The sequence below is a fragment of the Staphylococcus pasteuri genome (genome assembly GCF_030547725.1).
GTDB lineage: Bacteria > Bacillota > Bacilli > Staphylococcales > Staphylococcaceae > Staphylococcus > Staphylococcus pasteuri.
In genome coordinates this window covers 1-112,500 of record NZ_JAUOQO010000008.1, presented here as the reverse complement: position 1 = coordinate 112,500, position 112,500 = coordinate 1, and the positions used below count along the sequence as shown (strand labels likewise).

Genomic DNA, 112,500 nt, shown 5'->3' with positions numbered 1-112,500 from the left:
GTTCCCATGCCGAACACAGAAGTTAAGCTCCTTAGCGCCGATGGTAGTCGGACTAACGTTCCGCTAGAGTAGGACGTTGCCAGGCAAATAGAGAGACCGTAAGGTCTCTTTTTTTATGTCTAAAAATGTAGTAATTTAAATCATCAATGAAGAGCGGGGCCCCAACAAAGAGAATTTTGGTAAAAAATTCAACAAGCAATGCAAGTTGGGGTAAAGGAACGCTACGAGCTTAGTCGAGCTAAGTGAGTAAGAGAGAGATGAAAAAGAAGAAGAATGCGAGCGTTTATCTCGAGTTGAGAAAGCTCCTTAGCGCCGATGGTAGCAGACTAACGTTCTAAAGCAAAACAGCGATTTATAATCGCATTGTTTTACTTACTTAATAGCTTTAGCTATTAAGTACAACTATATATGCCAGGCAAATAATAGGATGCGATGAGCCGCATTGAGACCGTAAGGTCTCTTTTTTTATGCCTAAAAAGTGAAGTACTTTAAATCATTAATGAAGAGCGGGACCCCAACAAAGAGAATTTTGGTAGAAAATTCAACAAGCAATGCAGGTTGGGGTAAAGAACGCTACGGGCTTAGTCAAGCTAAGTGAGTAAGAGAGAGACGAAAAAGAAGAAAAATGCGAATGATTGACTCAAATCAAGTTTAGCTCAGCAGTTTAAATAGTTCTAATAAAATTTTATTAACCATTTTTCATAAAGAATAAAGACTAAATTTTAAATAAAATAAAATCGGAGTTACATGGAAATTATTACACTTAACTCCGATTAGTTTTTACACTAGTTAAATTAATAAAGAGTATAGCATTTTGTTTTCATTAATATATATATTTGAAGGATCAAATATACTTACTTTTTCTTTTAAATGTTGTAAATCTGCGTGATCCTTAAGTTGAATACCAATAATAACTGTACCAGTATTTTGAGATGATTTTTTTAAATACTCAAATTTGGTAATGTCATCTTGAGGGCCGAGCACATCATTAACAAATTCTCTTAGAGCTCCTGGTCTTTGAGGGAAATTAAGGATAAAATAATGTTTCATTTCTTCATATAAAAGTGATCGTTCTTCAATTTCTTTCATACGATTGATATCATTGTTACCACCATTAACTATACAAACTACAGTTTTTCCTTTAATTTGTTGACGATAGTTTTCTAAAGCAGCAACACTTAATGCACCCGCGGGTTCTGCTATAATAGCTTGCTTAGAGTACATATCAAGTATTGTTGAACATACAGCACCTTCATCTACTTGAACATAGTCATGTACTTTAGATTTAGCTATTTCAAATGTTAAGTCACCAACTCTAGCTACTGATGCACCATCTACAAATTTATCAATTTCTTTCAATGTAACTACTTTATTATTAACGACAACAGATTCATACATACTACTAGCCCCAGCAGGTTCTACGCCAATAATATTGGTCTTAGGAGAATAATCATGGAAATAAGTACTAATACCTGAGATTAGTCCTCCACCTCCTATAGCTGCGAATAAATAATCAAACTCAATATTTTCATCTTGAGATTGATGTATAATTTCTTTAGCTAGGGTACCTTGACCAGCAATTGTATAAACATTGTTAAATGGATCGATAAATGTCATATCATGTTGTTTAGTATAATCTAATGCTTCAGCTAGACAATCATCAAAGGTATCACCAGTTAATTTTATTTCTACATTTCCGTTTCCAAAAAACTGAACTTGATTAATTTTTTGTAGGGGAGTAGTTACTGGCATAAAAATGACAGCATTTAAATCTAACTTTTTTGCAGTGTAAGCAACACCTTGAGCATGATTGCCTGCACTAGCACATGTAATACCCTTATTTTGAATTTCTTCAGATAATACGGAGATAGCATTATAGGCACCTCTTAGTTTGAATGAACGTACCCATTGTAAGTCTTCTCTTTTCAAATATACTTTACAATCATATTTTTGAGATAAATAATGATCTAATTGTAAAGGAGTCTCTTTTACTGTATCTTTAAGACGTAAAAAAGCTTTATCGATATCTTTTGTTGAAACTGTTGTTTTTAATGTCATAATAGTCCCACCCTAATGTGCTTTTTCATATTTTTCAATTAAATCTTCATACTGTAATGTTATATCTATATCATCTAATCCATGAATGAGTTTATTTTTCCAAGTTTCATCTATATCAAAATGGAAAGTTTTCTCCGGCGATGAAACTGTTTGATTTGGTAAGTCAACTGTAATTTCTTTAAAGCTTGCTAAATGCTCTCGAGAAGTTTTATCTAATTTAATAGGTAACATAGCATTTTTTGTACAATTCATGTAAAAAATATCACTATAGCTTCCTGCAATAATAATACTGAATCCATAATCTTTTAATGCCCAAGCAGCGTGTTCTCTACTGGAACCACAACCAAAATTATCTCCAGTTATAAGAATACTTGCGCCTTTATATTCTGGCTTATTTGGATTAAATTCTGGATTATCAGTTCCATCTGGTAAATAACGCCATTCATCAAATGCAAAAGGACCAAAACCTGTTTTAGATATACGTTTTAAATGAGCTTTTGGAATGATTTGATCAGTATCGATATTGTCATAGAACAATGGCACGATTTTACCTGTATAAGTGGTAATTGGTTTTATATCCATTTATATAACCACCTTTCTAACATCTACAAATTTTCCGTTAATTGCTGCTGCTGCAGCCATTGCAGGAGAAACTAGGTGTGTTCTGGCCCCTTTACCTTGTCGTCCTTCAAAATTTCTATTACTTGTAGATGCGCAATGAACACCTTCTGGAACTTGGTCTGGATTCATTCCTAAACACATTGAACATCCAGGTTCACGCCATTCAAATCCTGCATCTTTAAAAATTTTATCTAGACCCATCGATTCAGCTTCTTTTTTTACAGTACGTGAACCAGGTACGACAATAGCAGTGATATTTGGATGTACTTGTTTTCCTTTTACAATATGACTAGCTTCAATTAAATCTGATATTCTAGCATTTGTACATGACCCTAAAAAGACATATCCTAATTCAATATCTTCGGCTTTTTGACCTGGCTTTAGCCCCATGTATTGATATGCGCGTTCATCATTAGAATCTTTAATAGCAGGGAATGGCGTACTAAAGCTAACACCCATTTCTGGATTAGTCCCCCAAGTGACTTGCGGTTCAAGATTTGTAACATCAATATTAATAATTTTGTCGAAATAGGCATCTTCGTCAGAATAAAGTTGTTTCCATTGTGGTATCATTTCATCTATATTTTTAGCGAATTGACGTCCTCTTACATATTCAAATGTAATATCATCTGGTTGCATCATCCCATATTTTGCACCTGCTTCAATAGCCATATTACAAATAGTCATTCTAGCTTCCATTGATAAACTTTTGATTGTTTCACCGGTGAATTCTAGAGCATATCCAGTACCAAAATCTACACCATATTGATTAATAAGATAGAGGATAATGTCTTTTGCATATACTCCATTAGGTAACTTTCCTGAAATATCAATTTTTAAATTTTTGGGTTTTGTTTGCCATAACGTTTGAGTAGCAAAAACGTGTTCAACTTCACTTGTTCCAATACCAAATGCAATTGCTCCAAAAGCACCATGTGTGGCTGTATGAGAATCACCACAAACAATCGTCTTACCTGGTTGAGTTAGACCAGTTTCAGGGCCGACCATATGTACGATTCCTTGTTCATCTGACCCCATATCAAATATATGAACACCGAAATCTTCTGCGTTTTTTTGGAGGGTAGTTATTTGTTTGTTTGCAATTTCATCTTTGATATTAAAAATATCAATAGTAGGTACATTATGATCTAAAGTAGCAAATGTTAAATCTGGACGACGTAGTTTTCTTTTTTGTAATCTTAATCCTTCAAAAGCTTGAGGCGAAGTAACTTCATGTATAAGATGTAAATCTATATATAATAATTGAGGGTCACCTACATTTCCATGTAAGACATGTTTATCCCATACTTTATCAAATAGTGTTTGTCCCATAAGATGACGCCTCCCTTAAGTGTAATCTTCTTTTAGTAGTTTAATGATTTCGGAAGTACGATATGTTCCTCCTAAATCTGACGTACATTTTCCTTCTCTAATAAATTGATAAATTTTATGTTCTAACTCATTAGCTGCTGCAACTTCATTAAAACTTTCCCTTAAGCACATAGCTAAAGATAGTAACATTCCAAATGGATTAGCAATATCTTTTCCTGCTATATCAGGTGCTGATCCATGAATAGGTTCGTAAAGTCTAGTTCCATCTTTACCAAAACTTGCTGATGGAGATAATCCTAGCGAACCAGGAATAACTGAAGCTTCGTCACTTAAAATATCGCCGAATAAGTTTTCAGTTACGATAACGTCGAATTGTGTTGGTCGCGTAATCAAATGCATACTACATGCATCAACAAGTAAATGTTCTACTTCTACGTCAGGATAATCTTTCTTAACTTCATCAACAGTTTTTCTCCAAAGTTTACTAGAAGAAAGCACATTTTCTTTATCTACAGATGTTAATTTCTTATGACGTTGTTGTGCTAACTCAAATGCAACTCTTACAATTTGTTCGATTTCATCACGGGTATAAGTTAAAGAATCTAAAGCATGATGTTCTGAGAGTTCTCTTGGTTCTCCAAAATACAGTCCGCCAGTGAGTTCTCGTACAATAACTAAGTCTGTGCCCTCAACTCGATCTTGTTTAAGTGGAGAGAGGTGACTTGTTCCATTTGTAACAATAGTGGGGCGAATATTAGCATATAAATTAAGTGATTTTCTAAGTTTTAATAATCCTTGTTCAGGCCGTAAATTTGGATTACTCCATTTCGGACCACCAATAGCTCCCAATAATATTGCATCAGCATTTTGACAAGCTTTTAACGTCTCATCAGTTAGGGGAGTGCCATAGTTATCTATAGCTGCTCCTCCAAAATGATGTGTATCTATATGATAATCAAATTGATATTTCTGACTAATTTTCTCTAAGATACCTAGACTTCCATTTAGTATTTCTGGTCCTATGCCGTCTCCAGGTAAAGCAACAATGTTATAGGTCATGATTGGATACCTTCTTTCTCTTTTGTTTCAGCAACATATTTTGCATGGGCTTCAACATAAGCTTTGCAAGAAGCTTTTAAAATATCATGGTCAATGCCTATACCACTAACTTCTTTATTTTCGATGATAAGGTTAACATGAACTTCAGCTTGTGCATCAGTACCTTCAGTGACAGAGTCTATTCGATAATCAATCAATTCTGTTTCACGTTTAAATATTCTATCAACAGCATTATAAATAGCGACAATGGAGCCAGTACCAATGCTTGAATCTTGATAAATATTATTGTCTTTATCTTTAATAACAACTACTGCACTTTGAAGACCATTTGATACAAACTGAAGTTGTAAAGTTTCAAGTTGGAAAATGGCACTTTGTTCATGTTCTGAACCTTGAATTAAAGCATGAATATCACGGTCAGATACAGCTTTTTTCTTATCAGCAATTGCTTTAAATTGCTTAAACAAATTGACTTGATCTTCAGAAGTAATGTCATAACCTAATGCTTTTAGTTTTTCAGCAAAGGCATGCTTTCCTGATAATTTGCCCAGTGGTAATTCAGTTGTACTGACACCTACTAATTGTGGCGTCATAATTTCATAAGTTTCGCGATGTTTTAGAACACCATCTTGATGAATACCAGATTCATGACTAAAGGCATTTTGGCCAACTATGGCTTTATTTCTTGGAACACGAATACCAGCATATCGTGAAATCAAATCAGAAGTATTTTTAGTTTGTTGTAAATTAATTTGTGATTCTAAACCATAATGATCTTTACGAACATATAAAGCTAAAGCAACTTCCTCAAGTGCCGCATTACCAGCTCGTTCTCCTATACCATTTACTGTACCTTCAATGCGTCTTGCACCACCTTCGATTGCAGCAAGACTATTTGCGACAGCCATACCTAAATCATCATGACAATGAGCGCTATAAATGATTTCTTTATCAGAATGAACGGATTCAGTTAATGTTTTAAAAATTTGTCCATATTCAGAAGGGTAGCTAAAACCAACAGTATCAGGGATATTGATGATAGTTGCACCAGCATCTACAGCAGTTTGTACGCTTTTTATTAAAAATGAAATATCAGTTCTCGTTGCATCTTCAGGTGAAAACTGAACAACTTCAAAATATTTTTTAGCATATGAAACATGTTCTTTTATTGATGCTAAAACTTTTTCTTGTGTCATTTTTAATTTATGTTCTAAGTGAATAGGAGATGTAGCAATAAAAACATGGACACGAGGTTTATTAGCTAACTTTGTTGCTTCATAAACTGCGTCAATATCTGATTTCTTACATCTAGCTAAGCCACATACTGCTGTTTTTGTTAAAGCTTTAGATATCGCTTCTACCGATTTGAAACTTCCTGTACTTGAAGCGGGAAAGCCGGCTTCAATAACGTCGACTCCCCATTTTTCAAGTTGTTTCGCTATCTTTAAACGTTCGTCAAAAGTAAAATTGACTCCCGGTGTTTGTTCACCATCTCTAAGCGTTGTATCAAATATTTGAATATGGCTACTCATTTTAATTCACTCCTTAATCCATTACTTTTCAATTCGTTTCGATTTAATAAATGGCATCATATCACGTAGATCACGGCCAACTTTTTCAATTGGATGACCAGCTTGTTCTTCACGCATTCGATAAAATTCTTTAAATCCATTTTTATTATCTTCAACGAAACTGTTAGCAAATTTACCGTTTTGAATATCTGTTAATACGGCTTTCATATTTTCTTTAACATCTGGCGTAATCACACGTGGACCAGATACATAATCACCGTATTCGGCTGTATTTGAAATTGAATAACGAACATTGTCCATTCCGCCTTCATACATCAAATCAACAATCAATTTCATTTCATGTAATACTTCAAAATATGCAAGTTCAGGTTGATATCCAGCTTCCACTAGTGTTTCAAAACCACTTTGAATTAATTTATGAACACCGCCACAAAGTACAGCTTGCTCACCAAATAAATCAGTTTCAGTTTCTTCTTTAAATGTAGTTTCAATAACGCCAGCACGTGTAGATCCGATACCTTTTGCATAACTTAATGCGATATCTCTAGCATGACCAGTTGCATCTTGTTGTACTCCAAATAAGGAAGGGACAGCGCTACCTTCTTCAAATGTACGTCTTACTAAATGACCAGGGCCTTTTGGTGCTACTAAGAATACATCAACATCTTCGGGTGGTTGAATAACACCAAAATGAATATTGAAACCATGTGCGAAAGCTAGGGCATTTCCAGATTCTAAATTTGGTGAAATTTCATTTTTATAAACATCACCTTGAATTTCATCAGGGATGAGTACCATAACCACATCTGCTTGTTTAGTTGCTTCATCTACAGGTAATACTTCAAAGCCATTCTCCTTAGCTTTATCAAAAGAACGTCCAGGGCGGATACCAATAACAACATCATATCCATTGTCTTTTAAGTTTTGTGCATGTGCATGACCTTGTGAGCCATAACCAATTACTGCAATTTTTTTACCTGCTAATGCGTCTGTTTTTACTGTTTCGTCATAATATACTTTAGTCATAATAAATTCCTCCAAAATAATTTAAAAATTTGAAATATTCCGAAAATTTTAAGTCAATTAACTAGTGATGATAGCAGCTCGTTTAAGATACTGTTTTTAATGAACACTAGCGCATCAAAGGTTAATCATAATTTATGCTGAATGTTGCTCTACACTTAAAACATTAATTTGTTGTTTAAGCTTATTTATTAAAATATTTAATAACTCTTCGTCATCAATATTAACAATGAGTTCCATATCTGAAACGTTAGGGTCATCATTACGTTTTTTAACGTGTAATTCTTCGATATTATACTGTAATCTAACAAATGCACTTGTAATTCTATTTAATGTACTTACTTGATTCATTACTTCTAATTTTAAATGTCTTCTCATTAGTATCCCTCCATTTCGTGATTTGCTTTACCACTTGGAATCATAGGATTTACTGGCTCGATTGGAGAGATACGCACTTCGATAAGTGCCGGACCATTATAGTTGAAAGCTTCATCGAGTGTTTCTTTAAGTTGATTAGGTTTATCAATTAAGAATCCTTTAACTCCATATGCTTCGGATAGTTTCATAAAATCAGGTTGATCATTAAATACAGAATGGGAGAAACGTTGATTAAAGAATTTATCTTGCCACTGTTTAACCATACCTAATGTACCATTATTAATTAAGACTATTTTAATATTTAAGCCGTATTCAGGCAGTAAAGCCATCTCTTGATTAGTCATTTGGAAACCACCATCACCAACGAAACAAACAACAGTTTTATCAGGTCTGGCTAGTTGGGCGCCAATTGCAGATGGAATACCGAATCCCATTGTACCTAGACCACCACTAGTAACCCATTGACTGTGACTTTTGAATGGATAAAATTGAGCTGCCCACATTTGATGTTGACCTACGTCAGTAGTCACAATTGCGTCGCCATTCGTAATATGTCCAATATATTCGATAGCTTCTTGAGGTTTGCAAAATGAGTCATTGTTATCTTTTTCATATTTGAAAGGGTAACTTGATTTGTTAGTTTCACAAGTTTGCAACCAATCATCATGATTTGGTACTTGAACATTAGCGTTTTCTAATTGTTCTAATACATTTTTACAATCTGCAACGATACCTAAATCTGTATCTATCACTTTATTTAATTCAGAAGGATCAATATCTACATGAACGATTTTTGCATTTGGTGCAAATGCATCAGGTTTACTGGCAAGTCTATCGTCGAAACGACTACCTAAATTAATTAATAAATCACACTCTGTTAATGCCATATTACTTGCATATGAACCATGCATACCTCCCATACCTAAAAATAGGGGATGATCGTATGGTACTGCACCTAAACCTAATAATGTTGTGACAGTAGGGATTTTATGTTGAGTTACAAAATTTGTTAATAGTTCATTAGATTTTGAATGATTAATTCCAGCTCCAGCTAAGACTAGAGGCTTTTTAGAGCTATTTAAATAAGATACTAATGTTTCAATATCATTTGAATCAGCTACTGTGTTGACTTGATATCCAGGTAAATCAACAGTTTCAGATAATTCTACATTAGTCGACAAAATACCCATATCTTTTGGAAAATCAATGACTACTGGTCCTTTTCTACCAGTATTTGCGACATGAAAAGCCTCATGAACAATTCTAGGAATGTCTTCTACTTTTTTTACTTGATAGTTTTGTTTAGTAATAGGGGTAGTCATTGATAATAAATCAGCTTCTTGGAATGCGTCTTTACCGATACCAGGTGTAGCGACTTGTCCCGTAAATACAACTAAAGGTAAAGAATCACTATAAGCATCCGTGATTCCTGTTATAGCATTGGTTGCTCCAGGACCACTAGTAACGACTACGACACCTGTTTTACCTGAAACGCGTGCATATCCTTCGGCAGCATGTGTTGCACCTTGTTCGTGCCTTGCTAAAATATGTTTAATTTTACCATCGTAAAATGTGTCATATAAAGGTAGTACTGCACCACCAGGATATCCAAAAATAAATTCTACATCTTCATTTTGTAACGCTTCAACTAACAATTCAGATCCTGGTCTCATTTTATTTAGTGTTTGGTTTTTCAAGTATTCAGGTTTACTAGATTCTGCCACTTTCATAGTGTCGATAGGTTGGTTTGATTCTGAAGTATTGTGTTCTGGCATGTCACTTAATTTAGTCATGAAAATCAACTCCTAATTTTAGATAAGGTTTTCGGGTACTTGCATGATTCCACCCGTATTAGCACTAGTTACTAATGAAGTATAACGTGCAAGATATCCTGTTTTAACCTTTGCTTTAAATGGTTCTAGTTGTTCTCTACGGCGGTATAATTCTTCTTCAGGTTGATCAACGTTTAAAGTTCGGTTAGTTAAATCAATTGTGATTTCGTCTCCGTCTCTGATTAATCCAATTGGCCCACCTGAAGCTGCTTCTGGAGAAATATGTCCTACAGCAATACCTCTTGTTGCACCTGAAAATCTTCCATCGGTAATTAATGCAACGTCTTTACCTAAACCTCTCCCAACAATTGAAGAAGTTGGAGCTAACATTTCTGGCATTCCAGGACCACCTTTAGGCCCTTCGTATCTGATAACTACAACATGACCTTCGCGAACAGTATGGTTATCAATTGCTTCAACAGCTTCATCATGTGAATTGAAACAAATTGCTTTTCCAGTAAATGTTTTAATAGATGGGTCTACCCCTCCAACTTTGATAACTGCACCTTTTGGAGCTAAATTACCGAATAAGATAGATAAACCGCCTTCTTTGTCATAAGGTTTTTCTAGTGAGTGTATAACATCAAAATTTTTAATTTCTTTACCGTCATTATTTTCTCTTAATGTTTTTCCGGTTACTGTAATTCTATCTGGGTGTAAAGTGCCTTCTTTCTTCATTAGTTCATTGATAATTGCTGGAACTCCACCAGCTTCATGAACGTCATGCATAGAGTATGATGAACTTGGAGCAATTTTAGATAAATAAGGTGTTTGCTTTGCTACTTCATTAATTCGTTCTAAATCGTATTCAATTCCAGCTTCATTAGCAATTGCAAGTGTATGAAGTACTGTATTAGTTGAACCACCCATTGCCATATCTAATGCGAAAGCATCATCAATAGCTTCTTTAGTTACGATATCTCTTGGCTTGATGTCGTTTTTAATATTTTCTACTAATCTAAATGCAGCTTCACGAATCATTTCTCTACGCTGATCACTAACTGCTAGGGCAGTGCCATTATATGGTAAAGCTAACCCAAGGACTTCCATTAAACAGTTCATTGAATTGGCTGTAAACATTCCAGCGCATGAACCGCAAGTAGGGCAGGCATTTTGTTCCATATCTAGAAATTCTTCTTTAGAAATAGAACCTTCTTTGAAAGCACCAACAGCTTCAAACATTGATGATAAAGTTAATGCTTTACCTTGGGCAGATAAACCGGCTTTCATTGGACCACCTGAACAGAAGATAGCTGGTACATTTGTTCTAACTGCTGCTAGTAGCATACCAGGTGTGATTTTGTCACAGTTTGGAATATAGAAAACGCCGTCAAACCAATGAGCATTGATGACTGTTTCTGCTGCATCAGCAATGATTTCTCTAGAAGGAAGAGAATACCTCATTCCAATGTGTCCCATAGCAATACCATCATCTACGCCAATAGTATTAAATTCAAAAGGAATAGCGCCTGCTTCTCTAATAGCTTCTTTAGCAATGTCTGCTAGTTCTCTTAAATGTACGTGGCCTGGAACGATATCGATATATGAATTACAAATAGCAACGAATGGTTTGTTCATATCAGTTGGATTTTGAAGTGCGCCCGTTGCGTGTAAAAGACTTCTTGCTGGAGCTTGGTGATCTCCTTTTTTGATCATGTCGCTTCGCATAATTAATTCCCCCGTGTATTATTTTAGAAAAATAAAAAACGCCCCAAAATTTTTTGGGACGTTCATAAGTCCCATTCAATTACAAATAGGACTTAAACATTTAGTAAAAGGATTAATTACTAAAGTTCCAGCCCTTGAGAGTATAATAAAATAATATTGTTTGAAGTTGTCGTTGAATATTGATATGTGTGATTAGTCATTTTATTATACTCCCTTCCCTGAATGGTAATTTATTCTGAATAGTTTGAATTGTTTTAAAATTTATAAACTTAATTTACTACATAGAGAAAAGCGTGTCAATAATATTTTAGAATTTTCTTACAATTCATTTTAAAAAATTGTTAATCATGTTAACGAAGAAATTAGCGTCAAAATTTGTTACACTAAATAAGTTAATAAAATTCTTGGAAAATGAAAAACATTAATAGGAGAATGGCCTATGATTAATATTAAAGACAAAGATGAAATGAAACAATTTGCTAACCAGTTAGTTGAGTTAATTGAACCAAGCGACTTAATTTTATTGAATGGAGATTTAGGTGCTGGAAAAACGACACTTACACAATTTATTGGTCAAGCTATGGGTGTTACACGTACGATTAATTCACCAACTTTTAATATTATTAAATCTTATAAAGGTACAAACTTAAAGTTGCATCATATGGATTGCTATCGATTGGAAGATTCAGAAGAAGATTTAGGATTTGATGAATATTTTGAAGATGAGGCTCTTACAGTGATTGAGTGGAGTCAATTTATCAAAGATTTACTACCAAAAGAAGCTTTAGTTATTAATATAAAAGTTATAGATGAAAGCCAACGTCAAATTACACTTGAAGCTGAAGGCAATCATTATATTGCTATGAAGGAGGCACTTGAACAATGAAATTATTGTTGATAGACACTTCCAATCAACCTTTATCAGTTGCCATTACAAACAATAATGAAACAATTGCTGAAATTAATAATAATTCCAAAGTAAATCATTCAGTGCAGCTCATGCCTGAAATCCAACGTTTGTTTGAACAAAGTGGTATTTCAAAACATGATTTAGATGGAATTGTTGTTGCAGAAGGACCAGGATCATATACTGGTTTAAGAATTGGTGTGACTACTGCAAAAACACTTGCTTACGCATTAAATTGTAAATTGTACGGTGTATCTTCATTAAAATCACTAGCAGCTTGTATAAAAGAAGATTATCGACTTTTAGTACCAATATTTGATGCAAGACGTGAGGCAGTATATACGGGTATTTACCAAAGACAAAGCGATGGAACATTAGAAACTATTTTAGAAGATCAATACATTTCTATTGAAGATTTAAAATCAAAATTACATGAATTTAATCAAAAATATCTATTTATAGGACAAGATACTTCTAAGTTATCTCATTTATTAGAAGGGGACTATATAGATCAATTACCACAAGCATCTGTGATGAGTGAACTTATTAGTCAACCTGCTGATATTCATAGTTTTGTTCCAAAATATCATAAAATAACTGAGGCAGAGAGAAATTGGATAAACCAACAAAAGAACAGTTAAATATAAGAAAAATGAGTATAGATGACGTTCCGTCGGTGTTTGACATAGAAAGAAATAGTTTTAACGATAGTTCATGGACAATTGATGCATTTTATCATGAAATTGAAAAGAATGAGTTTGCAAATTATTTTGTCATAGAATTTGATAATACTATCATAGGATATTTAGGGTTATGGATAGTGATTGATCAAGCACAAATTACTACTATTGCAATTACTGAACAATTTAGAGGTTATGGTTTAGGGCAACTTCTATTAAAATATGTTATGAATTATGCAAGTCACAAATGTGAAGTGATGAGTTTAGAAGTAAGAATAGATAATATAGTAGCGCAACATGTTTATCAAAATCTAGGATTTCAATATGGTGGTAAACGAAAAAATTATTATGGAGAAGGGCAGGATGCATTAGTGATGTGGGTGAATTTAAGTGAATAATAACCAAACTTTGATATTAGCAATAGAGACAAGTTGTGATGAGACAAGTGTAAGTATTATAAAAAATGGAACAGAGATATTATCGAATACGGTTTTAAGTCAAATAGAGAGTCATAAACGTTTCGGTGGAGTTGTGCCTGAAATTGCAAGTAGACATCATGTTGAAGGGATTACAACAACGATTGATGAATCTTTACAAACGGCTAATGTATCTATGAAAGATATCGATGCTATAGCTGTAACTCAAGGACCAGGTCTTATTGGAGCATTACTTATTGGCATTAATGCTGCAAAAGCTTTAGCGTTTGCATATGATATCCCACTAATACCTGTTCACCATATTGCTGGACATATATATGCTAATCATTTAGAAACACCGCTCACATTTCCACTCATAGCCTTAATTGTTTCAGGTGGCCATACAGAATTAGTTTATATGAAAGATCATTTAAATTTTAAAGTAATAGGTGAAACAAGAGATGATGCAGTAGGTGAAGCATATGATAAAGTAGCTCGCACAATTGATTTACCTTATCCTGGTGGACCTCAAGTTGATCAATTAGCAGCTAAAGGCCAAGACACTTATCAATTTCCTAGAGTTTGGTTAGAAAAAGATAGCTATGATTTTAGTTTTAGTGGATTGAAAAGTGCAGTCATTAATCAATTGCATAACCAACGTCAAAAGGGACAAGATATAATTCCAGAAAATGTAGCAACAAGTTTTCAAAATAGTGTTGTAGAAGTAATAACTACTAAAGCTATTCATGCATGTAAAGCTTATAATGTTGATCGACTAATTGTTGCTGGTGGCGTAGCCAGTAATCGTGGCTTGAGAGAAAGTATAGCCAGTCAGTGTGAACAAAATAATATTCAATTAACAATACCAGCACCAAAATTATGTACTGATAATGCAGCAATGATTGGTGCTGCAGGTCACTATTTATATTTAGCTGGTAAACGTGGAGATATGGCTATGAATGGCCAAAATAATATTGATATAGAAGATTTTACAATAGAATCAAATTTATAAAACAAAAGTCAGTAGTGAGAGAAAAATAATTCTCAAACTACTGACTTATTTTATTGATCTTCAACTTGTTGTTTAGCACGCTTATATATATCGTTAGGAAATTGAGTCAGTCTCAATAACTCTATTGCATTTCTAGTATTCGCCTTACCTGGTTTAATTTTAAAATCGAAATCAATAGAATCATTCTTAATAGACTCATTAAAGTGATAATTAATGAAACTTGGACTTAATAATGATGATAGTTCAATATCATGTGTTGCCGCTAGAACATAATAGTTCGGTATATTATTTAAATAGGTTAATACCGATTCAGAAGCGGCAATTCTTTCTGTTGTGTTTGTGCCTTTAAATATTTCATCTATAAAACAATATATTTGTTTATCAGTTGAAATATTAAATAAACGTCTAATGGATTTAAGTTCAGCCATAAAATAACTATCTCCAGATAGAACATCATCTGCATTAGCCATCGAAGTGAATACTAAGCCAGGTAGATATTTAAATTGAGAGGCTGTAGCAGTCTCTATTGATTGGGCTAAAATTAAATTAAGTGCCACTGCTTTCATAAAGGTAGATTTACCAGAAGCATTCGAACCAGTTAATAAAATATTTTGATTAATAGATAAATCATTCGGTACAGCATCTGTAATTAATGGATGCGTTAAATCTTCAAAATCACATAAATAATGTTGTGTATCTTGTGATTGTATTATTTCAGGTTCGCAATATTCATCTAAAGTTTCTTGATATAAAGAAATAGCATAGTGATTATCTAACTGACCAATATAATCATAACAATTTAATACTTCTTCTAAATATTTATAATAACTATTTTGTATAATGTGAAAGATTGTATAATCTAGCATGAAAACAGTTTTAATTAATAAAATAAAGGCAGATGCAAAATCGCCACCTTCTATTTTTACTAATAAGCCACTTAAATAGCGAGCACTTTTAAAATGATTAAAGTTTACATTTAAATCTGGTGTTCCTTCAATTTCAGTTAATTTCTTACTTTGACTTAAAATATTTGCAGTATAAAAAATAGTTTTCAAATCTTGCTCATAAGTCTTTTTTAAACTCACAGATAAAATAATATTAAAAACACAAGCTAATACGAGTACCATAATTCCATTAGATGTATTAATAAACGTATAGACTAAAGCGATAATTGGTAATAATGGTGCAAACATAAATAAGATGTTGCCCTTAATTGATCGGGGAAGTGAGGATACACACTTTTACCAATTTGTGCTAAATGGAAAGCAACTTGATTTCTAAATGAACGATTATGCTTAAAATAACGTTTTAATTCTTTATTATTTGCTTTAAACATACCACGTAAAGTAGCATATAATCTCATTTCACCAATGGCTGTAAAGTTAAAATTCATAGATTGAAATAATGCATCCATATTTAAATCTGACCAAGTTTTATTATCTATAAGCGAATTTTCATCATAATTAGAACGATATGTTTGATATTGATAATCATATCTGGCATTAGGTCGAATAAAATTTTCTAATTTTTGACGATTGGGCCATAATTGATTAATTTTTGTAACGAGTTGTTTTTTATTAAAAATCGCAGAAATAATACTCACTATTGTAGTTAATAAAACAACACCTAACACAAATAATAGAAATAAACGGACATCATCCATAAAAAAGCTCCTTTATGTATTATTAAGGTAATTATTTCATATCATTATTTAAGAAACAATGAAGTATGTAATGATTATATTAATTTAATGTCAATAGGGAACATGCGTACTTATCAACAAATAGTGCACAACTTGTGGATAAGTAGTGTTATTTACTGTGGATATTAGCTAATTTTTTCTGAATAACTTAAAAAATGAGTAACATATTACCTGTGGATAACTAGGATAACTCTGTGGATAGCTATGAATAAGGGGACTTTTAATGTTAATAAATATCAATTCAATAATTAGAAAAAAGACACTAAAATGTAGAAAATCCACATTTTAATGTCTGATAGTAAAAAGGATATTTATAATTTTTCTTGTAATTCTTCCCATTCAATCATAGCCTGTTCTAATTCTTGTTCGGTATTAGATTTTAGTTCAGCTAGTTCATTTGCTTTAACAGGATTACTATATACTTCAGGTTGCATCAATTCATTATCAATAGACTCAATTTTAGTTTCACAACTTTCAATTATCTGCTCTCGTTGCTCAATTTCACGTTCAATTTTGCGTTGTTCTCGACGACGTTGTTTTTGATCATCGTATGAATTTGTCATTGTTTGGTTATTATTTTGTTGATGAACGGACTGGGATTCTTTATCCTCTTGGGCTTTTAAAGCGGCTGCTTCTTCTGTTTTATCAATATAGTATTGATAGTTACCTAGATACATTTTGCCACCATCATGATCTAAATCAAATACTTTATTAGCTAGTTGATTAATGAAATATCTGTCATGAGAAACAAAGATGATAGTCCCTTCAAAATGCTCTAGCGCTTGTTCTAACATTTCTTTTGAATCTATATCTAAGTGGTTGGTAGGCTCATCTAAAATTAAAACATTATCACGTTGTAACATTAATAAAGCAAGTTGAAGTCTTGCTTTTTCGCCACCTGATAAATCATTTATAATTTTTTTGACATCATCTTGAACGAATAAGAATCTACCTAATACGGCACGAATATCTTTTTCATTCATATTTGGATATTGATCCCAAACATAATCTAAAATAGTTTTATTTGATTTAAACTCAGCTTGTTTTTGATCATAGTAACCCATATTTAAATTAGCACCATATGTGATGTCACCTGCCAATTTGGATTGACGATTGGCAATTGTTTTAATTAAAGTCGTTTTACCAACACCATTAGGTCCAATAATGGCAATATGGTCTCCTTTTGAAACCTCCATTGTGATAGGTTGGGTAATAGGCGTTTGATCATAACCAATTTCTAATTGTTTGATATGCATAACATCATTACCAGTATTTCTATCAAAACCAAATTGAATATTAGCACTTCTAGCATCAATCATAGGCTTGTCGATGCGTTGCATTTTTTCTAATGTTTTACGACGACTTTTTGCCATTCCACTTGTAGATGCACGTGTAATATTTTTTTCAACAAACGTTTCAAGTCGTTTAATTTCTTCTTGTTGTTTTTCATATTCTTGCATACGTTTTTCATAATATTTATCTCTTTGTTGTATAAATTGTTCATAGTTACCTATATAGCGTTTTACTTCACCTAGGGCTACATCATAAACTTGAGTAATGATTTTATCTAAGAAATATCTGTCATGACTGATTATGACAATTGCACCTTTAAAGTATCTTAAATAATCTTCTAACCATTTTGTTGTTTCTAAATCAAGGTGGTTAGTAGGTTCATCTAGTAATAGCAAATCAGGTTCATTAAGTAACATTTGTGCAAGTGATAATCTTGTTTTTTGACCACCACTAAAATCATTAATAGGCTTATCAAAATCTTCTTCATTAAAATTCAAACCGTGAAGGACTGTTTTAATTTTACTATCATATTGATAGCCTTCAAGTTGTTCAAATTGATTAGATAGAGATTCATATTTTTCCATATGTAATTGATAGTCTGGTGTATCGTAATCTCCAGCATGCTTAGCTAACCAATCAGTTTCTTCTTTAATAAGGGATTCAATATTTTTAATATGTTCAAATGGTTTCGACATCTCTTCATAAACAGTGGCATTTGAGTCTAATGTCATTTGTTGAGTTAAATAGCCGATTTTAAGATTTTTAATTTTTGAAATATGACCACTATCATAATCTTCAGTACCTGCTATAATTTTCATAAGCGTTGACTTACCAGCACCATTTCGGCCAACTACACCTATGCGTTCACCAGTTTTAACTTCAAAATCAACGTTAGTAAAGATATCTTCACCATCGAACGATTTAGATATGTCATTAAGTTGTAAAAGTATCATCCGACTTCACCTTTCTATATTAGCGATATCATTATAAACTATTAATATAGTTTGATATGTTTAAAAATTTGTTAATCATATTATTCTTTATTTTACAGTATTAAGTCATGTCTTGAAACTAGGATATTTATTTTTAAATTTTATTAATGTATAATTAGCAAGTATTCATTGTAAACAATTATTTGAAATTTTATTATCGCAAACATATTTGCGTTGATTTAATAATAATTGTACCAGTTATAGCGTCGAAGGGAGACTTATAAAATGGCAAGTAACGTTAAAATTCCTCGAGCAACTTTAAAACGTTTACCATTATATTATAGATTTGTAAGTAATTTAAAAAGTAAAGGAATCGATCGTGTTAATTCTAAAACGATTAGTGAAGCATTACAAATAGATTCAGCTACGATTCGTAGGGATTTTTCATATTTTGGAGAATTAGGTAAAAAAGGATACGGTTATAATATTGATAGTTTAATTGAATTCTTCAAAAAGGAAATTAACGGAAGTAATGATATTAAAATTGCTATAGTCGGCGTAGGTAATTTAGGTCGAGCGCTATTAACGTATAACTTTTCTATACATGATGAAATGTCTATTACTGAAGCATTTGATGTAGATAAAAATGTTATAGGCGAACAAGTAGGAAAAGTAGTAATTAAAGATAGCAGAACTATTAAGGAAACACTAAAAAGCTTGGATATTGATGTAGTTATTTTAACTACACCTGAACATGTAGCACAAACTGTAGTAGATGAACTTGTTGAATCTGGTGTTAAAGGAATCATGAATTTCACGCCAGCAAGACTTAACACCCCTAAAGATGTACAAGTGCATCATATTGATTTAGGTATTGAATTACAATCATTGTTATTCTTTATGAGAAATTATGATTAATAAAAATATGATTTAGGAGGCTGTGAAATGACTAATAAATCAATATTAGAAGTGGGATGTACTTATAAAGCACATCTACCTTCATTAATATACATACCTGGTAAGTTAGTTTTGTCAGAGCAAACGATAGTATTTAAATCATATTATACAAATCATAATCCACTCAATTTAGAAATTAATGTAAAGCAAATGATTCGTTATGAAGTCAGAAAAGGCTTATTAGGTTATAAATTACTTATATATTATAGAAATGAATGGTTTAAATTTAGTCATTTGAAAGCTAATGAATTAAAAGAGCTTGTTCAACAAATAGATGATCTGCAATCATAATAGCTAGTTCACATCTTATCAATAGATAGGGTGTGTTTTTTTATGAGCTTTGAACAAAAAGAATTAATTTAATAATGAAATATTAAATTATAATCTTGAAAAAGAATACTTAATTGGATATAATACCTAGTAAACTTATCGGAAAAGAGTGATAAAATGATTTGGATGATAATTAGTGGTTTAATTGTTGGACTTTTGTTAGGTTTCGTTATGCAAAGAACCCGATTTTGTTTAGCCGGTGGATTTAGAGATATGTATGTACAAAAGAGTAATAAAATGTTTTACGCTTTACTCATTGCAATCTCAGTACAAAGTATTGGTTTACTCATATTAACTAGTTTAGGATTACTTACTGTGCCATCCCATACTTTTCCAGTAATTGGTACAGTAATAGGTTCCTTTGTATTTGGAATTGGAATTGTATTAGCCGGAGGATGTGCTACAGGAACATATTATCGTGCAGGAGAAGGTTTAATTGGTAGCTGGATAGCACTTATTTTATATGCATTAACAAGTGCAATTACTAAAACAGGTATTCTTTCACCAGTATTAAATTTCATTAATAAGCCTACAAATGTAAATGCGAGTATGTCCGAAACATTACACATTCCACATTGGATTTTAATTGTAATATTGGCTATCATTACAATTTATTTTGTTACTAAAACGCTTAGAAAACCTAAAGTTGCAGTACCAAAATTAAAACAAAAATATACAGGCTTAAGACATTATCTATTTGAAAAAAGATATCACCCATTTGCAGCTGCAATCGCAGTAGGATTAATCGCTTTATTAGCATGGCCAATGAGTAGTTCAACAGGTAGAAATCATGGCTTAGGTATTACTACACCATCTTCAAATATCGTAAACTTTCTAATAAGTGGTAATACAAAATTCGTAGATTGGGGAGTATTGCTGGTTATTGGTATATTCTTAGGATCTTATATTGCCGCAAAAGGTTCTAAAGAATTTAAATGGCGTTTACCAGATAAAAAAACAATTAGAAATAGTGCCTTAGGTGGTGCGTTTATGGGCTTTGGTGCGTCTGTCGCTGGTGGATGTTCAATTGGTAATGGTCTAGTTGAAACAGCAACAATGAGTTGGCAAGGTTGGATAGCACTTGGCTCTATGATTATAGGTGTTTGGTTTATGAGTTATTTTATTTTTGTTAAACCTATGAAACAATTACAAAAATCTACAACTAAACAGCCTAAAACGACATTACAACAGCATACACAAACAACTTAAGGAGGAAATAACATGGTATATGAATTAGGTACAGTAGGAATGGTGTGTCCTTTCCCATTAATAGAAGCACAAAAGAAAATGACTGAATTAGATTCAGGTGATGAATTGAAAATTGATTTTGATTGTACTCAAGCAACAGAAGCAATTCCAAATTGGGCTGCTGAAAATGGTTACCCTGTAACTAATTACGAACAGCTAGGCGATGCTTCATGGACGATTACAGTTCAAAAAGCTTAATTAAATAGATTTCAAAAGGAACGAGTATCCAATGAAAGATGCTTGTTCCTTTTTTCTATTTTATATTGGAATTTAATTTTATAGGTCATATTTTCTAACATGCTATGAAAGGAAATATGACCGATTTTTGCTATTTCTTTGAAAGTATTAGTAATATATTTTCAAAGGAGTGATCATATGAATTTAAATGATACAATGTTTTTATTTTTATGTACTTTATTAGTTTGGTTAATGACACCGGGATTAAGTTTATTTTACGGTGGTTTAGTACAATCTAAAAATGTATTAAATACAGTAATGCAAAGTATGTCAGCTATTATTATTGTTACTTTCGCATGGGCAATAATAGGGTTTAGTTTAAGTTTTAGTAAAGGAAATAATTGGATTGGTGGTTTAGAATACTTCGGATTAAACCATGTTGGATTCGATATTTCAACTTCAATTGATGCACATATACCGTTATCGTTGTTTATGTTATTCCAAATGATGTTTTGTACCATTTCTGTATCTATATTATCGGGTTCAGTAGCTGAAAAAATGAAATTTATTCCATATCTTATATTTGTATTTATATGGGTGATTTTAGTATATAGTCCTGTAGCTCATTGGGTTTGGGGAAAAGGCTGGATTAGTCAATTAGGTGCTTTAGATTTTGCAGGAGGGACTGTTGTACATATTACCTCAGGAGTATCAGGTTTAGTATTAGGAATAATGATTGGCATTGGAAAGAAACAAGAAAAGCCCACACCTCATAATTTACTCATTACATTAATAGGCGGGATTTTAGTCTGGATTGGTTGGTATGGATTTAATGTGGGTAGTGCTTTTACATATGATAAAATTGCTGCTGTTGCATTTGTTAATACAGTTATAGCAGCAAGCGCGGGTGCATTTGGCTGGTTACTAATTGAATATAAAATGAAAAAAACAACAAGTTTATTAGGATTATTATCTGGAAGTCTATCTGGTTTAGTTACAATAACGCCAGCAGCAGGCTATGTTAGCTATATAAGTAGTATGTTTATTGCGATGATAGGTGGCATTATTTGCTATATTGTAATTAATTATACTAAAGTCAAACTCAAATATAATGATGCATTAGATGCCTTTGGAATTCATGGTATAGGAGGTATTTTGGGTGCTATTTGTACAAGCATATTTCAATCACATCAAGTGAATGATTCAATACAAAATGGATTTATTTATAGTGGAGACTTTAAAATTTTAGGTATACAAATATTATCCGTAATAACAGTGATTGCCTTTAGTGGCATCATGACGTTTTTAGTAGCTAAAATAATCAGAATATTCACACCATTAGCGACGACACCTACTGAAGATCGAACAGGTTTAGATCAATTAGTACATGGAGAAAATGCTTATTTTTACGGAGAATTAAATAAATTTAATAGACATATTAAAAATTAGAATAAGATTAACTTGATATTAAGTAGAAGTATGAAACACATTTCTATTTGGTTAGTAAAATATTGATTGGAACTCACTTATCATATTTAAATTAATAGAATAAATAGGTATTTAAAGCGATTACATATGTGATAAAATAGTACTAAGTTTTCCAAAATATGATAGGTGAGTAATTTATATGAAAAATATATCTGATATAGCGAAGTTAGCAGGCGTATCTAAAAGTACCGTTTCAAGATATTTAAATGATGGTTCTGTTAGTAAGAAAACACGACTAAAACTAAGTAAAATCATTAATGAGCACGATTATCAACCCAATCAATTTGCACAAAGTTTGAGAGCAACACAGACACATTTAATTGGAGCTATTATTCCAAGAATGAATTCATATGCTGTAGATGAAACCATTAAAGGTATCGTTTCGCAATGTCATCAACACCATTATCAATTATTATTGAACTATACTGGGTTACAGATTGAAGCGGAAATAGATGCTATAGAAACATTATCACGCAGTAAAGTAGATGCCATCATATTAATGGCAACTGATATTACGGAGAGTCATTTAGAAGTTATTGATAAAGCTGACGTACCTATCATTATAGTGGGACAAAATTATCCAGGCTTACATAGTATTACACATGACGATTATCAAGCTGGTTTATCTGTAGGAAATTGGATTGGCCAAAGACAACCTCATCATGTGCACTTCTTTAGTGTCACTGAAAATGATATCGCTGTAGGTATTCACCGTAAAAATGGGTTATTAGATGGATTGGCAAGTCATCAAATCAAACCAAGTATTTTTGAAACGTCATTCAAATATGAAAATGCTTTAGAAGATGTACAACAATATTTGTCTCAAATAGATAAAGTTGACGTACTCGTTGGTGCTACAGATGCGATTGCATTAGCAATTCATAAATATAGCTTTAATTCTGAAAGAAATTGTAAACCTACTATCATTCATGGATTTGGTGGGGATCCGATGACTCAAATTGTTTCACCTTCAATTCGTACGATTCAATTTAATTATTTTGAAGCTGGTAAACGTGCAATGACTGAAGTAAGACAATTAATAAAAAATGAAAAAACTGAAGAATCAGTGGTTATTCCAGTGAAATTATAAATTTTATTTAATTCATATGGAACCGATACCAGTAAAAATGATAAAATATTAATGTCATTTAAAGTAAACGATATCGAATAAAACTAACAATTAATATTAATATATTTAGGGGGATATGAATGAAGGAATGGACTAGAGAAGAGCGTTATCAACGTATGGAAGATATTGATAGCGACAAGTTATTGGAATTAAAACAACAAACACAATTATCTCCATATAGACAAACTTATCATATTCAACCAGAGATGGGATTATTAAATGATCCAAATGGTTTAATATATTTTAATGGAAAATATTATATTTCTCACCAATGGTTTCCGCTAGGTGCAGTTCACGGATTGAAGTATTGGTATAATTATACGAGTAAAGACTTAGTACACTTTCAGCCTGAAGGTGTTATATTAAGCCCAGATACAAAATATGATAGCCATGGTGTATATAGTGGTAGTGCCTTTGAATACCAAGGACATCTTTATTATATGTATACAGGTAATCATCGTGATCATGATTGGCAAAGACAAGCAACGCAAATGATAGCTAGACTTAAAGATGACGGTACTGTAGAAAAGTTTCCTAAACCAGTCATTAGCCATCAACCTGAAGGATATACAAGCCATTTTAGAGATCCTAAAGTATTTAGTCATAATGATAAATATTACGCAATTATAGGCGCACAGACAAATGACGAATTTGGTAAATTATTACTATATCAAACTACAGACATAGTGAATTGGCACTATCTCGGCGAAATCAAAACAAAATTAAATCAATTTGGATATATGTGGGAATGCCCAGATTATTTCGAGTTAGATGGACATGATGTCATAATGTTTTGTCCACAAGGCATTGAAAGTGAAGAAGATAAATATCAAAATATTTATCAATCAGGTTATTTAATTGGAGATTTAAACTTTGAAACACTTAACTTTGATCACGAAGCATTTTTAGAGTTAGATAAAGGCTTTGATTTTTATGCACCACAAACATTTTTAGATGAAAATGGACAACGTATTTTAATTGGTTGGATGGGATTACCAGATACTACATACCCAACAGACGAAGAAGGTTGGGCACACTGTCTAACACTTCCTAGAGTATTAAATATTGAAAATGGTAAATTAAAACAACGTCCTATTAAAAACTTAGAAAAGTTACGTTACAACAAAGAAACAGCTTTAGGATATGCCAATAAATTCACAACCAAATTACATCCATATGAAGGTAAGCAGTATGAATTGATTATAGATATTTTAGAAAATGATGCTTCAGAAATTTATTTCGAATTAAGAACATCTAAAAATCAATCAACTGTGATTTCATATAATAAGCAAATGAATACTTTAACGCTTGATCGTACCGAAAGTGGTTTGCTACCTGGTAATGTTGAGGGTACAACTCGTAGTACGAAGCTAGATTCATCACTATCACAATTACGAATTTATGTTGATACCTCAAGTATTGAGATTTTCTGTAATGATGGTGAACGTGTATTAACTTCAAGAATATTCCCCGATAATAACGCAACAGGCATTAAAACATCTACAGAATCAGGACAAGTTTATCTACAATTTACTAAATATGATTTGAAAGGTGACAATCAATGAGACGTTTATTCGCAATAGGAGAAGCATTAATTGATTTTATGCCAACTGTGACAAATAAAGCTTTAAAGGATGTTGAACAATTCTCACGACAAGTTGGAGGGGCACCATGTAACGTTGCATGTACTGTACAAAAGCTTGGTGGACATGCAGAAATGATAACTCAATTAGGCAATGATGCGTTCGGTGATATTATCCTTGAAACAATTAATGACATTGGTGTAGGTACACAATATATTGAGAGAACTGATGAGGCTAATACAGCCCTTGCATTTGTAAGTTTAAAAGAAGATGGTCAAAGAGATTTCTCATTTTATCGTAAGCCATCCGCAGATATGTTATATGATGCAGATAATATCGATAAAATACAAGTTACTAAAGAAGATGTACTACATTTCTGCTCAGTAGATTTAGTAGAAAGCCCAATGAAAAAAGCACATTTAGCATTAGTTGAAAAATTTGAACAGGAACAAGGAACAATTATTTTTGATCCTAATGTAAGGTTACCATTGTGGGATAATGAAGATGATTGTCGAAAAGCAATTTTAGAGTTTATACCGAAAGCACATATTATTAAAGTTTCAGATGAAGAAATTGAATTTATAACTGGCGAACAAAATGAGTCAGAAGCAATAAACTCGTTATTTAAAGGAAATGTTAAAGCAGTTATTTATACAAAAGGGCCTAATGGTGCATCTATTTATTTAAAAGATGGAACTGAAAAACATCAAAATGGTGTGAAAGTTAAAGCGATTGATACGACTGGTGCAGGTGATGCATTTATTGGGGCTGTCATTAGTAAAATTTTAGAACAACAAGCAATTGATATTCCACAATTGTTTAAAAATTACGGTGACGAAATTTTAAAATTTAGTAATAATGTCGCTGCACAAGTAACGACAAAATATGGTGCTATTGAAAGTATTCCAACATTAGCTGATATAGAAAATCAATTATAGAATATACAAAAAAACCATCCGTATAGTGATTACGGATGGTTTTATCATTTAATAAAATAGAAAAGGTGTACTAGATTTTTTTAACATTACGAACAGATGCATAACAATGTTCTTTGTTTTTGAAATAGACAATACGTTCTTTTGAATCAATCGATTCTATGTTTCTTCGATTAACTACAAAACTATTGTGGCATCTAAAGAAGCGGTCATCTAATTGACTTAATTCTTTAAGATTACCATAAAATTCGATTTGTCTATTATCTAAATGGGCGATTAAACGATGTGATTTACTAGATGATTCGAAAAACATAATATCGTCATATTGTACATACACTGAATTACTTCCACGTTTTAATTCGATTGTTTCAACATTACTTTCTTTTGATAATAACTTAAGTCTTGTGTGAGCGGTTTCTAAACAATCAATAATTCGCGTTTTCAGTTCTGCTGGGTCATCTTTAAATATGAAATCCATCGCTGCCACTTTGTATACAAAGGTGAGGTATGTTAGTTCGCTATGACTTGTAACAAATATAATATTACCAACAGGGTCATGTTTGCGAATTTCACTACCTAATTTAATGCCATTAATATCTGCTTCGAGTTGGATATCTAAGAAATAACAACCGATATCATTCATTTCTTTTGATTGCTCAAGCACTTCATAAGGATCATCAGTTGCGAGAGCAAGCTCCATAGGTTTTTCCTCAATCATAATATAATTTTTAATAATTGAAGTCATATTCTCTCTTTGTTTTGGATCATCTTCGCAAATGAAAATTTTCATAGTTTCACATCCTTATGATTCTTTCTCTATAATTTCAATTTTTTGAACAAAAAAGCTATTTTCTATGACTGTATCTAGCAGTACATTTTCATTATTGTCAGTAATTTCTTTTAAGGTTGATAAACCTAGTCCACGGCTTTTTCCTTTTGTTGAGAAACCTTCTTCAAATAACTCATGTACGCGTGGAATATCATCATCACATTTATTCATAATAATAAGTGTGACAGATTCTTCTTCTTTGAAAAAGGCGATACGTATTAATGAATCATCAAGCGGTTCAGAGGCCTCAATGGCATTGTCTAAAGTGATGCCAATAATTCGACTTAATTCTATTGTATTCATATCAATACGCTCTATATTATCTGGAACCTCGATACTGATCGCTATTTCTTTTTCTTGAGCCTGTAGAATTTTTGTTGTAATAAGACCTTTAATTTCACGAACTTTTAATTTTTCTATACCATTAAGTTTTAAAGAACGTGTTTGTAGGTTATCTTTCATCGGTACAATTTGTTCATTAAAATATTGACGCAAGCCTGGCATATCATCCTCACGAATAAATTCAGACATCGTAGAAAGAATATTAACATAATCATGTCTAAACTTACGCATTTCATTATTAATGGATTCTATCTTTAAAGTATATTCATAATACGTTTCAATTTCTTGAAGGTTACGTTTGTAACGCATTTCTCGTAGAGTGAACATGGATAGAATGAAAATAATAATACTTAAAAAGATGATTAATCCAACGAATACAATTGCATATAATCTTAAACTATTAGGTGCACTCATGTCAGTTTGTGAAATTATGTAAAAGAACACAAAAGAAAATGATAATACAACAGAAATAATAGTAATATATGTTTTATTTAACGAAAGATAAGATTCTTTTAGTTTTTTGAATAAAGTTCTAATAAAATAAGCTAATAGTAAAGCAATAGAATAAAATAAAATGAAATGAAATATAACTAATAATTGACTTTTTGGAAAAATATTAACCATTGTTAGATAAAAACTTACAGCCAAGAAGTTTGTTAAATACATTATTAAATTACTTAGTAGTACAATAATTACTGAGTATAATTTAACTTTAAAATAGTAAAAAACTATCATTGCCAAAACTATAAAAATTAAGCCGGCTCTATCAAAAAAGTAGTAAATAAATACTGAAGGGATTATAACCCCTAAAATGATTAAATAATCCCTTAAATAAAACTTAATATTAATAATAATTTTAGATACTAAAAATAATAAAGCGACTTGCAAAGCTGCAGCTGGTAATAAATTTATTGCATCCATACAGAGCACACTTTCTATTTTAAATTATTCGAATAATTGACTTAATTCTTCCGGTACTTCTGGTTCATCAAAATATGCAGAGCAAGGATTTGCTCCAGCTACTAATCCAACAAATTCCATTATTGATGTGAAAAATTTTAAAAATAAATTAACTAAAGTTTCCATAGTATTAATCCTCCTTAGGGAAAAAGATAGGTAGTAAAGTTGTTGATTCGACAATTAATCCAAATAAAATTAATTGTGAATATGGTTCTTTAACTATAAACGAAATAATAACTAATAACATATATAAAACAATGGAGAGTATTCGTTTCCTTTTCACTAAGCGTTTAGGTATAGGTTGTTTTTTTGTTGCAGCAGGTGCATAAGTAATTACAATGAAATATCCGATTAACGCGAATAATAACATTGTAAAGTGACCTATTGATAACTTCACAATTAACCATGGCATAATAAGAAATATTAATATGTTTTGTATATGACATAATATAGAAGATTTAGCGTGTGCTCCGTGAGCGTAAAATCTTAAAATCATATACGCAATATGTGTTACAAGGGTGTACCAAAACACATGGAATATTAAAGCCAATCCATAGGTTACGATAAACTTAGCAATGTTACTTACGACAACTTGCATACCTAAACGAACTTTTAGAAATTGTATACGATCCAAGTTATTTCTTTGTTGCAAGTAGTTGGCAAATTGATCAATTTTTGTATCTATTATTTTCACTTGTTCACTACTCTCCTTGAGTATCATTATACAATTTTGTGCAACTCTTTTTGGAGTTTATGCCTAACTGTCAAAAATATATACTTAACTGTATAATGAACTTTCTAAAAAGTATTTTATCATAAAAAGGTTTACAGTTTAGTATAAAATATTACGAGTTAGGAAATTTTTGATTCAATTAATTATAACCATGTTTTAATAGACTCATATCACAGAGATGTGATGGAAATAGAGTTGAAAAATTGCTTAATCTACTTATTAGAATTATTTACTAAAGTAATTCTAGTTCCATTACTAAAAGGAAGGAGTGATTTCAGTGGCAGCAGATATCATTTCAACAATCGGTGATTTAGTAAAATTAATCATTAACACTGTTAAAAAATTCCAAAAATAATTTTTTAACTTAGTTAAGATGAGTATTTAGGATTTACAATATTCAATAGGAAGGAGTGATTTCAATGACTGCAGATATCATTTCAACAATTGGTGATTTTGTAAAATGGATTTTAGATACAGTAAAAAAATTCGCTAAATAATAGAAATTCATTATAACTTTGTTTTCTTCGTATAAAAGGTAAGTTATTAAGCCTCCCAACTTAGTAACTTATAACATTAGTAGGTGACGAAACATTTACTAATAAAACTGTAGTTTTCCTTGGACTCAGTGTTACGTATTATTCTTAGCTACCTTTAATTAGGTATTTTCTAGCATGTAAGCTATCGTAAACAACATTCAATTTATCATTATAAAATAGATAAATTCACTAAATTTTTCATAATTAATAACATCCCCAAAAAATAGATTGAAAAATAACTGTAAAAACATTCCCTTAATAATAACTTATCTAAAGCCGTGAGTTCCTCCCAAGCTCACGGCTTATTCTTATACATAAAAAACACGCTCAATAGTGTATTGTTAAGCGTGTTTAGCTATTATTTATATAAATTGAGTTTTAAATTATCAAAAACTGGAATAGCTTGACGTTGTTCTGATACTTCATTAACGTCGATATCTATAGATAAAGTACTTTCATTACTTCCTAATTCTGCAATAACTTCACCATTTGGGTTTATGACAATAGAATGACCAGCATAATCAGTTTGACCATCATTACCACAACTGTTTGTACCTACTACAAACATATCATTTTCAATTGCACGTGCTTTTAATAATGCTAGCCAGTGATTTAATCTTACAGTTGGCCATTGCGCTACATAAAATGCAATTTGGGCGCCACTTCGTGCAGGATATCTTAGTAATTCAGGAAATCTTAAATCATAGCAAATGATTTGAGTAGCTAAAGTTCCATCTGAAAGTTCAAAAGGTTCAGGCACTTGTTTACCTGGAGACATAAAGTCAGGTTCACTAAGCATAGGCACTAAATGAACTTTGTTATATCGATTAATACACTTGCCATTTGATAGGACCGAAAAGGCGGTATTATAAATATTTTGACCAATTTGATTTGATACAGAACCTGCAATAATATCAACTTGATAAGTTTTAGCGAGATTAGAAATAAACGGTAAACTGTCATTTAAATCTTTGTCTGCAAGTTCATTTAATTTTTCTAATGCATAACCGTTGTTCCACATTTCTGGAAGGACGACAACATCTGTATCATCTTCTAATTCATTTTCAAACCACTGTTTGATTTTGGATTTATTTTGCTCTGCTTGACCATACTCGATATATATTTGAAATAACTGAACTTTCATATATATCACTCCTCAATTAAGATTAACTATAAGATACTAAATAAATTGCTATATATCAAAAAAGTGAGATAAATCCATAGCAGAATTTATCTCACTTACATATATTATACAAAATTATCTTTTGATAAGGAAACGAGGTTCAACTGGTTTAATATCTTTTTCGCCAGCTTCTTCACGCACATTACCAAATGGCATTTGAGCAACTAATTTCCAAGTTTTAGGAATATTGAATTCGTTCGCAGTAGCTTCATCAACAATTGGATTATAGTGTTGTAATGAAGCACCGATACCTTTAGTTGCTAATGCTGTCCAAATTGCATATTGGTGCATTGCATTAGTTTGGTTAGACCAAATTTCAAAATTATCATAGAAGTTTGGCATTTTTTCTTGTAAACCAGTAATAACATCTTTATCTTCATAATAAAGAATTGTGCCATATGAATGTTTGAAATTATCAATTTTTTGACGTGTTGGTTCAAAGTCACGATCAGGACCCATTGTTTCTTTTAAAATTTCTTTAGTGTTTTCCCAGAATTTTTCATTTTTATCATTTAATAATAAAACGATACGTGTTGATTGTGAATTAAAAGCTGAAGGTACATGTTTAACAGCATGTGCAATTAATTCTTCTAATTCTGAATCGTCTATTGAAATTGTACTTTCTAAATTATAAATGGTACGACGTTGTTCCATAGCATCATTAAATGATACTTCATCATTTTTTTTACTAAATAAACCCATAATCATTCTCCTTTGTTATAGTTAATAACTATTTATAATTTAAGTATAAATATTATACTCATCAAAGTAAACAAATAATTACTAGAAAATTTCAAAAGTATTAATATTATTTTTCAATAAACATATATCAATGCATTCTTAGGATAATTTATATATACTTGAATAGTAAACAATTAGTAGAAGGAGGTGACTATTAATGCATAATAAACCCAAAAGTAAGATAATGTTGTCAAGTTTTGCATTGATTTTAAGTACTTCATTAATTAGTAATTCAGTCCATGCGGCCGAAAACACTAATACAACACATCAAAATGATACATCCCAACAAAATAACTCTAATAAAGATGATAATACTTCTAGTTCTCAGGATAATAAAACTAATTCAGAGACTAATGAATCATCTTCAAATGAAAATCAAGACACAAATTCTGATAATAACACTAATGAAGGAACAAATGATTCGAATGCATCTAATGAAGGTTCAAATACAAATGATAATTCATCACAACCTTCAGACTCAGACCAACAAAATAATAATTCAGGAAATAATAGCGATTCTGGTAAAGACGATAACCAAAATAGTGACGCTGATAATAATGATGATTCATCAAACTCAAATGGAAAAAATGACTCACAAAATGGTAATGACAACAACGATAGCAGTCAAAGTAATTCCGACAATGGAAATGATAATGGATCAAATCAAAACGACAATTCAGATTCAAACAATAATCAATCAAATGATAAAAATGATAAAAATGATAATGATTCATCAGATAATAATGGTTCAAATACTGGAAAAGATGATCAAGACGATAATAATGGCTCAAACGATTCAAATAGTGGTAAAGACGACAATCAAGACGATAATAATAGCTCAAATGATTCAAACAGTGGTAAGGATGACAACCAAGACAATAATCAAAATAATGGGTCAAATCAACATGACAAACCGTCTAATGATCACAATGGAGGCACAAATAGTCATCAACCTAGTAAAGATCAAGATAATAATAATCCAAATCATAATAGACAAGGTCAAAATGGTAATCAACCTAACAAACCTAATTCAAAACAGAAACCTACAAACGACAATCATCAACAAAACAACCCAAATGGATCTAACCATTCATCCGGTAAGGTAAATCAAAATCAGTCTAATTCTGATAATAGGGTCCAAAACCAGCCTAAGTACCAAAGACCAAGTAATTCACAAAATTCATCAAATAATCAATATAATGGACGTTATCAAAATAATAATTCAATACAATTAATGCCGAAATTTGATGATTCAAACCAATCAAGTGGTCCATTAAAAAAATCTAATTCACAAGGTAATACATCGACATATGATAGTAATAGATTTATGTGGAACAATCCTGAATCAATATTTAATAGTCAAAAAGGATTTGAACATACGTCAAACCAACAGTCATTAATTAGAAGATTTAATTCTTTAGCAAATGGTTCTTATAAATATAATCCTTTTGTTATTAATCAAATTCATCAATTAAATGATTCTGATGGAGCTATATCTGATAGGGATATTTATAATATCTTTAAAAAAGAAACGTTTAGTGGAAATCAATACCTCAATTCTTTACAGCAAAAATCAAATTACTTCAGATTTCAGTATTTTAATCCTTTAGATTCAAAAGCATATTATCAAAACTTAGATGAACAAGTTTTAGCTTTAATTACAGGAGATATTGGTTCAATGCCAGAACTTAAAAAGCCAGAAGATAAAGAAGATAAAAATACAAGCGCTTTTAAAAATCATAGCGACGATAAAGTAAACACATCAAATCAACATAAAGAGAGCTATCAAAAAGATACAAAAATGAATAGAACTATAATTGCACTAAGTAGTAGTATCATAGCTATTTTTATAGGCGTTATCATTGCATTTATATTTAAGCGTAGAAAAGAAGATGAAGAAGTATAATTGAAATAAGTATTTTAAACATAGATAGAGCCAATCACTGAAATAGTGACTGGCTCTATTGTTATATAAATATCTAATTAAAAATCAATTGGATTATAAAACTGGCTTGTTCTTGGACTTTTTTAAGTGATTCTCCACCAAAGACTTGCATAACTACTACCGTTCCATTTTGTAGCATATGAATGATTATTGGAACAGCTATTCTATTAGTATAAGTGTAGGCTAAGGAGAAAATCATGCCCATACCAAAATACATTGGTATAAATTTAAAGTCGTTATGTGCTAATGCAAATAAAAGGGAACTAACAATTGAAGCTATTAAAAAGGCAACAATTCGATTTCCTTTAATCGCGTTATATAATTCACCAAAGAGTACTTTTCTGAATACAAATTCCTCTAAAATTGGACCTACTATTGAAACTAATAAAATAAATATTGGCATTTGTCTTGCGATTGCCATAAGTCTTTCTGTATTTGGACTCGGTTGTTGTTGTCCTGTAATAGCAACATAAATTAAACTAACAACGACCTGATAAAGCATAACGATACAAAAACCAAGTAATGCCCAACTTAAAATATAACGTTTAGGTTCTTTAAAACCAGCTTCAAGTTTAGTAGGATTTTTAATTTTTAAATTGATTAAAATAATTATGATAGCTGCAATAATAAATAATGAAACTTGCGTATATATCATAAATTGAGTTGTTTTCATGCCTTTTTCAAGATGAACTAATCCACTTCCTAAAATGATACCAGGTAAGAATTGAGCTAAGGCATAGATGAATATCGTTAATAAAGATACCCAAAATCTATTCATAATGAACCTCCGATTTTCTGTTTATAGTTTATTTTATCGTAAATAAAGTTAATGTACAAAATTATTTAAGAGTGCTTTGACTTGAAATATTGACCAAATTTGATTATTATTAAAAGTAGTTTAGCACTCTAAAAGTTAAAGTGCTAAAATTTGTGATCACGAGGAGGAACAATCATGCTTAAACCATTAGGAAATCGTGTGATTATTGAAAGAAAAGAACAAGAACAAACAACAAAAAGCGGTATCGTATTAACTGATAGTGCTAAAGAAAAATCAAATGAAGGTATCGTTAAAGCAGTGGGTAAAGGCCGCTTATTAGACGATGGTTCTAGAGTTGCTCCTGAAGTTAAAGAAGGAGATACAATTGTATTTCAACAATATGCAGGAACAGAAGTTAAACGAGGCGATGAAACATACATCGTATTAAATGAAGATGACATATTAGCAATTATTGAAGAATAAATAAAACATATAAATTAAAACATGAAATTACTTATTATACTGGAGGTCAGACATAATGGCTAAAGACTTAAAATTTTCAGAAGATGCACGTCAATCAATGTTACGCGGTGTAGATAAATTAGCGAATGCTGTAAAAGTAACTATTGGTCCAAAAGGGCGTAACGTTGTATTAGACAAAGAATACACAGCACCATTAATTACAAATGATGGTGTAACAATTGCAAAAGAAATAGAATTAGAAGATCCTTATGAAAATATGGGTGCTAAATTAGTACAAGAAGTCGCTAATAAAACTAATGAAATTGCTGGTGATGGTACAACAACAGCAACAGTTTTAGCACAAGCGATGATTCAAGAAGGTCTTAAAAACGTAACAAGTGGCGCTAATCCTGTTGGTTTAAGACAAGGTATCGATAAAGCAGTACAAGTAGCAGTTGAAGCATTACATGATATTTCTCAAAAAGTTGAAAATAAAAATGAAATTGCTCAAGTAGGTGCTATTTCTGCAGCTGACGAAGAAATTGGTAAATACATTTCAGAAGCAATGGAAAAAGTTGGTAATGACGGTGTTATTACAATTGAAGAATCTAATGGATTTAATACTGAATTAGAAGTCGTTGAAGGTATGCAATTTGATAGAGGATATCAATCGCCATACATGGTAACAGATTCAGATAAAATGATTGCTGAATTAGAAAGACCATATATTTTAGTAACTGACAAGAAAATATCATCATTCCAAGATATTTTACCGTTATTAGAACAAGTTGTTCAATCAAATCGTCCAATTTTAATTGTTGCTGATGAAGTAGAAGGTGACGCATTAACTAATATCGTATTAAACCGTATGCGTGGAACATTTACAGCAGTTGCAGTTAAAGCACCTGGTTTTGGTGATCGTCGTAAGGCAATGTTAGAAGATTTAGCTATATTAACAGGTGCTCAAGTGATTACTGATGATTTAGGATTTGATTTAAAAGATGCTTCAATTGATATGTTAGGTACTGCAAACAAAGTTGAAGTCACTAAAGATAATACAACTGTAGTTGACGGTGACGGCGATGAAAATAACATCGACGCTCGTGTTAGCCAAATTAAAGCTCAAATTGAAGAAACAGATTCTGACTTTGATAAAGAAAAATTACAAGAACGCCTTGCTAAATTAGCTGGTGGTGTTGCAGTAATCAAAGTAGGTGCTGCTAGTGAAACTGAACTTAAAGAGCGTAAATTACGTATTGAAGATGCATTGAACTCAACTAGAGCAGCAGTAGAAGAAGGAATTGTTGCTGGTGGTGGAACTGCCTTAGTTAATATTTACAAAAAAGTAAGTGAAATTGAAGCAGAAGGAGACGTTGAAACAGGTGTGAATATTGTCTTAAAAGCATTACAAGCACCTGTAAGACAAATTGCTGAAAACGCTGGTTTAGAAGGTTCAATCATTGTTGAACGATTAAAAAATGCAGATCCAGGTGTTGGTTTTAATGCAGCAACTAATGAATGGGTAAATATGCTTGAAGAAGGAATAGTGGATCCTACTAAAGTAACTCGTTCTGCATTACAACATGCAGCAAGTGTAGCAGCAATGTTCTTAACAACTGAAGCGGTTGTTGCATCTATCCCTGACAAAGATCAAAATGATTCAGCTGGAATGGGTGGCGGAATGCCAGGTATGATGTAAATTAAATAAAAGATAATAATAAATTTTTAAAATGTCATCAAATAGAAATCTATCAAAAAAACTTTCTAGTAGAAAATCTGCTAGAAAGTTTTTCTTTTTACATAAAATGAAGGTTTTATAATATAAAAATTAAAATTTTATTAATAATTTATTATAAATAGTGAAGTTTTTAGTAAAATAAAATAGTTGTCTTACCACTTACTAGATGTTATATTATTTATTGTAATTTTTATTTCAAAATATTTTAATTTGCTATTGAATGGTATAAACGAACGTCACGCTACTTGAATATAATCACATTGACAAAAAGGAGAAAAAATTAAAAGTGAATCAACCTAGAAATTACAACCAAGAAGAAGTTAACAAAAAATTTTTTTCAATTAGAAAGTTAAGAGGATATGGTGCTACAAGTATTGCTGTAGCATCTATATATTTATCATTTGGTCATATGAATAGCGCAAGTGCTGCAGAGGAAACTAATCAAACAAATACACTAACGACCAATAATTTTGAAGCACAAAAAAATAGTAACTCCGCTAGCACAAATTCAAAGGCAAGTGGAGAAACTAATAATCAAATTGATGCAAACCAAGTCCAAAAAGAATATGATGAAAACAATCAAATAGATTCTAATCAAACAAATCAATTTAGAAGCAATAATATAAAGTCAGAAGAGTCATCGGTTGGAAACAATGAAAAATTAAAGAAATTAATAAATCAATATAAGAACATTGATTTATCAAATAAAACGAATGATTCTGTTCAACAATTTAAAACTAAGTTAGTAAATGCTGATCAATTCATTGAAAATCAAGCTACTCAAAAAGAGATAGATGATTATTATCAAGAATTTATTAATTCGGCTTCACTATTAAAAAGAGAAAATAACGTAGATTTAAATGAAACTAAAAAGAATCGTTTAATAAATAATGACGATCAATTAGTGACTAACGGAATACCAGCGAATAATACTGAGCCTAATAAAAATAACAGACATAGTGCAATAAAAAACCAAAATAGAGGTACATCTTTTAGATCGGCTAACCAACCTATTAATAATGATAAAAGTAATGATCCATTAAACAAAAATGAAATAAACACTGAACTGCGAAATGGTAATTTTGAGCAAGTAACTGGAGGAAACTTACCAAGTAATACAGATAAGCTTACAGTAGTTACAGGAGTTGATGGATGGCATAGTTTATCAACTGTTTCAGATCCTGAATATCCAATGACTTTGACAACTGCAGGGAAAAAATATAGTTCCTTCATGAGTGATTCTAACGCACCATATGGCGTAATATTAGCTAGAACTACTGATGGTTATAATAGAAAAGTACTAGATCCAAGAGTAGCTGGTATTTATCAAGATATCGACGTTAATCCAGGTTCAGAATTAGTAGTAGAGTATGTTTCCTCAGCTTTAAATGTCATTAACTCTTGGCCAGGAGTTAAAGCCAAAGTAACTAGTGTAGATGGTTCAAATGTATACTATGATAAGACACTTAATGGTATGGGGAAATATCCTACAGGAAGATTATCGTTCATGATTAATGTACCTGAAGATGTTAATAGATTAAGACTTGCATTTCTACCTGTTGCTGATGTGAAAACATTAACTTCCACTCAAACAGGTGCTCAACAAGGATTTGGAACTAATAAGAGTTATTTATATGGTGGAATAGTTAGTAGAGTAAGGGCTAATAGTGGTGCATATATAACTTCAAATGTTGATGAAATCAAATATGATTTTAGAAGTGATTCTACAAACTCAAATTATGCTAGAGGTACGATTTCAGTATCACTTGAAAATAAAGGACATTTTCGATCTAAAGAAACAAAATACGTAGTGTCATTACCAGCAGGTTCCAAGTTTATTTCTGCAACTGACGTAAGTACAAATTTTGATGAAGCTACTAACACTTTAACTCTCGATGCTGGCAAAATTGATGCAGGTGCTACCAAAAATATAACTTACACAATTGATTTTCCAGCTACACAACCCAATACAATTGATTTAAATGGAAATGTAACGTACAAAACAGACGCCCCTTATAGAGGTAATGATACTCAAAAAATAGGTACTAATATTGTTAATCAACAGCAAGTTGATATTTTGATGTATAAAGAAGAATTGAACGATAAATATAATAATATTAAACAATACTTAAATACTATTAATGAATCTGAATTTACGGCTAATTCTGTAAATAATTTAAAAGCTAAATTAGAAGAAGCTAAATCCATTTTAAATGAAGCATTAAATAATACGCCAATAGCGGAAAGAAAGAGTCAGGCAATTATAAACCAACTAACAACTGAATTAGAACAAGAAAAAATAAATCTTAAACTACTTTCTCCTCAAGAACCGAAAATAACTACTAACAATGAATATGTGTATACAGTTGTTACACCGCCAAATAATGCAGATAAATTAGAAATAAATTATGTTAATCCTGATGGAATGATGTCTAAATTAATTGCCAAAAAAGAAGGAAATAATTGGTTGTTAAATGAGGCGCCTGCTGGATTTACTATTAATCCTATAACAGGTGGAATCGCTATTAATTATATAGGTGTCGCTCCTCATAGTGAGATAACAGCTAGTGCTACGCAAGGAAATAGTGATCCTAGTAATTTAGTTAGGGCTATCATGCCAGTTAAAGAAATTGCACCACCTGAACCAAAAATTATTAAAAATGAAGAAGAAGCTAGTTTGATAATTCAACCACAAGGCGATACTGATAAAATGACTATAAATTATATTGGCCTAGATGGAGAATCAAAAGAAGTAGTTGCCACAAAAATTAGTGATCATTGGGAATTAAACGACAATCCTAAAGGCATAAGCATAAATGATATTAACGGAGAAGTGGTTGTTAATTATGAAGGAGTTCAAGTTGGCAGTGAAGTAACCGCAGAATCAAATTATGGAAATAGTGATTCTAGCTTAATAGCTAGAGATAAAATACCTTTAAAACAAGCAACACCAGTCGCACCAGTTATATCATCAGATGATCAAGAAGCTGGTGTAACAATCACACCACAAGACAATACAGATAAAATAGTAGTGAAATATATAGATCCAAATGGAGATTCGAAAGAAGTAGTAGCTACGAAAGTTGGGGAACAGTGGACAATAGAAAATAATCCACAAGGCTTTGCAATTAATCCAACAACAGGTTTATTGACTATTACTCATGACGGCGTTCAAAACGGAAGCGAAGTTAGAGTTCAAGCCACGCAAGGAAATAGTAATCCAAGCGAAGTAACTACACAAGTACCAAATAAAGAAACAACACCAGCCGCACCAATGATAACAATAAATGATCAAGAAGCTAGTGTAACAATCACACCACAAGACAATACAGACAAAATGGTAGTGAAGTATATAGATCCAAATGGTTATTCGAAAGAAGTAGTAGCTACGAAAGTTGGGGAACAGTGGACAATAGAAAATAATCCACAAGGCTTTGCAATTAACCCAACAACAGGTTTATTGACTATTACTCATGATGGTGTTCAAAATGGTAGCGAAGTTAGAGTTCAAGCCACGCAAGGAAATAGTAATCCAAGCGAAGTAGCGGCCAAAGTACCAAATAAAGAAACAACACCAGCCGCACCAGTGATAATAACAAATGATCAAGAAGCTAGTTTAACAATCACACCACAAGACAATACAGATAAAATGGTAGTGAAATATATAGATCCAAATGGTCAACAGAAAGAAATAATCGCAACAAAAACAGGAGACAAATGGTCACTAAACGATAATGTAGATGGTATGAACATTGATGGAACAAATGGTGTAATCACGATAACGCACGACGGTGTTCAAAATGGTAGCGAAGTTAGAGTTCAAGCCATGCAAGGAAATAGCAATCCAAGCGAAGTAGCGGCCAAAGTACCAAATAAAGAAACAACACCAGCCGCACCAGTAATAATAACAAATGATCAAGAAGCTAGTTTAACAATCACACCACAAGACAATACAGATAAAATGGTAGTGAAATATATAGATCCAAATGGTCAACAGAAAGAACTAATTGCAACAAAAGCAGAAGACAAATGGTCATTAAATGATAAAGTAAAAGGTATTAACATTGATATTATTAATGGTGTAATCACAATAACTCATGACGTTGTTCAAAACGGTAGCCATGTCACAATCCAAGCCACACAAGGAAATAGTGATCCAAGCGAAGTTACAGCTAAAGTTTCTTATAAAGAAACTGCACCAAAACCACCGATAATCCAATTAGATAAACAAAAGAAGCTAGTTTAACAATCACACCACAAGATAATACAGATAAAGTAAGTATAAATATTGTAAAACCGAATGGAAAAATTATAGATATTACTTCAAATAAAATTGGAAAAACGTGGAAGTTTAATAAAAAAATCCATGGTATCAATATTAATGAGAAAACTGGTGTAATTACCATTAAAGATATTAACAAACTCAACGGTAGTAAAATCCTTGCTAATAGTTCATTTAGAAATAGTGAAAAGAGTAATACTGTCCAAATAACTATTTCTAATAAACAAAAGTCAATTATTACATTTGAACCTTCTTCTAATCAGACTAATAAAGTTAGTCTATCTGAATCCAAGTCAGTGAAGGTAGAAGAAAATAGTTTTAAAACGATAAAAGATAAAAAGTCACAATTACCTGATACAGGTAGTATAAATACTGGGACAACACGTACTACCAATCTGTTAATATTAATTTTAGGTTTAACAATTTTGAAATTTAGACGCAAAAAGAAAGACTTCTAATTTGACTTAGTATAGAATTGAATAGTAATAAAAAGTTTTTAAAATTACTAAAAATTAGAGGTATATTATGTATTACTTCATTGCAATTTTCACTAGTATTAGTTCAATTAATTGATGGCATTATAGGAATAACTATAAAAAATAAATTAAAAACATTTGGACCATTTTCATTAGCAATTATAGGTTTTATTTTATTGACTTTTATATAACTACAACTTAATTACCAATATTAAAAAGGTTAGACCATTCATTTGGTCTAACCTTTTTATCTTAACTTTAACGTAAATCATCAATAGCTTTTGCAATGGAATCAAATACATGAGGAATATCAGATTTTTCAACACAACTAAACGCAATACGTATATCAGTTTGATTTAATGCAATAACACCAATTGAATATTGTTCAATCAGATGTTTACGTAATGTTTCAGGGTCAACATCTTTAACTTTAATCGCCATGAAATAACCAGAATTAAAGTCATAAGCTTGCCAATGTGAAGCATATTTTTCGTCGTAAACTACTGATTTTGTAACTTCATATCGTTCACGTAAGGTCGTAATATTTTGCTCGATTTCTTTATTAAATTGATCGTTATTCTTCAATACATGTTTAACTGCACTTTGTGATGGAAGAGGTCCACTTGAAATATTACTGCGAATTAGACCTTTAGTTTTTGCTTCCAATACATCTTTTGCAATTTCATCTTTAACACTAAATGTGATAAATCCAACACGGAATCCCCAAGCAAAGAATTCTTTTGTAGCACCGTCTAATCGTACAGGTAACACATTTTTAGAATTGATATTAGTTAATGCAGTGAATAAGGATTGTGTATATACGTCTTCGTAAAACAAACCATAATAAGCGTCGTCGATAACAGCTACAACTTGAGTTCCTTTACTAGCCAATTGTTCAATAGCTTTAACAATTGTTTGTACTTCATCTTTATTAGGTGTATAGCCAGTTGGATTGTTAGGATAATTAAGAATCATTACTACTTTATCTTGATTATAAGATTCTAATGTTTTAACTAACTCATCAGTAGTATAATGTCCATTTTCATCAAAAATTGGGTAAGTTGAAATATTTGCATTATTACGAGTATCAAAAACAAGTTTATAATTTCCCCAATTATGTTCAGGTAATAAAACAGTATCTCCAGAATTTATAAATAAATCTGCTACAAGTGAAAGACCATGTGTAAGTGCGTTAGTGACAATTGGACGTGTCATTACTTGTTTAGTTAAATCTGGATTGTCTTTTAACATTTTTGCTTGCCATAAGTCACGTAATTCTTCGACACCTTGAGGTGGTGCATAAGGAAAAATTTCATCTGGTGTTAAATCATTAAACATTTGATTTAATGAATCTGCATACATTTTACCTTTATCATTAGTTGCCATCCCAATAGTTGCATTATATTGAGTACTTTTAGCTTCAGCAGATTGAGAAAGTATACCTTTTGGATAAAACATTTTTTGACCCAAATCAGAAAGCATATGTAAAATTTCTGGATTTGAATTATTAAGTTGCTCATTTAAATTTTGGGCTAATGGGTTCATATTGAATAACCTCGCTTTTATAAAATAAAGTTATTATCTTTATATTAGCTTGAATTTAACTAAAGATAAAGTATTCTTAGTTAAGATTTAGTTATTGAAAAGATTTTCTAATATAAATACGAACATACGTTCTGTTTTTGTGTTAAGATAATCTTAGGTCATCGACATATATGACACTTTGCATTTGGGAGGTGTAGTATAATGACGTGGTGGCAAGATGGAATTATCACTTTATTAACTGGTGGACTACTAGTTGTCTTTAGAATTTGGTTAGAAATCAATTGGAAAGACAAATAGATGACCGTACACAAAAATAACCCCAAGCCTGCTGGTACCAGGTTTGGGGTTGTGTAGTATAATTTGTGGATACAAATTTATAGTAACATTACGTTAAACATATCGCAATCAATATAATATATGAATGGAGTACATCTATAAAACAAAATTTGATATAATTTATACTATTGAGGTGAGTACAGTGAAGCATATGACTAAAATATTTGTAGTATTAGCAGTCTTATTATTCATTATTGGTTATTACTTACAAGCTACAGGTAACGAATCTTCAGGAATAAAACTTCTACTTGCAGCCATTATGTTTATGATTTGTGCATTTATTAGTAGAAATAATGATCGTCGTAATAGGAAATGATATTTTAGGTCAATTGAATAATTTATTTTAGACAGTATGAAAATGTTCATACTGTTTTTTTACTGTGTATATATATTGTCTATGCATTTAAATGTTCTAGTTAAATTCTCTATACAGTCATTTTAATAGTTACCCTTTACAAAAGTGTATATAGTGTGTATATTGTATATATACAGAAGAAAAGAGGGACATCAATGAAAATTATTTTGAAAAACACCAGTGAACATCCCATATATGAACAAATTAAACAACAAATTAAAGAGAATATTTTAAAAGGATACGTATCTTCAGGTGAACATTTACCTTCAATGCGTGAGTTAGCAAAAGATTTGCAAGTGAGTTTAATTACAACTAAACGAGCTTATGAAGATTTAGAGAAAGATGGATTTGTAACTACGATAAGAGGTAAAGGCACATTTGTAAAAGAGCAAGATAATTCAATTCTTAAAGAAAAACAGTTCTTCGTTATTGAGAATTTAGCTAAATCAATGACTAAAGAAGCGAAGACAATTGGAATGTCTTTGGAAGAACTTCAAGAAATTCTTTCTTTAATATATGAGGAGGAATAATTATGAACGCTATAGAATTGAATAAAGTTAATTACTCGGATCATAATTTTCAACTTAAAAACGTATCTTTTGAAGTACCTCGTGGATTTGTGACAGGATTCATTGGTGCTAATGGTGCAGGGAAAACAACAGTCATACGATTAATTATGGATTTAATGCAATGTGATAGCGGTAGTATTTCGATTTTAGGGGATAGTATGATAAATAATCCTATTGATTTAAAGAATAAAATAGGTTTTGTTTATTCTGAGACTTATTTCAATGAAAAGTGGTCTATAAAGAAATTAGAAAGTATCATATCTCCATTTTATAAAAAATGGGATAAAGATTTATTTCAACATTATCTACATAAATTTGAATTACCATATAAACAAAAAATCAATCAATTTTCTACAGGTATGAAAATGAAATTGTCTCTTGCAATTGCTTTTAGTCATCATTCAGAGCTATTTGTATTAGATGAACCAACATCAGGATTAGATCCCATAGTTAGAAATGAAGTTTTAGAAATTATTCAACAAGAACTGATTGATGAAGAAAAAACAGTTTTTATTTCAACACATATTATTTCGGATTTAGAAAAAATTGCAGATTATTTAGTATATATACGAGATGGAGAAATCATATTAAATGATTCTTTAGAAGATTTAATTAATCAGTTTAAAATAGTCAAAGGTTTTAATGAGGACCTTGATAATGAGTTAGAAGACCTATTGATTTATAAAGAAAGTAGAAGAACTGGTTATAAAGCATTAACGCAGTATGCTAGTACATTTAAAGAACTGTTTGGTAGTCAAATTGAAATTCAAAATCCTAGCATTGAAGAATTGATGATTTACTTAGAAAAATATAAAAGTAATTCCACTCATGCCTTTACTAAAGAAAGTGAGGCTATCAAATGAAACAACTTTTGATTAGAAATGTAAAATTAAGATATTTAACATTATCTTTATACACAGCACTCATTTTATTTTATCCAATTTATATATTTTTAATGAAACCTAATCCGTTATTAAAGTCAATGTTTGCAATACCAATAGGATTAGTTTTAATGATTGTATCTTTACTTGATGCAGGTCATCTATTTAGATTTCATAGACGATTAGGTGGCGACAAAGCATTTTTATTTTTTGCTAGTTTACCAGTCTCTAGAAAAAATATGTTAAATGCAAATTATATTACATGTATATTATTTACTTTATTTGGTGCAGTAGTCATAACTTTATATGGTTACGAATCAGACTCAATACAGACAAATTCAATTTACTTTTCTACTACATATGCTTATATTGTAGCGAACTTTTTGTCTATTCCAATCGCATTTAGGAAGAGTACTGAATTTAAAACAGAACGTGTATCTTATATAGCATATATTATTTTAATTATGTTTGTATTACCTTTTCTTTTATCCGTTATACTCATTTTAATTAATTATATATTTTTAAACCATAGTCAAATTCCATACTTTTATTCATATTTTTTAAATTATGGATTTTTAGTTTTAAGTCTCATAGGTTTAATTATTAATTACATCATTCAAATAAATAAAATAAAAAAACGTACTCATTAAAGGAGGTCTACGATGAAATTAGAACAAATTACAAAAAAGTATGGACACAATACGGTAATTGATCATATCGATTTTGATTTCGGCAATAGTCAGATAGTAGGGCTAATTGGTAAAAATGGTGTTGGTAAAACAACTTTAATGAAAGTAATGAATGGAAATATTATTAATTTTGAAGGTAAAGTTAATTTGCCAAATGATGAAAATGTAGGTTATTTAATAGAACACCCTAAATTGTATGATAATAAAACTGGTTTATATAATTTAAAATTATTTGCACAAGTATTAGGTAAAGGTTTCGATAAAAAGTATGCTGATCACATTATAGATGCTTTTGGTATAAGACCTTATATCAAGAAAAAAGTTAAAAAATATTCAATGGGAATGAAACAAAAATTAGCAATTGCGGTGTCTCTAATGAATAAACCTAAATACTTAATTTTAGATGAGCCAACAAATGGTATGGATCCTGATGGTTCTATAGACGTACTTAAAACGATTCAATCACTTGTTAAACAATTAGAGATGAAAATTTTAATTTCTAGTCATAAGTTAGAAGATATTGAATTGATTTGTGATAGAGCAGTATTTTTAAGAGATGGCACATTTGTGCAAGATGTGAATATGAAAGATGGTGGACCTAAAGATAGTACAATTATTACGATTGATAAAGAAGACTTTGGAAAATCATTAGAAATATTGACAGAAAATTTCCATGTTCAACAATCTAGTAAAGATAATGGTGAGATTATTATTAAAGCACAAAGTAACTATAAAGATGTAATACAATCACTTGCTAAACTCAATATTTATCCTAAATATATTGAAACACGTAAAAGCTCATTACGTGATACTTACTTTAATATCAATCAAAGAGGTGATAAATAATGAGAGCGTTACAATTAGTAAAACACGATTTAATAAGTATTATTAAAAGTCCACTTACGTATATTGCGTTTATACTTGTGGTAGGTTTAACTGTTTTTCAAGCTACGATGATGGCAAATTATAATCCTGGTCATAAAGTGAATTATACGATGGTATTTATTATGGCCAATTGGTTATTCTTATTCGCTGGTTTATTATTTATCATTAAAACAATCACTAGAGATTATTCACAAGGTACAATTCAATTATACATGAACAAAATGAGCAGTAGAATTGGTTATATTATTGCTAAAACAATTTCTATGATCTTAATTTCATTTTTATTTACATTAATTCAATATTTAGTAATTATTATTATAGAAGCAACTACTAAAGGTAAAAGTATAGATGGAGATAACTTTTTAACAAATATTTGGTTTTACCTTATCTTCTTCCTATTCTTTGGTTTATTTTTATTCTTAATTACATTAGCAGTTGAGAAACCAGCTGTTATATTTACTTTAGGTATATTCCTATTATTAATTGTTCCATTTATCCAACCACTTGTTGGATTAATTCCAAATATTGGTGATGACATTCATAAGTCATTTAAATATATTCCATTCACTTATTTGACTGAGAAAATGACTTCATCAGATATATCATTTTCACATTGGCAATGGTTTATATCTATAGCGTCAATTGTAGTATTATTTATTGCAAATGTATTATATGCCGCAAAACGAGATATATAAATTGTTATCATCCGGGGCTATATGGTCCCGGTTTTTTATGTAGAAGAAACATGTTAAAAATTAAATTGGAGACTAATTTAAAAAAGATGAAGCTACTTAAAATTAAATAGCTTCATCTTAAATATGATTTATTTATATAGCATTTGATCGATGATTGAATTATACACAGCACTCCAAAAAGATGAGTCTGTTTTATATCGATTAGAAATAATTAAATGTGTTTCTTTTACTTTATCATCATAATCTGGATGTTCTTTACTTGGTAATGTGTCTTCGCGTAAGTTTGTCACAAACGCTTGAACTTCTTTAGCGCGTGGACCCCAAACTGTTTCTTGTTCGTATTGATCATTTAAAAATACAAAAATAGGTATAGAACGAGATTTTCCATTTGTTAAATATTGATCGATAAGTTGAATATCATCATCGCGGTGGAATACTTTTACATGTAAATTTAGAGCTTCGGCGATATGCTTAAGTATTGGTAGATTCATCATTGCATCGCCACACCAATCTTCTGTAATTACTAATACATTAGAATAATTAGAGGATTTTAATTTTTCTAATCTCTCATCATCTTCAGGTAACTTAAAAGAATTATAAATAGAAACTAGATTATCTTTATTTTCTTGCATTTGTTCAATATAAGGTCCGATGTCTTGGCTTTTTTTGAAATATGTTTCTAAACGAGTCATCGTAAAAACCTCCTTTAATTATTTTATACATTATACCAATTTCTAAAGTGTAAATAAATTAAAATATTTTAAAAATTCTCTCATTTAATGAAAAGTATGACGTAAGATGAAAGTAAATAAACCTTATGCTATATTTAATATAATAAGTCGAAAGTGGTGACCATCATTGCGTATACAGAATCGTTGGGTAATTACGATACTATTTTTAATTTTAAGTATCTTACTTCTTATTGGTATTTCAATTTATAACAATATAAAAACTGTCGATTTATCAAATACTTCAATAAATGGTATACATTTAAATGATCAATTTCATAAGAAAAATTATAAGGTAAATAAAAATATTAAAGTAGATCGTTATACGTTCTATAATCATAGAGAACATAATGATTTAACGTTAAAAGTTCATAAAAAGAAAAATATCGTAAAAGGAATTGTACTAGTTAAAGATAAAGATGTTCCTACTAACTTTGATGTTAAAATTGGTAGCCATATTGATCAAGCTATTAATTCCTTAGGTAGTAATTATCAAAAAAATAAAATAGGTAAAAATTATCAATCTATTACATACAGAGACCGCTATAACCACATGAAATTAAATATTTTATATAAAGATGGTATAGTAAAACGTATCGAGTTTTTTAGTAAGTAGAGAATAGTTGGACATTAGTATTGCAACTAATATAGAAAAATTGGCAGAAAGAGTGACAATACTATGGATAAAATCACATTTTTAAATGAATTAGAAGTATCCCTAGATGAACTTCCCAAGAAAGAAAAAGATAAAAAAATGTTTGACTATGAACATTATTTTTATGAAGAAGAATTGAAAGGAAAGTCTGAAGCAGAAATAGTAAAAGAACTTAAAGAACCTGAGGATATAGCTAAACAAGTTAAAGCTAGTAGTGCGATTGAATATGCGGAAGTTAAACCGACTTTTCATAACATCATTAGAGCTGTTACAGCCTCACTAAGTTTAGGTTTATTATCTATATTTTTAGTTCTAATCCCAGTATTTTTAATTAGTTTGATATTTGTGATGTTATTGATTGTTTCAGTATTTTTAATTTTTATGCCTCTAATTTTAGTTATATCTTCCATTTATAAAGGTATACATGATTCTACCAGTAATATTTTATTTTCTATTGCATATTCTGGTTTAGGATTAATGTTGATAGTCTTAACTTTTAAAGTGTTAGAAGGAATTTATAGACTTATTTTAAAATATTTGAAATGGTATATTAAAACAATTAAAGGACGCGTTCAAAGATGAGAAAGCTAATGTTTTCAGGTCTTATCATTTTTATTGTTTTCTTTATAGGTGCAACTATCATATGGTTTACCTTTGAGAAACAAAATTATGAAGAAAAGAAATTTAATGAAACCTATCCGAATTATAACTTTAAAAATATATCTATAAAATCAGAATATGCTAATGTTAAGTTGGTAAAAGGTTCAAAATTTAAGGTTAAATATAATGGAGACAGCAACGTTAAAGTTAATAAAAACAAAGAGAATTTAAAAGTGACAGAGAAAAAGAATGTAAATAGAGGATATGCTATTAATTTAAATCCGTTTAGAAAAAGAGAAAACTTAATAGTTATTGAAGTGCCAGAAAAAAAACTTAATAATTTGACTATGGACTCTATAAGTGGAGAATACACAATAGAAAACATAAAAAGTAAACAGGTTAGATTCACAAAATATGCTAACAGTTTAAGTAAAATGTTTATTAAAAAAAGTGAATTTGAGGATTCTGATCTCAAAGCTAAAAATTTAGAGTTATCAATGAATAACACCAAAATTAAAGATACTCATATCAATATAGATTCAGGTGATATCAAAGCTCGAAATAGTAGTATTAATAATTCCATATTCTTATTAAATCAAGGGAATATTAATTTTAATAATATGCCATCTGAATCTGATATAAAAGCTTCTACAAAAGATGGAAATATTAGTTTTAAATATAAAGATAAACCGCAAAATACATTATTGAAGTTACAGCCAAGTAAAGGACAATCTTTAATTAAAAATAAAAACTTCCATGAAAGTAAAGTAGGTAAAAGTAACAATGTTTTAGAATTTTATACTGTTGATGGAGATATTACGATTAAATAAAAATGAGATAAGTACAAAAGGAAAATTTAAATTTCCTTTTGTACTTTTTTATTTTTAATATGTTGCAAATTTTAAGTCGCTATCAATCATTCCTTCAAATGATGTTTGTTGTAATTCAACACCATTTAACCAATCATTAAAATTAATTGAAGATGGAGCCTTATTTTCACCTAAAGTCATCCATGCAGTTAGGGATTTTGGCTCATACATAGAAGTATGAATAGTGCCTGACCAACTTCTGAAAAGTTTACTATATATATTGTATTGTGGATCGTTAAAGAGTTTAAATGTCTTATGTTTATCTAGTTGAGGATGAGTTTGTTTAACTGTACGTGCCAACCGTTCTTTAGATTCTTGAGTATAGTTTCGATTTTCATGGGTTAATATTTCATAATGATTAGTGCAGATATTATCATATCGTACTTGAATATCTCTTGGTGTAACTTCAACTATTGCATGATTTAATTCTTTATCCATTAAAATATAACTGAAAGAACTACGGTGTGGAAGGTCTTTTAATAGTTGAATGGCTTCATCTACATTTTTACAAAGTTCTAATATTAATCTTCCAATCATATAGCAAACAAAGCCATTATCAGGCTTTTTACGATGCATAAAATTATATGCCATAACTAAACCGGCTTCGTTCATTCCATCCATTCTTCCAGTGACTCTCGACGTAGGACCGATTTGTGCTAATCCTCCATCATTAGGTCGAAATAGTAAGTATCTACCATCATATGTTGCAGGGTGATAGTCATAATTTCGAACAATATAATCTTGTCCTCTAAATACAGTACAACCACTATCTTTTAAATCTGTGAAACGATAATGAGCAAAATTTAAAATCATTTGTCGTGTAGGTAATTTTAGTACATCTTGCATTCCCATAATTTCTTCCCAAATTTTTGGCGCATATGTTTGAAAGATTGAGTGGGTTTCATTAATATCTATATCAAATCGAGGTATTCTTTTTTTCCATTCTTGTTCGCGATTCTTTAATAATTCGGTTTGTTTTAACCAATTACCGGTTTGTACACCTAAATCATAGTGAGACCCTCTATGGGTCATTATATCGGTTTGGACTTTTTGCATTATTAATATGCTCCTTAAGAAAAATTTACATATTGTAATTAAATATTAATATTACTTTAATTGTAATTAATAGTAATAATATATATAATTAAGATGTATTTAGTTGCTATCGTGCAAATTAGAAAATAGCTTATTTTGAGGTGATATAATGTATAATGCTTATCGAAGAGCTAAAAATGCTTTCTCTAGATGGTGGAACGGATAACATTTAATAATTTTTTATGACGACTGATTTTTAAATCAGTCGTTTTTTTATATGTCTATACTATCATAAATTTGATGAAATGAAGCTTATATATTATCAGTACAAAGGGTATGTATTTATTGATTACGATAAATATGCTATCATATGGTATTGTAGATATGCATATCAAATATAGAGGTGAATTTTAATGTGGAACTTTATTAAAGGTTTATTTAAATTTGTATTTAGTTTAGTAGCTATTACTACAGTTGTTGCAGGTGTAGGTGTAGTTGCATTTGCTTATATTTTCAAAAAAGACTTTGAAGATATCGAAAGAAAAACTAAAGAAATCGTTTCAGATATCGAAAATAACAATTAATTTGGCTTCAAATTAATTAAGAGTCACTGATGAGATAATCATCAGTGGCTTTTTTATTTAATCTTAAAATAGTTTTTAAGAAGGAGAAATAGCTATAATATCTAATATAGAGAGCTTATATTTCTCAGAAGAATGTGATTGATAGCCTTCAACTTCAAAAGTAATGGCATCGATACGCTCAATATTAAGTTCGATTGATTTAAAGTAACCAGCGTCATAATATTTAACGATAACAGGTTGGTTTAATTGAAGGGATTGATGTAAACGAAAATTCAATTCAGATAATTGGTCTTCTGAAAGTATGGGGCGTTCAATTTTATTTTGGTCAATAATATATTGATATATTGTTTCAAATTGCTCTGGTAGTGTAGCAAATGGTGCCCATTTAACCATGCCACGTCCCTTAGGAATATCTCTATCTAATTTGTTACGTGGTATATTTCGATAATCCAATTGACTATTATTTAAATCATTAATCATCTTTCAATCACCTCGATATTTATAATTACATTATACGAACATATGTTCTATTTTGCAAGATTTAATTTCCTATTCCATTAAAAATAGTCTCTCAACACATTCGAATCAATTTAAATTAAGCCTCACATATTTTTATGTCGTAATTTGTACTTAAAAGTTTGTCTTTAGACGTCTAAATTTAATAGAATAGAGATAAGTGAAATGGAGGCGTTTTAAAATGACAAAAGGTTATATCGGTTCATATACTAAAAACAATGGACAAGGTATTTATCAATTTGATTTCGATGAACAACAAGGCCAAATGACACAAGTAGAAACAGCAAATCAAATAGAGGCATCTACTTATTTAACAAGAAACGATCAATTTTTATATGCGATAACAAAAGAAGGCGATAATTGTGGTGTTGCAAGTTTTAAAATTGGAAATGATGGTCAATTAACATTAATAAATAAATGCTTAGCTTCGCAAAATGGAACAGGTTGTTATATACAAGTATCGACAAATGGTGCATTTCTATTTGAAGCGGTTTATGGTGCAGGATTAGCAAGAATATATAAATTAAACCCTACTACGGGAAAAATAGAAAAATTGATTCAAGAATTAGAACACGATTTTCCACTTGGACCACATGAAAGACAAGATCATGCTCATGTTCATTTCTTAAATGAAACACCAGATGGTAAATATGTAGTTGGAACAGACCTGGGTACAGATCGCATTGTGGCATATACTTATGGAGATAATGGTCTAAACGAACATGCTGTTTCTCAGTTTACCCCAGCTGATGGAACTCGACATATTGCTTTTCATGAAAACGGAAATTATGCATATGTCGTACATGAATTATCAAATATCGTAAGTGTGACAAAATATAATGATGGTCATTTTGAAGAATTGGAACGTCATTTAACGATTCCTGAAGATTATAAAGGTGCCACAAAATTAGCAGCGGTTCATTTATCACATGATCAACAATTTTTATATGTAAGCAATCGTGGCCATGATAGTATTGCGATTTATAAAGTATTAGAAAATGGGGCTAAACTTGAACTTGTCGATATTGTATTAAGTGGCGATGAGTTTCCACGTGATTTCAATATTGCTGAATCAGATCAATATTTAATTTGCGCGCATCAAGAAGGTCAATCTAAAGTAACTGTATTTGAAAGAGATAAAAATAAAGGAACATTAACTTTAATAGATGAGGCAACAAATGCGCCAGAAGGTGTTTGCGTTATCTTTTAACTATAAGATTGAATCCCTCAAGTTGCCATAACTTGAGGGATTCTTTATACATAAATATTAATTTTTGAAAAAGGCTTTAATATACTTGAGTTTTCCTTTATAAGGTGGGAAGTATAGACTTGATTCTAGGCGTGTTGATTTAAAAGTATAAGATTTATCATGGGAAAATGTATCAAATGAATATTTTCCATGATATTGACCCATACCAGATAGACCAACACCACCAAATGGTAAATTTGGATTAGCTAAATGCATTAATGTATCATTAATTGCACCACCACCAAATGAAAGCTCATTAAGCACACGATGAGTGGAGTTTTCGTCTTCGCTAAATAAATAAAGACTTAATGGTTTAGATCGTGCTTGAATTATAGAAAATGCTTCATCAAATTGTTCATAACTAATGATAGGTAGTAATGGACCAAATATTTCTTCTTGCATAATTAAATCAGAAGTCTCAACATCATCTATAATAGTCGGTTCAATGTATAAGTCAGATTCATCGCTATGACCACCAAACACAACTTTGTTTTGATGCTGTGTAAGTATATGATTTAGACGATTAAAGTGTTTATTGTTTACGATTCTTCCAAAATCTGGACTATTTTGAATTTGCGAACCATAAAATTCTGTAATTGTTTGTTTCAATGATTTAATAAAATCATTTTTTACTTTTTTATCTACCAAAATGTAATCAGGAGCAACACAAGTTTGGCCTGCATTTGTAAATTTACCAAAAGCAATTCTTTCACTAGCTACTTTTAAGTTAGCTGTTTCATCTATAATGACAGGGGATTTACCACCGAGTTCAAGTGTAACCGGTACAAGATTTTCGCTAGCAGCTTGATAAACAATTTTACCTACTTTTTCACTACCAGTGAAAAACATGTAGTCAAAAGGTAAATGGATTAAATCGTTTGTTTCTTCAATTCCACCTTCAACAACTGCAATATATTCAGGTTTAAAAGTGTTTTCGATAATTTTACGAATAACTGAAGATACATTTGGTGTAAGCTCAGATGGTTTAATAATTGCAGTATTACCTGCAGCAATGGCGCCTATTAAAGGTTCAAAAGTTAATTGAACAGGGTAGTTAAACGGACCAATAATTAGTACAGTCCCATATGGATCTTTTTTAATATAACTTTTAGTAGGGAAAAGATATAACGGTGTATCTACTTGTTTAGTTTTAGAACAATTTTTAAGTTCTTTACGTGCTAATTTAATACTTTTTAATAAAATCCCAATTTCAGTAGCATAAGCTTCGACGTTACTTTTACCTAAATCGGTATGTAAGGCTTCAAGTAAATCATTTTCATAATGCTTAATACTTTTACTTAGCATTTTTAATTGGTGCTTTCTAAATTTAATATCTTTAGTTTGATGTGTACTGAAATACTGTTTACTATTGTTAAATAATTGCTCAATTGAATTCAAACAGATAAACCTCCTTAATATTTAGAATAATCAAGATTTTTTACATCTCCCAAATATATTCATAACATATCTATACCCTAATTTAACAAAAATAATTTTGCATTTAATGAGTGAAAAATAAAAAAACTGAAGCATTGTTAAATGCCTCAGTAAAAATGATTAACTATTTTTTGAATTTATCATCTAATTATTTTGTTAATGCTTCAGTAATTTGTGGTACAACTTGTTTCTTACGAGAAACGACACCAGTTAAGAACGCCATATCATCTTCTAATTGAACATTAAATGCTTCTCCAACTTTGTCTTTTTCAGCACCTACAACTAAGATTTTAGAATCACTGTTAATGATATCAGTTACAACTAAAACGAATAAGTCATATTTTTCTTCGGCACTTGTTTCAAGCATAGACTTTTCTAATTCTTCTTTACGATTTAAAACTTCGTCGATATCAACTGTATTAACTTGAGCAATACGTGTTACATAATCTCCCATAGTGAATGATTTAGCATCCATATCTAATAATTCATCTGCTGATTTATCTGTAGTAGAAGCACCAGCTTTTAGCATTTCTAAACCATATGCATCTAAATCAACATTTGCGATGTCTTTTAAAGCTTGAGCAGCATTTACGTCTTCCTCAGTACAAGTAGGAGATTTGAATAATAAGCTGTCTGAAATAATTGCTGAGATCATTAGACCAGCGATTTCAGGTTTGATTTCAAATCCACGTTCTTTATACATTTTGTAAAGGATTGTTGCTGTACAACCAACAGGCTCAGCTCTGTAATATAAAGGACTAGCTGTTTCAAAGTTAGCGATTCTATGATGGTCAACAACATGCTTAATTGTTGAATCAGCAATAGAGTCAGCACTTTGTTGGAATTCGTTATGGTCAACTAAAATTACTTCTTGGCCATCTAAATTGTCTTCTAATAATTCTGGTGCTTTAACGTTAAAATGATCTAAAGCAAATTGTGTTTCAGCACCAACTTCACCTAAACGGTAAGCTTTAGCATTAGTATTACCAGTTTGTTGTTCGAAATCAGCCATAATAATTGCTGAAGAAATTGCATCTGTATCTGGGTTTTTGTGTCCAAAAATGTAAGTATTTGCCATTGATAAATATCTCCCTTATTCATTGTTAATTTATTAATATTATATATAGTTATTTTAGCATGACTTTAGCTCATTCTTCTACCTCTGCGCCCAATGAGTTTTCAAAATGTGATAAAGCCCATTGATGACCTGACTGGTTGAATGATGCTACGCCTTTACTAGGTACGCGAATAGCATACCCTAAATTATAAGCTGATATAGCCGTATGTAATACACATATATCAGTACAAACACCAACGATTTCAACTTTATTAACATTTCTTTCGCGGAGTAAACTATCTAAAGGTGTACCATAAAATGAATCATATCGTGTTTTGTCTAAAAAATGAACATTGTTTTGAGTCTTAATAGATTCATAAAGTTTACCGACCTCACCATAAAGTTGTCGTCCTACCGATCCTTCAATATTATGGGGTGGAAATAATTTTGATTCAGGGTGAAAATCATCATTCTCATAATGTAAATCCATCATAAAAAAGATATCGTCACGGTTTTCATTAAATTGATTTATACGGTTTACGAGAAAGTTTTCTAATTTTTGTCCAGGTACGCCACAAGTTAATTTTCCATCGTCAGCTATAAAGTCTACTGAATAATCTACTATAATTAATGCTGTTTTAGTCATTTTATAACATCCTCTCTAAATCAAGCATATCAAGCTATTTCGATATAAAAGTCATTTAATTTGGTTAAGTTAATTAAAATATTCATCTAATTGGTCTAAAAATGTTTTATAAGATTAATCATAGTATATATATTTATTAAGAACACTACAATTAATTATTAATCGAAGGAGATATTGCATGTTCATAAATGTGAAAGACTTTGGCGCAGAAGGTCATAATAAAGCGAAAGATACAAAAGCAATACAGCGTGCACTTAATAAAGCTAAAAATGGTGAACATACAGTTTATATCCCACAAGGGACTTACCATATAGGTAAAGCATTAGTGATATATGATTCAACAACATTACTATTAGATGATGAAACAAAATTATTGAGATGTAGTAAAGACGCGCTTTTGAAAAATGGGAAACCGTATATTTTCTATCGTGGATACACTGGTAATAGTCACATACATATTAAAGGTGGAACATTTGATATGAATGGAAGTAAGTATCCTTATAATAATACTGCGGTGTGTGTTGGTCATGCAGAAGATATACAATTTATTGGTGTTACATTTAAAAATATTGTTGGAGGTCATGCAATTGATGCGTGTGGTATAAATGGACTACGAATAGCGAATTGTTCATTTGAAGGATTCTTAGATGTTGATGGTGACCGTTTCTTCTCAGAAGCAGTCCAATTAGATATTCAAGTACCAGGTGCTTTTCCCAAATTTGGTACAACTGATGGGACAATTACTAAAAATGCAGTTATAGAAAATTGTTATTTTGGACCTTCAGATGATGTTAAAATGAAATCTTGGAATAGAGCTATTGGTTCACATGCATCTAGATATGATTGCTTTTACGAAAACATTCACATTCGAAATAATATTTTTGATAGTATTCAAGAATACGCGTTAACTCCATTAAAATCACAAAATACATTTATTTCTAAAAATCAGTTTAAAAATTGTAATGGGGGTATACGCTTTTTAGGAGTAAAGGATGGCAAGAATGCTGCTGATGCATTCACAGGTCAAGATATGGGTGCACAAGCGGGTACAAACTTTAATGTAATAGGTAATGAATTTATAGGGAAAATGAAAAAAGATGCTATTCATATTAGAAGCTATAACAATATAAAACATAATAATGTATTTATTGCTGGTAACACATTTCATGATAAAACACAGAAGATACATCTTGAAGACATTAATCATCTCACTTTAAATCAAGTTGATCATTTAGTTACTATCGAAAAAGAGAATGTTGAAAATATTAAATAAAAATAAAAGTGCTATTTTCATTAGAATACTAAAATGAAAATAGCACTATTTACATATAATTATTTCCTAAATGCACCGATTAGTTTTGTTTCAAAATCTAATGTATTTAAGATAGTTATTACTTTTTCAATATCATTAGATAATTGGGCCTCTGCTTGTACAAAAAAATGATATTGACCTAGCTTGGTTTTAAGCGGGCGTGATTCAATCCAAGATAAATTAATATTAAATAAAGCAAAGGTATTTAATATACTAGCTAGTAATCCAGGTTTATCAAACTTCGGAGTAATTAAAAACATAGTAGTATTTGCATTTACATCAAATTGGGCATGGTTTTTAATAATTAAGAAACGTGTCGCATTATGTGGAAAGTCTTGTATATGTGTATCTAATTGTTGAAAACCATAATCTTCACCACTATTGACAGGTGCTATGGCACCTACATGTTTACTAATCATTTCAAATCCTTTTACAGTACTATCTACATAATCGTAATCAAAGTGATGATTCATAATATAATTTGATGTCTGACTTATAGCGGGTGCTATAGAATAGACTTTTTTAATATCTTCAATTTGGCTACCTGATTGTCCATATAACGCAAAATCAATATCTAAAAGGAGTTCACCGTGTGCATAAACGTCTTGTTTAGCTAGTGAATCAGCTACGATATTAATGGTTCCTTCTATAGAATTTTCAATAGGTACTAAACCAATAGTATCGTCATCCTGTGATGCACATTTAATAACCTCATATAAATTAGCTTTTGGTACAAAATCGATATTTTGCAATTTCAATTGTTCAACATATTTTTGAGAAGCCAAATACGAAAATGTACCTTTCGGACCTAAATAATATATCTTCATACCTTCACCTCGAATGATTTAATGGAAAGGGCACTTCGTCTCATTCGATTTTTTATAGAAAAAGTTAGGGTCTCGCATCGTATTATCAAAGCCATGATGATAATTTTTTGTAAGCGTAGGTGAAATCGGTGGTGCAAGCCAAGACCATTTTCCTGTAACTTGTCGTTGATGTTTTTCTTCATTTTTTTCAAACATTTCAAATTGTTTAGAAGCAGTTAAATGATCCACGATTGACACGCCATGTGCTTTAAAAGAATGGTAGACCGCGTAATTGAGTTCCAGTAGTGCTCTGTCATTATTAAAAGAATTATTTTTAAGTGTATCAAACTCGAACGCTTCTGCAACCTTTTCTAACAAATTGTATCTATAACTATCAGTAAAATTCCTAACCCCAATTTCAGTAACCATATACCAACCATTAAATGGTGCTGTAGGGTAAGTTATTCCACCAATTTGTAAGTCCATATTTGAAATGATAGGGACAGCATACCATTTTAAATTCAATTCTTTTAATTTTGGATAATTTTCATGTTCAATAGGCACTTCTTTAATCAAAGATTTTGGATATTCAAAGTATTTAATTGGACCTTCACCAATTTGATAAATTAGTGGTAAAACGTCGAAATCTCCACCATCACCTTGCCATCCTAAACGTTGTGCAAGTTGAGTGATTTCACGTTCTGATGGATCTCCTTTTTCTTCATAACCTGCATAGCGAATTAACTGATTGTTATAAATTTTGGGCGGATGGTCTGGATGGAAAATAGTGATGTAAGGTTTAATTTTTCCGCCATTAGTACTTTTTTCAATATGATTACATATAGAATCAATAAAATTACTTTCTTCGGTAATATCTCTTGCGTCGTTAACATTAAGTGATTCCCAAAATAATCTGCCAATACATCTGTTCGAATTTCTCCAAGCCATCTTAGCACCATAAATTAACTCATCTGTAGTATGTCTATATGTTCCAGTTTGTTGAATGCTTTCTGTCACTTCATTGATTCGTTTGTCGATATCTTCTTGAGAATAATTGAGTTCTGAATACATTGTTTTAATAAATGTCGTTGCTTTGTCTATTAACATTTGAAACACCTCATAAGTATTATAATCTACAGATAGAAAATGCACATTCAATAAATTCAATTGTCATGAATTTGTCGTAACGTTCAGCATAAAAATACCGTGATAGATAAAAGTTATGTAATGAATTATTAAATTGAAAACATGATTGGGTTATAATCTCAGTTATTACCTAGATAAATTGAATTATGATAAAATAATTATAAAAGAATGGTCGAATGGAGAGATACGAGTGTACCAATTTGAAGACGACAGTTTAATGCTACAAAATGATTTATATCAATTAAATATGGCAGAAAGTTATTGGAATGATGGCATTCACGAGAGAATGGCTGTTTTTGATTTATATTTCAGAAGTATGCCTTTCAATGGTGGATACGCTGTATTCAATGGTCTTAAACGTGTAATTGATTTTATGGATAATTTTGGATTTTCAGATACTGATATTGAATATTTAAAAACTATCGGTTATCAAGATGATTTTTTAAACTATCTTAAAAATTTAAAATTCACAGGACATATTCATTCAATGCAAGAGGGTGAAATATGTTTTGGTAATGAACCTTTGTTAAGAGTTGAAGCACCATTAATTCAAGCACAACTTTTAGAGACAGTATTATTAAATATAATTAATTTCCATACATTGATTGCTACTAAAGCAAGTCGTATTCGTCAAATTGCAAGTGACGATATATTAATGGAATTTGGTACTAGACGCGGCCAAGAACTAGATGCAGCCTTATGGGGGGCTAGAGCAGCATACATAGGTGGTTTTGATTCAACAAGTAACGTAAGAGCAGGAAAACTATTCGGTATTCCTGTTTCAGGAACACATGCGCATGCTTTAGTACAAACTTATGGCGATGAATACATTGCTTTTAAAAAATATGCTGAACGACATAAAGATTGTGTCTTTTTAGTAGATACATTCCATACACTAAAATCTGGTGTACCTACAGCAATCAAAGTAGCTAAAGAATTAGGAGACAAAATTAATTTCATAGGTATTCGATTAGATTCAGGTGATATTGCATACCTTTCAAAAGAAGCGCGTCGAATGTTAGATGAAGCTGGATTTAAAGATGCTAAAATTATTGCTTCTAATGATTTAGACGAAGAAACAATTACAAGTTTAAAAGCTCAAGGCGCAAAAGTAGACTCATGGGGCGTTGGAACTAAATTAATTACCGGATTTGATCAACCTGCTTTAGGTGCAGTGTATAAATTAGTTGCTATAGAAAATAGTGACGGCACATATAGTGATCGTATTAAATTATCTAACAATCCTGAAAAAGTAACTACACCAGGTAAGAAAAATGTTTATAGAATTATAAATAAAAAGACAGGTAAAGCAGAAGGAGATTATATAACGTTACATGGTGAAGACCCTAGAAAAGAAAAACCATTAAAATTATTCCATCCTGTTCACACATTTAAAATGAAATTTATCAAAGATTTTGAAGCCATTGATTTACATCATTCTATTTTTGAAAATGGACAACTCGTATACGAATTGCCAAGCGTACAAGAAGCTCAAAGTTACTTAAATGAAGGACTTAAAACATTTTGGGATGAAAATAAACGTTACTTAAATCCACAAGAATATCCGGTTGATTTAAGTACAGCTTGTTGGGAAAATAAACATAAACGCATCTTTGAAGTAGCAGAACACGTAAAAGAAATGGAGGAAGATCATGAGTAATTTACAAGACATTGTAGTAAAAGAAATGAAAGTAAAACCTCAAATTGATGTTGAAACAGAAGTGCAAGAAATTAAACATTTTATAAAAAAATATGTACAATCACATGATTTTATCAAATCATTAGTATTGGGTATTTCTGGAGGACAAGATTCAACATTAGCAGGTAAACTAGTACAATTAGCTGTAAATGAATTACGTGAAGAAGGTAGAGCGTGTCAATTTATAGCAGTTAAACTTCCATATGGTGTTCAATCAGATGCAGACGAAGTTGAAGATGCATTAAAATTTATTAATCCTGATCAAACGATCACAGTTAATATTAAACCCGCTGTAGATATGAGCGTTAAATCATTACAAGAAGCGGGGATCACTTTAACAGATTTCCAAAAAGGAAATGAAAAAGCACGCGAACGAATGAAAGTACAATTTTCTATTGCCTCAAAAAAATCTGGAATAGTTGTTGGCACTGATCATTCAGCTGAAAATATTACAGGTTTTTATACGAAATATGGTGATGGGGCAGCTGATATAGCTCCATTATTCGGTCTAGATAAACGACAAGGACGAGCGTTACTAAAATATTTAGATGCACCTGCACATTTATATGAAAAAATTCCAACTGCAGATTTAGAAGAAGATAAACCTCAATTACCTGACGAGGAAGCATTGGGAGTAACATATAATGAGATTGATGATTATTTAGAAGGTAAAGAAGTTTCAAGCCAAGCAAAAGAGAAAATTGAAAATCATTATATTAAAAACGCTCATAAACGAGAACTCGCATACACTCGTTATACTTGGCCTAAAAACTAAATTGAAAATCGATACATTGAATCGTAAATATACATGAGCATGTTGGTATATGTTTACGGTTCAATTTTGTTAATTCACATAAAATGAAAATAAAACATTGATATTAATTTAATAGAATGAATTTTAACTTTGACGTGACAAAGATTAAAATGACTGTTAAAATAATTTGGATTTCAAGTAAGAAAAGGGGAATATTATGTCAGCGATTGCTCAAAATCCCTGGTTAATGGTGTTTGCAATCTTTGTTATTAATGTATGCTACGTTACATGTTTAACAATGAGAACAATATTAACTTTAAAAGGGTACCGTTATGTAGCTGCGATTGTAAGTTTCGTTGAAGTTTTAATTTACGTCGTAGGTCTAGGATTAGTAATGTCTAGTTTAGATCAAATTCAAAATATTGTAGCTTATGCATTTGGTTTTTCAATAGGTATCATTGTTGGTATGAAAATTGAAGAAAAGCTTGCGCTTGGATATACAGTTGTCAATGCAACATCTTCTGAATACGAGTTAGACTTACCAAATGAACTTCGTAATTTAGGTTATGGTGTTACCCACTATGAAGCATTTGGCCGTGATGGAAGTCGTTTGGTGATGCAAGTATTAACGCCAAGAAAATATGAATTAAAATTAATGGATACTATTAAAAACTTAGATCCTAAAGCATTTATTATTGCTTATGAACCAAGAAATATTCATGGTGGATTCTGGGTTAAAGGAGTGCGTAAGCGTAAACTTAAAGCATACGAACCAGAAGAATTAGAAAGTGTTGTTGAACATGAAGTTCAAAGTTAATGACAACGAAACCATTGCAGATTGTCTGAAACGAATGAAAGATGAAGGGTATATGCCAACAAGACGAATCGAGAAACCCATTTATAAAGAAAATAAAGACGGTAGTCTTGAAGTACTAAAACAAGATATTATTTTTATCGGTAAAAAAATAACAGAATAATATTTAAGAAAACCACTCTAATCTAATGATTTGAGTGGTTTTTAATATTGATAATTGTGTTCACTTTGAAGATGAAATAAAATATGATTATAAGTATATTAGAATTACACAAATAAGGTTGATTCTGTTAAAATAAAAAGCGAAAGATAAAAGACGAACTATAAACGGAAATTCGTTTTTAATGTACAGTTTTTAGAAATAAAATTATAAATACACATATGATAGGAGCTTAAACAATGATTGAACGTTATTCTAGAGAAGAAATGTCGTCTATTTGGACAGACCAAAACCGCTATGAAGCATGGCTTGAAGTTGAAATTTTAGCATCAGAAGCATGGAGCGAGTTAGGATATATTCCTAAAGAAGATGTTAAAAAAATACGTCAAAATGCCAAAGTAGATGTTGAACGTGCAAAAGAAATTGAACAAGAAACAAGACATGATGTTGTAGCATTTACTAGACAAGTTTCAGAAACATTAGGCGACGAAAGAAAATGGGTTCATTATGGATTAACTTCTACAGATGTAGTTGATACAGCATTAAGCTATGTCATTAAACAAGCAAACGATATTATTGAAAAAGATTTAGAAAGATTTATTAAAGTTTTAGAAGACAAAGCAAAAAATTATAAATACACTTTAATGATGGGAAGAACACATGGGGTACATGCTGAGCCTACTACATTTGGTGTAAAAATGGCATTATGGTATACAGAAATGCAACGTAATTTAAAACGTTTTAAAGACGTTAGAGAAGAAATTGAAGTAGGAAAAATGAGTGGTGCTGTTGGTACATTTGCTAATATTCCACCTGAAATTGAAAGCTATGTATGTAAACATTTAGGTTTAGGTGCAGCACCAGTTTCAACACAAACATTACAACGTGATCGCCATGCTTACTATATTGCAACATTGGCACTGATAGCTACTTCTTTAGAAAAATTTGCAGTAGAAATCAGAAACTTACAAAAAACTGAAACTCGTGAAGTAGAAGAAGCATTTGCTAAAGGACAAAAAGGGTCATCAGCAATGCCACATAAACGTAATCCTATCGGTTCTGAAAATATCACTGGTATTTCTCGTGTTATACGTGGTTATATCACTACTGCATATGAGAACGTTCCATTATGGCATGAACGTGATATTTCACATTCATCAGCTGAACGAATCATGTTACCAGATGTAACAATTGCTTTAGATTATGCATTAAATAGATTTACTAACATTGTTGATCGTTTGACTGTGTACGAAGAAAATATGCAAGCGAATATTGATAAAACATTTGGTTTAATTTATTCTCAACGTGTACTACTTTCACTTATAAATAAAGGTATGGTACGTGAAGAAGCTTATGATACAGTTCAACCTAAAGCGATGAAATCTTGGGAAACTAAAACACCATTTAGAGAACTTATTGAACAAGATAGCAAAATCACAGATGTATTATCTAAAGAAGACCTAGATGAATGCTTTAACCCTAAACATCATTTAAATCAAGTAGATACTATTTTCAAAAGAGCTGGCTTAGAATAATAAGTGATTAACTTAAAATCCTATACTTTTTATCATAAAACTACTACACTTTAACTTATTAGTAAGTTAAAATGATAAAAGAATATGCATATAGGAGCTGTTACGATGCAAATTGAAAAATTACGCGGGGATGCATTAAATGAATTGTTTGATGCAATTCTTACATTAGAAAATAGAGAAGAATGCTATCAGTTTTTCGATGATTTATGTACAGTGAATGAAATTCAATCACTTTCTCAACGACTTCAAGTAGCTAAAATGATTAAACAAGGATACACATATGCAACTATAGAACAAGAATCTGGCGCATCTACGGCAACAATATCTCGTGTAAAACGTTCTTTACAATGGGGTAATGATGCTTACACAATGATTTTAAATCGATTAAATATCGATACAAAAGAATAATATAAGATGAAACGATCGCAACATTAAAGTTTAACGACGATAATATGTTGACGATCGTTTCCTTTTTTATCAATTCTTAAAGATTTTAGAAATAAGTTGTACATTTTCACGATATCTGTTTAGAACTAAAAAGTTAAAAATGATATAATTTAAGGCATGTTAAAAAAAGGAGTTTCATGTAATGTATAACATTAAACAATGGCGCCATGTATTTAAATTAGACCCCGCAAAGACTATTTCTGACAATGATTTAGATGCAATATGTATGTCTAACACTGATGCTATTATCTTAGGGGGCACAGATAATGTGACAGAAGATAATGTCATTCAATTAATGAGTAGAGTTAGACGTTACCCATTACCACTTGTTTTAGAAGTTTCAAATATAGAGAGTGTTATGCCAGGTTTTGATTTTTATTTTATTCCAACAGTATTGAATAGTAATAATGTCAAATACCATAATGGAATGCTCCTCGAAGCTTTGAAAGAATATGGACATGTCATTGATTTTGATGAGGTAATATTTGAGGGTTATCTTGTAATGAATGAAGATAGCAAAGTTGCACAACGAACAAATGCTAATACACAATTAGATATAAATGATATAGATGCATATGCGTTAATGGCTAATGAATTATATCGTTTTCCCATTATGTACTTAGAAAATAGTGGAAAATATGGGGAAGTAGACACAGTGAAATCAGTTAAAGATACGCTAACGACAACACAGCTATTTTATGGTGGTGGTATCACTACTTTATCTCAAGCCAAAGAGATGGCTGAGTATGCCGATACTATAGTTGTTGGAGATATTATTTATAAAGATATAAAAAAAGCATTAAAAACAGTTAAGGTAAAGGAGTCTAGTAAATGAATTCATTAGTAAAAAATATGAATACAGAGCAAAGTGAAGCTGTCAGAACTACAGAAGGCCCACTATTAATTATGGCAGGTGCAGGATCTGGTAAAACACGAGTACTAACACATAGAATCGCATATTTATTAGACGAGAAAGATGTATCACCTTATAATATTTTGGCAATTACATTTACTAATAAAGCAGCTAAAGAAATGAAAGCAAGAGTTGAACAATTGGTTGGTGAAGAAGCTCAAGTCATTTGGATGTCTACATTCCACTCAATGTGTGTACGAATTTTACGTCGTGATGCTGATCGTATAGGAATAGAACGTAATTTCACTATTATTGACCCAACAGACCAAAAATCTGTTATCAAAGATGTATTGAAAAATGAAAATATTGATAGTAAACGTTTTGAACCACGTATGTTTATAGGCGCTATTAGTAATTTGAAAAACGAATTAAAAACACCAGAAGATGCCCAAAATGAAGCAAATGACTATCATTCGCAAATGGTAGCTACAGTTTATAAAGGATATCAACGACAATTATCAAGAAATGAAGCATTAGATTTTGATGATTTAATTATGACTACTATTAATTTATTTGAAAGAGTACCTGAAGCTTTAGAGTATTATCAAAATAAATTCCAATATATTCATGTTGATGAGTACCAAGATACCAATAAAGCACAATACACATTAATCAAATTATTAGCCAATAAATTTAAAAATTTATGTGTCGTTGGTGATTCAGACCAATCTATATATGGTTGGCGTGGTGCAGATATTCAAAATATTTTATCATTCGAAGAAGATTATCCAGATGCAAAAACGATTTTCTTAGAACAAAATTATCGTTCAACAAAAACAATTTTGAATGCTGCCAATGAAGTCATTAAAAACAATACAGAAAGAAAACCAAAAGGATTGTGGACTGCTAATACAGGCGGAGACAAAATAAATTATTACGAAGCAACAACAGAACGTGATGAAGCGGAATACGTAGTAAAAGAAATTATGAAACATCAGCGTAATGGAAAGAAATATAGTGATATGGCTATATTATATAGAACAAACGCGCAATCACGTGTATTAGAAGAAACATTTATGAAATCCAATATACCTTATACAATGGTTGGCGGCCAAAAATTCTATGATCGTAAAGAAATTAAAGATTTATTAAGTTACTTAAGAGTTATTGCCAATAGTAATGATGATATTAGTTTACAACGTATTATTAATGTACCAAAACGTGGTGTAGGTCCATCATCAGTTGAAAAAATACAAACTTATGCAGTTCAAAACAATATAAGTATGTTCGATGCTTTAGGTGAAGTTGATTTTATAGGACTATCTAAAAAAGTTACTCAAGAATGTATTTCTTTTTACGAAATGATTCAAAATTTAATTAAAGAGCAAGAATTTCTTGAAATAAGTGAAATAGTGGAAGAAGTTTTAGTTAAGTCCGGTTATAGGGATATGCTTGATAGAGAACAAACTCTAGAATCACGTAGTCGTTTAGAAAACCTAGATGAATTTATGTCAGTTCCTAAAGATTATGAAGAAAATACACCACTTGAAGAACAATCATTAATCAACTTTTTAACAGATTTATCACTTGTTGCTGACATTGATGAAGCGGATACAGAGTCAGGAGTTACATTGATGACAATGCACTCTGCTAAAGGGTTAGAGTTTCCGATTGTATTTATTATGGGAATGGAAGAATCGCTTTTCCCACATATTAGAGCTATTAAAAGTGATGACGACCATGAAATGGAAGAAGAGCGAAGAATTTGTTATGTAGCGATAACACGAGCTGAGGAAACACTATACATTACTAACGCAACAACACGTATGTTGTTTGGACGTTCTCAATCTAATATGCCATCTCGATTTTTAAAAGAAATTCCTGAAGATTTAATGGAAAGTCATTCGGGTAGTAAACGACAAACAATTCAACCTAAGGCGAAACCAACTCAAAAACGCGGCTTTAGTAAGAGAACAACTTCATCTAAAAAACAGGTAACTTCTTCTGACTGGAAAGTAGGAGATAAAGTTACTCATAAAGCATGGGGAGAAGGTATGGTTAGTAACGTTAATGAAAAAAATGGTTCTGTAGAATTAGATATTATATTTAAATCAGAAGGACCAAAGCGATTACTAGCTCAATTTGCACCAATTGAAAAAAAGGAGGACTAGTGGATGAATGATATGCAAAATCGTGTAAATGAATTACATGATTTATTAAATCAATATAGTTACGAGTATTACGTTCAAGATAATCCATCAGTTCCTGATAGTGAATACGATAAATTATTACATGAACTTATTCATATAGAAGAAGAACACCCTGAATATAAAATATCAGATTCACCTACAGTTAGAGTGGGAGGAGAAGCTCAATCTACATTTGAAAAGGTAAGTCATGATACACCAATGCTAAGTTTAGGGAATGCTTTTAATGAAGAAGATTTAAGAAAATTTGATCAACGTATACGTGATAATATAGGTAAAGTAGAATATATGTGTGAACTTAAAATTGATGGTTTAGCTGTATCATTAAAATATCAAAATGGCCGTTTTGTACAAGGTTTAACTCGTGGAGATGGTACAACTGGAGAAGATATTACTGAAAACTTAAGAACGATACATGCTATTCCATTAAAAATTAAAGAACCCTTAAATTTTGAGGTGCGTGGAGAAGCATATATGCCAAGACAATCATTTATGAATTTAAATGAAGAAAAGGAAAACAACGGTGAACAACCTTTTGCTAATCCTCGAAATGCAGCAGCAGGTTCATTAAGACAATTAGATTCTAAATTAGCAGCTAAAAGAAAATTAAGTGTTTTCTTATACAGCATTAATGACTTTACTGATTTTGAAGCGACAACTCAAAGTGGCGCCTTAGATGAATTAGATCAATTAGGTTTTAAAACTAATCATGAACGTGAAAGAGTATCTGATATAGATGGCGTTCTGAAATATATTGAAAAATGGACAGCTCAGCGAGAAAAATTATCTTATGATATAGATGGCATTGTCATTAAAGTGAATGACTTAGAACAACAAGACGAGATGGGATTCACTCAAAAATCTCCACGTTGGGCTATTGCATATAAATTTCCTGCTGAGGAAGTTGTAACTGAACTATTGGACATTGAGTTAAGTATAGGTCGAACGGGCGTTGTAACACCAACCGCGATACTTGAACCAGTAAGAGTAGCGGGAACTACAGTTTCAAGAGCTTCATTACATAATGAAGATTTAATTCATGAAAGAGATATAAGAATTGGAGATAGCGTAGTCATCAAAAAGGCTGGCGATATTATTCCAGAGGTTGTAAAAAGTATTTTAGATCGTCGACCTGATGATGCCAAAACTTATCATATGCCAACACATTGTCCAAGTTGTAATCATGAACTTGTAAGGATAGAAGGGGAAGTAGCTTTAAGATGTATTAATCCTAAATGCCAGGCACAACTCATCGAAGGACTAATTCATTTTGTATCTCGCCAAGCAATGAATATAGACGGATTAGGAACTAAGATTATTCAACAACTTTATGAAAATAATTTAATTAAAGATGTTGCTGATATATTCTATTTAACTGAAGACGATTTATTACCACTGGATCGCATGGGAAGTAAAAAAGTTGAAAATTTACTTGAAGCAATTCATAAAGCAAAATCACAATCTCTAGAACATTTATTATTTGGTTTAGGTATTAGACATCTTGGGGTTAAAGCAAGCAGAGTATTAGCCGAGAAATATGAAACAATGGATCGACTAATTGAAGTAACAGAGGAAGAACTGGTAGGCATCCATGATATAGGCGATAAGTTAGCTCAATCTGTTGTTACCTATTTAGATAATGAAGATATTCGTGCATTAATTCAAAAACTAAAAGATAAAAATGTTAATATGACATACAAAGGTGTCAAAACAACAGAAATTGAAGGGCATCCAGAATTTAGTGGTAAAACGATTGTATTAACAGGTAAATTAGAACAAATGACACGTAATGAAGCATCACAATGGTTACAAATGCAAGGTGCCAAAGTAACTAATAGTGTAACCAAAAGTACAGATTTACTTATTGCTGGTGCTGATGCAGGTTCTAAACTAACTAAAGCTGAAAAATTTGGAACAGAAATTTGGACTGAAGATGAATTTGCGATAAAACAAAAGGAAATCAATAATGAGTGAGGTACGTCGATGAAGAGAACAATAATTTTACTTATCTCGACAATTTTTATTCTAACCGCATGCAGTAATGATAAAGATAAAAAGTCAGATCAAGACACAAATCAATCAAAAGATAGTCATTCATCACAAGTGAAACAAGTAGCTACGGATAAAAATGTTCAAGGCGATGATTATCGTACTATTTTGCCTTTTAAAGAAAGTCAGTCACGTGGCCTTTTACAAGATAATATGGCAAATAGTTATAATAGTGAAGGTTTCGAATCTGGACTATTAGAACTAAGTAAAGAAGTCTTTCCAACAGATAAATACTTATATCAAGATGGACAATTTTTAGATAAAAAAACGATTAATGCATATTTGGATCCTAAATATACTAAAAAAGAAATAGATAACATGAGTGAGAAGGAAAAGAAAAAGAAAAAAGCTAATGAAAACTTAGGGCTTAATCCTTCTCACCAAGGGGAAACAGATCCAACTAAAATAGCAGAAAAGTCACCAGCATATTTATCCAATATTTTAGAACAAGATTTCTATGGTAATAGCGATTCAAAAGGTAAGAACATTAAAGGTATGACGATTGGTTTAGCAATGAATAGCAAATATTATTACCAAAAGGAAAAAGACGGTGAAACCTATAGTAAAAAATTAGATGACAAACAAATAGAAAAGCAAGGTAAGGCAATGGCAAGTGAAATGTTATCAAGATTAAGAGAAAACAGTGATTTAAAAGATATTCCAATTCACTTCGCTATATATAAACAAAGTAGTCAGGAATCTATCACACCTGGAGAATTTATAGCAGGTGCGACTGCAGATGATGGTCAAACTAAAATCAATGATTGGAAATCAATCAATGAAAAAACTGCTCTATTACCATCTTCAACAGCGGCTGACTATGATGAATCATTAAATAATAATTTCAAACAATTTAATGATAATTTACAATCTTACTTTTCTAACTTTACTCAAGCAGTAGGTAAAGTAAAATTTGTTGATAAAAAAGCAAAACAATTAACAGTTGACTTACCAATAGATTATTACGGTCAAGCTGAGACAATTGGTATTACTCAATATGTTACAGAACAGGCTAAGAAATATTTTGATAATATAGATGAATATGAAATTAGAATTAAAGATGGTAATAATCCGCGCGCATTGATTAGTAAAAATAAAGACGATAAAGAACCAGAAGTACACATTTACCATAATTAAATTTAACTAAAAATTAGGGTCCGAGATATAAAGTTCTCGGACCCTAATATATTCGTTTCTATTTTTCTTTAACAATTTGTTTCACTTTAGCTAAATCGTTATTTACAAAGTCACCTGGTTTAGCTGTTAATTTACTTACGACATAAGTAACGATGACACTTACTATAAATCCAGGAATGATTTCATACATACCTAATAATTCATTGATAGAAGCTAGAGGTTTAATCCAAGCAATCCAAATAATAACTACCAATGCTCCGCTAATCATTCCACTAATTGCACCAGCTCTAGTTAAATCTTTCCAATATAATGAAAATAATACTAACGGGCTAAATGATGCACCAAAGCCAGCCCATGCATTACCAACTAAATTAAGAATAGTGTCATTTGGGTACCACGCAATGACAATTGCAATAATGGCAACAATTAATACTGATAATCTACCAACCATTACAAACTCTTTTTGATGAGTAGCTGCTTTTTCTTCACCGCGAATAAGTTTATAAAAATCTTCGGTTAAAGAACTTGAAGTAACTAATAATTGTGAAGAAATAGTACTCATAATGGCTGCTAAAATTGCAGCAAGTAAAAATCCGCCAACAAGTGGGTGGAATAAAATTTGACTCATAATAATAAATAACGTTTCTGGATCTTCCATTTTTATATTTCTTTCTGATATAAATGCAATACCTGTTAATCCAACGCCTACTGCTCCTAAAAGTCCGATAGCCATCCAACTAATACCTAGACGTCTTGCTTTAGGTAATAATTTATGTGATTTAATAGACATAAAACGTACGATAATATGAGGTTGTCCAAAATAGCCTAAGCCCCATGAAAATAACGAAATAATTCCAAATACTGTTGTCCCTTTAAAAATATCCATATTAGTAGGTTTCATTTCAGCAACTCTACTAAAAGTATCTAAACCATTTAACTGCATCATCGCAACAATTGGTACCATAACCATGGCGATTAGCATAATAACACCCTGAAAAAAGTCTGTAATTGATACGGCTAAGTATCCTCCAAAGAAAGTGTAGAAAATTACTATAATAGCTACAAGTATTAATCCATAATGATAATTTAAGCCGAACGCACTTTCAAATAACTTTCCACCTGAAACAAATCCAGAGTGCGTATATAACGTAAAAAATATAACAATAATTAAACCTGAAATAATTTTAATGATATTTTGTTGGTCATTTAATCTGTTTTTAAAGAAATCTGGAAGGGTGATAGCATCTCCCGCTATTTCTGTATAAACTCTTAACCTAGGTGCAACGACCCAATAATTGATATAGGCGCCAAGTGTTAATCCAATTGTTATCCACATCGCAGATAAACCAGTGCTATATACCGACCCCGGTAACCCCATAATCATCCAACCGCTCATATCAGAAGCTCCTGCAGATAATGCAGTGATATAAGGTCCTATACTACGACCGCCCAACATAAACTCGCTTAAATTACCAGTAGCTTGTTTGTAACCATAAAACCCAATAATAAGTAAAATAATGAAGTAAATGGCAATCATAATATAGGTTTGCCAATTTGCATTCACTTGCTGATTAAGTGCTGTCCCCAAATATAGCATTTTAAACACTCCCTTATATAAGTATTTATTTGTGTCACATGTAATATTACACATTATAGTTAAATGTTTAGAAAAGTGAAAAAATAAAATTTTGTTTTTAATCAACTTTAAATGCTTTATATAAAGAGGGTACTTTAATAAATGTGTGTTGTTTATTGTTTATTAATTATGCATAATAATGTAACCAAAGATATACTTAGTGATATTTTTTTAATAAATATGCTTTTATTTATAAATAAGTAACAAAAACACAATTAACAATCGATGTGGTTCGAGTTTATTTCACTCCAATATTTGAATAAATATCAACCTAAGATATGAAATGAGTTATTTAAATTACTCTCAATCAATAAATGCTTAGATTTTTAAATGAATATTTGATACAATTTAGTGATGAATGAGTAATAAGGAGGCTTTTATTTAATGACTAAAGTAACACGTGAAGAAGTTGAACATATAGCTAATTTAGCCAGACTTCAAATTTCTCCTGAAGAAACGGATGAAATGGCCAATACATTAGAAAGTATTTTAGATTTTGCTAAACAAAATGATAGTGCTGATACAGAAGGTGTAGAACCAACATATCATGTATTAGATTTACAAAATGTATTACGTGAAGATAAAGCTATCGAGGGCATTCCTCAAGAATTAGCATTAAAAAATGCAAAAGAAACTGAAAATGGACAATTTAAAGTTCCAGCCATCATGAATGAGGAGGACGCTTAAGATGAGTATTCGCTATGAGTCTGTTGAGAATTTATTAACTTTAATTAAAAATAAAGAAATTAAGCCATCACAAATAGTTAGTGATATTTATGATGCAATTGAAGAAACAGATCCAACAATTAAATCTTTCTTAGCTTTAGATAAAGAAAACGCAATGAAAAAAGCACAAGAATTAGATGAATTACAAGAGAAAGACCAAATGGAAGGTAAGTTATTTGGTATCCCAATGGGAATTAAAGATAATATCATCACAAAAGATTTAGAAACTACTTGTGCAAGCAAAATGTTAGAAGGTTTTGTACCAATTTATGAATCTACAGTTATGAACAAATTGCATAATGAAAATGCTGTATTAATTGGTAAATTAAATATGGATGAATTCGCGATGGGTGGTTCAACAGAAACATCTTATTTCAAGAAAACTGTAAATCCATTTGATCACTCAGCTGTACCTGGTGGATCTTCTGGTGGTTCAGCAGCAGCTGTAGCAGCAGGATTAGTACCATTTAGTTTAGGTTCAGATACTGGTGGTTCTATTCGTCAACCAGCTTCATACTGTGGAATCGTAGGTATGAAACCAACTTATGGTCGTGTATCACGTTTTGGGCTAGTTGCATTCGCATCTTCATTGGACCAAATTGGACCATTAACACGTAATGTTAAAGATAATGCTTTAGTTTTAGAAGCAATTTCTGGAATAGATGCTAATGACTCTACTAGTGCACCAGTTGATGATGTAGACTTCACTTCTGAAATTGGTAAAGATATTAAAGGCTTAAAAGTAGCTTTACCTAAAGAATATTTAGGTGAAGGTGTTAGTGAAGATGTTAAAAAATCAGTTAAAAATGCTGTAGAAACATTAAAATCACTAGGTGCTGAAGTAGAAGAAGTATCATTACCAAATACTAAATATGGTATACCATCATATTATGTAATTGCATCTTCAGAAGCATCAGCTAACTTAGCTCGCTTTGATGGTATTCGTTATGGTTATCATTCAAAAGAAGCACAATCACTTGAAGAATTATACAAAATGTCTAGATCAGAAGGTTTCGGTGATGAAGTGAAACGCCGTATCTTCTTAGGTACATTTGCATTAAGTTCAGGTTATTATGACGCTTATTATAAAAAATCACAAAAAGTTAGAACTTTAATTAAAAATGATTTTGATAAAGTGTTCGAAAATTATGATGTTGTAGTAGGACCAACAGCACCAACAACTGCATTTGATTTAGGTGACGAAATTGACGATCCATTGACAATGTATGCTAATGACTTATTAACAACACCAGTTAACTTAGCAGGTTTACCAGGTATTTCTGTTCCTTGTGGACAATCAAACGGACGCCCAATTGGATTACAATTTATAGGTAAACCGTTCGATGAAAAGACGTTATATCGTGTTGCATACCAATATGAAACACAATTCAACTTACATGACGCTTATGAAAAATTATAAGGAGTGGAAATAATGCATTTTGAAACAGTTATCGGACTTGAAGTTCACGTTGAGCTAAAAACAGACTCAAAAATGTTCTCTCCATCACCAGCGCATTTTGGAGCAGAACCTAACTCAAATACTAATGTAATTGACCTTGCATACCCTGGTGTATTACCTGTTGTAAATAGAAGAGCAGTAGATTGGGCAATGCGTGCGTCAATGGCTTTAAATATGGATATCGCAACTAATTCTAAATTTGACCGTAAAAACTATTTCTACCCAGATAATCCAAAAGCATATCAAATTTCTCAATTTGATGAACCAATTGGTGAAAATGGGTACATTGATATCGAAGTAGACGGAAAAACGAAACGTATTGGTATTACTCGTTTACACATGGAAGAAGATGCTGGTAAATCAACACATAAAGATGGTTACTCATTAGTTGATTTAAACCGTCAAGGTACACCATTAATTGAAATTGTGTCTGAACCAGATATTCGTTCTCCACAAGAGGCATATGCTTATTTAGAAAAATTACGTTCTATCATTCAATATACTGGCGTATCTGACTGTAAAATGGAAGAAGGTTCATTACGTTGTGATGCTAACATTTCTTTACGTCCTTATGGTCAAGAAGAATTCGGTACAAAAGCTGAATTGAAAAACTTAAACTCATTTAACTATGTTCGTAAAGGTTTAGAGTATGAAGAAAAACGTCAAGAAGAAGAATTATTAAATGGTGGAGAAATTGGCCAAGAAACACGTCGTTTTGATGAATCAACTGGTAAAACAATTTTAATGCGTGTAAAAGAAGGATCTGACGATTATCGTTACTTCCCAGAACCAGACATTGTACCTTTATATGTTGATGATGAGTGGAAAGAACGTGTTCGTCAAACTATTCCAGAATTACCTGATGAACGTAAAGCTAAATATGTTAATGATTTAGGATTACCCGAATATGATGCACATGTATTAACACTTACAAAAGAAATGTCTGATTTCTTTGAAGGTGCAATTGAACATGGAGCAGATGTAAAATTAACTTCAAACTGGTTAATGGGTGGCGTAAACGAATACTTGAACAAAAATCAAGTTGATTTACTAGATACTAAATTAACTCCAGAAAACTTAGCAGGTATGATTAAATTAATCGAAGACGGAACAATGAGCAGTAAAATTGCTAAAAAAGTCTTCCCAGAATTAGCTGAAAACGGTGGAGACGCTAAACAAATTATGGAAGATAAAGGCTTAGTTCAAATTTCTGACGAAGCAACTTTATTAAAATTTGTTAATGAAGCATTAGATAATAATCCACAATCAGTCGAAGATTATAAAAATGGTAAGGGTAAAGCAATGGGCTTCTTAGTTGGACAAATTATGAAAGCTTCAAAAGGACAAGCTAACCCTCAAAAAGTAAATCAATTATTAAAACAAGAATTAGATAAAAGATAATAGGTTTGATTTTTGCTCCTATAACGATTAGTGTAAACTAATTGTTGTAGGAGTTTTTTAGTGTTTCTTTTTGTAGAATGAAGAGTGATGACTTAGTTAATAGATATATATAAGAACGACTGAATTAAAGTTCATTCATACAAAGCCATACTTTTTTGCAAAGCAAAATTAGTATGACTTACCTAATAGTTAAAGCTATTAGGTACATAAAATAACATTTGAATTAAAGTTCATGCATAAGAAAATAGAGGAACGCCTTAGATGAATCTAATGCATAAGAAAAACTAAGGTACTAAAGTACCAGGAAAGCTAAGGAACGCTAAGGAACGCCTTAGCTAAAGCTAATGCATAAGAACTTCTAAGCAATAAATTGCTAAGAAAATAGAGGAACGCCTTAGCTAAAGCTAATGCATAAGAAAAACTAAGGTACTAAAGTACCAAGTTTTTCTAAAAAATACTTTTAACTCGTGAGTAAATCATTTAATATTGAATATGAGTATATGAAGTCGAGGGATATGATATGAGAAAACGAGCAAGAATTATTTATAACCCGACATCTGGTAAAGAACTTTTTAAACGAATGTTACCTGATGTTTTAATAAAATTAGAAAAAGCTGGATATGAAACTAGTGCCTATGCAACAGAGCGTGAAGGTGATGCGACTCTTGAAGCAGAACGTGCACTCGATAACAATTATGATATCTTAATTGTTGCTGGTGGGGATGGAACCTTAAATGAAGTTGTAAATGGTATTGCAGAACAACCTAATAGACCTAGATTGGGTATTATACCTATGGGTACAGTAAATGATTTTGGACGTGCCTTACATTTACCAAATGATATTATGGGTGCCTTAGATGTGATTATTGAAGGTCATAGTACTAAAGTTGATATCGGTAAAATGAACAATCGTTATTTTATCAATTTAGCAGCAGGTGGCCAACTTACACAGGTATCATATGAAACACCTAGTAAATTAAAGTCAATCGTAGGATCATTTGCCTATTACATTAAAGGATTCGAAATGTTACCACAAATGAAGGCAGTTGACTTACGCATTGAATATGATGATAAAGTCTTTCAAGGTGAAGCATTATTATTCTTATTAGGTTTAACAAATTCTATGGCAGGATTTGAAAAATTAGTTCCTGATGCAAAATTAGACGATGGTTATTACACATTAATTATTGTTGAAAAAGCTAACCTAGCAGAATTAGGGCATATCATGACCTTAGCATCAAGAGGCGAACATACAAAACATCCTAAAGTAATATATGAAAAAGCAAAATCAATCAATATTTCATCGTTTACAGATATGCAACTTAATGTTGATGGCGAATATGGTGGTAAATTACCAGCAAACTTCTTGAATTTAGAACGACATATTGATGTATTTACACCTCATGACATTCATAATGAAGAATTAATTGATCAACCAACAGTAACACCACAGTTAAAATCAGAAGATCATCAACAGAATGAAGACAAATAATAATAAATATGAAATTAACACAAGGTTAGGATAGTAAAAATAACATGTCCTAGCCTTTTCATATGTGGGGGAAAGAAATTGGAAACATTAAAGAAAAATGAAATAAAAACAGGCCAAGTGTTAGATTTAACTCATGAAGGACATGGTGTTGTCAAAATTGATAGATATCCTATATTTGTTCCTAATGCCTTAATTAACGAAACAATAGAATACAAAATTATTAAAGTGAAGAAAAATTTTGCGATAGGTAAACTTCTGAATGTAATTGTAGAGAGTGATTCTCGTGTAGAACCCCCTTGTGTTTATTATGATAAATGCGGCGGATGCCAGCTTCAGCATATGACGTACCAAGCGCAACTCACAATGAAAAAAGAGCAAGTCATCAATTTATTTCATCGAAAAGGGTCATTTAACGATACAGTTATACACGATACTGTTGGAATGGAAGACCCGTGGAGATATAGAAATAAATCACAAATACCAATTGGTTTAAATAATGATAAAAAACCTAAAATGGGGTTTTACCGCCAACGTAGCCATGACATTATTGACATGGATAGTTGCTTAATTCAAGATGAGAAACATCAACAAGTTATGAATGATGTAAAACAACTCATATCTGAACTTAATATCAGTGTTTATAATGAAAAGACTAAAAAAGGTTTACTACGTCATTTGGTTGTACGAACAGGTCATTATACAAATCAAATGATGATTATATTAGTTACTAATGGCAAAGCATTCAAACAAGCCAATCAATTAGTAGAAGCGTTAGTTAAATTGCATCCCAATGTAACAAGTATTAAACAAAATATCAACGATGCACATTCAAATGTTATTATGGGGCGTAAATCTATTACACTTTATGGTACTGATGAAATTGAAGATAAGCTAAGTGAAATAACATTTAATATTAGCGATCAATCTTTCTATCAAATTAATTCACATCAAACTGAAAAACTATATAACCAAGCATTAGAATACGCTCAGTTAACGGGCAATGAAATTGTTTTGGATACGTATTGTGGTATAGGAACAATTGGTTTATATATGGCAGGAAAATCTAAGCACGTTTATGGTGTGGAAGTCGTACCATCTGCAATCAAAGACGCAGAAGAAAATGCGACTATAAACCAATTAGAAAATACAACTTTTGTCTGTGGGAAAGCAGAAGAAGTTATTCTAAAATGGAAAGCAGAAGGAATAAGACCAGATGTAGTAATGGTCGATCCACCAAGAAAAGGTTGCGATGAAACTTTCATTAAAACGTTATTAGAATTAAATCCTAAGCGTATTGTATATATTTCTTGTAATCCGTCTACACAACAACGTGATGCACAATTACTTAGTCAACAATATGATTTGAAAGAAATTACTCCAGTAGATATGTTCCCACAAACGACTCATATAGAAACAGTTGCATTATTTGAAAGAAAATAGTCTGTTTTAACTATTGTTGATTGCTATATAAAGACGATTATTAAAATTATATTACAAGCAACTTACTTTCTTGAAAATAGCTTTAGTATCGCTATTAAACGTTGTATACTAATGTTAAATTTAGAGATAAATGGAGGGTTGGTTGTGCATAAAATTGATTTGTTTCCAGATAAAATAAACTTACGTCGTTTTGTATTAATGCAAATAGTACTAGTTATGTTTGTTATTTTATTTACATATAAATGGGCTTACAAAATAACTCATATTATAGAACAAAATATTTTATTAAATCTAGTTTATGGTTTTGCGGGATTTGTGATTTTATTAATTGTTCATGAATTTATACATCATATTTTATTCATTTTATTTTCTAAAGGTGAAAAGCCTCAATTGAAATATAAAAAGGGAACAATGATATTGCAATATACTGAAAGTTGCTTTAATAGATGGCAATTTAGCATAATCATGTTAGCTCCATTAATTATCATTAGTTCTATATTGTTAGTACTTATTAGCACATATGCCTACTCATCATTAATATTTATGTTTAGTATTCACGTTGGTTATTGTGTATTTGATATTTTATTAGTTTCCCTTGCACTTGCTAGTAAATTTAAATATATTCAAAAATACGATGAAGGTTTATATTTATACCAACATAAACCTAATGAAATGCATCATGAATAATGAAAAAGGTATAATACCGCCCCTCTAATTTGAGGAGGTGGTATTTTTGTTTTGTAAAACAAAGCATGAAGTTCGTGAAATGTTGTCTTACAATTTATAATGAGAGTAATAGACAATAGTGAACGAAAGGCGGTGAATACATGGAAGAAAGAAGGATTATACACATTGATATGGATTACTTTTTTGCACAAGTTGAAATGAGAGATAATCCAAAATTAAAAGGAAAACCTGTGATCGTCGGTGGCAAAGCAAGTAATAGGGGTGTGGTTTCCACAGCATCATATGAAGCAAGAAAATACGGTGTACATTCAGCTATGCCCATGTCTCAAGCGCATAAATTATGCCCGAATGGTTATTATGTTACGAGTAGATTTGATGCATATAGAGAAGCATCTAAACAAATAATGGATATATTTCGTAGTTATACTGAAATAGTTGAACCTATGTCATTAGATGAAGCGTATTTAGATATAACACATCTAGTTAGACCGGATTTACCTGCGTCAACAATTGCTAATTTCATTAGAAGAGATATTTTAGAACAAACAGAATTAACTGCTTCAGCAGGAGTTTCTTATAATAAATTTTTAGCTAAATTAGCAAGTGGTATGAATAAACCCAATGGTATTACAGTGATAGATTATAACAACGTTCACGATATATTAATGAATTTGGACATAGGGGAATTTCCAGGAGTAGGTAAAGCGTCTGAAAAGGTTATGCATAATAATAATATCTTTACAGGGCAAGATTTATATAATAAGGATGAGTTTGAATTAATACGTTTATTTGGTAAGAGAGGACGAGGTCTATATAATAAGGCAAGAGGTATAGATTACAATGAGGTGAAAGCTACAAGAATACGTAAGTCAGTTAGAACTGAACGTACTTTTGCAACAGACGTAAATGATGATGATGAAATCTTGAGAAAGGTTTGGGAATTATCAGGGAAAACAGCAGAGAGACTTAATAAATTACAAAAATCCGGAAAAACGGTGACAGTTAAAATTAAAACATACCAATATGAAACACTCTCAAAGCAGACAAGTCTAAGAGATCCAGTTAATTCAGAGACTGATATATATAATATTGCTTATACGCTTTATACAGAATTAAAAGATCCTGATATACCAATCCGATTAATTGGTGTAACAGTAGGAAATTTAGAGCAATCAGCTTATCGAAATATGACAATATATGACTTTTTATAAAGGCTAGTAATGTAAGTAAAATACTTCATTATTAGCCTTTATCTTTTAAATCTTTACCATAAATATTTAACATACTAGACAAATCATCATAGTGTTTTAATAATCGAAATGTAATCATAGCACAAGCTTTAGCATCATTTAATGCATCATGATGACCATGAAAATCTAACTTATAAAAATCCATCATATGTTTCAATCCATATCGGTGAGATTGAACCGTGCGTTTGGCCAATTGATATGAACAGAAATAGGTAAGATGGGGTGTTTCTAAACCAATTGATTGAATACTTTGATGCAATACATTCATATCAAATGCTGCATTATGTGCAACTACGGGAAGTTCCTCTATAAATTGCATCATATATGGATATACATAAGCGAAATCAGGAGAAGAGACTACATCTTCAGGGTGAATACCATGAACATTAATATTTTGTTCTGAGAAGTAATCATTTGGATTAACTAATGTATGGAATGATTCTGTAATTTTATTATCAATGACTTTGACCATACCTACTGAACAGATACTGGTACGTTTACCGTTAGCAGTTTCAAAGTCCAACGCAACAAATGCATTTTTCATTTTGTATATGACAACTCCTTTAATACATGACTAATATCATTTACTTTACATCAAAATGAGTATAAATCATAATAAATCAGATTTCACAAAAATATTTTCAATTAGAGATTGAGCTGAGTTAATACTTATTAAAATAGGATAAGGATGAATAGATGGTCTATACCAAAATGACACATATCACTTATGTAGAACAACCAATTAAAGAAGTAATAAGGAAAGCACCACAACCTCCTCAAAAAAGAAAAGGTTTGTCTCCTAAATAAGTTAGGAAACAAACCTTTTAGTTATTATTCAACTATTAAAAAATAACTTTTAGAGTTCAATAAAACCTAATTGTATTATTCTTCGTCGAATGAACGTGTTGCTAGTTCTTTTTCATAAAGATATAAAGTATTGCAATCGTCGCCGATACGATTTAAATAATCGATGTGTGTTTCAAACATTGATTCTTCTTCAACTTGTTCATCTAAGAACCAATTTAAGAATGAAATAGTAGCGTAGTCTTTTTCTCTATGTGCAATTTCAGATAAATTATAGAAACGTTTTGTAACATCTTGTTCTTGAGCTAAACCATCTTTAAATGTTTCTAAAATAGAATTGAAATCAACTTTAGGTGCTGGTAATGCTGTAAATTTAGCATGACCACCACGATCATTAATGTAGTCATAGATTTTTTTACCATGGAATCTTTCTTCTTTTGCTTGTTGAATGTAGAAATTTGCGAAACCTTCATATGATTCTGAATCGCAATAAGATGCCATCGCCATATATGCGTGAGCAGCAAAATACTCATGATTCATTTGTTCATTTAATGCATCTAAAAGTTCTTTGTTTAACATTTTTATTCACCTCATATTAAATAATTTAATTACTTTCCTTACTAACTAAACTGAGTATAACAAACTTATTCTCATTCGTAAATAATAATTATTATAATCTAGGGTGCATTTTTATCTTTTTAATTGAGAATCTTTTTAGTTATACCCTCTGCGTGTTATAATTATGCGAGTGAATAGTAATAGGGAGGAAACAAATGAGACAATGGACTGCAACCCATTTAGCGAAGTTAGCGCGTAAGGCAAGTAGAGCCGTGGGTAAAAATGGAACTGACTTACCAGGTCAAATCGCACGTAGAGTCGATCAAAATATATTAAGAAAATTAGCCGAACAAGTAGATGATATTGTATTTATTAGTGGTACTAACGGAAAAACGACGACATCTAACTTAATTGGACACACATTAAAAGCCAATCATATCGATATTATCCATAACAATGAAGGTGCGAACATGGCAGCAGGAATTACATCCGCCTTTATTATGCAAACAACAAAGCAAACAAAAATTGCAATTATTGAAATAGATGAGGGATCAATACCACGAGTACTTAAAGAAGTAACGCCGTCAATGATGGTATTTACCAACTTCTTTAGAGACCAAATGGACAGATTTGGTGAAATAGACATCATGGTTAACAATATTGCTAAATCAATTAGCGATAAAGGTATCAAATTATTATTAAATGCCGATGACCCGTTTGTTAGTCGTCTTAAAATTGCTAGTGAAACACGTGTTTATTATGGCATGAAAGCACACGCACATGAATTTGAACAAAGTACTATGAACGAAAGTAGATATTGTCCAAATTGTGGTCGTTTACTTGAATACGATTATATCCATTACAATCAAATCGGTCATTATCATTGTGAATGCGGATTTAAGCGTGAACAACCTAAATATGAAGTGACTTCATTTGAAACTTCACCATTCCTTAAATTAAATATTGGTGAAACGTCATTTAATATGAAAATAGCAGGGGATTTTAATGCTTATAATGCGCTAGCAGCATATACTGTTTTAAGAGAACTTGGTTTAAATGATGAATCTATTCAAAAAGGTTTTGAAACATATACCTCTGACAATGGACGTATGCAATACTTCTCATTGAACCAAAAAGAAGCAATGATTAACTTAGCGAAAAATCCAGCTGGAATGAATGCTAGCTTATCAGTAGGTGAACAATTAGAAGGACGTAAAGTGTATGTTATTAGTTTAAATGACAATGCTGCAGATGGTCGAGACACTTCTTGGATATATGATGCTGATTTTGAGAAGTTAAGTAATCAAGATATAGAAGCTATCATAGTAACAGGAAATCGTGCTGAAGAATTACAATTAAGATTGAAATTAGCAGAAGTAGATGTTCCAGTAGTACTTGAAAGAGATATTTATAAAGCAACTGCTAAAACAATGGATTACACAGGATTTACTGTTGCCATTCCAAACTATACTTCATTATCACCAATGCTAGAACAATTGAATCGTTCTTTTGAAGGAGGACAATCATAATGAAGCATGAATTGACAATTTATCATTTTATGTCTGATAAATTAAACTTATATAGCGATATAGGTAATATTATCGCATTAAAAATGAGAGCTAAAAAACGTGGTATTCAGCTTAAAGTTGTTGAAATCAATGAAACAGACAATGTTACATTTGATGACTGTGATATCTTCTTTATCGGTGGGGGAAGTGATCGTGAACAATCACTAGCAACGAAACAATTAAGTAAAATTAAAACACCACTGAAAGAAGCAATTGAAGATGGTATGCCAGGTCTGACAATTTGTGGTGGCTATCAATTTTTAGGAACAAAATATATTACACCTGATGGGACAGAACTTGATGGTTTAGGCATTTTAGACTTTTATACTGAATCCAAAGAAAATCGCTTAACTGGAGATATTATTATAGAAAGTGATACATTTGGTACAATTGTAGGATTTGAAAACCATGGCGGTAGAACATTCCATAATTTTGGTACTTTAGGACATGTGACACATGGATACGGTAATAATGATACAGATCGACAAGAAGGTATTCATTATAAGAACTTATTAGGAACATATTTACATGGTCCGATTTTACCTAAAAATCATGAAATCACTGATTACCTATTAGAGAAAGCCTGTGAAAGAAAAGGTATTCCATTTGAACCAAAACAATTAGACAACACAGAAGAAGAAGCGGCTAAACAAGTTTTAATTGATCGTGCAAACAAAAATAAATAAGTATTAAAACATGTCGTGACATATCATTTGTGGGGATAAGAACTGAAGTTTCCATTGGTAGTGTAAGTTGAGTCATGTTATAATCTTTATACATAAGGCACCTCGTTAATTTAGTTTAGTGATGTTTATTAAATTATACGAAAGGGCCTTATTTTTTAAAGTGTTTTGATGTAAAATTACATATAAATTCGATGTATTTTGGCGAGACTCTTAAGGGAACAGGACAAGCTGAAGACTACAGGCTGAAGCTGTCCCCTAAGAAAGCGAGCCGATAATACGAAGTATTATAAATAAAGAAGCCAGTCAATGAGTTTTTTGGATAAACTCATTGACTGGCTATTTTTCTAGGATTTATGTCCCAGTCTCTTTCATTTGAAAATATTTTTTACGCATAGCGATGATCTAATATTTTATAGATTAATAAAATTTCATATATAAGATGACTTTTAATTTGATTCTGATCGAATTCTTCAAGTTGTTTTACTGAAGATTTTAAAGTTGAAGCTGATTTACGTTCACGCTTAAATGTACCATCACATAGAATGTGGCTAATACTTGTACTTATTTTTAATATTGCTAACTTTTCATCTGGAGTAAAGAATACATAGGCATCTTTAGGTAAATAAATAATATTGGCTAGGTGTGTCATTAATAATCTATTAGTATAAGCCCTACTAGTTAGTTTATTAAGCTTTTTCCAATCTTCGGCTTTATTTTGATGATAAGTAAGTTCATCACGTTGATATCCAGTTAATAAGTCAATTTTTTGGTTTAAGTTACTAATTTGAATGATTTTTTTATTACTTTTATCAGATTGAAATCGTCCAAGTAGTAACTCATGACAACGTTGGTTAAATAAGTCATACATTTTATCTTCAGATCTATATAGATTATCTTCTAATTGACTATAGTATTTAGGCGGTAAAATCATAAAATTTACAAGTCCTGCAGTAACAAGTCCAATTAAAGCAGTTAATAAACGTGAAAAGAAATTAAATACATAAGCTTCATGTATACCAGGTATTATAGCAACTGAAGTTAAAACAGCAACTGTTGTACCAACTTGTAGATTTAATTTAGTACAAGCCAATATCGTAAACGTTGCACTACAGGCGTATGCAAACGGTGATTGATCCCCAAAAATAAATGTAAATACAACAGCAAATAAAGCTCCAATAACTGTAGCTGGTAAACGACGATAGCCTTTTTTAATAGATGCTTTAGCAGTAGGCTCTATGGTTACGATTGCTGTTAATATGGCAAAAATTGGTGTTAAGTTTAATAACATACAAAACACAGTAGTAAAGAAGGTTGCTAAGCCTGTCTTAATTGTACGTGCACCAATAATATGTTTATACCATTTTTCATTCAAGTTGTTGTCCCCCTTAAAAAGGGAATTTTTAAAACGTAGATCGCTTTTTCAAATTCTCTTTCTTATACAAACAAAATAAATACTTTATAATGCATTCATATTTAGTATATCAAAAAATTTTTGCTATAATAAGATAGAATATAAATATAAAGGAACGGGATAAAAATGATTGTAAAAACAGATGAAGAACTACAAGCTCTAAAAGAAATTGGATATATTTGCGCTAAAGTAAGAGATACAATGCAAGCTGAAACTAAACCAGGCATTACAACTAAAGAATTAGACAATATTGCAAAAGAATTGTTTGAAGAACATGGCGCATTATCTGCACCAATTCATGACGAAAACTTCCCAGGTCAAACATGTATTAGTGTGAATGAAGAAGTCGCTCATGGTATTCCAGGGAAACGTATTATTCGTGAAGGTGACTTAGTTAATATTGATGTATCAGCACTAAAAAACGGATTTTATGCTGATACAGGCATTTCATTTGTTGTAGGTGAAGCATCAGATCCTTTAAAACAAAAGGTATGTGATGTAGCGACAATGGCATTTGAAAATGCAATGGCTAAAGTGAAACCAGGCACGAAATTAAGTAATATTGGTAAAGCAGTTCATGCAACTGCGCGTCAAAATGATTTAACAGTTATTAAGAATTTAACAGGTCACGGAGTAGGTCAATCATTACATGAAGCACCTAATCATGTCATGAACTACTATGATCCAAAAGATAAAACATTATTAAAAGAAGGACTTGTCATTGCAGTTGAGCCATTTATTTCATCTAAAGCTACGTTTGTAACTGAAGGTAAAAATGAATGGGCATTTGAAACAAGTGATAAAAGTTATGTTGCTCAAATTGAACATACTGTCATTGTTACTAAAGATGGTCCTTTACTAACAACAAAAATAGATAATTAATATAAAATTAAGACAGTCCTTAAATAATTAAAGTAAATGATTATGATTTAATCTAGGACTAAAGGACTAATACGATATGGTTCCGGAGCCTATTACTTAAGGTTTCGGAATTGTTTTATAATAGAACCTAATCAATGATGAGGTGGTTCTATGAATTATATGGAGAATTATTTAAATCACATTTTTAAATCGTCATTAAGATATAATATCGATGAATATAAAATGAAACTAGATAAAAAAATAAAAAGTATTGAAAGTTATATAGCATATTTAAATGGGAAGAGAGCACAGCTCAAAAAGTTAATTGACAGTATATCTTTAGCATTAGAAAATAAATATATAGATATAGCAGATTTATATAATATCCAATGTGCAGAAGAAGTACATGATCATGAAATTGCAGCATTAAGAAATTACTTAAATCATATTGAGGCTTATTATGCACAAATAGAAACTAAAATAAGTGAACAGACAAAAGAAAAAATGACTATTGAAAAAGAGTGTCATTTAATTCATTATATGAGTGCTGTGGCATAGAAAGGTGGCGAACCATGACCCATAAATATATATCAACAGAATTGTTGATAGTTTTTACAGCATTAATGATTATTGCTAATTTTTATTATATATTCTTTGAAAAGATAGGGTTCCTACTCGTTTTACTATTAGGATGCGTGCTAGTTTATGTAGGATATATATATTTTCATAAAGTGAGGGGCTTGCTTGCATTTTGGATCGGTGCACTATTAATCGCTTTCACTTTATTGTCTAATAAATATACGATTATCATTTTATTTATATTTTTATTATTGCTAATTGTTAGATACTTAATTTTTAAATTCAAACCATTAAAAGTAACGGCAACAGAAGAGGAAGTGTCATCTCCAGCATTCATTAAACAGAAATGGTTTGGAGAACAACGAACACCTGTCTATGTATATAAATGGGAAGATGTCCAAATTCAACATGGAATTGGTGACATTCATATTGATTTAACAAAAGCAGCAAATATCAAAGATAATAATACTATTGTTGTTAGACATATATTAGGTAAGGTACAAGTGATCGTACCATTAAATTATAATATCAATATACATGCAGCTGCATTTTATGGATCAGCATATGTTAATGAAAAATCATATAAAATAGAGAATAATAATATACATGTTGAAGAGAAAACTAAAGAAGAAAATTACACTGTCAATGTCTACGTATCAACATTTATTGGAGACGTAGAGGTGATTTATAGATGAATCACTATATAAGAGCAATAGGCTCTATGCTCATTTTAACGTATAGTATGTTAACCGCATTTTTATTTATTGATAAAGTATTTGTTAACATCATCTATTTTCAAGGTATGTTCTATACACAGATTTTTGGCATACCTGTATTCTTATTTTTAAACATCATCGTGATATTATTATGTATCATTGTAGGTTCCGTTTTAGCTTATAAAATTAATCAACAGAATGACTGGATTAATTCTCAAATAGAACGATCTATTGAAGGTGAAACAGTTGGTATCAATGACCAAAATATTGAATTATATAGTGAAACGCTGGAAATATATCATACACTTGTACCATTAAATCAGGAATTACATCGATTAAGAATGAAAACACAAAACTTAACTAATGAAAACTACAACATGAACGATGTAAAAGTTAAAAAGATTATTGAAGACGAAAGACAACGTCTAGCTAGAGAATTACATGACTCAGTAAGTCAACAATTATTCGCTGCGAGTATGATGTTATCAGCGATTAAAGAAACTAAATTAGAACCCCCATTAGACCAACAAATTCCAGTTTTAGAGAAAATGGTACAAGATTCACAACTTGAAATGAGAGCTTTATTATTACATTTACGACCTCTAGGGTTGAAAGATAAGTCCTTAGGTGAAGGAATTAAAGATTTAGTTATAGATCTTCAAAAGAAAGTTCCGATGAAAGTTGTACATGAAATACAAGAATTTAAAGTTCCTAAAGGTATCGAAGATCATTTATTTAGAATTACTCAAGAAGCTATTTCAAATACATTAAGACATTCTAATGGCACTAGAGTGACGGTTGAACTATTTAATAAGCAAGATTATTTATTATTACGTATACAAGATAATGGTAAAGGGTTTAATGTTGATGAAAAATTGGAACAAAGCTATGGTTTAAAAAATATGAGAGAACGTGCATTAGAAATTGGTGCTACATTCCATATCGTTTCGTTACCTGATTCCGGAACACGTATAGAAGTTAAAGCCCCATTGAACAAGGAGGATTCTTATGGCGATTAAAGTATTATTTGTAGATGACCATGAAATGGTAAGGATAGGGATATCAAGTTATTTATCAACACAATCCGACATTGAAGTAGTAGGTGAAGGAGAATCTGGTAAAGATGCAATAGCTAAAGCGCATGAATTGCAACCCGATTTAATATTGATGGATTTACTAATGGATGATATGGATGGTGTAGAAGCTACAACAGAAATAAAAAAAGATTTACCGCAAATTAAAGTAGTAATGTTAACAAGTTTTATTGAAGATAAAGAAGTTTATCGTGCTTTAGATGCAGGTGTAGATAGTTATATTTTAAAAACAACTAGTGCAAGTGATATAGCTGAAGCGGTTCGTAAAACTTATAATGGTGAATCTGTTTTTGAACCAGAAGTATTAGTGAAAATGCGAAATAGAATGAAAAAACGCGCAGAATTATACGAAATGTTAACAGAAAGAGAAATGGAAATCTTATTATTAATTGCAAAAGGTTATTCCAATCAGGAAATTGCCAGTGCTTCACATATTACAATTAAAACTGTTAAAACACATGTTAGTAATATATTAAGTAAATTAGAAGTACAAGATAGAACACAAGCTGTAATTTATGCATTTCAACATAATCTTATCCAATAAAGATAGTTATTTTATTATATAAAATTTCACAAACAAATAGGCCAAGCGGTTGATAAACATCAATCCGTCTTGGCCTTTAATATAATAATTAAGAATTTTTATCTTCTTCTGAATCATTATTTTTAAATTTATCTACAATTTTATCTTTAATTGTACTTTGATCTTCTTGGTACTTATCTTTAGCATCTTTATCGATATTATAATCTTCTTGTGAACCTAATTCACGGTTATCATTATATTCATAAGTTGTATCTTCATTATAATGATTTTGGTTGTTATCATCATGTTTTAAAGCAGCTTCTTCAGGTGTTTCGCCTTTAATTACATTACGTTGATGAATGATAGCATTAATTTCTGCTCCAATGATAATAATAAAGCTTGTTAAGTATAACCAGATTAGTAAAATAATAATACCAGCGATACTACCATAAGTTTTAGAATAATTACCAAAGTTAGAAATATACCATCCAAATGCAAATGAACCTAGTAACCAAATGACTGATGTAAATATTGCACCTGGTAATACTGAACGAAATTTAGTTTTAACATTAGGTGCTACCGAATACAATACTATAAATAATAGTAAAATAATGATTAGAGGTAATACCACTCTAAGTAAAGTAAATATCCATTTAATTTGTGAGTCTAAACCTAATGGACCGAATAAATAATGGCTAATAGCAGAACCAAGTGTAGGTAAAGCCATAGCTATTAAAAATACAAATCCCATTACAATAGTAAATACTACACTTAAAAGCTTAAGTAAAATACCATTTCGGCTATCTTCAACATCGTAAGCAACGTTAAATGAATTCATAATGGCAGTCATACCATTTGATGCAGACCATATTGCTAAGATCAGACCAACAGATAGCAAGCCGCCACTTGAATTTTTAGTAACATCGCCTATAACACTTTTAATAATTGATGATGTTTCTGATGGTGCACTACTTAACATATCAGTAATACGACTTTGATCGATATTAAAAACTGGTAATAAAGTCAATAAGAAGATGAGCATAGGGAACATAGCAAGAACAAAGTGATATGTCATTTGAGCTGCTAAACCTGATGCATCGTCCTTACCAATTCTATATACCAAATAAGAGAAAAAGTTCGAATCTTTAGTATACTTTGCAGGTTTATTTAATCTTGAAAGGAAGAATACCTGATTCTTCTTTTTTGGTGTCTTAGATTGAAATTCTTGAGGTTCAATGTATGTACGATCGACTTTAATTTTGTTATCACTATTTTGTTGATCTTTGTTATCTTCATATTCTTTAGCAGAATTAAGGAAGTTGGAACTTGTTTTTTCTTTCTTTGACATAACAATCTCCTTTAATAATTTGAATATTATATTTAAACACATTTTAATTTAATTAAAATTGTAAAGAAAGGGAGTGAGATGAAGTTGAGTTAATTTTTGGTTATTGGAGACTAATTTTAGTTACCAATAAGCTAAAAATCATTTAATAGCTCAACCTCTAAACTCACCCCCGTTTCAATGGAGTGGGATAACAGTTATTGAATATCTTCACTCTATTTGAATAGTTAATTAAGAAATAGTGATTTATTATTACAAAATTCTAATTCATCTAATAATTAACTATTATTTTCCAATACGTTCATTTTTTTTATTAACAAAAGTATCTTTTGCATCTTTAATAGAACGTTCTAACTCTGGGTTATTACGACGAATTTCTTCGATAACATCTTTCCAGTACATAACTTCATCTTTAATGCTACTTACTTTAGAAGGTTTTTGAGATTTTTTACCTTCTTTAACATTTGAGAATGATTGTTTTAAAGAATTACGAGTTGATTTATCAGCTAATGTTGCTACGCCACCGATAACAGCGCCTAATAATACTCCAGGAATGAATTTGTTTTCCATAATTTTACCCCTCTTTCAAATTTGCATCTTTGACGATGTAATCAATTAAATTATCACATGATGATTGTACCATTTTATAAACACCTTCGAAATTGTTAGTGTAATATGGATCAGGTACATCACTTTCTTTCATATTACTAAATTCTAGTAATTTGAACAATTGTCCTTTTATGCTAGGATTAATTGCTTTAATATTTTCTACATTACTTTGATCCATTGCAATAATATAGTCAAAATCATCTGTTGGTTCAAAAAGTTCACTAATCATACCATCAAATGGAATGCCGTGTGTATTTAAAATCTTTTGAGTCCCTTCGTGAGGGGGCTCACCTAAATTCCATTTTCCAGTGCCACGAGAGTGAACTTTGACACCAGTTATACCTCTGTCTTGTAGTCTTTGTCTCATGATTGCTTCAGCCATTGGAGAACGGCAGATATTACCAAGACATACGAAAGCTACGTCTATCATATTAATTCCTCCAAACTATGTAATTATATCCCCATTTTACTGGTTCTTCAAACAATTAGAAAGCAAATTTTTTCAAATTCTATTAAAGTTCCATAAATTATGTTAGTTTGATAGAATACTAAGGTAAAGAGGTGAGAAGTTTGGCAACTACAAATGAAGAAATGATTACCGAAATAAGACAAAAGTTAAATATAGTTAATAAAGCGCTTATTGATCCTGATAAATTTAAAGATGCTGATCAAAATGAAATTAAAGAAATACATCAATTTGTAACTTCAAAAGATTCATTTTCACCTAGCGAAGTGACTGCTATTGCAGATGCACTAGGAGAATTAAGACAATAAAGGGGGAGTCTAAATGAGTAACTACCAAGAAAAATTGAAACAGTATGCCAAACTACTAGTTAAAGTAGGCATGAATGTTCAAGAAAAACAGCCAGTATTTATACGCTCATCTGTCGAAGCTTTAGAATTAACTCATCTAGTTGTAGAAGAGTCATATAAAGCTGGTGCATCAGATGTAAGAGTCGATTATTCAGACCCAAAATTAAAACGTATGAAATTTGAATACGAAACTGTAGACCATTTTGAGAATAATGAAGTTAAATCTTATGATGTTAATGCACGTATGGATTATGTAGAAAGAGGCGCTGCTAACCTTGCAATATTAACTGAAGACCCAGATTTATTAAATGGTATTGATTCTAATAAATTGAAAGCATTTCAATTGCAATATTCCAAAGGTTATAAAGGATATATGGAAGCAAGCCAAAAAAATCAATTTCCTTGGGTGGTTGCAGCATTTCCATCAAAAGCATGGGCTCAAAGAGTATACCCTGATAAATCAGTAGAAGAAGCTTATGAAACATTTATAGAAGAAGTGTTTGATATAGTAAGAGTAGATGGTAATGACCCTGTAGAAAATTGGAAAACACATGTAAGTAATTTAAGTAAACATGCTAAAAGAATGCAAGATAAACAATATAAAGCGTTACATTATATTTCTGAAGGTACAGATTTAGTTGTAGGGTTACCACAGGGACATATATGGGAAGATGCTACTAGCTATGTAAATGGAAATCAACAAGCATTTATTGCTAATATCCCTACAGAAGAAGTGTTCACAGCGCCAGATAGAAATAATGTAAATGGTTATGTAACAAATAAATTACCATTAAGCTTTAACGGTAATATCATTGACGGTTTCACTTTAACATTTAAAGATGGAGTTGTTGTTGATTTTAAAGCAGAAAAGGGCGAAGATGTCTTAAAAGATTTATTAAATACAGATGAAGGTGCACGTAGATTGGGAGAAGTAGCACTAGTACCAGATGATTCTCCAATTTCAAATAGAAACACTATTTTTTATAATACGTTATTTGATGAAAATGCATCCTGTCATCTAGCGTTAGGATCTGCTTACGGTTTCAACATTAAAGGTGGAACTGAAATGACAACTGAAGAAAAAATTGCAAGTGGTTTAAATGATTCAAATGTTCATGAAGATTTCATGATAGGTAGTGCTGATTTAACCATTTATGGTATTTTAGAAGATGGCTCAAAAGAACTCGTTTTCGAAAACGGAAATTGGGCAAAATAAGTCGTAAATACCAAGTACAGTAGGGAAATTTCATAGAGAGATAGGAAGATATGAATGACTAAAGAACAAGTAAATAAAAAAGCAATGTCTGAATCTAAAAGTATTAAAACAAGTCAAGTGTATCCACAAGATACTAATCATCTTCATACGATGTTTGGCGGTATTTTAATGGCAAATGTAGATGAAATTGCAGCAATTACTGCTGTGAAACATGCTGGTAATTCAGTAGTAACTGCCTCAACAGATTCAGTAGATTTCTTATTACCAATCAAGAATGGGGACATCCTTTCATACGAAGCAATGGTTTCTTATACGGGTAGTAGTTCAATGGAAATTTGTGTGCAAATTATTATTGAAGATGTCTTTGAAGGAGAACGTAAATTAGCTGCACTTAGCTTTTTAACCTTTGTAGCTTTAGATGAGAATGGTAAACCTGTACGCGTTCCTCAAGTTTATCCAGAAGATAAAGTTGAAAAATGGTTCCATGAAACAGCTCCTCAACGTGTCGCTCGTCGCAAAGAACGACGTGATGAAAGTAAAAACACTATTGAGTATTTATCTAAAATTCAACATATTGAAAATTAGATAAAAGCTTATTTAGAATTGCATATAAAAAGACCTAATGAAACTATAAATTTTTCATTAGGTCTTTTTAGTTTGCTAAGCATTATGATTATAAATTATGAAAAGATATGTTTTGCATGCATTTCAATTTCTTTTTGGCGGAAATCAGTATCAGGGTAATACATATTTTTCACTAACACATTTGGTCCCAGACAATGATATTCAGAACAATGACAATTTAAAGATTGGGCTAAATCAGAAGTGAGCCATTGATTAAATACATCTGTTAATCTGTCTTTTTGTATGTTTGAAATAGTACCATTTTCATCTCCGAAATCAGTAACAATGACATTACCTGTAAATACATTTACATTTAAACGACTACGCCCATCAGGGTCATTTCTCATTGTGACATTTTTTGCATCTCGTAAACGTTGTAATAATTGTTGATCGTTTTCATCATTAATACATGGATAAATAGGTAATGTACCAAATAACATCCAAGTATCCTGGTCACGTATATCTAATAAATGATGTATCGCTTCTTTCATTTCTTTTAAAGATAAGACATTTAAAGAGCTTGCAAAATCAGCTGGATACATAGGGTGTACTTCATGTCGACTACACTTCATATCATTAACAATTTCATTATGAATTTTATCCAAGTAAGGTAATGTGCTTTGATTGAGCATTGTTTCAGCAGATACAAACATTCCTTGTTCAGAAAGAGTACTTGCATTGTCTAACATTTGCTCGTATAGTTTTAATTTTGCTTTAATTGGCGGTTGCTTTTTCATAGCTCCAAAGCCAACATCTGTGAATTCTTGAATGGTTCCCCAGTTATGTGAAATATGCATAACATCTATATATTCTGCAATATCAAGATATCGGTCTTGTGGTAACGTTAAATTAGAGTTCATTTGTACATATATCCCACGTTGATGTGCATATTTTAATAGTGGTTTCACTACATTTTTAATAGACTTTTTCGAAAACATAGGTTCGCCACCTGTTATAGACAATGTACGTAAATTTGGAATTTCATCTAAACGGCGATATATAATATCCATTGGTAAAGGATCTGGATCTTTAGTTTGTAAAGTGTAACCAACAGCACAATGACTGCATCTCATATTACATAAATTGGTTGTTGTAAATTCGATATTACTTAAAGTGAGTTGGCCATTATCAATGACATCGTTATAAGCTTCCCAAGGATCATTGTGTATTGAAATAGGTTTTTTATTTGTTATTATCATTAAAACTTCTCCTAAAAAGAGTGTGACAAAGAGGAGTTGTGAACATATATACTAGTTAAAATTTTTCAATATATCCATATTATAAATACTATGTTTCACGTTTCCTCAAAACCTGTGTCAGCTCTTTAAAATTTGTAAAAAGTACAGTAAACATTATTAAGATTATATCTCTTTTTGTCAAATTCTGTTAGGATAAAAATAACAAAATAAATTTCAAAGGAGCTCTATTTTAAATGAGTGAACAACAAACTATAGAACAAATCAAAACGAGATTAAACAAATTTATCGAGGATATTGATCATGTAAACCCTGATGAAGTGCGTGTTGAAGACATTGATGAATGGATTGGTTTACTAGATCAATTAGAAGAAAAAGTAAAACAAGTTTCCAAATAATTCACTAATCATAATTAATGACACTTTAGTGACGATTAAAAAATTTAGTACAAGATGTTTAACTTTAAACTTAAACGTGAATACAATAAATATAATCGCACAATAGAAAGGTGATCATATTATGAGTAAAAAAGTAGCAGTTCTATTAGGAAATGAATTTGAAGATATAGAATTTACAAGTCCGAAAGAGGCATTAGAAAATGCTGGATTTGAAACAGTAGTTATTGGCACTAATGCTAACGAAGAAGTCGTTGGTAAACACGGTGAAAAAGCAACTGTTCAAGTTGGTATCGGCGAAGCAAAACCAGAAGATTATGACGCTGTTCTAATTCCTGGTGGATTTGCACCAGACCATTTACGTGGTGATGCAGAAGGTAGATTTGGTACATTCGCTAAATACTTCACTTCTAATGATGTTCCAGCATTTGCAATTTGCCATGGACCACAAGTATTAATTGATACTGATGACTTAAAAGGTCGTACATTAACTGCAGTATTAAATGTACGTAAAGACTTATCTAATGCTGGTGCGCACGTTGTAGACGAATCAGTAGTTGTTGATAACAATATCGTTACAAGTCGTACACCAGATGATTTAGATGATTTCAATAGAGAAATCGTAAAACAATTAGAAGACTAATGATTGTTTAGTATAAAACATTAAATCTAAAGGCTTATTGATTTAGTTCAATAAGTCTTTTTTATTTGTAAAAGTTGATATGGAAGTAATAAATGAGTGAATTGTATATATTAAATAATAGTCAAATATGTACACCTTGGGACTGATTTTTACTATAAACTATAGCTAATGGTTTCAACTACTGGTAAACTCACATTATAACAGTGAGTTTGAGTAAAGGAGTAAATGCATGAAAAGAAGCGACAGATATGCACAATCTAATGAATTCCCTCAACGAGATATGCGTGAACCTCACTATAATACTTATTATCAACCAATAGGGAAACCACCTAAAAAAAAGAAAAGTAAACGTATCTTTTTAAAAATACTTATTACATTAGCGATTATATTAGTATTATTCTTAGGATTAATGTTTTTTTTATCATCGAGAGCTAATGTAGACGATTTAAAATCGATTGAAAATAAAAGTGATTATGTTTCGGCAGATCAAATGCCAAAATATGTCAGAGGTGCTTTTATTTCATTAGAAGATGAAAGATTTTATAAACACCATGGCTTTGATTTTAAAGGAACAACAAGAGCTTTATTTTCTACTTTGAGTGATCATGATGTTCAAGGTGGTAGTACAATAACACAACAAGTTGTTAAAAATTATTATTATGATAACGAACGTTCTTTCACAAGAAAAGTAAAAGAACTGTTTGTAGCACATAAAGTAGAGAAACAATATGATAAAAATCAAATACTTAGTTTTTATTTAAATAATATATATTTTGGAGATAATCAATATACAGTTGAAGGTGCAGCAAATCATTACTTCGGCGCAACAACTAATAAAAACAATCAAAATTTGAATACAATTAGTGTATTACAAAGCGCAATTTTAGCAAGCAAAGTTAATGCGCCAAGTGTATATAATATTGATGACATGTCAGATAACTTTACGAATAGAGTTAAAACCAATTTAGAAAAAATGAAACAACTTGATTATATATCCGATGACCAATATGAGGAAGCAATGGCCCAACTAGGTCAATAACAATTACCCTATCATATGCAATGTTAGTACGAATAAATTACAGTAACTATGTAATGTTGAACATTGTAAATATGATAGGGGTTTTATTTTTTATAAAGCGTGACTTTATTGCTAATGATTGAACTATGTCATAATATGATATATACAATGTTTATGAGGAGGTGTATCATGCCTAAAATCACTAAATTAGAAGTACAAAAGAAGAACAAAGAACGTTTTAATCTATATCTCGATAATCAATTTGAGATGGGGATAGATATTGATACACTTGTTAAATTTAATTTAAAGAAAGATCAAGTACTAGAAGCTGCAGAAATGGAGCAGATTCAAAAATATGACCATTATCGAAGAGGTTTAAATATAGCAATTCAATATCTTTCATTTAGAAAGCGTACTGAAAGAGAAGTACGTCAACATTTAATAAAAAATGATATTTCTGAAGAAGCGCTGCAACAAGTGATAGATTATTGTTACCAAGAAAAATTAATAGATCATTATGATTATGCTGAAAGTTTGAAAAACACTATGATCAATACAACGGATAAGGGACCTGAAACTTATAAACAAAAATTGTATCAAGCTGGTATTGAAACTAATATTATAGATGAATATACTGCTCTATACATAGAACAACAACCAATGGAAGATATCATCAAAGTAGCGAGTAAAGTAATTAAAACTAAAAAAGGTCCAACTTCAAAAGTTAAACAAAAAACAATGACTGCTTTAATGCAAAAAGGATTTACGATAGAAAAAATCAAACAAGCCATGGATGAACTTGATTTTTCACAGGACGAAGAACAACTTGACGATATGTTACAAACTGATTTAGAAAAAACATATCAAAAGCATCAAAGAAAATATGAAGGGCAACAACTAGTAAGAAAAACGATAGAAACGCTTATGAGAAAAGGCTATAAATATGATAAAATTAAATCTAAATTAGAAGAAAGTGGTATCGAAAATGGAACAGAAGAAATTGAGTGAAATGTCTGAGCCAGAATTAAGACATGAAATACAAACTTATAAAGAAAAAATGAGAAAAGCAGAAATGAACGGTATTTTGAATGAATATGACGTTTATCAAAGTAAAGTAATTGTAGCTGAAAGTTATTTAGTTGATCGTAATAAAATTGAATTAGGCAGAATCTATCAATTAAATGATGGCAGTGATCAATATTTTAAAGTGGAAAGATTAAAAGGTATATTCGCTTGGGGATTTAGAATTAAAAGTAGCGAACCCGAAGAAGGTTTACCAATTGCATTATTAAAATTATAGAAGGATGAAAAGAAATGGGAAGTTCAATCGTTTTAAAGTTACTTAAAGTTACTCATTATTATAGAAATAAAAAAACTAAAAAATGGTACTTACCTTTTGGATACGCCGCTGAAGATATTGATTTAAATAATGTCTCACTACATATTTATCAAGGTGAGGCCTTAGGTATTATCGGTGAACCAGGTTCTTCTAAAAAATTAATAGGTAGATTATTATCAGGATCTATTCACCCTGATAAAGGAAAATTAGTTCAAAGTGATCATGTATATTATGGAGATATTGAAGACCGAAAAATTGTAAACCAAACTGTGAAAGATTACGTTAAGCACATTGTTGAACTATTTCCATATAAAGTCTCTGATTATAAATACGATCAAGTCATTCAATATGCCCATTTAGATGAAAAACAACTCGTTTCACAATTAACCAAACAAGAATTTGCTCAGTTACTACTAAGTATAGCCAGATCATCTAAATCCAATATCATTATTTTGAATCATGTTCTTCAATATTTAGATGAATCTTTTACAAATCGAGCGATAGAGCTATCAAATGATTATATCAATCATAACCAAACGATTGTTTTTATTGATGATGACGTTGATAAAATAGAACAAGTGAGTAACTATATTACTTGGGTCTCACACGGACAGATTCGTATGGAAGGGTCTCTTAAACAAGTAATTCCTGTATTTAAAGATCATGAAAGAGACCGAAAAAGTATTGAATCAAAAGAAGAACTTTCATCATTTGATCTTGATTGGAAAAAAAGTCGAACAAGAATGCCTGAGATGACTTATAATTTTAAAAGAATTGAACGCTATAATCATGCCAAACCACCAATATTTTTGGTAAGATTTTGGACTTTAATGACCAGTTTTATAATTGGATTAGCACTTATGGGCATTCTTTTATTTAATAATTTAGGAATAATAAATATCTCAGCGGGGAATCAAACTCCACTTCAAACACAAACTAAAGATACATATGAAAATAAATTAGCTTATGGAATAGCATTAAAAGGAAGCGTTAAAATTTCAGGTTCAAATAATCTAACATTACCTAAATATAGTGTCGTTACTATTGATGGAGAAAATAGTAAAAATTATCGATTAAATGAAAGTGGAAAAAATTATACCGTAGCTAAAAGTAAACTAGAGTATTTTAATCCAGCTGGTTTGTATGAAAAGCATAGTTTCAAAACTTTATCTCCATATATTAAATCCAACTATAGTAAGTATGTAGAATACTTCAATAGTCATTTACACAAAGACCACGATACAGTAAAAAAATCACTAGTCCCTGAAGAAGATAATCGTTTTGTTGCTGACGTGACTTCTCAACCGATTAAGATGATTTTTAATGATGATAATCAGTTAAACGGTTTTGTGATGCCTATTGTTAATAAAAGTGAATTGAAAGATAAATTCAACATTAATAAAGATGTTTGGATTTGTAAATCTGGTGATGGATACTTTATTGCCGATATGAAAGATAATAAGTGGATATATATTGAATTGTAGGTGTAAGTATGATCGATAGTATAATTATTTATTTTAAAAATTTACCACACGTTTTAAATTATTCTTTGAAACATGTTAAAAACTTATGGAAATGGTTTACGGTAAGTTTTATAGTTGGATTAGTCTTAATATTTGCGATAGAAATATTTTTCAAGGTGACAAACGCAACAGAAATGATACAAGGTGTATGGTTATATAGACTTTTAACTTTGTTAGGATTTGGGTACATCGTCCTCAGCTTATTTTTATGTTATAAAATATACGCTAAAGATTATATGATTACTAAATCGTTTAAAATATCCCCAGTAACACCCATAGTAGTTACTACAATTGTTGGAGGTATTTTACTATTTGTACTTATGACAATTATTGCAATATGGAAACCAATTAATTTTGAAAGTTCATTACTAGCTACAATATATTTTATGTTAGTAACAATAGTGTTAAATTGTTTCCTATCAGTGTTGTTTGGTTTAGTAAAAATCTTAAATCATAAAGCGGATATATATTTTTATATATTTTGTGTTATAGAATTTATTTTAGTACCAATTATTTATGTTCCTAAAACACATTTGACAATGATTGGACATGTATTGATGTTAAATCCATTTTATTATGTAACTAATGGTTTAGCACAATCAGTGTTGTTTGGCAGAGTAAGTCTAGCTAATATACCATATCACTTATATATACTATGTTTCATCTTGATATTATGTTTAATTAATTTTGCGTTATCTCGTTTTGTAGCTCATGCTAAATATAGAAATAAAAATAAAAAAGCGCCATCAACTCTTCAATCTAATCATTTTTCAAGTAATGCTAATCATATAAAAGATAGTGACAATAGTGAAATTGATAAAAATAATAATTAAAATATAAAAAGCCAAGGTATAGGACTCATGTATTTTGCATATCCATCAAGTTAACTTAAGCAGTTTACTTTTAAGGATTACATTATTACATGTCCTTGAACCTTGGCTATTATTATTTTGCGAATAATTTACGTTGTAATTTGTCTTCACTAAATACCCAACCAATATAAGAATGATCTATTTCATTTTGAGATGTTAGATGGGCAATAGCAACAAATGCATAATGATCATTATTTAAATATCTTAAATCCATTAATCGAATTTCTGTAGAACCATCATCTAATGGCGTTGTTTGCCAACGATATATAGAAGAAAAGTTTAAAAATGTTCTTATATCTTTATTACTTTTAACTTTCCATAATAATGAGTCGATAGATAAATGTTGACGTTTAACTTTATCACTAAAAACAATATTTCGACCATGTGATCTACCAACATAATCATGTTCGTCTGTTTGAATAGCAATACGCCATTCCATAAATTTCATTGTAGGAATTACAAATACTTTTACAGGGTTATGCTCTTGTTTAATTTGCTTTAATGCTTGTTTCTTTAAGAAAGATTGCATTTTAAATCGGATTATATAATAAATGATTAAAATACCGATTATTGGAAAGAATGCCAAATAAGGATGTACCCCTAATACCCATAACACCACGCCTATACATAATATAATGAATATAATTGGATCAAACGTGTTAATAACGCCGAGTTGTATCCATTTATTAGTAATTGGTCTTAAAGCTTGTGTTCCATATGAGTTGAAAATATCAACAAACACATGTAAAAAAACTGCTAATTGTGCCCACATCCATATATGTAATGGGGATGTGTGGTTGAATATAACAAATATTAAAAATGTAATTAATATTGGCCATAATATAGTGAATGGAATAGAGTGCGTAATGCCTCTATGATGGGAAATATAAGTTGAATTATCTTTTAATTTTAAAACCGTATCCCCATCAGGTATAAGGGAACCTGCAATCAGTGTTGTGGCACTTGCCGCGAATGTGCCTGACATCGCTGGATCTTGAGTTGCAAGTGCAGTAAGTCCAACTCCAATAACAATGTGCGTGGCTGTGTCCATTTATGTTCACTCTTTTCATCTTAATTTATAATATATTATAATCTAAAAGTTAGAATAACAAAATCAACTCACATTAATAATGTGTTATTCTTATTTATCATGTAAGTAAAATATCCATTAAAATCAAATTGAAACATTAAATCATTGTTCAGGAAGGGAAATATATGTATTTAGAAGAAAATTTCAAAGATAATATTGTACATTGGTTTAATAACAATCAACGTTCAATGCCTTGGAGAGAGACTACTAATCCTTATTATATATGGTTAAGTGAAGTTATGTTACAACAAACACAAGTCAAAACAGTTATAGATTATTATGATAGATTCACTCATCGTTTTCCTACAATAGCCGATTTGAGTGAAGCAAATGAGGATGAGGTACTCAAATATTGGGAAGGACTTGGTTATTATAGCCGAGCAAGAAACTTTCATCATGCAGTCAAAGAAGTACAACGTGATTATAATGGAATAGTCCCATCTGATCCTGAAAATTTTAAATCTTTAAAAGGTGTCGGACCATATACTCAAGCAGCAGTAATGAGTATAGCCTTTGACCATCCACTCCCTACAGTTGATGGTAATGTTTTTAGAGTTTGGTCAAGATTAAATAATGATAGCAGTGATATAAAGCTCCAATCTACACGTAAAACATTTGAACAACAGTTATTACCTTATGTTCAAGAGGAAGCTGGAACGTTTAACCAATCAATGATGGAATTAGGTGCGCTTATCTGTACACCTAAAAACCCACTTTGTATGTTTTGTCCAGTTCAAGAAAATTGTGAAGCCTTTGATAAAGGAACAGTATTAGATTTACCAGTTAAAACCAAAAATCTTAAAAAGAAAACCATTGAACAAAGTGTCTTTTTAATTCGAAATAATAAAGGACAATATTTATTAGAAAAAAGACAGGAAAGGTTATTGAATGGTATGTGGGAATTTCCAATGTTTGAAGCCTCTAATGCTATTTCAGAAATATCTCATAAACTAAAACATGACATAGAACCTTTACCAGAACATATATTTAAATTAAAACATCAATTTACACACTTAACTTGGAATATTAAAGTCTATAGTGTGCCTGAAACTATAGATATAAATGAAAAGGTTTTACCTGATAATATGGTTTGGTTTGATTTATCTAATCGAGATGATTATTCATTTCCAGTATCAATGGATAAAATATATAGATTTATTGAAGGATAGGTTTCTTCAAAACAGAAATAATAATAAATCATTTTACTTATTTATAATCCAATAAAATCTAACTAATACTTAAATTTAATGGCGTGAAAGTACAGAAGTAGTTTGAAAATATGATATAATCTAAATGGTTAAAAAGTATAAAGGTGGTGTGGAGTATGGTAAAAGAATCCATACCTAAAGAAGGACAAGACATCAAAATTCAAAGTTATAAACATGATGGAAATATTCATCGCGTTTGGTCTGAAACAACCATTTTAAAAGGTACAGATCATGTGATTATTGGTGGGAATGATCACACGTTAGTAACAGAAAGTGATGGCCGCACTTGGATTACAAGAGAACCAGCTATTGTCTATTTTCATTCTGAATATTGGTTTAATGTGATTTGTATGTTTCGTGAAGATGGTGTTTATTATTATTGTAATTTATCTTCACCATTTGTTTGTGATGAAGAAGCCTTAAAATACATCGACTATGATTTGGATATTAAAGTTTATCCTAATGGGAAATACCATTTATTAGATGAAGATGAGTATGAGCAACATATGAATCAAATGAATTATCCTCACGATATAGATGTTATTTTAAGAAGAAGTGTAGATATTTTACAACAGTGGATAGAACAGAAAAAAGGGCCTTTCGCTCCTGATTTTATCAAAGTTTGGAAAGAGCGATATAAAAAAATTAGGGATTATTAAGCAAATTAGATGTAAAACGATATGAGATGGTTTATATTATTCAATGTTGCATTGATTTAATTAAATAAACATTGATAGTTTAGATAAAACAATCTCTATTAACTAAAATTATATTTGTTAATCGTATCAATCAGAGGTTGAGATATGTTAGTCAATTGTTGCGGAATAATTTAATTAATTATTAGCTTATGTATACTAATGATTAATTGAAATGATATTCCAAGGCGATTCATCATATCCAACCTCTGTTCAATTTTAAAAAGATCAATTTAAAAAATATTATATGGGGGGATAAAAATAATGATTAAACGATATTTAAAGTTTGTTAAACCATATAAATATCGTATTATTGCTACTATTATAGTTGGTATTATTAAATTTGGTATACCAATGTTAATTCCATTGCTTATTAAATATGCAATAGATGGTGTTATCAATAATCATTCACTTAGTGATAGCGAAAAATACTCACACCTAGCCATAGTTATAGGTATTGCCCTATTTATCTTTTTAATTGTTAGACCGCCAATTGAATTTATAAGACAATATCTAGCTCAATGGACAAGTAATAAAATATTATATGATATAAGAAAGCAACTTTATAATCACTTACAAGCATTGAGTGCACGTTTCTATGCTAATAACCAAGTAGGGCAAGTTATTTCACGAGTGATTAATGATGTGGAACAAACAAAAGATTTTATTTTAACAGGATTAATGAATATTTGGCTTGATTGCATAACAATAATAATAGCATTAACAATTATGTTCTTCCTTGATGTTAAACTGACTTTTGCTGCATTATTTATTTTCCCATTCTATATCTTAACGGTTTATTTCTTCTTTGGACGTTTAAGAAAATTAACAAGAGTAAGATCTCAAGCTTTAGCAGAAGTTCAAGGATTTTTACATGAACGTGTACAAGGAATGTCTGTTATTAAAAGCTTTGCAATTGAAGATAATGAAGCGGGTAATTTCGATCACCGTAATAAAAACTTTTTACAAAAAGCATTTCAACATACGAGATGGAATGCATATTCTTTTGCTGCAATTAATACTGTGACAGATATAGGCCCAATTATTGTCATTGGTGTCGGTGCTTACTTAGCAATAAGTGGTTCTATTACAGTAGGGACATTAGCTGCATTCGTTGGTTATTTAGAACAATTATTCGGTCCTTTAAGACGATTAGTATCTTCTTTTACAACATTAACTCAAAGCTTTGCGTCAATGGATCGTGTCTTCCAATTAATAGATGAAGATTATGACATAAAAAATGGTATTGGCGCTCAACCAATCGAAATTAAAAAAGGTCAAATTGAATTAAAACATGTTGGGTTCAAATATAATGAAAATGAACAAGACATTTTAAAAGATATTAATTTGACTATTCATAAAGGTGAGACCGTTGCCTTCGTAGGAATGAGTGGTGGAGGTAAGTCAACACTTATTAATTTAATACCTCGGTTTTATGATGTTACAGAAGGAGAAATTCTTGTTGATAACCACAATGTTAAAGATTTCTTAACAGGTAGCCTAAGAAATCAAATTGGTTTAGTTCAACAAGATAATATCTTATTTTCCGATACGGTTAAGGAGAACATTCTACTAGGCCGACCTGATGCTTCAGACGAAGAAGTTATTGAAGCAGCTAAAATGGCTAATGCTCATGAATTTATAATGAATCTTCAAGATGGATACGACACAGAAGTTGGTGAACGTGGCGTGAAATTATCAGGTGGTCAAAAACAAAGACTATCTATTGCACGTATATTCTTAAATGATCCACCAATTTTAATCTTAGATGAAGCTACTAGTGCATTAGATTTAGAAAGTGAAGCAATTATTCAAGAAGCACTAGATGTTTTAAGTAAAGATCGTACGACGTTAATCGTAGCACATAGACTTTCAACAATTACTCATGCAGACAAAATTGTAGTTATAGAAAATGGTGAAATTGTTGAAATGGGTACACACCAACAATTAATTGATAAAAAAGGTGCTTATGAGCATTTATATAGCATACAAAATTTATAATAATAAAAAAGAGCTTAAGGCAAATGTTGAATTGCCTTAAGCTCTTTTGCTATATAGTTCTAATTAATTTATAAATAGCTTAGATTGATAATTAAATAAGTTTAAAAGCTATAAGTCAAAATCTTCATCAGCAATATCAATATCAGTATCATTGCGATGGTAAGTAAAGAAACTAATACGAAGTCTATCTAAATGTTCCAAATGATATCTATATTCTTCTATTGCTGCGATAATTTGCATAATATTAGCATAAGAATAATTAGTTTGATATGGATTTTGAATTAATTCATTTTGAAAAGCAGTCATAAGTTCTTTTTTAAGTGGGTTATCAACTTCATATTGTAATTGTGTGACTTTAAATTTAGCCTTTTTAGATAAACTTTTTAAAATTTGCTCGTGGAAAGCAATTAATGAGTCTAATTCCAATTTAATTTGTAATAACAATTGATTATTTAGTTGATGTAAATCATTTGGGTAACGTGACATTTTGTTTAATACTTCATAAGCTAATCTAGTCGTTCTTACTACTTCTTTAAATAGAATTTTCTTTCTATATTGTTCAAAAATATTCTTTTTTAATAAAGGTCTTTCTTCTTGATAGAAGTCATAAATCTTTTCGAGTTTATCGATTCTAGAATTCAGTTGATCGCCATCGTGTTTAATATTATTAAACTCAGAAGTGTCATTTAATACCAATTTAAACCAAACGAAGATATCGGAGGTAATATTTACAGAATTATAATAAATTTTAGTTTCGAATTTTGGAGGTAAGAATAATAAATTTACTACTGAAGAACTAAGCACTCCAATCATAACTAAAACAAATCTGTAAAATGCAGCGACATAAAATGAACCAGAGACTTGGCCCATAATGATTAATGCTGTGACACTTGCTAATGTAGCAACATGTGCAAGATTAAATCGGAATAAAATTGCGATTAATACGATAACTGTAACACCCATAATTATAAAATTATTACTAAAGATTGTAACCATGGTAACAGCTAATAATGCGCCAATAATATTACCGATAGCTTGATCAGAAACAGTTTTAATAGACTTATAAACACTAGGTTGCATTGCGACAACTGCACTGACACCGGCTAATGCTTTTAGACCAATATTATTAGGAAGTAAAGAAGCGATAGACATAGCTAGTATGATTGCTATACCTGTTTTAAAAATCCGAGCTCCTAGTCTCAAAAAGAAGCGCTCCTTTTATTTTTATTGAATAAAATTTTAAATTCGTATTCATTATTGTTATACACTGACTAATCATAAATTTCAAGTGAATACAATAGTGTAGCTTTTGAAATATAACATTATATAACAAATCGCTAGTCAAATTATTTTAAATGAACACACAATCAGTTTAACTAAAGATATTTTTATAAAATGATAAAAGCTCCCTCAAAGTCCATTTAAAATGATTACAATGAGGGAGCAAATATGGTTAATGATATAGCACTTATTTCATTTGACTAAATGCATAGTCAGCTGCTTCTAGTGTTTTATCAATATCTTCTTCTGTATGTTCCGTAGTTAAGAACCATGCTTCAAATTTTGAAGGTGCTAAATTAATACCTTGGTTAAGCATTAATTTAAAGAATTTAGCAAACGCTTCGCCATCTGAATTTTCTACTTGTTCATAGTGAGTAATTTTTTCATCAGTGAAGTATAACGTTAATGAACCATAAATTCGATTGATAGTAGCAGTAATATTATGTTTGTCTATTAATTTTAGTAGCCCATCTTCTAAACGTTTACCTAATTGATCTAATCTTTCATAAACGCCATCTTGTTCTAATACTTCAAGTAATGCAATACCAGCTTTCATTGATAGTGGATTACCTGCCATAGTACCGGCTTGGTATGCAGGACCTAGTGGGGCAACATGTTCCATAATGTCTTGTCTTCCACCGTATCCACCAATTGGTAGTCCGCCACCAATGATTTTACCAAATGCAGTTAAATCAGGAATCACACCAAGTAAATCTTGTGCTGCACCATAATGGAATCTAAATGCTGTAATGACTTCATCATAAATTACTAAACTGCCATTATCATGAGTAATACGGTTCACTTCTTCTAAAAATCCTGGTTCAGGCATAACCATACCAAAGTTACCAACAATAGGTTCAACTAAAACGGCTGCAATTTCATCTCCCCAATGATCAATAGCTTCTTTATAAGATTCAACATCATTAAATGGTACTGTGATTACTTCTCTAGCCACGCTTTCAGGAACACCAGCTGAATCGGGGGAACCTAATTGTGAAGGACCACTACCAGCAGCAACTAATACTAGATCAGAATGGCCATGATAAGAACCAGCGAATTTAATGATTTTATTACGTTTTGTATAAGCACGAGCAACTCTAATCGTTGTCATAACAGCTTCTGTACCAGAATTAACAAATCTGATCTTTTCTAATGAAGGAATAGCTTCACGTAACTTTTTACTAAAATCGATTTCTAATTCAGTTGGTGTACCATATAGCACACCTTTAGCAGCTTGATCTTGGATAGCTTTAGTTATATGTGGATGAGCATGACCAGTAATAATTGGTCCATAAGCTTGTAAATAATCAATAAACTTATTACCATCTACATCATATAAATAAGCGCCTTTACCTTCTTTCATTACTACAGGAGCTCCACCGCCAACTGCTTTATAAGAACGAGAAGGTGAATTAACGCCACCTAATATATATTCATTAGATAATTCCTGAAGTCTTTCGCTTTCAGTAAATTTCATTTTATCAACCTCTTTTAATTTAATATTGTCGACTATTATCGTATCATAAAATTAACATAATGAAGAAATAGGTGATTAAATGTTAAAAAAAGGTGATAAGTTCCCAGAGTTTTCTCTAGAAAATCAGAATGGAGAATTAGTATCGAACGAAACAATTAAAGGACAAACGACAATACTTTACTTTTATCCAAGAGATAATACACCTACTTGTACAACAGAAGCGTGTGATTTTAGAGATAATATCGAACTTTTTAATGATTTAAACGTGAATATTTATGGTGTTAGTGGAGATTCTAAGAAAAAACATCAAAATTTCATAGAAAAACATCAGTTAAACTTTGATTTATTAGTAGATGAAGATTTCTTACTTTCTAAAGAGACTGGGGTTTATCAACTGAAAAAATCATTTGGTAAAGAAAGTATGGGAATAGTTCGTACAACATTTGTTATAGATGGAAAAGGAATTATAAAAGATGTTATCGAGAAAGTTAAGGTTAAAACACAGATTGATGAGTTAAAAAATATATTGGAGTGATAATCTATGAAGGTTGTAAGTCTGTTTAGATTAGGCGAATTAGAAGATGAGTTAGTAGAGAAATTCCCACAAGTAGATTTTAAGTTTATTAAAAAAGCTAAAAATATACCATTTGAAGAGAGACAATCTTTAGATATATTAATAGGTTATGATGGTGAATTAGATGAATCATTTTTAAAAGATTGCCCAAATCTTAAATGGATCGCATGGTATGCGACAGGTGTTAATTCATTACCATTAGATTATTTGAAAAATCATAATATTAAACTAACTAATAGTAGGGGAGTACAAGCAAAACAACTTTCTGAATTTATCTTAGCGTTCATATTAGATGATTATAAAAAAATGAGAACATCATTTATTAACCAACAAAATAAAGTGTATGATTCTAAAATGGTAGGAAGACGATTAAGTGGGGACAAAGTATTATTTTTAGGTACTGGTGCGATTGCAAGTCGTGCTGCAAAGTTAGCCAAAGCATTTGATATGCAGGTAATTGGTTTGAGTAACTCCGGAAAAGATAAAGAGTGGTTCGATGAAGTATATAAAATAGAAAAATTGAATGAAGTTATTGGAGAAGTTGATATTATTATCAATGCTTTACCTGAAACAAATAAAACAATTCATTTATTACAATATGATCACTTTAAACAAATGAGTAACGATGCACTTTTTATTAATGTTGGACGAGGTACTATAGTTAAAGAAACTACAATTCTAAAAGTATTGAAAGAAAACTTAATTAGACATGCTTATTTAGATGTATTTGAAAATGAACCATTAGATGAAAACAATCCATTATATGAATTAGATAATGTAACAATAACAGCACACATTACTGGTAATGATAATAATATAAATAAAGAAGTAACGGATATATTTGTGAATAACTTGAAACATTTTCTCAATAACAAAGATTTAATTGAGAATATAGTTGATTTAAATAAGGGATATTAATTAAAATACTGCAGTTATATTGACAATTTTAATTCGCAACAGTTATATTAATATTAAGTAATAATAATTATTAACTAGAAAGATGGTGAAAAAATGAGTGCGGAATTAGAATCTATAGAACATGAGCTTGAAGAATCAATTACATCATTGAGAAAAGCGGGAATCCGTATTACTCCTCAAAGACAAGCAATTATTAAATTTATGATTTCTTCAAAAACACATCCAAGTGCCGACGAAATATATCAAGCACTTTCACCAGATTTTCCTAATATAAGTGTTGCGACTATCTACAACAATTTAAGAGTATTTAAAGACATTGGCTTAGTTAAAGAACTCACATATGGTGATTCATCAAGTCGCTTTGATTTCAATACTCATAATCACTACCACATTATTTGTGAAAAGTGTGGAAAGATTGTTGATTTTCATTATCCTCAATTAGATGAGGTAGAACAACTAGCACAGCACGTAACAGAGTTCGACGTAACACATCATCGTATGGAAATTTATGGGATCTGTAAAGATTGTAAGGAAAAAGAATAATAAGTTGTTTACTTATACATTATATTCTTACACAAATAATAGTTTTAAATAAAACCATGTTTATTCTAAATAAGAATAGACATGGTTTTTATTTACTTGAACAATCTGTATAACATGAGCACTGATTAATTACGAAATTATGATGTGACAATTAGATTTATATTTTAGACGCTTATTAGGAAAGACAGATTAAAATAAAAGAGAAATCGTTAATGTTAAATAAACAAACTAGAATGTAGGGAGAATTACAAAAGATTAGTTAGATTAATATACTGTATATTAAAATAGAGAATATATGAGATTATTGTGCACTCAAACAATTAATAGTTACTATAGTGGTAAATTTAAACCAAAATAGTGTATGAAATTCGTTGACGATAAACAAATTAATTGATACTATATAAAAGTCGTCAAAATGATGTTAAGTTATTTGAAAGGTTTTATTAACTTTTTAAATGAAATATTAACAAAGTGTAATTTTGACTATTGAACTTTCAACTTAAACATTATATTATAGTTCTTGTTGAGTTATTAAACAACAATTTAATTTTAAAAAAAGAAATTAAATTTATTCTTGACTTAACAAAACGGACACGATATAATAAGATATTGTAAGTGAAAAAAACGAACATTGAAAACTGAATGACAATATGTCAACGTTAATTCCAATAATGTAACGAAAGTTACAACAATTAATTTAGTT

General features: G+C 30.8%; 109 protein-coding genes, 1 rRNA gene and 1 pseudogene (1 of these 111 only partly in view). 73 read left to right on the top strand and 38 right to left on the bottom strand.

What is annotated here, in order from left to right:
• A 5S ribosomal RNA gene (gene rrf / locus Q4528_RS10160) occupies positions 1-85 on the top strand; it begins 30 nt to the left of the window's first position.
• 704 nt (positions 86-789) lie between these two features.
• Here rrf and ilvA read toward each other — a convergent pair.
• From ilvA to ilvD, 9 genes are all read right to left on the bottom strand, one after another.
• Positions 790-2,058: a threonine ammonia-lyase IlvA gene (gene ilvA / locus Q4528_RS10155; protein ID WP_303521440.1), complete on the bottom strand. Its 1,269-nt coding sequence runs from the start codon at positions 2,056-2,058 to the stop codon at positions 790-792.
• A 12-nt stretch (positions 2,059-2,070) separates the two neighbouring features.
• Entirely contained in the window at positions 2,071-2,640 is a 570-nt protein-coding gene (leuD, locus tag Q4528_RS10150; RefSeq protein WP_017638121.1) for a 3-isopropylmalate dehydratase small subunit, read from the bottom strand.
• Complete coding sequence (gene leuC / locus Q4528_RS10145) at positions 2,641-4,011, bottom strand: 3-isopropylmalate dehydratase large subunit (RefSeq protein WP_046467607.1); 1,371 nt, start codon at positions 4,009-4,011, stop codon at positions 2,641-2,643. It abuts the gene before it with no gap.
• Between the two features lie 15 nt (positions 4,012-4,026).
• On the bottom strand, positions 4,027-5,070 hold the full coding sequence (gene leuB, locus Q4528_RS10140; RefSeq protein WP_017638119.1) for a 3-isopropylmalate dehydrogenase: 1,044 nt from the start codon (positions 5,068-5,070) through the stop codon (positions 4,027-4,029).
• A complete protein-coding gene (locus tag Q4528_RS10135) occupies positions 5,067-6,602 on the bottom strand; it encodes a 2-isopropylmalate synthase (protein WP_046467606.1) in 1,536 nt (511 codons plus the stop codon). Before Q4528_RS10135 ends, leuB begins: the two co-directional genes overlap by 4 nt.
• Before the next feature lie 21 nt (positions 6,603-6,623).
• Positions 6,624-7,628: a ketol-acid reductoisomerase gene (ilvC, locus tag Q4528_RS10130; RefSeq protein WP_017638117.1), complete on the bottom strand. Its 1,005-nt coding sequence runs from the start codon at positions 7,626-7,628 to the stop codon at positions 6,624-6,626.
• A 132-nt stretch (positions 7,629-7,760) separates the two neighbouring features.
• Positions 7,761-8,003: an ACT domain-containing protein gene (locus Q4528_RS10125; protein WP_017638116.1), complete on the bottom strand. Its 243-nt coding sequence runs from the start codon at positions 8,001-8,003 to the stop codon at positions 7,761-7,763.
• Positions 8,003-9,796, bottom strand: coding sequence for a biosynthetic-type acetolactate synthase large subunit (ilvB, locus tag Q4528_RS10120; RefSeq protein ID WP_046467604.1), 1,794 nt, complete (start codon positions 9,794-9,796; stop codon positions 8,003-8,005). The genes Q4528_RS10125 and ilvB overlap by 1 nt, the downstream gene beginning before the upstream one ends.
• Positions 9,797-9,814: 18 nt before the next feature.
• Positions 9,815-11,503: a dihydroxy-acid dehydratase gene (gene ilvD, locus Q4528_RS10115; RefSeq protein ID WP_017638114.1), complete on the bottom strand. Its 1,689-nt coding sequence runs from the start codon at positions 11,501-11,503 to the stop codon at positions 9,815-9,817.
• 439 nt (positions 11,504-11,942) lie between these two features.
• Here ilvD and tsaE point away from each other — a divergent pair, with 439 nt between their 5' ends.
• The 4 genes from tsaE to tsaD are packed head-to-tail and all read left to right on the top strand — an operon-like array spanning position 11,943 to position 14,518.
• Entirely contained in the window at positions 11,943-12,389 is a 447-nt protein-coding gene (tsaE, locus tag Q4528_RS10110) for a tRNA (adenosine(37)-N6)-threonylcarbamoyltransferase complex ATPase subunit type 1 TsaE (RefSeq protein ID WP_017638113.1), read from the top strand.
• Positions 12,386-13,051, top strand: a complete 666-nt coding sequence (tsaB, locus tag Q4528_RS10105; protein ID WP_017638112.1) for a tRNA (adenosine(37)-N6)-threonylcarbamoyltransferase complex dimerization subunit type 1 TsaB — start codon at positions 12,386-12,388, stop codon at positions 13,049-13,051. Before tsaE ends, tsaB begins: the two co-directional genes overlap by 4 nt.
• Positions 13,024-13,488, top strand: a complete 465-nt coding sequence (rimI, locus tag Q4528_RS10100) for a ribosomal protein S18-alanine N-acetyltransferase (protein WP_046467602.1) — start codon at positions 13,024-13,026, stop codon at positions 13,486-13,488. Before tsaB ends, rimI begins: the two co-directional genes overlap by 28 nt.
• Complete coding sequence (tsaD, locus tag Q4528_RS10095; protein WP_046467601.1) at positions 13,481-14,518, top strand: tRNA (adenosine(37)-N6)-threonylcarbamoyltransferase complex transferase subunit TsaD; 1,038 nt, start codon at positions 13,481-13,483, stop codon at positions 14,516-14,518. The genes rimI and tsaD overlap by 8 nt, the downstream gene beginning before the upstream one ends.
• A gap of 50 nt (positions 14,519-14,568) precedes the next feature.
• On the opposite strand, the pseudogene Q4528_RS10090 reads toward tsaD, so the two are convergent.
• Both Q4528_RS10090 and Q4528_RS10080 read right to left on the bottom strand, forming a co-directional pair.
• A pseudogene (locus Q4528_RS10090) lies at positions 14,569-16,181 on the bottom strand (MutS-related protein).
• Positions 16,182-16,531: 350 nt separating this feature from the next.
• Positions 16,532-18,466, bottom strand: a complete 1,935-nt coding sequence (locus tag Q4528_RS10080) for an ABC-F family ATP-binding cassette domain-containing protein (RefSeq protein WP_029056072.1) — start codon at positions 18,464-18,466, stop codon at positions 16,532-16,534.
• Positions 18,467-18,730: 264 nt separating this feature from the next.
• Between Q4528_RS10080 and Q4528_RS10075 the strand changes: the two genes are divergently transcribed.
• The 8 genes from Q4528_RS10075 to Q4528_RS10040 all read left to right on the top strand — a co-directional run bounded on the left by Q4528_RS10075 (position 18,731) and on the right by Q4528_RS10040 (position 26,295).
• Positions 18,731-19,363 carry a redox-sensing transcriptional repressor Rex gene (locus tag Q4528_RS10075; protein ID WP_046467599.1) on the top strand — a complete coding sequence of 211 codons (633 nt, stop codon included), beginning with the start codon at positions 18,731-18,733 and terminating at the stop codon, positions 19,361-19,363.
• A gap of 27 nt (positions 19,364-19,390) precedes the next feature.
• Positions 19,391-19,693, top strand: coding sequence for a hypothetical protein (locus tag Q4528_RS10070; protein ID WP_303521431.1), 303 nt, complete (start codon positions 19,391-19,393; stop codon positions 19,691-19,693).
• A 156-nt stretch (positions 19,694-19,849) separates the two neighbouring features.
• Positions 19,850-20,941 carry a YeeE/YedE family protein gene (locus tag Q4528_RS10065; protein WP_029056070.1) on the top strand — a complete coding sequence of 364 codons (1,092 nt, stop codon included), beginning with the start codon at positions 19,850-19,852 and terminating at the stop codon, positions 20,939-20,941.
• A 12-nt stretch (positions 20,942-20,953) separates the two neighbouring features.
• A complete protein-coding gene (locus tag Q4528_RS10060) occupies positions 20,954-21,178 on the top strand; it encodes a sulfurtransferase TusA family protein (protein ID WP_002452012.1) in 225 nt (74 codons plus the stop codon).
• Positions 21,179-21,355: 177 nt separating this feature from the next.
• Entirely contained in the window at positions 21,356-22,606 is a 1,251-nt protein-coding gene (locus Q4528_RS10055; RefSeq protein ID WP_303521426.1) for an ammonium transporter, read from the top strand.
• A gap of 178 nt (positions 22,607-22,784) precedes the next feature.
• Positions 22,785-23,735 carry a LacI family DNA-binding transcriptional regulator gene (locus Q4528_RS10050; protein ID WP_046467596.1) on the top strand — a complete coding sequence of 317 codons (951 nt, stop codon included), beginning with the start codon at positions 22,785-22,787 and terminating at the stop codon, positions 23,733-23,735.
• A gap of 119 nt (positions 23,736-23,854) precedes the next feature.
• A complete protein-coding gene (locus Q4528_RS10045) occupies positions 23,855-25,339 on the top strand; it encodes a sucrose-6-phosphate hydrolase (protein ID WP_303521423.1) in 1,485 nt (494 codons plus the stop codon).
• A complete protein-coding gene (locus Q4528_RS10040; RefSeq protein ID WP_046467594.1) occupies positions 25,336-26,295 on the top strand; it encodes a carbohydrate kinase family protein in 960 nt (319 codons plus the stop codon). Before Q4528_RS10045 ends, Q4528_RS10040 begins: the two co-directional genes overlap by 4 nt.
• 70 nt (positions 26,296-26,365) lie before the next feature.
• Here the strand turns inward: Q4528_RS10040 and agrA are convergent, their stop codons facing one another.
• The 4 genes from agrA to Q4528_RS10020 are packed head-to-tail and all read right to left on the bottom strand — an operon-like array spanning position 26,366 to position 29,117.
• Positions 26,366-27,082, bottom strand: coding sequence for a quorum-sensing response regulator AgrA (gene agrA / locus Q4528_RS10035; RefSeq protein ID WP_017638099.1), 717 nt, complete (start codon positions 27,080-27,082; stop codon positions 26,366-26,368).
• A gap of 12 nt (positions 27,083-27,094) precedes the next feature.
• On the bottom strand, positions 27,095-28,384 hold the full coding sequence (gene agrC, locus Q4528_RS10030; protein ID WP_046467593.1) for a quorum-sensing sensor histidine kinase AgrC: 1,290 nt from the start codon (positions 28,382-28,384) through the stop codon (positions 27,095-27,097).
• A 24-nt stretch (positions 28,385-28,408) separates the two neighbouring features.
• On the bottom strand, positions 28,409-28,549 hold the full coding sequence (agrD, locus tag Q4528_RS10025) for a cyclic lactone autoinducer peptide AgrD (protein ID WP_046467592.1): 141 nt from the start codon (positions 28,547-28,549) through the stop codon (positions 28,409-28,411).
• 4 nt (positions 28,550-28,553) lie between these two features.
• A complete protein-coding gene (locus Q4528_RS10020; RefSeq protein WP_046467591.1) occupies positions 28,554-29,117 on the bottom strand; it encodes an accessory gene regulator AgrB in 564 nt (187 codons plus the stop codon).
• Positions 29,118-29,433: 316 nt separating this feature from the next.
• Here Q4528_RS10020 and Q4528_RS10015 point away from each other — a divergent pair, with 316 nt between their 5' ends.
• Together Q4528_RS10015 and Q4528_RS10010 are read left to right on the top strand one after the other, a co-directional pair.
• Positions 29,434-29,511, top strand: coding sequence for a delta-lysin family phenol-soluble modulin (locus Q4528_RS10015; RefSeq protein ID WP_015364840.1), 78 nt, complete (start codon positions 29,434-29,436; stop codon positions 29,509-29,511).
• A 64-nt stretch (positions 29,512-29,575) separates the two neighbouring features.
• Complete coding sequence (locus tag Q4528_RS10010; protein WP_072291871.1) at positions 29,576-29,653, top strand: delta-lysin family phenol-soluble modulin; 78 nt, start codon at positions 29,576-29,578, stop codon at positions 29,651-29,653.
• 397 nt (positions 29,654-30,050) lie between these two features.
• On the opposite strand, the gene Q4528_RS10005 is transcribed toward Q4528_RS10010, so the two are convergent.
• Both Q4528_RS10005 and Q4528_RS10000 read right to left on the bottom strand, forming a co-directional pair.
• Entirely contained in the window at positions 30,051-30,836 is a 786-nt protein-coding gene (locus tag Q4528_RS10005) for a carbon-nitrogen family hydrolase (RefSeq protein ID WP_046467590.1), read from the bottom strand.
• A gap of 114 nt (positions 30,837-30,950) precedes the next feature.
• Positions 30,951-31,577, bottom strand: coding sequence for a nitroreductase family protein (locus tag Q4528_RS10000; protein ID WP_017638094.1), 627 nt, complete (start codon positions 31,575-31,577; stop codon positions 30,951-30,953).
• A 196-nt stretch (positions 31,578-31,773) separates the two neighbouring features.
• Between Q4528_RS10000 and Q4528_RS09995 the strand changes: the two genes are divergently transcribed.
• On the top strand, positions 31,774-33,522 hold the full coding sequence (locus Q4528_RS09995) for an SdrH family protein (RefSeq protein ID WP_046467589.1): 1,749 nt from the start codon (positions 31,774-31,776) through the stop codon (positions 33,520-33,522).
• A 73-nt stretch (positions 33,523-33,595) separates the two neighbouring features.
• Here Q4528_RS09995 and mroQ read toward each other — a convergent pair whose 3' ends face one another.
• Positions 33,596-34,339 (bottom strand): intramembrane glutamic endopeptidase MroQ, encoded by a 744-nt coding sequence (mroQ, locus tag Q4528_RS09990; protein ID WP_017638092.1) that lies wholly within the window; start codon positions 34,337-34,339, stop codon positions 33,596-33,598.
• A gap of 174 nt (positions 34,340-34,513) precedes the next feature.
• Here mroQ and groES point away from each other — a divergent pair, with 174 nt between their 5' ends.
• The 4 genes from groES (at position 34,514) to Q4528_RS09970 (ending at position 41,258) form a co-directional block, all read left to right on the top strand.
• Positions 34,514-34,801: a co-chaperone GroES gene (groES, locus tag Q4528_RS09985; RefSeq protein WP_046467588.1), complete on the top strand. Its 288-nt coding sequence runs from the start codon at positions 34,514-34,516 to the stop codon at positions 34,799-34,801.
• A gap of 55 nt (positions 34,802-34,856) precedes the next feature.
• Entirely contained in the window at positions 34,857-36,479 is a 1,623-nt protein-coding gene (gene groL / locus Q4528_RS09980; RefSeq protein ID WP_303521415.1) for a chaperonin GroEL, read from the top strand.
• A 325-nt stretch (positions 36,480-36,804) separates the two neighbouring features.
• On the top strand, positions 36,805-40,764 hold the full coding sequence (locus Q4528_RS09975) for a SasC/FmtB family protein (RefSeq protein ID WP_303521413.1): 3,960 nt from the start codon (positions 36,805-36,807) through the stop codon (positions 40,762-40,764).
• 332 nt (positions 40,765-41,096) lie between these two features.
• On the top strand, positions 41,097-41,258 hold the full coding sequence (locus Q4528_RS09970; RefSeq protein WP_156156332.1) for a hypothetical protein: 162 nt from the start codon (positions 41,097-41,099) through the stop codon (positions 41,256-41,258).
• A gap of 276 nt (positions 41,259-41,534) precedes the next feature.
• Here Q4528_RS09970 and Q4528_RS09965 read toward each other — a convergent pair whose 3' ends face one another.
• Positions 41,535-42,821, bottom strand: a complete 1,287-nt coding sequence (locus tag Q4528_RS09965; RefSeq protein ID WP_303521411.1) for an aminotransferase class I/II-fold pyridoxal phosphate-dependent enzyme — start codon at positions 42,819-42,821, stop codon at positions 41,535-41,537.
• A 201-nt stretch (positions 42,822-43,022) separates the two neighbouring features.
• On the opposite strand from Q4528_RS09965, the gene Q4528_RS09960 reads away from it, so the two are divergent.
• The 7 genes from Q4528_RS09960 to pmtD all read left to right on the top strand — a co-directional run bounded on the left by Q4528_RS09960 (position 43,023) and on the right by pmtD (position 47,231).
• Complete coding sequence (locus Q4528_RS09960) at positions 43,023-43,118, top strand: Trp-rich small protein (RefSeq protein ID WP_017638086.1); 96 nt, start codon at positions 43,023-43,025, stop codon at positions 43,116-43,118.
• A gap of 181 nt (positions 43,119-43,299) precedes the next feature.
• Positions 43,300-43,473: an SE1626 family protein gene (locus Q4528_RS09955; RefSeq protein WP_029056035.1), complete on the top strand. Its 174-nt coding sequence runs from the start codon at positions 43,300-43,302 to the stop codon at positions 43,471-43,473.
• 194 nt (positions 43,474-43,667) lie between these two features.
• Positions 43,668-44,042 carry a PSM export ABC transporter transcriptional regulator PmtR gene (gene pmtR / locus Q4528_RS09950; protein ID WP_017638084.1) on the top strand — a complete coding sequence of 125 codons (375 nt, stop codon included), beginning with the start codon at positions 43,668-43,670 and terminating at the stop codon, positions 44,040-44,042.
• A gap of 2 nt (positions 44,043-44,044) precedes the next feature.
• On the top strand, positions 44,045-44,944 hold the full coding sequence (pmtA, locus tag Q4528_RS09945) for a phenol-soluble modulin export ABC transporter ATP-binding protein PmtA (protein ID WP_046467411.1): 900 nt from the start codon (positions 44,045-44,047) through the stop codon (positions 44,942-44,944).
• On the top strand, positions 44,941-45,612 hold the full coding sequence (pmtB, locus tag Q4528_RS09940) for a phenol-soluble modulin export ABC transporter permease subunit PmtB (protein WP_029056034.1): 672 nt from the start codon (positions 44,941-44,943) through the stop codon (positions 45,610-45,612). Before pmtA ends, pmtB begins: the two co-directional genes overlap by 4 nt.
• Positions 45,613-45,624: 12 nt before the next feature.
• Complete coding sequence (gene pmtC / locus Q4528_RS09935) at positions 45,625-46,497, top strand: phenol-soluble modulin export ABC transporter ATP-binding protein PmtC (protein ID WP_303521409.1); 873 nt, start codon at positions 45,625-45,627, stop codon at positions 46,495-46,497.
• Positions 46,497-47,231 carry a phenol-soluble modulin export ABC transporter permease subunit PmtD gene (pmtD, locus tag Q4528_RS09930; protein WP_046467413.1) on the top strand — a complete coding sequence of 245 codons (735 nt, stop codon included), beginning with the start codon at positions 46,497-46,499 and terminating at the stop codon, positions 47,229-47,231. Before pmtC ends, pmtD begins: the two co-directional genes overlap by 1 nt.
• A 128-nt stretch (positions 47,232-47,359) precedes the next feature.
• Here pmtD and Q4528_RS09925 read toward each other — a convergent pair whose 3' ends face one another.
• Positions 47,360-47,923: a thioredoxin family protein gene (locus tag Q4528_RS09925; RefSeq protein ID WP_046467414.1), complete on the bottom strand. Its 564-nt coding sequence runs from the start codon at positions 47,921-47,923 to the stop codon at positions 47,360-47,362.
• Between the two features lie 166 nt (positions 47,924-48,089).
• Between Q4528_RS09925 and Q4528_RS09920 the strand changes: the two genes are divergently transcribed.
• The 3 genes from Q4528_RS09920 (at position 48,090) to Q4528_RS09910 (ending at position 50,044) form a co-directional block, all read left to right on the top strand.
• Complete coding sequence (locus Q4528_RS09920; protein WP_303521404.1) at positions 48,090-48,575, top strand: hypothetical protein; 486 nt, start codon at positions 48,090-48,092, stop codon at positions 48,573-48,575.
• A 63-nt stretch (positions 48,576-48,638) separates the two neighbouring features.
• On the top strand, positions 48,639-49,196 hold the full coding sequence (locus Q4528_RS09915) for an HAAS signaling domain-containing protein (RefSeq protein ID WP_017637750.1): 558 nt from the start codon (positions 48,639-48,641) through the stop codon (positions 49,194-49,196).
• Complete coding sequence (locus tag Q4528_RS09910) at positions 49,193-50,044, top strand: DUF4097 family beta strand repeat-containing protein (protein ID WP_046467416.1); 852 nt, start codon at positions 49,193-49,195, stop codon at positions 50,042-50,044. The genes Q4528_RS09915 and Q4528_RS09910 overlap by 4 nt, the downstream gene beginning before the upstream one ends.
• A 54-nt stretch (positions 50,045-50,098) precedes the next feature.
• Here the strand turns inward: Q4528_RS09910 and Q4528_RS09905 are convergent, their stop codons facing one another.
• A complete protein-coding gene (locus tag Q4528_RS09905; RefSeq protein ID WP_046467417.1) occupies positions 50,099-51,139 on the bottom strand; it encodes a C45 family autoproteolytic acyltransferase/hydrolase in 1,041 nt (346 codons plus the stop codon).
• Positions 51,140-51,531: 392 nt separating this feature from the next.
• On the opposite strand from Q4528_RS09905, the gene Q4528_RS09900 reads away from it, so the two are divergent.
• The gene (locus tag Q4528_RS09900) at positions 51,532-51,702 is read left to right on the top strand and encodes a hypothetical protein (RefSeq protein ID WP_017637889.1); all 171 of its coding nucleotides are present in this window, start codon (positions 51,532-51,534) and stop codon (positions 51,700-51,702) included.
• A gap of 75 nt (positions 51,703-51,777) precedes the next feature.
• On the opposite strand, the gene Q4528_RS09895 is transcribed toward Q4528_RS09900, so the two are convergent.
• Complete coding sequence (locus tag Q4528_RS09895) at positions 51,778-52,182, bottom strand: YolD-like family protein (protein ID WP_037555615.1); 405 nt, start codon at positions 52,180-52,182, stop codon at positions 51,778-51,780.
• A gap of 217 nt (positions 52,183-52,399) precedes the next feature.
• On the opposite strand from Q4528_RS09895, the gene pglS reads away from it, so the two are divergent.
• A complete protein-coding gene (gene pglS / locus Q4528_RS09890; RefSeq protein WP_046467418.1) occupies positions 52,400-53,428 on the top strand; it encodes a 6-phosphogluconolactonase in 1,029 nt (342 codons plus the stop codon).
• 57 nt (positions 53,429-53,485) lie between these two features.
• On the opposite strand, the gene Q4528_RS09885 is transcribed toward pglS, so the two are convergent.
• The 3 genes from Q4528_RS09885 to Q4528_RS09875 all read right to left on the bottom strand — a co-directional run bounded on the left by Q4528_RS09885 (position 53,486) and on the right by Q4528_RS09875 (position 56,607).
• On the bottom strand, positions 53,486-54,865 hold the full coding sequence (locus tag Q4528_RS09885) for an aldehyde dehydrogenase (RefSeq protein WP_303521401.1): 1,380 nt from the start codon (positions 54,863-54,865) through the stop codon (positions 53,486-53,488).
• A 187-nt stretch (positions 54,866-55,052) separates the two neighbouring features.
• A complete protein-coding gene (locus Q4528_RS09880) occupies positions 55,053-55,982 on the bottom strand; it encodes a manganese-dependent inorganic pyrophosphatase (protein WP_029056023.1) in 930 nt (309 codons plus the stop codon).
• Positions 55,983-56,052: 70 nt separating this feature from the next.
• Entirely contained in the window at positions 56,053-56,607 is a 555-nt protein-coding gene (locus Q4528_RS09875; RefSeq protein ID WP_017637884.1) for a cysteine hydrolase family protein, read from the bottom strand.
• A 178-nt stretch (positions 56,608-56,785) separates the two neighbouring features.
• Here Q4528_RS09875 and Q4528_RS09870 point away from each other — a divergent pair, with 178 nt between their 5' ends.
• On the top strand, positions 56,786-57,880 hold the full coding sequence (locus Q4528_RS09870) for a glycosyl hydrolase family 28-related protein (protein ID WP_072291870.1): 1,095 nt from the start codon (positions 56,786-56,788) through the stop codon (positions 57,878-57,880).
• Positions 57,881-57,939: 59 nt separating this feature from the next.
• Here Q4528_RS09870 and Q4528_RS09865 read toward each other — a convergent pair whose 3' ends face one another.
• Together Q4528_RS09865 and Q4528_RS09860 are read right to left on the bottom strand one after the other, a co-directional pair.
• Positions 57,940-58,746, bottom strand: a complete 807-nt coding sequence (locus tag Q4528_RS09865; protein WP_046467421.1) for a prephenate dehydratase — start codon at positions 58,744-58,746, stop codon at positions 57,940-57,942.
• A gap of 18 nt (positions 58,747-58,764) precedes the next feature.
• Positions 58,765-59,832, bottom strand: coding sequence for a nitric oxide synthase oxygenase (locus Q4528_RS09860; RefSeq protein ID WP_303521396.1), 1,068 nt, complete (start codon positions 59,830-59,832; stop codon positions 58,765-58,767).
• A gap of 229 nt (positions 59,833-60,061) precedes the next feature.
• On the opposite strand from Q4528_RS09860, the gene Q4528_RS09855 reads away from it, so the two are divergent.
• The 10 genes from Q4528_RS09855 to Q4528_RS09810 all read left to right on the top strand — a co-directional run bounded on the left by Q4528_RS09855 (position 60,062) and on the right by Q4528_RS09810 (position 71,526).
• Positions 60,062-61,531: a nicotinate phosphoribosyltransferase gene (locus Q4528_RS09855; protein ID WP_017637880.1), complete on the top strand. Its 1,470-nt coding sequence runs from the start codon at positions 60,062-60,064 to the stop codon at positions 61,529-61,531.
• The gene (gene nadE / locus Q4528_RS09850; RefSeq protein WP_046467423.1) at positions 61,524-62,345 is read left to right on the top strand and encodes an NAD(+) synthase; all 822 of its coding nucleotides are present in this window, start codon (positions 61,524-61,526) and stop codon (positions 62,343-62,345) included. The genes Q4528_RS09855 and nadE overlap by 8 nt, the downstream gene beginning before the upstream one ends.
• 196 nt (positions 62,346-62,541) lie before the next feature.
• Positions 62,542-63,141 (top strand): DUF2179 domain-containing protein, encoded by a 600-nt coding sequence (locus Q4528_RS09845; protein WP_046467424.1) that lies wholly within the window; start codon positions 62,542-62,544, stop codon positions 63,139-63,141.
• Positions 63,119-63,301, top strand: coding sequence for an NETI motif-containing protein (locus Q4528_RS09840; protein WP_029056018.1), 183 nt, complete (start codon positions 63,119-63,121; stop codon positions 63,299-63,301). Before Q4528_RS09845 ends, Q4528_RS09840 begins: the two co-directional genes overlap by 23 nt.
• Before the next feature lie 236 nt (positions 63,302-63,537).
• Positions 63,538-64,833, top strand: a complete 1,296-nt coding sequence (purB, locus tag Q4528_RS09835; RefSeq protein WP_046467425.1) for an adenylosuccinate lyase — start codon at positions 63,538-63,540, stop codon at positions 64,831-64,833.
• A gap of 105 nt (positions 64,834-64,938) precedes the next feature.
• Complete coding sequence (locus Q4528_RS09830) at positions 64,939-65,241, top strand: YerC/YecD family TrpR-related protein (protein ID WP_017637875.1); 303 nt, start codon at positions 64,939-64,941, stop codon at positions 65,239-65,241.
• 181 nt (positions 65,242-65,422) lie between these two features.
• Positions 65,423-66,115: a heptaprenylglyceryl phosphate synthase gene (pcrB, locus tag Q4528_RS09825; RefSeq protein ID WP_017637874.1), complete on the top strand. Its 693-nt coding sequence runs from the start codon at positions 65,423-65,425 to the stop codon at positions 66,113-66,115.
• Positions 66,112-68,304: a DNA helicase PcrA gene (gene pcrA / locus Q4528_RS09820; protein WP_046467426.1), complete on the top strand. Its 2,193-nt coding sequence runs from the start codon at positions 66,112-66,114 to the stop codon at positions 68,302-68,304. Before pcrB ends, pcrA begins: the two co-directional genes overlap by 4 nt.
• A gap of 3 nt (positions 68,305-68,307) precedes the next feature.
• Positions 68,308-70,314 (top strand): NAD-dependent DNA ligase LigA, encoded by a 2,007-nt coding sequence (gene ligA / locus Q4528_RS09815; RefSeq protein WP_303521390.1) that lies wholly within the window; start codon positions 68,308-68,310, stop codon positions 70,312-70,314.
• Between the two features lie 9 nt (positions 70,315-70,323).
• Positions 70,324-71,526, top strand: coding sequence for a CamS family sex pheromone protein (locus Q4528_RS09810; protein WP_046467428.1), 1,203 nt, complete (start codon positions 70,324-70,326; stop codon positions 71,524-71,526).
• Positions 71,527-71,584: 58 nt separating this feature from the next.
• Here Q4528_RS09810 and putP read toward each other — a convergent pair whose 3' ends face one another.
• Entirely contained in the window at positions 71,585-73,123 is a 1,539-nt protein-coding gene (gene putP, locus Q4528_RS09805; RefSeq protein ID WP_303521386.1) for a sodium/proline symporter PutP, read from the bottom strand.
• A 423-nt stretch (positions 73,124-73,546) separates the two neighbouring features.
• On the opposite strand from putP, the gene gatC reads away from it, so the two are divergent.
• From gatC to dinB, 7 genes are all read left to right on the top strand, one after another.
• Positions 73,547-73,849: an Asp-tRNA(Asn)/Glu-tRNA(Gln) amidotransferase subunit GatC gene (gene gatC / locus Q4528_RS09800; protein ID WP_002452273.1), complete on the top strand. Its 303-nt coding sequence runs from the start codon at positions 73,547-73,549 to the stop codon at positions 73,847-73,849.
• Between the two features lies 1 nt (position 73,850).
• Positions 73,851-75,308, top strand: coding sequence for an Asp-tRNA(Asn)/Glu-tRNA(Gln) amidotransferase subunit GatA (gatA, locus tag Q4528_RS09795; RefSeq protein WP_017637869.1), 1,458 nt, complete (start codon positions 73,851-73,853; stop codon positions 75,306-75,308).
• A 12-nt stretch (positions 75,309-75,320) separates the two neighbouring features.
• On the top strand, positions 75,321-76,748 hold the full coding sequence (gene gatB, locus Q4528_RS09790; RefSeq protein WP_017637868.1) for an Asp-tRNA(Asn)/Glu-tRNA(Gln) amidotransferase subunit GatB: 1,428 nt from the start codon (positions 75,321-75,323) through the stop codon (positions 76,746-76,748).
• 520 nt (positions 76,749-77,268) lie between these two features.
• Positions 77,269-78,240 (top strand): diacylglycerol kinase, encoded by a 972-nt coding sequence (locus tag Q4528_RS09785; RefSeq protein ID WP_046467430.1) that lies wholly within the window; start codon positions 77,269-77,271, stop codon positions 78,238-78,240.
• 78 nt (positions 78,241-78,318) lie between these two features.
• Positions 78,319-79,680 (top strand): 23S rRNA (uracil(1939)-C(5))-methyltransferase RlmD, encoded by a 1,362-nt coding sequence (gene rlmD / locus Q4528_RS09780; protein WP_046467431.1) that lies wholly within the window; start codon positions 78,319-78,321, stop codon positions 79,678-79,680.
• A gap of 144 nt (positions 79,681-79,824) precedes the next feature.
• Entirely contained in the window at positions 79,825-80,367 is a 543-nt protein-coding gene (locus tag Q4528_RS09775) for a DUF3267 domain-containing protein (RefSeq protein ID WP_017637865.1), read from the top strand.
• Positions 80,368-80,507: 140 nt separating this feature from the next.
• On the top strand, positions 80,508-81,578 hold the full coding sequence (gene dinB, locus Q4528_RS09770) for a DNA polymerase IV (RefSeq protein ID WP_303521379.1): 1,071 nt from the start codon (positions 80,508-80,510) through the stop codon (positions 81,576-81,578).
• A gap of 31 nt (positions 81,579-81,609) precedes the next feature.
• Here dinB and Q4528_RS09765 read toward each other — a convergent pair whose 3' ends face one another.
• Positions 81,610-82,161, bottom strand: coding sequence for a 3'-5' exonuclease (locus Q4528_RS09765; protein ID WP_017637863.1), 552 nt, complete (start codon positions 82,159-82,161; stop codon positions 81,610-81,612).
• 338 nt (positions 82,162-82,499) lie between these two features.
• Positions 82,500-83,000 carry an H-type ferritin FtnA gene (gene ftnA, locus Q4528_RS09760; protein ID WP_017637861.1) on the bottom strand — a complete coding sequence of 167 codons (501 nt, stop codon included), beginning with the start codon at positions 82,998-83,000 and terminating at the stop codon, positions 82,500-82,502.
• Between the two features lie 194 nt (positions 83,001-83,194).
• Here ftnA and murT point away from each other — a divergent pair, with 194 nt between their 5' ends.
• Both murT and gatD read left to right on the top strand, forming a co-directional pair.
• Positions 83,195-84,508: a lipid II isoglutaminyl synthase subunit MurT gene (gene murT, locus Q4528_RS09755; RefSeq protein WP_017637860.1), complete on the top strand. Its 1,314-nt coding sequence runs from the start codon at positions 83,195-83,197 to the stop codon at positions 84,506-84,508.
• Positions 84,508-85,233, top strand: coding sequence for a lipid II isoglutaminyl synthase subunit GatD (gene gatD, locus Q4528_RS09750; protein ID WP_046467432.1), 726 nt, complete (start codon positions 84,508-84,510; stop codon positions 85,231-85,233). Before murT ends, gatD begins: the two co-directional genes overlap by 1 nt.
• Before the next feature lie 385 nt (positions 85,234-85,618).
• On the opposite strand, the gene Q4528_RS09745 is transcribed toward gatD, so the two are convergent.
• A complete protein-coding gene (locus Q4528_RS09745; RefSeq protein ID WP_303521377.1) occupies positions 85,619-86,605 on the bottom strand; it encodes an FUSC family protein in 987 nt (328 codons plus the stop codon).
• Positions 86,606-86,770: 165 nt separating this feature from the next.
• Here Q4528_RS09745 and map point away from each other — a divergent pair, with 165 nt between their 5' ends.
• From map to vraR, 5 genes are all read left to right on the top strand, one after another.
• The gene (gene map / locus Q4528_RS09740) at positions 86,771-87,526 is read left to right on the top strand and encodes a type I methionyl aminopeptidase (RefSeq protein WP_017637857.1); all 756 of its coding nucleotides are present in this window, start codon (positions 86,771-86,773) and stop codon (positions 87,524-87,526) included.
• Positions 87,527-87,676: 150 nt separating this feature from the next.
• Positions 87,677-88,063 (top strand): DUF2543 family protein, encoded by a 387-nt coding sequence (locus tag Q4528_RS09735; protein ID WP_017637856.1) that lies wholly within the window; start codon positions 87,677-87,679, stop codon positions 88,061-88,063.
• A 14-nt stretch (positions 88,064-88,077) separates the two neighbouring features.
• On the top strand, positions 88,078-88,779 hold the full coding sequence (gene vraT / locus Q4528_RS09730; RefSeq protein WP_017637855.1) for a cell wall-active antibiotics response protein VraT: 702 nt from the start codon (positions 88,078-88,080) through the stop codon (positions 88,777-88,779).
• Entirely contained in the window at positions 88,776-89,819 is a 1,044-nt protein-coding gene (gene vraS / locus Q4528_RS09725; RefSeq protein ID WP_017637854.1) for a sensor histidine kinase VraS, read from the top strand. Before vraT ends, vraS begins: the two co-directional genes overlap by 4 nt.
• A complete protein-coding gene (gene vraR, locus Q4528_RS09720; RefSeq protein WP_017637853.1) occupies positions 89,809-90,438 on the top strand; it encodes a response regulator transcription factor VraR in 630 nt (209 codons plus the stop codon). Before vraS ends, vraR begins: the two co-directional genes overlap by 11 nt.
• 88 nt (positions 90,439-90,526) lie before the next feature.
• On the opposite strand, the gene Q4528_RS09715 is transcribed toward vraR, so the two are convergent.
• From Q4528_RS09715 to Q4528_RS09705, 3 genes are all read right to left on the bottom strand, one after another.
• Positions 90,527-91,765: a YihY/virulence factor BrkB family protein gene (locus tag Q4528_RS09715; protein WP_017637852.1), complete on the bottom strand. Its 1,239-nt coding sequence runs from the start codon at positions 91,763-91,765 to the stop codon at positions 90,527-90,529.
• Positions 91,766-92,047: 282 nt separating this feature from the next.
• Positions 92,048-92,332: a hypothetical protein gene (locus Q4528_RS09710; protein WP_046467433.1), complete on the bottom strand. Its 285-nt coding sequence runs from the start codon at positions 92,330-92,332 to the stop codon at positions 92,048-92,050.
• Positions 92,333-92,336: 4 nt separating this feature from the next.
• Positions 92,337-92,801, bottom strand: a complete 465-nt coding sequence (locus tag Q4528_RS09705) for a low molecular weight protein-tyrosine-phosphatase (RefSeq protein WP_303521374.1) — start codon at positions 92,799-92,801, stop codon at positions 92,337-92,339.
• 161 nt (positions 92,802-92,962) lie between these two features.
• Here Q4528_RS09705 and Q4528_RS09700 point away from each other — a divergent pair, with 161 nt between their 5' ends.
• Genes Q4528_RS09700 through Q4528_RS09690 form a run of 3 tightly spaced genes read left to right on the top strand, consistent with a single transcriptional unit; the run spans position 92,963 to position 94,985 of the window.
• Positions 92,963-93,145 carry a DUF1128 domain-containing protein gene (locus tag Q4528_RS09700; protein ID WP_037555624.1) on the top strand — a complete coding sequence of 61 codons (183 nt, stop codon included), beginning with the start codon at positions 92,963-92,965 and terminating at the stop codon, positions 93,143-93,145.
• Positions 93,146-93,158: 13 nt separating this feature from the next.
• Positions 93,159-94,400, top strand: a complete 1,242-nt coding sequence (locus Q4528_RS09695; RefSeq protein WP_046467434.1) for an aminopeptidase — start codon at positions 93,159-93,161, stop codon at positions 94,398-94,400.
• 54 nt (positions 94,401-94,454) lie between these two features.
• Entirely contained in the window at positions 94,455-94,985 is a 531-nt protein-coding gene (locus tag Q4528_RS09690) for an acyl-CoA thioesterase (RefSeq protein ID WP_017637847.1), read from the top strand.
• A 95-nt stretch (positions 94,986-95,080) separates the two neighbouring features.
• On the opposite strand, the gene yfkAB is transcribed toward Q4528_RS09690, so the two are convergent.
• Positions 95,081-96,223, bottom strand: a complete 1,143-nt coding sequence (yfkAB, locus tag Q4528_RS09685; protein WP_017637846.1) for a radical SAM/CxCxxxxC motif protein YfkAB — start codon at positions 96,221-96,223, stop codon at positions 95,081-95,083.
• 233 nt (positions 96,224-96,456) lie between these two features.
• Between yfkAB and Q4528_RS09680 the strand changes: the two genes are divergently transcribed.
• The 7 genes from Q4528_RS09680 to Q4528_RS09650 all read left to right on the top strand — a co-directional run bounded on the left by Q4528_RS09680 (position 96,457) and on the right by Q4528_RS09650 (position 101,971).
• Entirely contained in the window at positions 96,457-96,618 is a 162-nt protein-coding gene (locus Q4528_RS09680; protein ID WP_017637845.1) for an SE1561 family protein, read from the top strand.
• A gap of 121 nt (positions 96,619-96,739) precedes the next feature.
• Positions 96,740-97,258 (top strand): type 1 glutamine amidotransferase domain-containing protein, encoded by a 519-nt coding sequence (locus Q4528_RS09675; protein ID WP_017637844.1) that lies wholly within the window; start codon positions 96,740-96,742, stop codon positions 97,256-97,258.
• Between the two features lie 229 nt (positions 97,259-97,487).
• Positions 97,488-98,297: a monofunctional peptidoglycan glycosyltransferase SgtB gene (gene sgtB, locus Q4528_RS09670; protein ID WP_029056005.1), complete on the top strand. Its 810-nt coding sequence runs from the start codon at positions 97,488-97,490 to the stop codon at positions 98,295-98,297.
• A 168-nt stretch (positions 98,298-98,465) separates the two neighbouring features.
• Positions 98,466-99,284: a recombination regulator RecX gene (recX, locus tag Q4528_RS09665; RefSeq protein WP_017637842.1), complete on the top strand. Its 819-nt coding sequence runs from the start codon at positions 98,466-98,468 to the stop codon at positions 99,282-99,284.
• A complete protein-coding gene (locus tag Q4528_RS09660; protein ID WP_017637841.1) occupies positions 99,262-99,576 on the top strand; it encodes a YfhH family protein in 315 nt (104 codons plus the stop codon). Before recX ends, Q4528_RS09660 begins: the two co-directional genes overlap by 23 nt.
• Before the next feature lie 14 nt (positions 99,577-99,590).
• Positions 99,591-101,099: an ATP-binding cassette domain-containing protein gene (locus Q4528_RS09655; RefSeq protein WP_046467581.1), complete on the top strand. Its 1,509-nt coding sequence runs from the start codon at positions 99,591-99,593 to the stop codon at positions 101,097-101,099.
• Positions 101,100-101,107: 8 nt separating this feature from the next.
• Complete coding sequence (locus Q4528_RS09650) at positions 101,108-101,971, top strand: hypothetical protein (RefSeq protein ID WP_072291876.1); 864 nt, start codon at positions 101,108-101,110, stop codon at positions 101,969-101,971.
• A 112-nt stretch (positions 101,972-102,083) separates the two neighbouring features.
• Here the strand turns inward: Q4528_RS09650 and Q4528_RS09645 are convergent, their stop codons facing one another.
• On the bottom strand, positions 102,084-103,061 hold the full coding sequence (locus Q4528_RS09645) for a metal-dependent hydrolase (RefSeq protein ID WP_017637515.1): 978 nt from the start codon (positions 103,059-103,061) through the stop codon (positions 102,084-102,086).
• Between the two features lie 164 nt (positions 103,062-103,225).
• Between Q4528_RS09645 and mutY the strand changes: the two genes are divergently transcribed.
• From mutY to Q4528_RS09630, 3 genes are all read left to right on the top strand, one after another.
• Positions 103,226-104,269, top strand: coding sequence for an A/G-specific adenine glycosylase (gene mutY, locus Q4528_RS09640; RefSeq protein WP_046467583.1), 1,044 nt, complete (start codon positions 103,226-103,228; stop codon positions 104,267-104,269).
• 155 nt (positions 104,270-104,424) lie between these two features.
• Positions 104,425-104,967 carry a nucleoside tri-diphosphate phosphatase gene (gene ntdP / locus Q4528_RS09635; protein ID WP_002452360.1) on the top strand — a complete coding sequence of 181 codons (543 nt, stop codon included), beginning with the start codon at positions 104,425-104,427 and terminating at the stop codon, positions 104,965-104,967.
• Between the two features lie 300 nt (positions 104,968-105,267).
• Positions 105,268-107,004 (top strand): ABC transporter ATP-binding protein, encoded by a 1,737-nt coding sequence (locus Q4528_RS09630; protein ID WP_017637513.1) that lies wholly within the window; start codon positions 105,268-105,270, stop codon positions 107,002-107,004.
• A 108-nt stretch (positions 107,005-107,112) separates the two neighbouring features.
• Here the strand turns inward: Q4528_RS09630 and Q4528_RS09625 are convergent, their stop codons facing one another.
• The gene (locus Q4528_RS09625) at positions 107,113-108,207 is read right to left on the bottom strand and encodes an FUSC family protein (protein WP_046467584.1); all 1,095 of its coding nucleotides are present in this window, start codon (positions 108,205-108,207) and stop codon (positions 107,113-107,115) included.
• Between the two features lie 265 nt (positions 108,208-108,472).
• Complete coding sequence (locus Q4528_RS09620; protein ID WP_017636962.1) at positions 108,473-109,762, bottom strand: glutamate-1-semialdehyde 2,1-aminomutase; 1,290 nt, start codon at positions 109,760-109,762, stop codon at positions 108,473-108,475.
• Between the two features lie 79 nt (positions 109,763-109,841).
• On the opposite strand from Q4528_RS09620, the gene bcp reads away from it, so the two are divergent.
• From bcp to perR, 3 genes are all read left to right on the top strand, one after another.
• Positions 109,842-110,297: a thioredoxin-dependent thiol peroxidase gene (bcp, locus tag Q4528_RS09615; RefSeq protein WP_303521365.1), complete on the top strand. Its 456-nt coding sequence runs from the start codon at positions 109,842-109,844 to the stop codon at positions 110,295-110,297.
• A 6-nt stretch (positions 110,298-110,303) separates the two neighbouring features.
• A complete protein-coding gene (locus tag Q4528_RS09610; RefSeq protein ID WP_046467585.1) occupies positions 110,304-111,254 on the top strand; it encodes a phosphoglycerate dehydrogenase in 951 nt (316 codons plus the stop codon).
• A 93-nt stretch (positions 111,255-111,347) separates the two neighbouring features.
• Positions 111,348-111,797 (top strand): peroxide-responsive transcriptional repressor PerR, encoded by a 450-nt coding sequence (gene perR / locus Q4528_RS09605; protein ID WP_017636959.1) that lies wholly within the window; start codon positions 111,348-111,350, stop codon positions 111,795-111,797.
• Positions 111,798-112,500: the final 703 nt, after the last annotated feature.

Excerpts from the sequence above, each read along its gene's own strand:
- pmtR (WP_017638084.1), top strand. The coding sequence starts at position 43,668 with ATGAAAATTATTTTGAAAAACACCAGTGAACATCCCATATATGAACAA.
- Q4528_RS09690 (WP_017637847.1), top strand. The coding sequence starts at position 94,455 with ATGACTAAAGAACAAGTAAATAAAAAAGCAATGTCTGAATCTAAAAGT.
- pmtC (WP_303521409.1), top strand. The coding sequence starts at position 45,625 with ATGAAATTAGAACAAATTACAAAAAAGTATGGACACAATACGGTAATT.
- Q4528_RS10075 (WP_046467599.1), top strand. The coding sequence starts at position 18,731 with ATGGCAAGTAACGTTAAAATTCCTCGAGCAACTTTAAAACGTTTACCA.
- gatB (WP_017637868.1), top strand. The coding sequence starts at position 75,321 with ATGCATTTTGAAACAGTTATCGGACTTGAAGTTCACGTTGAGCTAAAA.
- Q4528_RS09765 (WP_017637863.1), bottom strand. The coding sequence starts at position 82,161 with ATGAAAAATGCATTTGTTGCGTTGGACTTTGAAACTGCTAACGGTAAA.
- pmtB (WP_029056034.1), top strand. The coding sequence starts at position 44,941 with ATGAAACAACTTTTGATTAGAAATGTAAAATTAAGATATTTAACATTA.
- Q4528_RS10125 (WP_017638116.1), bottom strand. The coding sequence starts at position 8,003 with ATGAGAAGACATTTAAAATTAGAAGTAATGAATCAAGTAAGTACATTA.
- bcp (WP_303521365.1), top strand. The coding sequence starts at position 109,842 with ATGTTAAAAAAAGGTGATAAGTTCCCAGAGTTTTCTCTAGAAAATCAG.
- ilvC (WP_017638117.1), bottom strand. The coding sequence starts at position 7,628 with ATGACTAAAGTATATTATGACGAAACAGTAAAAACAGACGCATTAGCA.
- recX (WP_017637842.1), top strand. The coding sequence starts at position 98,466 with ATGCCTAAAATCACTAAATTAGAAGTACAAAAGAAGAACAAAGAACGT.
- Q4528_RS09655 (WP_046467581.1), top strand. The coding sequence starts at position 99,591 with ATGGGAAGTTCAATCGTTTTAAAGTTACTTAAAGTTACTCATTATTAT.
- Q4528_RS10135 (WP_046467606.1), bottom strand. The coding sequence starts at position 6,602 with ATGAGTAGCCATATTCAAATATTTGATACAACGCTTAGAGATGGTGAA.
- pmtD (WP_046467413.1), top strand. The coding sequence starts at position 46,497 with ATGAGAGCGTTACAATTAGTAAAACACGATTTAATAAGTATTATTAAA.
- ilvD (WP_017638114.1), bottom strand. The coding sequence starts at position 11,503 with ATGCGAAGCGACATGATCAAAAAAGGAGATCACCAAGCTCCAGCAAGA.
- Q4528_RS09785 (WP_046467430.1), top strand. The coding sequence starts at position 77,269 with ATGAGAAAACGAGCAAGAATTATTTATAACCCGACATCTGGTAAAGAA.
- Q4528_RS09735 (WP_017637856.1), top strand. The coding sequence starts at position 87,677 with ATGAATTATATGGAGAATTATTTAAATCACATTTTTAAATCGTCATTA.
- pmtA (WP_046467411.1), top strand. The coding sequence starts at position 44,045 with ATGAACGCTATAGAATTGAATAAAGTTAATTACTCGGATCATAATTTT.
- mroQ (WP_017638092.1), bottom strand. The coding sequence starts at position 34,339 with ATGAATAGATTTTGGGTATCTTTATTAACGATATTCATCTATGCCTTA.
- ilvA (WP_303521440.1), bottom strand. The coding sequence starts at position 2,058 with ATGACATTAAAAACAACAGTTTCAACAAAAGATATCGATAAAGCTTTT.
- Q4528_RS09620 (WP_017636962.1), bottom strand. The coding sequence starts at position 109,762 with ATGAAATTTACTGAAAGCGAAAGACTTCAGGAATTATCTAATGAATAT.
- sgtB (WP_029056005.1), top strand. The coding sequence starts at position 97,488 with ATGAAAAGAAGCGACAGATATGCACAATCTAATGAATTCCCTCAACGA.
- Q4528_RS09960 (WP_017638086.1), top strand. The coding sequence starts at position 43,023 with ATGACGTGGTGGCAAGATGGAATTATCACTTTATTAACTGGTGGACTA.
- Q4528_RS09865 (WP_046467421.1), bottom strand. The coding sequence starts at position 58,746 with ATGAAGATATATTATTTAGGTCCGAAAGGTACATTTTCGTATTTGGCT.
- Q4528_RS09925 (WP_046467414.1), bottom strand. The coding sequence starts at position 47,923 with ATGACTCGTTTAGAAACATATTTCAAAAAAAGCCAAGACATCGGACCT.
- mutY (WP_046467583.1), top strand. The coding sequence starts at position 103,226 with ATGTATTTAGAAGAAAATTTCAAAGATAATATTGTACATTGGTTTAAT.
- Q4528_RS09965 (WP_303521411.1), bottom strand. The coding sequence starts at position 42,821 with ATGAACCCATTAGCCCAAAATTTAAATGAGCAACTTAATAATTCAAAT.
- Q4528_RS10045 (WP_303521423.1), top strand. The coding sequence starts at position 23,855 with ATGAAGGAATGGACTAGAGAAGAGCGTTATCAACGTATGGAAGATATT.
- Q4528_RS09860 (WP_303521396.1), bottom strand. The coding sequence starts at position 59,832 with ATGTTAATAGACAAAGCAACGACATTTATTAAAACAATGTATTCAGAA.
- Q4528_RS09830 (WP_017637875.1), top strand. The coding sequence starts at position 64,939 with ATGCAAATTGAAAAATTACGCGGGGATGCATTAAATGAATTGTTTGAT.
- leuC (WP_046467607.1), bottom strand. The coding sequence starts at position 4,011 with ATGGGACAAACACTATTTGATAAAGTATGGGATAAACATGTCTTACAT.
- Q4528_RS10070 (WP_303521431.1), top strand. The coding sequence starts at position 19,391 with ATGACTAATAAATCAATATTAGAAGTGGGATGTACTTATAAAGCACAT.
- groES (WP_046467588.1), top strand. The coding sequence starts at position 34,514 with ATGCTTAAACCATTAGGAAATCGTGTGATTATTGAAAGAAAAGAACAA.
- ilvB (WP_046467604.1), bottom strand. The coding sequence starts at position 9,796 with ATGACTAAATTAAGTGACATGCCAGAACACAATACTTCAGAATCAAAC.
- Q4528_RS09870 (WP_072291870.1), top strand. The coding sequence starts at position 56,786 with ATGTTCATAAATGTGAAAGACTTTGGCGCAGAAGGTCATAATAAAGCG.
- Q4528_RS09710 (WP_046467433.1), bottom strand. The coding sequence starts at position 92,332 with ATGGAAAACAAATTCATTCCTGGAGTATTATTAGGCGCTGTTATCGGT.
- Q4528_RS09910 (WP_046467416.1), top strand. The coding sequence starts at position 49,193 with ATGAGAAAGCTAATGTTTTCAGGTCTTATCATTTTTATTGTTTTCTTT.
- Q4528_RS09810 (WP_046467428.1), top strand. The coding sequence starts at position 70,324 with ATGAAGAGAACAATAATTTTACTTATCTCGACAATTTTTATTCTAACC.
- Q4528_RS09700 (WP_037555624.1), top strand. The coding sequence starts at position 92,963 with ATGATTACCGAAATAAGACAAAAGTTAAATATAGTTAATAAAGCGCTT.
- yfkAB (WP_017637846.1), bottom strand. The coding sequence starts at position 96,223 with ATGATAATAACAAATAAAAAACCTATTTCAATACACAATGATCCTTGG.
- agrC (WP_046467593.1), bottom strand. The coding sequence starts at position 28,384 with ATGGATGCAATAAATTTATTACCAGCTGCAGCTTTGCAAGTCGCTTTA.
- Q4528_RS10000 (WP_017638094.1), bottom strand. The coding sequence starts at position 31,577 with ATGGGTTTATTTAGTAAAAAAAATGATGAAGTATCATTTAATGATGCT.
- gatA (WP_017637869.1), top strand. The coding sequence starts at position 73,851 with ATGAGTATTCGCTATGAGTCTGTTGAGAATTTATTAACTTTAATTAAA.
- tsaE (WP_017638113.1), top strand. The coding sequence starts at position 11,943 with ATGATTAATATTAAAGACAAAGATGAAATGAAACAATTTGCTAACCAG.
- Q4528_RS09630 (WP_017637513.1), top strand. The coding sequence starts at position 105,268 with ATGATTAAACGATATTTAAAGTTTGTTAAACCATATAAATATCGTATT.
- Q4528_RS09680 (WP_017637845.1), top strand. The coding sequence starts at position 96,457 with ATGAGTGAACAACAAACTATAGAACAAATCAAAACGAGATTAAACAAA.
- pglS (WP_046467418.1), top strand. The coding sequence starts at position 52,400 with ATGACAAAAGGTTATATCGGTTCATATACTAAAAACAATGGACAAGGT.
- Q4528_RS09900 (WP_017637889.1), top strand. The coding sequence starts at position 51,532 with ATGTGGAACTTTATTAAAGGTTTATTTAAATTTGTATTTAGTTTAGTA.
- vraS (WP_017637854.1), top strand. The coding sequence starts at position 88,776 with ATGAATCACTATATAAGAGCAATAGGCTCTATGCTCATTTTAACGTAT.
- Q4528_RS09660 (WP_017637841.1), top strand. The coding sequence starts at position 99,262 with ATGGAACAGAAGAAATTGAGTGAAATGTCTGAGCCAGAATTAAGACAT.
- leuB (WP_017638119.1), bottom strand. The coding sequence starts at position 5,070 with ATGACCTATAACATTGTTGCTTTACCTGGAGACGGCATAGGACCAGAA.
- Q4528_RS09715 (WP_017637852.1), bottom strand. The coding sequence starts at position 91,765 with ATGTCAAAGAAAGAAAAAACAAGTTCCAACTTCCTTAATTCTGCTAAA.
- Q4528_RS09610 (WP_046467585.1), top strand. The coding sequence starts at position 110,304 with ATGAAGGTTGTAAGTCTGTTTAGATTAGGCGAATTAGAAGATGAGTTA.
- gatD (WP_046467432.1), top strand. The coding sequence starts at position 84,508 with ATGAAGCATGAATTGACAATTTATCATTTTATGTCTGATAAATTAAAC.
- putP (WP_303521386.1), bottom strand. The coding sequence starts at position 73,123 with ATGCTATATTTGGGGACAGCACTTAATCAGCAAGTGAATGCAAATTGG.
- tsaB (WP_017638112.1), top strand. The coding sequence starts at position 12,386 with ATGAAATTATTGTTGATAGACACTTCCAATCAACCTTTATCAGTTGCC.
- Q4528_RS10080 (WP_029056072.1), bottom strand. The coding sequence starts at position 18,466 with ATGATACTTTTACAACTTAATGACATATCTAAATCGTTCGATGGTGAA.
- Q4528_RS09875 (WP_017637884.1), bottom strand. The coding sequence starts at position 56,607 with ATGACTAAAACAGCATTAATTATAGTAGATTATTCAGTAGACTTTATA.
- Q4528_RS09650 (WP_072291876.1), top strand. The coding sequence starts at position 101,108 with ATGATCGATAGTATAATTATTTATTTTAAAAATTTACCACACGTTTTA.
- leuD (WP_017638121.1), bottom strand. The coding sequence starts at position 2,640 with ATGGATATAAAACCAATTACCACTTATACAGGTAAAATCGTGCCATTG.
- gatC (WP_002452273.1), top strand. The coding sequence starts at position 73,547 with ATGACTAAAGTAACACGTGAAGAAGTTGAACATATAGCTAATTTAGCC.
- Q4528_RS09895 (WP_037555615.1), bottom strand. The coding sequence starts at position 52,182 with ATGATTAATGATTTAAATAATAGTCAATTGGATTATCGAAATATACCA.
- purB (WP_046467425.1), top strand. The coding sequence starts at position 63,538 with ATGATTGAACGTTATTCTAGAGAAGAAATGTCGTCTATTTGGACAGAC.
- ligA (WP_303521390.1), top strand. The coding sequence starts at position 68,308 with ATGAATGATATGCAAAATCGTGTAAATGAATTACATGATTTATTAAAT.
- perR (WP_017636959.1), top strand. The coding sequence starts at position 111,348 with ATGAGTGCGGAATTAGAATCTATAGAACATGAGCTTGAAGAATCAATT.
- Q4528_RS09845 (WP_046467424.1), top strand. The coding sequence starts at position 62,542 with ATGTCAGCGATTGCTCAAAATCCCTGGTTAATGGTGTTTGCAATCTTT.
- Q4528_RS09675 (WP_017637844.1), top strand. The coding sequence starts at position 96,740 with ATGAGTAAAAAAGTAGCAGTTCTATTAGGAAATGAATTTGAAGATATA.
- Q4528_RS09645 (WP_017637515.1), bottom strand. The coding sequence starts at position 103,061 with ATGGACACAGCCACGCACATTGTTATTGGAGTTGGACTTACTGCACTT.
- Q4528_RS09880 (WP_029056023.1), bottom strand. The coding sequence starts at position 55,982 with ATGGCAAATACTTACATTTTTGGACACAAAAACCCAGATACAGATGCA.
- Q4528_RS10065 (WP_029056070.1), top strand. The coding sequence starts at position 19,850 with ATGATTTGGATGATAATTAGTGGTTTAATTGTTGGACTTTTGTTAGGT.
- agrD (WP_046467592.1), bottom strand. The coding sequence starts at position 28,549 with ATGGAAACTTTAGTTAATTTATTTTTAAAATTTTTCACATCAATAATG.
- ntdP (WP_002452360.1), top strand. The coding sequence starts at position 104,425 with ATGGTAAAAGAATCCATACCTAAAGAAGGACAAGACATCAAAATTCAA.
- Q4528_RS09705 (WP_303521374.1), bottom strand. The coding sequence starts at position 92,801 with ATGATAGACGTAGCTTTCGTATGTCTTGGTAATATCTGCCGTTCTCCA.
- nadE (WP_046467423.1), top strand. The coding sequence starts at position 61,524 with ATGAGTAATTTACAAGACATTGTAGTAAAAGAAATGAAAGTAAAACCT.
- vraT (WP_017637855.1), top strand. The coding sequence starts at position 88,078 with ATGACCCATAAATATATATCAACAGAATTGTTGATAGTTTTTACAGCA.
- Q4528_RS09995 (WP_046467589.1), top strand. The coding sequence starts at position 31,774 with ATGCATAATAAACCCAAAAGTAAGATAATGTTGTCAAGTTTTGCATTG.
- Q4528_RS10050 (WP_046467596.1), top strand. The coding sequence starts at position 22,785 with ATGAAAAATATATCTGATATAGCGAAGTTAGCAGGCGTATCTAAAAGT.
- dinB (WP_303521379.1), top strand. The coding sequence starts at position 80,508 with ATGGAAGAAAGAAGGATTATACACATTGATATGGATTACTTTTTTGCA.
- map (WP_017637857.1), top strand. The coding sequence starts at position 86,771 with ATGATTGTAAAAACAGATGAAGAACTACAAGCTCTAAAAGAAATTGGA.
- Q4528_RS09905 (WP_046467417.1), bottom strand. The coding sequence starts at position 51,139 with ATGCAAAAAGTCCAAACCGATATAATGACCCATAGAGGGTCTCACTAT.
- vraR (WP_017637853.1), top strand. The coding sequence starts at position 89,809 with ATGGCGATTAAAGTATTATTTGTAGATGACCATGAAATGGTAAGGATA.
- agrA (WP_017638099.1), bottom strand. The coding sequence starts at position 27,082 with ATGAAAATTTTCATTTGCGAAGATGATCCAAAACAAAGAGAGAATATG.
- Q4528_RS10005 (WP_046467590.1), bottom strand. The coding sequence starts at position 30,836 with ATGAAAGTTCAGTTATTTCAAATATATATCGAGTATGGTCAAGCAGAG.
- Q4528_RS09915 (WP_017637750.1), top strand. The coding sequence starts at position 48,639 with ATGGATAAAATCACATTTTTAAATGAATTAGAAGTATCCCTAGATGAA.
- ftnA (WP_017637861.1), bottom strand. The coding sequence starts at position 83,000 with ATGTTAAACAAAGAACTTTTAGATGCATTAAATGAACAAATGAATCAT.
- groL (WP_303521415.1), top strand. The coding sequence starts at position 34,857 with ATGGCTAAAGACTTAAAATTTTCAGAAGATGCACGTCAATCAATGTTA.
- murT (WP_017637860.1), top strand. The coding sequence starts at position 83,195 with ATGAGACAATGGACTGCAACCCATTTAGCGAAGTTAGCGCGTAAGGCA.
- Q4528_RS09695 (WP_046467434.1), top strand. The coding sequence starts at position 93,159 with ATGAGTAACTACCAAGAAAAATTGAAACAGTATGCCAAACTACTAGTT.
- pcrA (WP_046467426.1), top strand. The coding sequence starts at position 66,112 with ATGAATTCATTAGTAAAAAATATGAATACAGAGCAAAGTGAAGCTGTC.
- pcrB (WP_017637874.1), top strand. The coding sequence starts at position 65,423 with ATGTATAACATTAAACAATGGCGCCATGTATTTAAATTAGACCCCGCA.
- Q4528_RS10055 (WP_303521426.1), top strand. The coding sequence starts at position 21,356 with ATGAATTTAAATGATACAATGTTTTTATTTTTATGTACTTTATTAGTT.
- Q4528_RS10010 (WP_072291871.1), top strand. The coding sequence starts at position 29,576 with ATGACTGCAGATATCATTTCAACAATTGGTGATTTTGTAAAATGGATT.
- Q4528_RS10040 (WP_046467594.1), top strand. The coding sequence starts at position 25,336 with ATGAGACGTTTATTCGCAATAGGAGAAGCATTAATTGATTTTATGCCA.
- Q4528_RS10060 (WP_002452012.1), top strand. The coding sequence starts at position 20,954 with ATGGTATATGAATTAGGTACAGTAGGAATGGTGTGTCCTTTCCCATTA.